The 115,343-nt window shown below is 63.5% G+C and carries 97 protein-coding genes, 1 pseudogene and 1 riboswitch (2 of these 99 running past the window's edge); of the genes and pseudogenes, 41 read left to right on the top strand and 57 right to left on the bottom strand.

The genetic code is table 11. The annotated features are described in order from the left end of the window. Window positions 1–929 carry the 3' portion of a cobaltochelatase CobT-related protein gene (locus DSC91_RS06440; protein ID WP_115777356.1) on the top strand. Its footprint begins 823 nt before the window's first position, so the window shows 929 of its 1,752 coding nt (coding positions 824–1,752); its start codon lies beyond the left edge, outside the window; its stop codon occupies window positions 927–929. Between the two features lie 69 nt (window positions 930–998). Here the strand turns inward: DSC91_RS06440 and DSC91_RS06435 are convergent, their stop codons facing one another. Then, a complete protein-coding gene (locus DSC91_RS06435) occupies window positions 999–1,832 on the bottom strand; it encodes a class II glutamine amidotransferase (RefSeq protein ID WP_115777355.1) in 834 nt (277 codons plus the stop codon). 85 nt (window positions 1,833–1,917) lie between these two features. Beyond that, a complete protein-coding gene (locus tag DSC91_RS06430; protein ID WP_115777354.1) occupies window positions 1,918–2,595 on the bottom strand; it encodes a MarC family protein in 678 nt (225 codons plus the stop codon). A 361-nt stretch (window positions 2,596–2,956) separates the two neighbouring features. On the opposite strand from DSC91_RS06430, the gene DSC91_RS06425 reads away from it, so the two are divergent. From DSC91_RS06425 to DSC91_RS06415, 3 genes are all read left to right on the top strand, one after another. Continuing rightward, the gene (locus DSC91_RS06425) at window positions 2,957–3,172 is read left to right on the top strand and encodes a DUF3311 domain-containing protein (protein ID WP_115777353.1); all 216 of its coding nucleotides are present in this window, start codon (window positions 2,957–2,959) and stop codon (window positions 3,170–3,172) included. Continuing rightward, on the top strand, window positions 3,169–4,641 hold the full coding sequence (locus tag DSC91_RS06420; RefSeq protein ID WP_115777352.1) for a sodium:solute symporter family protein: 1,473 nt from the start codon (window positions 3,169–3,171) through the stop codon (window positions 4,639–4,641). Before DSC91_RS06425 ends, DSC91_RS06420 begins: the two co-directional genes overlap by 4 nt. Window positions 4,642–4,873: 232 nt before the next feature. Then, on the top strand, window positions 4,874–5,521 hold the full coding sequence (locus DSC91_RS06415) for a glutathione S-transferase family protein (protein WP_115777351.1): 648 nt from the start codon (window positions 4,874–4,876) through the stop codon (window positions 5,519–5,521). 74 nt (window positions 5,522–5,595) lie between these two features. On the opposite strand, the gene DSC91_RS06410 is transcribed toward DSC91_RS06415, so the two are convergent. Beyond that, entirely contained in the window at window positions 5,596–6,435 is an 840-nt protein-coding gene (locus DSC91_RS06410) for a phytochelatin synthase family protein (RefSeq protein ID WP_115779722.1), read from the bottom strand. Window positions 6,436–6,627: 192 nt separating this feature from the next. On the opposite strand from DSC91_RS06410, the gene DSC91_RS06405 reads away from it, so the two are divergent. Genes DSC91_RS06405 through DSC91_RS06395 form a run of 3 tightly spaced genes read left to right on the top strand, consistent with a single transcriptional unit; the run spans window position 6,628 to window position 8,250 of the window. Continuing rightward, window positions 6,628–6,903 (top strand): metal/formaldehyde-sensitive transcriptional repressor, encoded by a 276-nt coding sequence (locus DSC91_RS06405; protein WP_115777350.1) that lies wholly within the window; start codon window positions 6,628–6,630, stop codon window positions 6,901–6,903. 13 nt (window positions 6,904–6,916) lie between these two features. Next, window positions 6,917–8,050 (top strand): CDF family Co(II)/Ni(II) efflux transporter DmeF, encoded by a 1,134-nt coding sequence (gene dmeF, locus DSC91_RS06400; protein WP_115777349.1) that lies wholly within the window; start codon window positions 6,917–6,919, stop codon window positions 8,048–8,050. Window positions 8,051–8,052: 2 nt separating this feature from the next. Beyond that, window positions 8,053–8,250, top strand: a complete 198-nt coding sequence (locus DSC91_RS06395; protein ID WP_167470492.1) for a DUF1289 domain-containing protein — start codon at window positions 8,053–8,055, stop codon at window positions 8,248–8,250. A gap of 81 nt (window positions 8,251–8,331) precedes the next feature. On the opposite strand, the gene DSC91_RS06390 is transcribed toward DSC91_RS06395, so the two are convergent. From DSC91_RS06390 to DSC91_RS06375, 4 genes are all read right to left on the bottom strand, one after another. Then, window positions 8,332–9,477 (bottom strand): GGDEF domain-containing protein, encoded by a 1,146-nt coding sequence (locus DSC91_RS06390; protein ID WP_115777347.1) that lies wholly within the window; start codon window positions 9,475–9,477, stop codon window positions 8,332–8,334. Further along, complete coding sequence (locus DSC91_RS06385; RefSeq protein WP_115777346.1) at window positions 9,437–10,393, bottom strand: hypothetical protein; 957 nt, start codon at window positions 10,391–10,393, stop codon at window positions 9,437–9,439. The genes DSC91_RS06390 and DSC91_RS06385 overlap by 41 nt, the downstream gene beginning before the upstream one ends. Before the next feature lie 429 nt (window positions 10,394–10,822). Further along, window positions 10,823–11,167, bottom strand: coding sequence for a cupredoxin domain-containing protein (locus DSC91_RS06380; protein ID WP_115777345.1), 345 nt, complete (start codon window positions 11,165–11,167; stop codon window positions 10,823–10,825). Between the two features lie 32 nt (window positions 11,168–11,199). Beyond that, window positions 11,200–12,153, bottom strand: coding sequence for a metallophosphoesterase family protein (locus DSC91_RS06375; RefSeq protein ID WP_115777344.1), 954 nt, complete (start codon window positions 12,151–12,153; stop codon window positions 11,200–11,202). A 233-nt stretch (window positions 12,154–12,386) separates the two neighbouring features. Between DSC91_RS06375 and DSC91_RS06370 the strand changes: the two genes are divergently transcribed. Together DSC91_RS06370 and DSC91_RS06365 are read left to right on the top strand one after the other, a co-directional pair. After that, a complete protein-coding gene (locus tag DSC91_RS06370; protein WP_115777343.1) occupies window positions 12,387–12,578 on the top strand; it encodes a hypothetical protein in 192 nt (63 codons plus the stop codon). A 172-nt stretch (window positions 12,579–12,750) separates the two neighbouring features. After that, window positions 12,751–13,485, top strand: coding sequence for a hypothetical protein (locus tag DSC91_RS06365; RefSeq protein WP_115777342.1), 735 nt, complete (start codon window positions 12,751–12,753; stop codon window positions 13,483–13,485). Window positions 13,486–13,685: 200 nt separating this feature from the next. Here DSC91_RS06365 and DSC91_RS06360 read toward each other — a convergent pair whose 3' ends face one another. After that, window positions 13,686–15,860 (bottom strand): M1 family metallopeptidase, encoded by a 2,175-nt coding sequence (locus tag DSC91_RS06360; protein WP_115777341.1) that lies wholly within the window; start codon window positions 15,858–15,860, stop codon window positions 13,686–13,688. A 679-nt stretch (window positions 15,861–16,539) separates the two neighbouring features. On the opposite strand from DSC91_RS06360, the gene DSC91_RS06355 reads away from it, so the two are divergent. Beyond that, window positions 16,540–17,445: a LysR family transcriptional regulator gene (locus DSC91_RS06355; protein WP_115777340.1), complete on the top strand. Its 906-nt coding sequence runs from the start codon at window positions 16,540–16,542 to the stop codon at window positions 17,443–17,445. A gap of 56 nt (window positions 17,446–17,501) precedes the next feature. Here the strand turns inward: DSC91_RS06355 and DSC91_RS06350 are convergent, their stop codons facing one another. Then, complete coding sequence (locus tag DSC91_RS06350) at window positions 17,502–18,125, bottom strand: HAD-IA family hydrolase (protein WP_115777339.1); 624 nt, start codon at window positions 18,123–18,125, stop codon at window positions 17,502–17,504. A gap of 273 nt (window positions 18,126–18,398) precedes the next feature. Here DSC91_RS06350 and DSC91_RS06345 point away from each other — a divergent pair, with 273 nt between their 5' ends. Beyond that, window positions 18,399–19,166, top strand: coding sequence for a YkgJ family cysteine cluster protein (locus tag DSC91_RS06345; RefSeq protein ID WP_115777338.1), 768 nt, complete (start codon window positions 18,399–18,401; stop codon window positions 19,164–19,166). A gap of 40 nt (window positions 19,167–19,206) precedes the next feature. Here DSC91_RS06345 and DSC91_RS06340 read toward each other — a convergent pair whose 3' ends face one another. The 3 genes from DSC91_RS06340 to DSC91_RS38490 form a co-directional block, all read right to left on the bottom strand. Beyond that, window positions 19,207–20,358 carry a branched-chain amino acid ABC transporter substrate-binding protein gene (locus tag DSC91_RS06340; RefSeq protein WP_115777337.1) on the bottom strand — a complete coding sequence of 384 codons (1,152 nt, stop codon included), beginning with the start codon at window positions 20,356–20,358 and terminating at the stop codon, window positions 19,207–19,209. A gap of 131 nt (window positions 20,359–20,489) precedes the next feature. Continuing rightward, window positions 20,490–21,719 (bottom strand): NAD(P)/FAD-dependent oxidoreductase, encoded by a 1,230-nt coding sequence (locus tag DSC91_RS06335; RefSeq protein WP_115777336.1) that lies wholly within the window; start codon window positions 21,717–21,719, stop codon window positions 20,490–20,492. Beyond that, entirely contained in the window at window positions 21,719–21,841 is a 123-nt protein-coding gene (locus tag DSC91_RS38490; protein ID WP_268238856.1) for a hypothetical protein, read from the bottom strand. The genes DSC91_RS06335 and DSC91_RS38490 overlap by 1 nt, the downstream gene beginning before the upstream one ends. A 305-nt stretch (window positions 21,842–22,146) precedes the next feature. Between DSC91_RS38490 and DSC91_RS06330 the strand changes: the two genes are divergently transcribed. Beyond that, on the top strand, window positions 22,147–23,550 hold the full coding sequence (locus DSC91_RS06330) for an aminotransferase-like domain-containing protein (RefSeq protein WP_115777335.1): 1,404 nt from the start codon (window positions 22,147–22,149) through the stop codon (window positions 23,548–23,550). A gap of 122 nt (window positions 23,551–23,672) precedes the next feature. Further along, the gene (locus DSC91_RS06325) at window positions 23,673–24,758 is read left to right on the top strand and encodes a TIGR03118 family protein (protein WP_115777334.1); all 1,086 of its coding nucleotides are present in this window, start codon (window positions 23,673–23,675) and stop codon (window positions 24,756–24,758) included. Between the two features lie 123 nt (window positions 24,759–24,881). On the opposite strand, the gene DSC91_RS06320 is transcribed toward DSC91_RS06325, so the two are convergent. The 4 genes from DSC91_RS06320 to DSC91_RS06300 form a co-directional block, all read right to left on the bottom strand. Next, window positions 24,882–25,856, bottom strand: coding sequence for a hypothetical protein (locus DSC91_RS06320; protein ID WP_115777333.1), 975 nt, complete (start codon window positions 25,854–25,856; stop codon window positions 24,882–24,884). A 253-nt stretch (window positions 25,857–26,109) separates the two neighbouring features. Beyond that, entirely contained in the window at window positions 26,110–27,474 is a 1,365-nt protein-coding gene (locus DSC91_RS06315; protein ID WP_115777332.1) for a sigma-54 dependent transcriptional regulator, read from the bottom strand. A 343-nt stretch (window positions 27,475–27,817) separates the two neighbouring features. Further along, window positions 27,818–28,972 (bottom strand): epoxide hydrolase family protein, encoded by a 1,155-nt coding sequence (locus DSC91_RS06310; RefSeq protein ID WP_115777331.1) that lies wholly within the window; start codon window positions 28,970–28,972, stop codon window positions 27,818–27,820. A 268-nt stretch (window positions 28,973–29,240) separates the two neighbouring features. Continuing rightward, window positions 29,241–30,386 carry a porin gene (locus DSC91_RS06300; RefSeq protein ID WP_115777329.1) on the bottom strand — a complete coding sequence of 382 codons (1,146 nt, stop codon included), beginning with the start codon at window positions 30,384–30,386 and terminating at the stop codon, window positions 29,241–29,243. 523 nt (window positions 30,387–30,909) lie between these two features. Between DSC91_RS06300 and surE the strand changes: the two genes are divergently transcribed. Then, on the top strand, window positions 30,910–31,689 hold the full coding sequence (gene surE / locus DSC91_RS06295) for a 5'/3'-nucleotidase SurE (RefSeq protein WP_115777328.1): 780 nt from the start codon (window positions 30,910–30,912) through the stop codon (window positions 31,687–31,689). Between the two features lie 18 nt (window positions 31,690–31,707). On the opposite strand, the gene DSC91_RS06290 is transcribed toward surE, so the two are convergent. Together DSC91_RS06290 and DSC91_RS06285 are read right to left on the bottom strand one after the other, a co-directional pair. Continuing rightward, the gene (locus DSC91_RS06290; protein WP_115777327.1) at window positions 31,708–32,673 is read right to left on the bottom strand and encodes a DUF4148 domain-containing protein; all 966 of its coding nucleotides are present in this window, start codon (window positions 32,671–32,673) and stop codon (window positions 31,708–31,710) included. A gap of 329 nt (window positions 32,674–33,002) precedes the next feature. Further along, window positions 33,003–33,902, bottom strand: coding sequence for a DMT family transporter (locus DSC91_RS06285; RefSeq protein ID WP_115777326.1), 900 nt, complete (start codon window positions 33,900–33,902; stop codon window positions 33,003–33,005). 293 nt (window positions 33,903–34,195) lie between these two features. Between DSC91_RS06285 and treA the strand changes: the two genes are divergently transcribed. Beyond that, a complete protein-coding gene (treA, locus tag DSC91_RS06280) occupies window positions 34,196–35,863 on the top strand; it encodes an alpha,alpha-trehalase TreA (protein WP_115777325.1) in 1,668 nt (555 codons plus the stop codon). 133 nt (window positions 35,864–35,996) lie between these two features. Here treA and DSC91_RS06275 read toward each other — a convergent pair whose 3' ends face one another. The 3 genes from DSC91_RS06275 to DSC91_RS06265 all read right to left on the bottom strand — a co-directional run bounded on the left by DSC91_RS06275 (window position 35,997) and on the right by DSC91_RS06265 (window position 37,961). After that, a complete protein-coding gene (locus DSC91_RS06275; RefSeq protein ID WP_115777324.1) occupies window positions 35,997–36,680 on the bottom strand; it encodes a type 1 glutamine amidotransferase domain-containing protein in 684 nt (227 codons plus the stop codon). A gap of 189 nt (window positions 36,681–36,869) precedes the next feature. Beyond that, complete coding sequence (locus tag DSC91_RS06270) at window positions 36,870–37,505, bottom strand: carbonic anhydrase (RefSeq protein WP_115777323.1); 636 nt, start codon at window positions 37,503–37,505, stop codon at window positions 36,870–36,872. A 195-nt stretch (window positions 37,506–37,700) separates the two neighbouring features. Continuing rightward, the gene (locus DSC91_RS06265) at window positions 37,701–37,961 is read right to left on the bottom strand and encodes a DUF1488 family protein (protein ID WP_115777322.1); all 261 of its coding nucleotides are present in this window, start codon (window positions 37,959–37,961) and stop codon (window positions 37,701–37,703) included. Window positions 37,962–38,199: 238 nt separating this feature from the next. On the opposite strand from DSC91_RS06265, the gene DSC91_RS06260 reads away from it, so the two are divergent. After that, a complete protein-coding gene (locus tag DSC91_RS06260; protein ID WP_115777321.1) occupies window positions 38,200–39,693 on the top strand; it encodes an MDR family MFS transporter in 1,494 nt (497 codons plus the stop codon). Between the two features lie 6 nt (window positions 39,694–39,699). On the opposite strand, the gene DSC91_RS06255 is transcribed toward DSC91_RS06260, so the two are convergent. Further along, window positions 39,700–40,821, bottom strand: coding sequence for an alpha/beta hydrolase family protein (locus tag DSC91_RS06255; RefSeq protein WP_115777320.1), 1,122 nt, complete (start codon window positions 40,819–40,821; stop codon window positions 39,700–39,702). A gap of 284 nt (window positions 40,822–41,105) precedes the next feature. Between DSC91_RS06255 and DSC91_RS06250 the strand changes: the two are divergent. After that, a pseudogene (locus DSC91_RS06250) lies at window positions 41,106–41,714 on the top strand (extracellular solute-binding protein); the annotation flags it as partial. A gap of 19 nt (window positions 41,715–41,733) precedes the next feature. Here DSC91_RS06250 and cobM read toward each other — a convergent pair. Genes cobM through cbiE form a run of 4 tightly spaced genes read right to left on the bottom strand, consistent with a single transcriptional unit; the run spans window position 41,734 to window position 45,641 of the window. Next, the gene (gene cobM / locus DSC91_RS06245; RefSeq protein ID WP_115777319.1) at window positions 41,734–42,462 is read right to left on the bottom strand and encodes a precorrin-4 C(11)-methyltransferase; all 729 of its coding nucleotides are present in this window, start codon (window positions 42,460–42,462) and stop codon (window positions 41,734–41,736) included. Window positions 42,463–42,493: 31 nt separating this feature from the next. Continuing rightward, entirely contained in the window at window positions 42,494–43,231 is a 738-nt protein-coding gene (locus DSC91_RS06240; protein ID WP_115777318.1) for a cobalt-precorrin-6A reductase, read from the bottom strand. After that, window positions 43,228–44,316: a cobalt-precorrin-5B (C(1))-methyltransferase gene (locus DSC91_RS06235; protein WP_115777317.1), complete on the bottom strand. Its 1,089-nt coding sequence runs from the start codon at window positions 44,314–44,316 to the stop codon at window positions 43,228–43,230. Before DSC91_RS06235 ends, DSC91_RS06240 begins: the two co-directional genes overlap by 4 nt. Then, on the bottom strand, window positions 44,316–45,641 hold the full coding sequence (gene cbiE / locus DSC91_RS06230; RefSeq protein ID WP_115779721.1) for a precorrin-6y C5,15-methyltransferase (decarboxylating) subunit CbiE: 1,326 nt from the start codon (window positions 45,639–45,641) through the stop codon (window positions 44,316–44,318). The genes DSC91_RS06235 and cbiE overlap by 1 nt, the downstream gene beginning before the upstream one ends. 84 nt (window positions 45,642–45,725) lie before the next feature. Then, window positions 45,726–45,904: riboswitch (cobalamin riboswitch) on the top strand. A gap of 83 nt (window positions 45,905–45,987) precedes the next feature. Here cbiE and cobG point away from each other — a divergent pair. Genes cobG through cobJ form a run of 4 tightly spaced genes read left to right on the top strand, consistent with a single transcriptional unit; the run spans window position 45,988 to window position 50,664 of the window. Continuing rightward, window positions 45,988–47,523, top strand: a complete 1,536-nt coding sequence (cobG, locus tag DSC91_RS06225; protein ID WP_279636308.1) for a precorrin-3B synthase — start codon at window positions 45,988–45,990, stop codon at window positions 47,521–47,523. Then, window positions 47,516–48,142, top strand: a complete 627-nt coding sequence (locus DSC91_RS06220; protein WP_115777315.1) for a precorrin-8X methylmutase — start codon at window positions 47,516–47,518, stop codon at window positions 48,140–48,142. Before cobG ends, DSC91_RS06220 begins: the two co-directional genes overlap by 8 nt. Next, window positions 48,143–48,874, top strand: coding sequence for a precorrin-2 C(20)-methyltransferase (locus DSC91_RS06215; RefSeq protein WP_115777314.1), 732 nt, complete (start codon window positions 48,143–48,145; stop codon window positions 48,872–48,874). It abuts the gene before it with no gap. Continuing rightward, a complete protein-coding gene (cobJ, locus tag DSC91_RS06210) occupies window positions 48,862–50,664 on the top strand; it encodes a precorrin-3B C(17)-methyltransferase (RefSeq protein WP_115777313.1) in 1,803 nt (600 codons plus the stop codon). Before DSC91_RS06215 ends, cobJ begins: the two co-directional genes overlap by 13 nt. Before the next feature lie 4 nt (window positions 50,665–50,668). On the opposite strand, the gene DSC91_RS06205 is transcribed toward cobJ, so the two are convergent. Continuing rightward, entirely contained in the window at window positions 50,669–53,293 is a 2,625-nt protein-coding gene (locus DSC91_RS06205; RefSeq protein WP_115777312.1) for an AAA family ATPase, read from the bottom strand. Then, window positions 53,290–54,432 carry a metallophosphoesterase family protein gene (locus DSC91_RS06200; RefSeq protein ID WP_115777311.1) on the bottom strand — a complete coding sequence of 381 codons (1,143 nt, stop codon included), beginning with the start codon at window positions 54,430–54,432 and terminating at the stop codon, window positions 53,290–53,292. The genes DSC91_RS06205 and DSC91_RS06200 overlap by 4 nt, the downstream gene beginning before the upstream one ends. Before the next feature lie 213 nt (window positions 54,433–54,645). On the opposite strand from DSC91_RS06200, the gene DSC91_RS06195 reads away from it, so the two are divergent. Beyond that, on the top strand, window positions 54,646–55,926 hold the full coding sequence (locus DSC91_RS06195) for a DUF445 domain-containing protein (protein WP_115777310.1): 1,281 nt from the start codon (window positions 54,646–54,648) through the stop codon (window positions 55,924–55,926). 144 nt (window positions 55,927–56,070) lie between these two features. Next, entirely contained in the window at window positions 56,071–58,023 is a 1,953-nt protein-coding gene (locus DSC91_RS06190; RefSeq protein ID WP_115777309.1) for an AI-2E family transporter, read from the top strand. Between the two features lie 195 nt (window positions 58,024–58,218). On the opposite strand, the gene DSC91_RS06185 is transcribed toward DSC91_RS06190, so the two are convergent. The 5 genes from DSC91_RS06185 to DSC91_RS06165 all read right to left on the bottom strand — a co-directional run bounded on the left by DSC91_RS06185 (window position 58,219) and on the right by DSC91_RS06165 (window position 68,177). Then, window positions 58,219–60,630, bottom strand: a complete 2,412-nt coding sequence (locus tag DSC91_RS06185) for a carbohydrate-binding family V/XII (RefSeq protein WP_115777308.1) — start codon at window positions 60,628–60,630, stop codon at window positions 58,219–58,221. Between the two features lie 217 nt (window positions 60,631–60,847). Then, a complete protein-coding gene (locus tag DSC91_RS06180) occupies window positions 60,848–62,320 on the bottom strand; it encodes an efflux transporter outer membrane subunit (protein ID WP_115777307.1) in 1,473 nt (490 codons plus the stop codon). A gap of 1 nt (window position 62,321) precedes the next feature. Next, window positions 62,322–65,552: an efflux RND transporter permease subunit gene (locus tag DSC91_RS06175; protein WP_115777306.1), complete on the bottom strand. Its 3,231-nt coding sequence runs from the start codon at window positions 65,550–65,552 to the stop codon at window positions 62,322–62,324. 19 nt (window positions 65,553–65,571) lie between these two features. Continuing rightward, the gene (locus DSC91_RS06170) at window positions 65,572–66,807 is read right to left on the bottom strand and encodes an efflux RND transporter periplasmic adaptor subunit (protein WP_167470491.1); all 1,236 of its coding nucleotides are present in this window, start codon (window positions 66,805–66,807) and stop codon (window positions 65,572–65,574) included. Between the two features lie 206 nt (window positions 66,808–67,013). After that, window positions 67,014–68,177 carry a porin gene (locus tag DSC91_RS06165; RefSeq protein WP_115779719.1) on the bottom strand — a complete coding sequence of 388 codons (1,164 nt, stop codon included), beginning with the start codon at window positions 68,175–68,177 and terminating at the stop codon, window positions 67,014–67,016. 486 nt (window positions 68,178–68,663) lie between these two features. Here DSC91_RS06165 and DSC91_RS06160 point away from each other — a divergent pair, with 486 nt between their 5' ends. From DSC91_RS06160 to DSC91_RS06150, 3 genes are all read left to right on the top strand, one after another. After that, complete coding sequence (locus tag DSC91_RS06160; RefSeq protein ID WP_308422825.1) at window positions 68,664–69,593, top strand: LysR family transcriptional regulator; 930 nt, start codon at window positions 68,664–68,666, stop codon at window positions 69,591–69,593. A 164-nt stretch (window positions 69,594–69,757) separates the two neighbouring features. Then, on the top strand, window positions 69,758–71,467 hold the full coding sequence (locus DSC91_RS06155) for an FAD-dependent oxidoreductase (protein WP_115777304.1): 1,710 nt from the start codon (window positions 69,758–69,760) through the stop codon (window positions 71,465–71,467). Window positions 71,468–71,486: 19 nt separating this feature from the next. Continuing rightward, window positions 71,487–71,678, top strand: a complete 192-nt coding sequence (locus DSC91_RS06150; protein ID WP_115777303.1) for a hypothetical protein — start codon at window positions 71,487–71,489, stop codon at window positions 71,676–71,678. Window positions 71,679–71,773: 95 nt separating this feature from the next. Here the strand turns inward: DSC91_RS06150 and DSC91_RS06145 are convergent, their stop codons facing one another. The 3 genes from DSC91_RS06145 to DSC91_RS06135 all read right to left on the bottom strand — a co-directional run bounded on the left by DSC91_RS06145 (window position 71,774) and on the right by DSC91_RS06135 (window position 74,897). After that, window positions 71,774–72,757 (bottom strand): 2-dehydropantoate 2-reductase, encoded by a 984-nt coding sequence (locus DSC91_RS06145; RefSeq protein ID WP_115777302.1) that lies wholly within the window; start codon window positions 72,755–72,757, stop codon window positions 71,774–71,776. 64 nt (window positions 72,758–72,821) lie between these two features. Further along, the gene (locus DSC91_RS06140) at window positions 72,822–73,613 is read right to left on the bottom strand and encodes a class II aldolase/adducin family protein (protein ID WP_115777301.1); all 792 of its coding nucleotides are present in this window, start codon (window positions 73,611–73,613) and stop codon (window positions 72,822–72,824) included. A gap of 84 nt (window positions 73,614–73,697) precedes the next feature. Then, window positions 73,698–74,897: an amino acid aminotransferase gene (locus DSC91_RS06135; protein ID WP_115777300.1), complete on the bottom strand. Its 1,200-nt coding sequence runs from the start codon at window positions 74,895–74,897 to the stop codon at window positions 73,698–73,700. Window positions 74,898–75,113: 216 nt separating this feature from the next. Between DSC91_RS06135 and DSC91_RS06130 the strand changes: the two genes are divergently transcribed. Then, window positions 75,114–76,055, top strand: a complete 942-nt coding sequence (locus DSC91_RS06130; RefSeq protein WP_115777299.1) for a LysR family transcriptional regulator — start codon at window positions 75,114–75,116, stop codon at window positions 76,053–76,055. A 183-nt stretch (window positions 76,056–76,238) separates the two neighbouring features. Here the strand turns inward: DSC91_RS06130 and DSC91_RS06125 are convergent, their stop codons facing one another. The 5 genes from DSC91_RS06125 to DSC91_RS06105 form a co-directional block, all read right to left on the bottom strand. Then, the gene (locus tag DSC91_RS06125; protein ID WP_115777298.1) at window positions 76,239–77,057 is read right to left on the bottom strand and encodes a helix-turn-helix transcriptional regulator; all 819 of its coding nucleotides are present in this window, start codon (window positions 77,055–77,057) and stop codon (window positions 76,239–76,241) included. A gap of 111 nt (window positions 77,058–77,168) precedes the next feature. Next, window positions 77,169–78,065: a MipA/OmpV family protein gene (locus tag DSC91_RS06120; protein WP_115777297.1), complete on the bottom strand. Its 897-nt coding sequence runs from the start codon at window positions 78,063–78,065 to the stop codon at window positions 77,169–77,171. Window positions 78,066–78,481: 416 nt separating this feature from the next. Further along, complete coding sequence (gene msrA, locus DSC91_RS06115; protein WP_115777296.1) at window positions 78,482–79,225, bottom strand: peptide-methionine (S)-S-oxide reductase MsrA; 744 nt, start codon at window positions 79,223–79,225, stop codon at window positions 78,482–78,484. Window positions 79,226–79,244: 19 nt separating this feature from the next. Then, window positions 79,245–79,757 (bottom strand): peptide-methionine (R)-S-oxide reductase MsrB, encoded by a 513-nt coding sequence (gene msrB, locus DSC91_RS06110; RefSeq protein ID WP_115777295.1) that lies wholly within the window; start codon window positions 79,755–79,757, stop codon window positions 79,245–79,247. A gap of 135 nt (window positions 79,758–79,892) precedes the next feature. Continuing rightward, the gene (locus tag DSC91_RS06105; RefSeq protein WP_175171840.1) at window positions 79,893–80,435 is read right to left on the bottom strand and encodes an Lrp/AsnC family transcriptional regulator; all 543 of its coding nucleotides are present in this window, start codon (window positions 80,433–80,435) and stop codon (window positions 79,893–79,895) included. Between the two features lie 161 nt (window positions 80,436–80,596). On the opposite strand from DSC91_RS06105, the gene DSC91_RS06100 reads away from it, so the two are divergent. Beyond that, window positions 80,597–81,613 carry a 1-aminocyclopropane-1-carboxylate deaminase gene (locus tag DSC91_RS06100; RefSeq protein ID WP_115777294.1) on the top strand — a complete coding sequence of 339 codons (1,017 nt, stop codon included), beginning with the start codon at window positions 80,597–80,599 and terminating at the stop codon, window positions 81,611–81,613. A 443-nt stretch (window positions 81,614–82,056) separates the two neighbouring features. Here DSC91_RS06100 and DSC91_RS06095 read toward each other — a convergent pair whose 3' ends face one another. Then, the gene (locus DSC91_RS06095) at window positions 82,057–82,938 is read right to left on the bottom strand and encodes a LysR family transcriptional regulator (protein WP_115779717.1); all 882 of its coding nucleotides are present in this window, start codon (window positions 82,936–82,938) and stop codon (window positions 82,057–82,059) included. Between the two features lie 136 nt (window positions 82,939–83,074). On the opposite strand from DSC91_RS06095, the gene DSC91_RS06090 reads away from it, so the two are divergent. Together DSC91_RS06090 and DSC91_RS06085 are read left to right on the top strand one after the other, a co-directional pair. Next, entirely contained in the window at window positions 83,075–83,800 is a 726-nt protein-coding gene (locus DSC91_RS06090) for a pirin family protein (RefSeq protein ID WP_115777293.1), read from the top strand. Window positions 83,801–83,895: 95 nt separating this feature from the next. Then, the gene (locus tag DSC91_RS06085) at window positions 83,896–84,309 is read left to right on the top strand and encodes a DoxX family protein (protein ID WP_115777292.1); all 414 of its coding nucleotides are present in this window, start codon (window positions 83,896–83,898) and stop codon (window positions 84,307–84,309) included. An 87-nt stretch (window positions 84,310–84,396) separates the two neighbouring features. Here DSC91_RS06085 and DSC91_RS06080 read toward each other — a convergent pair whose 3' ends face one another. From DSC91_RS06080 to prpR, 5 genes are all read right to left on the bottom strand, one after another. Beyond that, window positions 84,397–85,551 carry an alkane 1-monooxygenase gene (locus DSC91_RS06080; RefSeq protein WP_115777291.1) on the bottom strand — a complete coding sequence of 385 codons (1,155 nt, stop codon included), beginning with the start codon at window positions 85,549–85,551 and terminating at the stop codon, window positions 84,397–84,399. Window positions 85,552–85,878: 327 nt separating this feature from the next. Further along, window positions 85,879–86,151: a hypothetical protein gene (locus DSC91_RS06075; protein WP_115777290.1), complete on the bottom strand. Its 273-nt coding sequence runs from the start codon at window positions 86,149–86,151 to the stop codon at window positions 85,879–85,881. A 325-nt stretch (window positions 86,152–86,476) separates the two neighbouring features. Next, window positions 86,477–88,069 (bottom strand): alkyl hydroperoxide reductase subunit F, encoded by a 1,593-nt coding sequence (gene ahpF, locus DSC91_RS06070; RefSeq protein WP_115777289.1) that lies wholly within the window; start codon window positions 88,067–88,069, stop codon window positions 86,477–86,479. A gap of 151 nt (window positions 88,070–88,220) precedes the next feature. After that, on the bottom strand, window positions 88,221–88,784 hold the full coding sequence (gene ahpC, locus DSC91_RS06065; RefSeq protein ID WP_063499251.1) for an alkyl hydroperoxide reductase subunit C: 564 nt from the start codon (window positions 88,782–88,784) through the stop codon (window positions 88,221–88,223). Between the two features lie 148 nt (window positions 88,785–88,932). Then, a complete protein-coding gene (gene prpR / locus DSC91_RS06060) occupies window positions 88,933–90,954 on the bottom strand; it encodes a propionate catabolism operon regulatory protein PrpR (RefSeq protein WP_244218022.1) in 2,022 nt (673 codons plus the stop codon). A 157-nt stretch (window positions 90,955–91,111) separates the two neighbouring features. Here prpR and DSC91_RS06055 point away from each other — a divergent pair, with 157 nt between their 5' ends. From DSC91_RS06055 to DSC91_RS06045, 3 genes are all read left to right on the top strand, one after another. After that, window positions 91,112–91,993, top strand: a complete 882-nt coding sequence (locus DSC91_RS06055; RefSeq protein ID WP_115777288.1) for an isocitrate lyase/PEP mutase family protein — start codon at window positions 91,112–91,114, stop codon at window positions 91,991–91,993. A gap of 386 nt (window positions 91,994–92,379) precedes the next feature. Further along, on the top strand, window positions 92,380–93,816 hold the full coding sequence (locus tag DSC91_RS06050) for an MFS transporter (protein WP_115779715.1): 1,437 nt from the start codon (window positions 92,380–92,382) through the stop codon (window positions 93,814–93,816). A 109-nt stretch (window positions 93,817–93,925) separates the two neighbouring features. Next, on the top strand, window positions 93,926–94,360 hold the full coding sequence (locus DSC91_RS06045; protein ID WP_115777287.1) for a GNAT family N-acetyltransferase: 435 nt from the start codon (window positions 93,926–93,928) through the stop codon (window positions 94,358–94,360). 244 nt (window positions 94,361–94,604) lie between these two features. Here DSC91_RS06045 and DSC91_RS06040 read toward each other — a convergent pair whose 3' ends face one another. Together DSC91_RS06040 and DSC91_RS06035 are read right to left on the bottom strand one after the other, a co-directional pair. Next, on the bottom strand, window positions 94,605–95,486 hold the full coding sequence (locus tag DSC91_RS06040; RefSeq protein ID WP_115777286.1) for a 2OG-Fe(II) oxygenase: 882 nt from the start codon (window positions 95,484–95,486) through the stop codon (window positions 94,605–94,607). A gap of 96 nt (window positions 95,487–95,582) precedes the next feature. After that, window positions 95,583–96,062, bottom strand: coding sequence for a nuclear transport factor 2 family protein (locus DSC91_RS06035; protein ID WP_115777285.1), 480 nt, complete (start codon window positions 96,060–96,062; stop codon window positions 95,583–95,585). A 399-nt stretch (window positions 96,063–96,461) separates the two neighbouring features. Here DSC91_RS06035 and DSC91_RS38175 point away from each other — a divergent pair, with 399 nt between their 5' ends. Both DSC91_RS38175 and DSC91_RS06025 read left to right on the top strand, forming a co-directional pair. Then, window positions 96,462–97,112, top strand: coding sequence for a hypothetical protein (locus DSC91_RS38175; RefSeq protein ID WP_229758227.1), 651 nt, complete (start codon window positions 96,462–96,464; stop codon window positions 97,110–97,112). A 140-nt stretch (window positions 97,113–97,252) separates the two neighbouring features. Continuing rightward, entirely contained in the window at window positions 97,253–98,605 is a 1,353-nt protein-coding gene (locus tag DSC91_RS06025; RefSeq protein WP_115777284.1) for a DUF2325 domain-containing protein, read from the top strand. A 15-nt stretch (window positions 98,606–98,620) separates the two neighbouring features. Here DSC91_RS06025 and DSC91_RS06020 read toward each other — a convergent pair whose 3' ends face one another. The 3 genes from DSC91_RS06020 to DSC91_RS06010 form a co-directional block, all read right to left on the bottom strand. Then, on the bottom strand, window positions 98,621–98,944 hold the full coding sequence (locus tag DSC91_RS06020; RefSeq protein ID WP_115777283.1) for a winged helix-turn-helix domain-containing protein: 324 nt from the start codon (window positions 98,942–98,944) through the stop codon (window positions 98,621–98,623). A gap of 127 nt (window positions 98,945–99,071) precedes the next feature. Next, on the bottom strand, window positions 99,072–99,656 hold the full coding sequence (locus DSC91_RS06015) for a nitrogen fixation protein NifQ (protein WP_115779714.1): 585 nt from the start codon (window positions 99,654–99,656) through the stop codon (window positions 99,072–99,074). A 111-nt stretch (window positions 99,657–99,767) separates the two neighbouring features. Beyond that, window positions 99,768–100,256, bottom strand: coding sequence for a molybdopterin-dependent oxidoreductase (locus tag DSC91_RS06010; protein ID WP_115777282.1), 489 nt, complete (start codon window positions 100,254–100,256; stop codon window positions 99,768–99,770). A 376-nt stretch (window positions 100,257–100,632) separates the two neighbouring features. Between DSC91_RS06010 and DSC91_RS06000 the strand changes: the two genes are divergently transcribed. Both DSC91_RS06000 and DSC91_RS05995 read left to right on the top strand, forming a co-directional pair. Continuing rightward, window positions 100,633–101,508 (top strand): extracellular solute-binding protein, encoded by an 876-nt coding sequence (locus DSC91_RS06000; protein WP_115777280.1) that lies wholly within the window; start codon window positions 100,633–100,635, stop codon window positions 101,506–101,508. A 28-nt stretch (window positions 101,509–101,536) separates the two neighbouring features. Next, on the top strand, window positions 101,537–103,459 hold the full coding sequence (locus tag DSC91_RS05995; protein ID WP_115779713.1) for an ABC transporter ATP-binding protein/permease: 1,923 nt from the start codon (window positions 101,537–101,539) through the stop codon (window positions 103,457–103,459). Here DSC91_RS05995 and DSC91_RS05990 read toward each other — a convergent pair. From DSC91_RS05990 to DSC91_RS05980, 3 genes are all read right to left on the bottom strand, one after another. Continuing rightward, entirely contained in the window at window positions 103,456–104,898 is a 1,443-nt protein-coding gene (locus DSC91_RS05990) for a nicotinate phosphoribosyltransferase (RefSeq protein ID WP_115777279.1), read from the bottom strand. The two genes, DSC91_RS05995 and DSC91_RS05990, sit on opposite strands and share 4 nt — an antisense overlap. Before the next feature lie 35 nt (window positions 104,899–104,933). Further along, window positions 104,934–105,560 (bottom strand): methyltransferase family protein, encoded by a 627-nt coding sequence (locus DSC91_RS05985; RefSeq protein ID WP_162831413.1) that lies wholly within the window; start codon window positions 105,558–105,560, stop codon window positions 104,934–104,936. A 300-nt stretch (window positions 105,561–105,860) separates the two neighbouring features. Next, the gene (locus DSC91_RS05980) at window positions 105,861–106,136 is read right to left on the bottom strand and encodes a hypothetical protein (RefSeq protein ID WP_115777277.1); all 276 of its coding nucleotides are present in this window, start codon (window positions 106,134–106,136) and stop codon (window positions 105,861–105,863) included. Between the two features lie 1,234 nt (window positions 106,137–107,370). On the opposite strand from DSC91_RS05980, the gene DSC91_RS05975 reads away from it, so the two are divergent. From DSC91_RS05975 to DSC91_RS05960, 4 genes are all read left to right on the top strand, one after another. Next, on the top strand, window positions 107,371–108,825 hold the full coding sequence (locus DSC91_RS05975) for a sigma-54-dependent transcriptional regulator (RefSeq protein WP_115777276.1): 1,455 nt from the start codon (window positions 107,371–107,373) through the stop codon (window positions 108,823–108,825). 308 nt (window positions 108,826–109,133) lie between these two features. Then, window positions 109,134–110,807 carry an MFS transporter gene (locus DSC91_RS05970; RefSeq protein WP_115779712.1) on the top strand — a complete coding sequence of 558 codons (1,674 nt, stop codon included), beginning with the start codon at window positions 109,134–109,136 and terminating at the stop codon, window positions 110,805–110,807. A 188-nt stretch (window positions 110,808–110,995) separates the two neighbouring features. Then, window positions 110,996–111,346, top strand: coding sequence for an NIPSNAP family protein (locus DSC91_RS05965; RefSeq protein ID WP_115777275.1), 351 nt, complete (start codon window positions 110,996–110,998; stop codon window positions 111,344–111,346). Between the two features lie 402 nt (window positions 111,347–111,748). After that, on the top strand, window positions 111,749–114,478 hold the full coding sequence (locus DSC91_RS05960) for a mechanosensitive ion channel family protein (RefSeq protein WP_115777274.1): 2,730 nt from the start codon (window positions 111,749–111,751) through the stop codon (window positions 114,476–114,478). Window positions 114,479–114,503: 25 nt separating this feature from the next. On the opposite strand, the gene DSC91_RS05955 is transcribed toward DSC91_RS05960, so the two are convergent. Further along, entirely contained in the window at window positions 114,504–114,992 is a 489-nt protein-coding gene (locus DSC91_RS05955) for an SRPBCC family protein (RefSeq protein ID WP_115777273.1), read from the bottom strand. A 73-nt stretch (window positions 114,993–115,065) separates the two neighbouring features. Further along, window positions 115,066–115,343 carry the 3' end of an ATP-dependent DNA helicase gene (locus tag DSC91_RS05950; RefSeq protein ID WP_115777272.1) on the bottom strand. It continues 1,999 nt past the right edge of the window, so the window shows 278 of its 2,277 coding nt (coding positions 2,000–2,277); its start codon lies off the right edge, out of view — the gene reads right to left on this strand; it ends in the stop codon at window positions 115,066–115,068.

The raw sequence follows: 115,343 nt of genomic DNA, 5'->3' as shown, positions 1-115,343 counted from the left end.
CACGTTCCGAAGGCGACGCCGGCGCGGCGGCAAGCGTCGCTCGCACGCGGCTCTCGATTCCGCTCGCCACCGAGTTCGACGAGATCGCCGACCTCACCGGTCAAGGCGACAGCGCGACATGGCGCGAGCTTCGCGCGCAGGCGCGGGCGGACACGGCGCCGCTCAAGGAGAAACTCGAGCGTGCGCTAAGCGCCGACGAACGCACCCGTTGGCGCCGCGAACAGGAACGCGGCGAGATCGACCGCACCGCGCTGGCCAAACTGGCGACCTCGCCCGGTTATCGCACGCCGTTTCGCACGCAGCGGGCGGCCAAAGGACGCGACGTCGCCGTGACCTTGCTGATCGATCGCAGCGGCTCGATGGCCGGGCGCAAGATCGAGCTCGCGCGCCTGTGCGCGACCGCGCTGTGCGATGCGCTGACGCAACTGTCGTTCGACTGCGAAGTGCTCGGCTATTGCTCGCTCGAGTCCGCGCCGATGAAGCAACTGTACGAACGGCAACGGGCGGCCGGCGCGGATCTGCAGCGCTACAACCGCTTTGTGGAACGGCTCGATCTGAAGGTCTACAAACGCTTTGGCGCGATCGATCTGAACGGGATCGCCGCGATCGATTGCGGCCACGAGAATCCGGACGGCGAGGCGCTCGCCTGGGCCGCGACGCGGCTCGCGGATCATCGAGCCGAGCGGCGTATTCTGATCGTGTTCTCCGACGGCTATCCGTCGACCGGCGACGGCGACCCGCAGGTCTTGCGCCACGATCTGCGCGAACGCGTGGCGGCGATCCAGAAGCGCGGCATCGAACTGCTGGGGATCGGCGTGCTGACCGATGCGGTCGAGGACTTCTATCCGCACAACGTGGTGGTGAGCCGGCTTGCCGAGTTGCCGTCGACGGTGTTCTCGGTCTTGAGTGCGATGTTGCTGACGCGCTGACGCATCGGCCCGCATCGACCCGCATCGACCCGCATCGCCCCACATCCAACGGACTCTTCGACGGCGCGCCTACGCCAGTTGCGGCTTGAACGGATACTGCTCGATTTCCCCGCCCCGTGCGATCACCGCCGTGCTCTCCGGAATCTCCTCCCACCAGCCAGGCAAATCCGAGAGCGGCTCCGACAACACCAGAAAGGCGTCTTCACCCGCCGTCGCGATGCGCGGGTCGTCCGGATACAGATCGTGCAGATGCCGGAACGAAGTGCTGTGGAAGAGCGAGCGCGACTGCCCTTCGCTCGAATAGCGAACCGCGACGATCTGCTCGCCGTCGGTGGCGCATATGGTCATGTTCAACGGTTCATCGACGCCGTGTTTGCGCCCGATGTCTTCGACGAAACCCACCATCCGTTCGAGCGCGGTCACCGGCGCGAGTTCGAGACCGAAGGTCAGCGCGAGAAAAAACAGCACCTCGGAATCCGTCGAGCCTTCGACCGACGGAAACAATCCTGGATCGATCGCCAGCATCAGATCGCGGCGTACCAGCGGAAAGTTGCGCACGAGTCCGTTATGCATGAAGAGCCATCGGCCGTAACGGAACGGATGACAGTTGGTTTCCTGCGACGGCGTGCCGGTGGCCGCACGTATGTGCGCGACGAACAGCGGCGCGCGGATCGCCCGCGCGGCCTCGCGCAGATTGCGATCGCTCCATGCGGGCTGGATGCAGCGGTAGCGAAACGGGATGTCGGTCGGATGACCGTACCAGCCGATGCCGAAGCCGTCGCCGTTCGTGGTGGTCTGGCCGAGCCGCGAATGCAGGCTCTGGTCGATCAGGGAGTGTTTGGCGTTGAACAGCACCGTTTCGAGTTGAAGCGCGTTACCGGTATAAGCGAGCCAGCGGCACATGAGTTCCCCTCCTGTTGCAACGACATGCGACGAGATGTCTGACGAACCTCGCGCAGCCTCGAGCAGGCTCGCGCGCCGCCGATCGCTATTTGACCACGGGTTGCATCTGCGCGATCGGTATCAGGAACTCCGAGAAACCGGTCAGGATAATCTGCACGCCGATGCACAGCAGCAGAAACGACGAGACGCGCATCGCGACCTTGGTGCCGTCCACGCCGAGATACTTGGCAAAAACCACCGCCCGGCTGTAGATCAGATACACGGTGGCCGCCACCAGCAGCGTGATCACCACCGACGCGATGCTAGACAGCACGAACGCCGAGAGCTTATGCGTGCGGTTCGCGGTCAGCGCGATCGCGGTGGCGATCGAGCCCGGCCCGGTGGTGAGTGGAATGGTGAGCGGGAAGAACGCCTTCGACGTGGCGTTGTCCGCATCCACGCGCTTGACCGACGGCTGCTCGGCCGGTTGCGTGTCCGGCGCGTTGAGCATCTGCCAGCCGCCGACCGCGACCGCGAGGCCTCCGCCAATGCGCAATGCCTCCATGGAGATGCCGAAGAAATGGAGAATCGGGGTGCCGACGAAGAAGGCGACAAGCAATACGCACATGACGTTGAAGGCGATCTTCTTGGCGAGCGCCGTGCGGTCTTCCGTGGTGAGCGATGCGGTCCGGTCGAGAAAGACGAACGCCATGCCGATTGGGTTGATGATGCTGATCAAACCCGTAAAGCCAAAGAGGATGTCCGAGATCAGACTGTCGACCATATGCGATCCGTTTCGTGCAGCGGCTCGGGCGGCCTGACTGATTGACTGACTGCCCACAAGAGCGCCACGCCAGGTTGAAGTGCCGGACGCCTTCGGGCTGTCCAGATCGATGCTCGCGTTGCGTGGGTCAGATGATATCGCGGCGCGGCACGCAAATTGGTAAAAAAGGGGGGCGATGCAAGCGGCGCGCGGCGCTGCACCGCAGCAGACGAACGCCGAAAGATGCGCGCACAACTTTCGGAAAGCCTACACTTTTTTGACTGACTTTACGCAACCGAAGCATCAGGCATACAGTCCCCAGCGAAGCCGCACTTTCAACGAGATCAACGAGACGTACTTACCGGTTCGAGGAGTTGCCCCCATGTTGCTTCGTGTACTCGCCGCACTGCCGTTCGTCGGCATTCTGCTCGGCGTCCCGTTTGTGAATTACGTCGAGCCGCTGGTGCTCGGCATACCGTTCGTGCTGGCCTGGATCGTCATGTGGGTCGTGCTGAGTTCGATCATCATGGCGATCATCTACCGCCTGGACCCGAGCAACCGTCAGCTCGCCGTGGAAGGCGAAGAGGTCCGATCATGAGCGCACTCGTCATCATTGCGGCCATTACGCTGTTTGCGCTGTACCTGGGCATGCGCGCGCGGCGCGGCCACGACATGAGTCTGGAACAGTGGACCGTGGGCGGACGCAGTTTCGGCACCGCGTTCGTGTTCCTGCTGATGGCGGGCGAAATCTACACCACCTTCACCTTCCTCGGCGGTAGCGGCTTTGCCTACGGCAAGGGCGCACCGGTCTACTACATTCTTGCCTACGGCACGCTGGCGTACATCCTCTCGTACTGGATGCTGCCGCCCATCTGGCGTTACGCGAAAAATCACCATCTCGTCTCGCAGCCGCACTTTTTCACGCGCAAGTACGACAGCCCGGCGCTCGGCACGCTCGTCGCGCTGGTCGGCGTGGCCGCGCTGATTCCGTACCTCGTGCTGCAACTCAAGGGCCTCGGCATCATCGTGGCGACGGCCTCGTATGGCGCGATTTCGTCGACAGCCGCCATCTGGATCGGCGCCGCGGTGGTGACGTCTTACGTGACCGTCTCCGGCGTGCGCGGCTCCGCGTGGAATTCGGTGGTGAAGGATCTGCTGATTCTGGCGATCGTGCTGTTCCTCGGCATCTATTTACCGTTGCACTACTACGGCGGCCTCGGCGAGATGTTCCACGCCATCGACGCCGCGCGCCCGGGCTTCCTGACCTTCCCGGCCAAGGGTTCGAGCGTCACCTGGTTCCAGTCGACCGTGCTCCTGACCGCGCTGGGCTTCTTCATGTGGCCGCACACGTTCGGTTCGATTTTCACGGCGAAGGACGAGCGTATTTTCCGGCGCAACGCGATGGTGCTGCCGCTGTACCAGTTGATTCTGCTGTTCGTGTTCTTCGTGGGCTTTGCGGCGACGCTGAAGGTGCCGGGCCTGAAGGGCGGCGACATCGACCTGTCGCTGTTCCGCCTGTCGCTGCAGACCTTCGACCCATGGTTCGTCGGCGTGATCGGCGCAGCCGGGATTCTGACGGCGCTGGTGCCGGGCTCGATGATCCTGACGTCGGCGTCCACGCTGCTCGCCAACGACGTGTATCGCGGCATGATAAGCCGCAAGGCGTCGGACGCGACGGTGGCGAAGCTCGCGCGCTTTCTGGTGCCGCTGGTGGCGCTGGTGGCAGTGGGCTTTACGCTGCATGGCGGCGAAACGATCGTGGCGTTGCTGCTGATGGGTTACAGCTTCGTGACCCAGCTGTTTCCGGCGGTGATCTGCAGTTTGCTGCCGCACAACCGCGCGACCAAGTACGGCGCGTTTTGCGGGATTCTCGCGGGCGTTGCGGTGGTGACCCTAACGACCACCCTGCATCTGACTGTTGCACAATTGATGCCGTTTTTGCCCGACGCGCTGAAGGACGTCAATATCGGCTTCCTGGCGCTGGCCGTGAACGTGATTGTCTTTGCCGTGGTGAGCGCGGTGACGCAGCCGCGGCCGGTCGAGCAGACTCACGCGCCGGTGCATTGAGGTTTTCTTCGTAGCGTCCTGTCTAGCGGTTGAAGGGGCTGGTCGCCTGAAGCGCCAGCCCCTTTTTCACGTCTCCCGCAGCGTTCGACGTCAGACAGAATGGGGCACACGTCATGCCATTTTCGTGAGTCTATCGAGTGGGAGGCCTTCGCGAATCAGGCTAGACTACGCCCGACTTGAAGTCGATCGAATCGAATGACCGAATAACCGGACGAGTATGCGGAGCGAACGAATGGACTATCTTCTTTACTACTCGCCGGGCGCTGCAAGCATGGCCGTTCACTGGATGTTGATAGAAATGAACATCCCGTTCGACGTCCACCTTGTCGACATCGACGCCGGCAATCAGCGAAACCCTGAATATCTTCGGTTGAATCCTTCGGGCCGCGTTCCCACATTGGTAGTCGACGGGGCGCCACGCCACGAGTCCGCCGCGCTGCTGATGCTGCTGGCCGAGCGGCATCCTGAAGCCGCCCTCGCACCGGCGCCAGGCTCCGTCGATCGTGCGGCGTGGCTGGAGTTGATGATCTATCTGGCCAACACGCTGTTGCCCGCCATGCGCGACTGGTTCTATGCGGGCGTCGACGGCGATCCTGCCGGTGCCGAAGCGGTCCAGGCGCTTGCGCGGCGGCGCATCGAAGAAGCCTGTAACCGGCTCGACGCCGATCTCGCCGACGGACGTGACTATCTGATCGGCGGCACGCTCAGCACCGCCGATTTCCTCGCGATCGTGCTGATGCGCTGGACACGGCATATGCCGCAACCCGCACTCGGCTGGCCGCATCTTGCGCGCTATATCCGTGGACTGCGCGCCCTGCCCTCGTTCATCGAATTGAATACACGAGAGGGACTCACCGAATGGCGCAACCAGGACGATTGATGCGCGCGCAACCCATTCGCGGCTGGCTCCGGTCGGCTTGACCGGAAGGCCGTGCAGATCAAGTTGCCAGTTCGTTAATTCGCACGCGTGCCGACGATCACGATGCCGCGTGAAAGTCCGCTCACGTTGTCGACCGCTTGCGCCCCCGCGTACAGTTGAGCGACCGGCACCCAGACAGCCGGATATTTGTAGCGCGCCACATCGAGAAGCAGCGCGCTGTCGCTTGCGGCGTCGTAGGCGGCAAGCGGCGACCAGTGCCCGCCGCCTGCTTCGCCAATCTCCACCCGCCTGAAGTTCAACAGCGCAAAGCGGTCGCTGTGGCCCGTCGTGTTCCGGATCAGATCGCGAAACTGATCGAGCGTCAGATCGCCGGCATGGAATTTCCTCACCTCGACAGGAAATGCGCTTAGGGCCGTGCCGAGCTGGTCGAGCGTCATGCCCTCCTTCGACACTTGCGCGGCATTCGCCACCTGCGGATCGATGCCGCGAAAAAAATCCTCTTGCGAGAAAAATGGGAAATCCGGGTACTGCGTCGACGCCGGACGGCGAATACCCAATGCATTGAGCGCCATCACCGAGGTCGCGACCGAACAGTAGGCTTCGTTGCGCTGCGTTTCGAAATACTGCGAAAGCGGCCAGTACGACTGGTTACGGGTGGCGGCCATCAAACGCTTCTGACCTGCCGGCTGCGTCAGCGCAACGAGGTTCGGCGGAACGGGCAACGGCCCGTCGGCTGCGCGCGACGCACCCGGTGCGGGGGCTTGATGCGTATCTTGATGTGAAGCTTGATCCGTGGCCCGATTGGCAGCCGGTGGAAGCGGCACGCAGGCCGCCAGTGTTGCCGCCAGCACCACAACGATCCACTCAGGCCTGCCTACGCGCTCGACGGCGCGCATCAATGAATATCTGGACATCGACTCTTCCGCTTCAGATGAATTCGGAACCGCTTTGGCCGTGCCGATGCATGTCATCCCACATCGGCAAGCTCCGGTTTTTTAACACGAAACCGATGAGCGCGTGAATGTGCGGCCAGACGGCGGGCGAACTGAACCGCTGTCCGTCCGATCTGATAATATATACCCCCCTAGGGTATTTAGAGTGCATTCATGGGCCACACGATCCGGGAAAAACAGAAGCTGCTTAACCGCGTTCGCCGCATCAAGGGGCAAATCGAGGCCATCGAACGCGCACTCGAAGACGAGCGCGGCTGCGCCGACGTCCTTCAGCAGATCACCAGCTGCCGTGGCGCGATGAACGGCCTGCTGGCGGTCGTGCTCGAGGACCACATCCGAAATCACCTGGTGGATGCGCATACCGACGAGGCCCCTGTCGGCAGCGCCACTGAACAGCTCATCGAAGTCGTTCATAGTTATTTCAAGTAGACCGGAGCAGGACATGAGTGACTTCAGAAACGCCGCCTTCGGCGCGGGACACGATCACATTTTTCTGGGCGCCGCCCATGAAAAAAACGAACGCAGAACATGGGCGGTGATCGCCTTATGCGCCGCGATGATGGTTGCCGAAATCGTCGGCGGCAGCCTGTTCGGCTCGCTGGCGCTCGTCGCCGACGGTCTGCACATGTCGACGCACGCAGGAGCGATGCTGATCGCGGCGCTCGCTTATACGTACGCGCGCAGGCATGCGAGCGACTCGCGCTTCGTATTCGGCACCGGCAAGCTAGGCGACCTCGCGGGCTTCACGAGCGCCATTGCGCTGGCTATGATTGCGCTGCTGATCGGCTACGAAGCGGTGGCGCGCTTTCTCTCGCCCGTGCCGATTCATTTCGGTGAAGCGATTCCGATTGCCGTGGTGGGACTGCTGGTGAATCTGGCCAGCGTGTGGCTGCTGCGCGGCGATCACCATGGGCATGGACACAGTCATGGGCATGGGCATGGGCATGGGCATGGGCACCACGGTCATGAGCATGACGAACACGTTCACGGACGCGAAGGTCATGGTCACGGGGAACACGATCACGGACATGAAGCTCATGCTCACGGGGATCACGATCACGCAGAAGGTCATGCTCACCACGCTCACGACAATCACGACAATCACGCTCACGCCGCCCACCTCGACGCCGAAAGCGCGGCCCAGCGGGATCACAACATCCGCTCGGCCTACATTCACGTGATCGCGGATGCCGCGGTGTCGGTGCTGGCCATCATCGGCCTCGTTCTGGCGCGTGAATTCGGCTGGCTCTGGATGGACCCGCTCGCCGGCATCATCGGCGCGCTGGTGATTGCAAACTGGTCATACGGGCTGATCCGCGACACCGGTGCAATCCTGCTCGATATCAACCCCGACCAGCGTATGACGGAGAACGTGCGTCACGCTATCGAGGACAACGGCGACAAGGTGCTCGACTTGCACGTCTGGCGCGTGGGGCCCGGTCATATGAGTGCGGTAATATCCGTCGCCACCCAGGAAACGCGGCATGACTCGCGTTTCTATCACGCCTTGCTGAAACGCTTTAACGGACTGTCGCACGTCACCGTCGAAGTCAACCCAACGGAACTGACCGCCTGAAGATGGCCATTCAATCACCCTGCATCGACATCTGCAAGATCGACGGCAAAACGGGCTTCTGCATCGGATGCCTGCGCACCCGCGACGAGATTCGCGAATGGAAAAACATGACTGACCACCGGCGCCATCAGGTCATCAACGACGCGTCGCGCCGCAAGGCGAAGGTGAAGCCGGAGACACAGCAAACGCAGGAGACGTAACAGACGCAGCAAACGCAGCAAACGCAGTAGACGCAGCAGACGCAGCAGACGCAGCAGACGCAGGCATCGTAAAGGCGCGAGTCAGCGCGCCTGATCGGCGAACGCGTAACTATTCTTCCCGTTGCGCTTGACCCGGTACATCGCCTCGTCGGCCGCGGCTACGAGGCGTTGGTAATCGTCGACGGAATCCGGAAAACTGGCGATGCCGATGCTGGCGCGAACCCGCCCGACCCCCATCTCCTTGTCCGTTTGAACCACGCAGGCGATGAGCCGCCGGGCGATTTCGCCGAGTTCCGCGTTGGTCGAAAATTCGCGGACCAGAACGGCGAATTCGTCGCCGCCAATCCGGGCGACGACATCGACTTTACGCACCGACTCACGAAAGCGTTTCGACACCGCGATCAGAAATTCATCGCCGACGCGGTGCCCGAGCGAGTCATTGACCTGCTTGAATCCATCCAGATCGACATACAGCACGGCAATTTTGCACGGCACCGTGAGCGCGGGCGGTTTCGTCGCCGCCTCTTCCAGCGAGGCAAACAGCTTGCGCCGGTTCGGCAAGCCGGTCATCGCGTCGTGCAGCGCCGCCCATTCGAATTCGTGCGACTGCCCCGCCAGCAGGCGATTCCGTTTGGCATACATGCCGAGAGCGGTGATCAGCATGCAGAACAGCAACGCCGCCGCCGCGATCAGCGTGTGCGCGACATGGGCGATCCGCACACGCACGTCGGCGCTGTCGGCGTCGCGCTGCGCTCGCCACCAGGCCGACACGGCACTGAGGGCCGCATCCGTGTCGCGCAGATCGGCGTCGGGCGCGAGCAAGAATGCCGGCACGCGGGGCGCAGCCGACGGACTCGCATTCACCAGCGCCGCGAGCGACGTGAGGCGACGGGCGAGTTCGGTGCGCGCGTGCCGATACCCGGCAGTTTTGTTTTCCGTGGCGTCGGGCAGTTGCTGCCAGACGCCGACCAGACTCCGGGCGCTTTCCGCTCGTTCGACCGCTTCGAGAACGAGCCCTGCGTATTCCTGCTTCAGTTGGTCGGAAAAGATCGTCCGGACTTGCAGGGCCAGATACAGAAGGCCGATCAGCAGACAGCCCAGCGCGGCGGCGGCAATCACAGCCGGACCCGGTCCGAGGCGGATCGCGAGGGCGCGGCCGCGAGCGGCGCGCCGGGTATGCGCCCGCTCAGGGATGGGAATAGACGTCTTGCTGGCTTCCGGTGCCATGCTGACGGTAACTCACGCGACGAAAGAACGAACTCATCCGGGCAAACAGACTGCCCTTGTGCCGGGCATTGGCGTTCGAAGCAGCTCGACGATCCTGCTGCGCGAGACGCGCATCTCTGCCGGGCCGGCCGGACGCCAACTGCTGCGGAGCAGGATTGGCCGGGGGCGCCGCGCCTTGAACGGCAGGCGCGGAAGACGCAGCCACGGCCGGTGTTGCATCGGCCACGCTGGTTTGACGAACCGTGGACGCCGGGAGTCGCGTGACCGGGCCGGACCAGGAGGCCAGTTTTCCGCCTTCTTCTCCGTCTGATTCGGCCGCTGCTATCTGCGCCGGTGCTGTTGCCGGTGCAACTGCTGGTCCTGGTGCAGCCGCTGTTGCCGGAGGAGTAGGTGCCATCGACGGTGCAATTGCTGGCACCGGTGCAGCTGCCGTTGCCGGAGTATGTGCTGTTGCCGGTGCAACTGCCGGCGCCGGCGTAGCCACCGGCGCCGGAATACCCGCCGTCACCTGCGTGCCCGTTGCCGCCGATTCAACTGCGGGTGCTTGCATGCCGCTCGCTTTCCCCTCCGCCGTCGCCGTCGCCGTCGCCGATCGCGTCGCTGGCGCGAAAGCTGACGGCCGTGGCGGCGCAATCGAATTCGCCGACGTCGGACCTGCAGCCGCTGACGCAGCCGTGCCGAGCGCCTGCCGCGCGCGCGCCATCGCGTCGGCATACGCTTGCTGATCGTGGTTGAACCAGACGCCGTACGCGACCGTACCCACCACGCCGAAAGCCAGCGCGCTTGCCGTGGCGACGCACAGTGCGAGACGCCCGAATCGCGCGGGCGGTGTCGCAGACGACGGCTCTGCGCCGGCGTCGAAGCCAGTATTCGGGTTCCCTTCGGCAGATTTTGAAAAGTCGGTATCGTTGAGCATCGCAATACTCTCCGGAATCCCTACGCGTTCGACGCGTAAGCAGACTTTGTTCATACGGTTCGGCGGGGTCGCTCGGGCGACGTTGAAAGAATTGATCCCGCTCGCCGGGTAGCGGCAATACGGCAATGCTGCGCTTTAAACGCGCGCTTTGCGAGTCCGCTTTGCATCAATGAGACAGGTAAAGGATTCAACGCCGCGCGTATCTGCGCGCTGTGCGGCGAGCGCTTGCGCACCGGTTCCACGCCGGGGTTGGAGACGGTGACGGGAGCACGTACCGCATGCCCTCCATCACGCAATAAACACGCCAATGCGGAACGTGCCGATCGGCGGCCGCCGCTTGAAACGCGGCGCATGCCTGATGGGGCGCATGGCGCCCCACCGCCGATCCGGCACCTATTGCACCTATTGCACCTATTGCACCTATTGCACCTATTGCACCGTGATCGTTTCTTTCATGTTGGGATGGATGCCGCAAAACACCTTGTACACGCCTGGCTTGTCGAACTTGAACTGGAACGTGTCGTTCTGATCGAGCGCGGCGGAGCGGAACATGCCCGCATCGTTGACGACCGTATGCGGCTCGCCGTCGAGATTTTTCCACGTCACCGTCGAGCCGGCTTTGACCGTCATCGCCATCGGCGAGAACATGAAGTTCTTGATCACCACGGCGTTGGGCGTCTGCGCTCGTGCAACGGAAAGTCCGGCCGACGCCGCGATGAGCGCCGCCCCCCCGAGCAGCGCAAAAAACGCGCGGCAAATAGTATTGTTTTGCATAACTGATCTCCAGCGAAAGAAAAAACCTGAATTCAAACGAGCGTCGTATCGGATAGCGTCGCCTTGAGCGGATGATGCGCGATCTTGATGCTGGTCACCCCGAGCATCTTCGGGAGCTGATCGCTCGCTACCGTGAGCGGCCCAGGGCCGGGACCATTGCCGGCAGTCGGTTGCGGATACGCTGTCGAGCGGGCGGTATGGAAAGTGATATTGCCTTCGACCTTCGACACGATCTGATGAATATGGCCGTTCAGCACGGTCACCGAACCGAAGCGCTTCAGATAGCTCATGGCCTGGCCGGCATCGCCCGTCCCCCATCCCCAGGGTTCGTAGATCGTCCACATGGGCATGTGCGCGAAGACGACGATCGGCGTGCTGGACGAACGGCCCTTCAGGTCGCTTTCGAGCCAGGCGAGCTGGTCGTCGCCCAGCCCTCCCAATCCATTCGGCTTGAAATGCATCACGTTGACGAGTGCGACGAAGTGCACGCCGTTGTGGTCGAAGCTGTAATAGCCTTTATTGTCCGAAGCCTTGCCGAAGCGGCTGAAGTATTCGGTTCCGGGGCCGTCCGTCACGTCGTGCTCGCCGGGCACGGTGTGCAGCTCCGTGATATTCAGACCGGACATCAACTGCGCCGCGAGATCGAACTCCGCCGGCTTGGAAAGATGCGTGATGTCGCCCGTATGGATGGTCAGCGCGGGCTTGACCGGCATGGCGTTGACGTAGTCGATTGTTTGTTTGAGCGTGCCGGCGACGTCCGGATTGGCTTCTTTATTGAAGCCGATATGTGAATCGCTGATCTGCAGGAAAAGCGGTATGCCCCCGGACGCCGAAGCTGATTTCTCGTCGGCCGCGAGGGCCAGCTCCACCGGCGTTAGAATGCCGCCGGCGAGAACGAACACCGTGCCTACGCCGCCGTATGCGAGACACTTCAGCGCGCCGCGGCGTGACGGGTTAAATGCAGGATCGGAATGATGTGACGACATGTTGACCTCACGATAAGGATTCGCAGGCAAACCGCGGGATCATCCGGCGGGCCTCACGACTCGGTTCATCAGGAAGACTGCGGTGCCGGCGGTTTTATTCCCGGAAAGAAAAAATTGGCGCCGGCAGCCGAATCCGGCTGTCCAGGCTTGCATCGCCGGCGCCGGAACCCATGGGAATAGCCGGGCCGCGGCGGCGGTCATGCAGGTGAGAGAACCTGAAAGGAGTAGCCAACATGGACATCATCGACATGGCCCGTGCCTCGGGCATGGCGGTCATCCTCGACGGCAGGATTGGCCGCGAGGAATACCAGAGCGTGTGCGGCTCGCTATCCGCATTGCAGCGATTTGCCGAAGCGGTGCGCCAGGGCGCCGTGCAACAGAGCGGACATCGGAAACGCACCGCCACGCCCATTCGCAGAGCGTGAGGCGCGTCAAAGGCGTCGGGCGCGTCAGGCACGTCAGGCACGTCAGGCACGTCAGGCACGTCAGGCGCCTGGGAGGGCCGGCGCGGCCGCAGGTTCGACGCGGTTCGACTGCGGTCTCCCGTGCCGCTTTCCGGAGCCTACAATTTGAAAGGAGAATGATGTGCGACCGGAAATGCTGCCCGTTCTGCGCCGCTTGCAACTCGGCTCGGGCGTCGTGCTGCTGATTTATCTATTTTTGCACCTGGTCAACCACGCGCTCGGAATCTGGTCGCTCGATCTTGCCGGGCGCGGACTCACGCTCGCCCTGTGGATCTGGCATAGCGCCCCCGGCACGATTCTGCTGTACGGCGCAGCCCTGCTCCATTTCGCGCTGGCTGTGCGCACGATTTATGGGCGTCGCCACTGGGTGCTTCCGCCCGCCGAATGGATCCGGCTGTGGGCAGGACTCAGCCTGCCCCTGCTGCTCATCCGGCATGCCGTGGCGACGCGCCTCGCGACATCGCTGTATGGCTTCGAGCCGAACTACGAGCGAATCGTGATATCGCTGATCACGAGCGGCACGCAGGGTCTGCAGCTTGCGCTGCTCGCGCCGGGCTGGATCCATGGCTGCCTCGGCGTGTGGTTCCGCTTGCGCCACTATCCGGCGATGCAACGCGCAAGACCCGCCCTGCTGGCCTTCCTCGTGGGTTTGCCCATGCTGTCCGCCGTGGGCTTTCTGCGGATGAAGCAGGCTGTCGTGGCAATGCATGCCGTCCTCCCGGCGCCCGATTCGAAACTGCTGACGCATCAACTCACGCTCGAAACGTGGCGTCACAGTCTCGTCACGCTTTATCTTGCGGTGGTCGTTAGCGCGCTTTTCGCGGGTCTGTTGCGCAACTGGCTGGAGCGCCGACCGAGTTCGGCATGAGCGGCACAGGCGCGCTCGATCGCTTGCCTGCATGGATGCATATGTCAAAGCTTGATTGAAGACGCCGCGTTTGCGCGATGCAACCGACGTGCCGTGGCCCGCATCGCATGAGGATGCGGGCCACGGACTCGCCCGTTACGGCGGCTCGATACGGCTCGAGGCCGTTTGTCCGGCTTACCGGCTTACCGGGCTTACCGGGTCTATTGCGCTTGCAGCGCTTGCGGCTTCAGCTTGAACTTGCCTTGATACCGGATCGTCGGACGCAGCGACTGGGTCGTCGGCGCGGTCATCAGCAACTGACGCGCGAGCGGTGCAGCCGCCGGGTTAAGCGAACCGATGCTGGTGGCCCGCGACGGGTCCGCCAAACCGTTCTTCACCAGCAGCCTGGCCTCGAGTTGCAGACTGGTCAGCAACACCGGATCCTTCAGCGCGTTACCCTGCGCCAGCAACTGACTCCATGCATTGTTGCTGTAATTCGTCACGTAGTAGTCGAGGCCGCTCGGACCCGCGAGCACGGCCGAACAGCCGTTCAGACGCACCTGCATTTGCGTGTCCTTCATTGCAATCGTCTTGCGCGAGGTCAGTCCGTCACCGTAGGCGAGCGTCAGCGGAATGGCCCATTGCGTGCCGGGATACAGGTTCTGGTTCGGGAATGGCGACTGCTTCAGCGTGACCACGGTCTGATTGGTCGTCAGATCGCACTGGGTGTCGAGCGAAAGCAAAGGCACGCCGGTCTGCCGCACGAAACTGTCGCCGATCGCGACCATCGGCTCGCCGCTGGCCTTCGCCAGTTCGTCCCACAAACGTTTCGGCGTGCCGTTGCCGAGCGCGTAGTCGGCCAGATACGACTGCAACCCCTTGCGCAACACGTCTTCGCCGAGATAGTTCTCCAGCATCTTCAGCACATGGCCGCCCTTGTCGTACGTAAAGGCGCTGGCGCTCAGCACGAAGTCGTTCGAAGCCCAGCCGTTGAAGTTCGGTTGCACGGGGAACGAGGTGGATTTCAGATCGGCGTTGATGACCGCGTACTTGTTCTTTACCTGGTCGACCCAGCTGAAGCGGTCCGGGAAGAAACGCACCTTGGTCTTGTTCTCGAAGAACGTCGCGAACGACTCGTTCAGCCACACGTCGTCCCACCAGTCGAGCGTGACCAGATCGCCGAACCACTGATGCGCGGCCTCATGCGTCAAGACCGTCACGCCATAGTCGGACATGGCGGTGCCCGGCGCCGGCAGAATGTCGTCGGCGAATTCGAGAATCGCGCCCCAGTTCTCCATCCCGCCGAAGTTCAGGTCTTTCTGCTCCTTGAACGCGTCGTTGGCGGCGATCGTGTCGAACTTGGTGAGCGGCAGCGGAATGCCGGTGTAGCGGTAGTAGTAATCGAGCGCCTGCTTGGTCTGCTGCATCGCCGGTTTCGCCCAGTCACGCATGCCGGGCGGCGTGAAGATTCGCAGATGCAGGCCCTTACGGTCGGGCAGCGGACTCGAGAAGTCGTCTTCGAGAATGTCGAACTGGCCACCGCCGAAGAAGAGCAGATACGAAGGCATCGGCGGCGTCTTTTCGAACGACACCAGCTTGTAGCCGCTATCCACATTCACGGCCGGTTTTTCCGCCGCGTTCGAGACCACGTTCCAGTTTTGCGGGACCTCCGCGCTCACCTCATAGGTAGGCCTGAAGGCCGGCTCGTCCCAACCGGGGAACCATTGACGCGCCAGGTTCGACTCGCCTTGCGTGAGAATCGCGCCGCTCGTCGTGCCGTCGGTCGACTTCAGGTCGACGCGGAACACGCCCTCCGCCGCGGAGCAACCCGGATAGGGATCGTTGCCGCAACTGCCGCCAGTCTTCGCGACCGGATCGTCATAGGTCTTGAAGTTGATGATGCCGCTCCACTCCATGTGCAGCGAGTAGTTGCCGGCGGCGATCTGCCCGCTCACTGGGCGAAGCTGGTAGAAATCGCCGTCGTCTTGCGGCGTGGCGATCAGCGGGATGTTGCCGGGCTGCAGCGTGATCGTGCCGTTCGTGAACTTGATGCGGTGCCCGGCAATCGTGATCGCGTTGACAGCCTTCAGCACCTTGATCTGGACGTCCGCGCGACCGTCGAATGAAGAAAGCGCCGGATTCGGCCGGAACCACAGCTTGTAGTTGATCGGCGTGACCGTGTCTGGCAATTCGACCGGCGGCACGCTCTTGTTGATCGATGCATCCGCAACGATCGGCGCAGTGGGCGGGGCGAGCGGCACATCGGACGCGGCCGTGGGCGCCTGGGCGGACTTGCTCGAGAGCGCCGGCGAGCTGTCCGAACCGCCGCAACCCGCCAGAACCATTATTCCGGCTAACGCCAGACATTGTATCTGCAATCGGAAATTTATACGCATTGTTAATCCTCGACTGACAAAATCGGCATAAAGAAAGTGCGATGTGTGCTTAAGCTGTGTTTCTCTGTTTTTTCAGCAAAAAAGGTCTCCCGCACCAGCACCGGATTGCTAGCGAGAATATAAAGACGTGTTACTGCCTCAGCGCTTGTGGCTGATTTTAGAATTGCTTCGCTTATTCATTACAACGCTTTCAGAAAGACGACGTGAGCCGTTTTCCTGCTGCTTGATCCAATCGCCTGACTGACGGGCAAAGCAGCGGCTGACCTGCATTTGCCTATATCTGCAAGCAGGTGGACAGGAACCGGGTCAGTTTTTAGCGACAGTGCGTAGCCTAGATTGGCAAACGTTCTTGTGTCAACTTCCTTTCACAATCTTTCTTTCACTGTCGTGTTGCGTATGCAAATCGAATGGATGAAGTAATCGGCAGAGTTAATACTCTAAAAACCGAATATGCATACATTTCTACGAGAAACTTTGTTTTATTGCAGTGCGGAGTGTGTTATTAGACGCAGCGGCACCTAATGCCTTTTAAAATTAACTAGCTGTTGAGTTCACAAAAGAAAATAAACCGTTAGCGGATGAAATCCCCGCCAATCGGCATCGCGCGGACGCCTGTTTGCTTCCCAGCGCCACTCCGTTCTAGACTGCGGATCGGCCACTTTCGAAAGCGCAACCCGGTATGGACATTCTTCAAGGGATGGCGGTATTCAAGCGTGTCGTCGATGCGTCGAGCTTCTCGAAGGCGGCTGATTCGCTGGAGATGCCGCGCGCCTCGGTGTCGACGCTCGTGCAGAACCTGGAGAGTCATCTAGGGGTACGCCTGCTGAATCGCACCACCCGCAGCGTGCAGGTTACCGACGACGGCGCGCTCTACTACGAGTACTGCTCGCGCATTCTGGCCGAGGTCTCCGACGCCGAATCCGCGCTATCGAACAAGCGGCTCAACCCACGCGGCACGATTCGCGTCGACACGTCCGCCACGTTCGCGGCCAACGTGCTGCTGCCCGTCATGCGCGATTTCAATGCGCGCTACCCCGATATCACCGTCAAGCTGGGACTGGCCGACCGCAACGTCGATCTCGTGCAGGAAGGCGTCGATTGCGTGATACGGATCGGTGTTCTCGACGACTCGAACCTCGTCGCGCGACCGATCGGCGGCGTCCGCACGACGATCTGCGCGGCGCCGGCGTATCTCGAGCAAATGGGCGAACCCGTCACGCCCGACGACCTCGACCGCCATCGCGCCGTCAATTACTTTTCCGCGCGCACCGGACGCATCTATCCGTTCGAGTTTCAAGTGGACGGAACGTGGATCAGAAAGCCCGTCAACGGCATACTCGCGGTCAACGAAGGTCTCGTGTATGTCACCTCGGCGATCGAAGGATTGGGGATCATTCAGATTCCCCGCTTCATGGTCGCGAAAGCGATCGAGGCCGGCGCGTTGCGTGAACTCTTCGGCGCCTACCCTTGTCCGTCCTTGCCGCTTTCCCTGCTGTATCCACACCGTCGGCTGAGCATGTGCGTACGGGTATTCAGCGAGTGGGTTCACGAACTCGCGCAGAACAATCCGGACCTCAACGGCTAGCTGCACGCGCAACCGCGCTTCGCAACCGCACTAAGCACCCGCGCTTCGCACCCGCGCTACGTCCGCTCGATCAGCCCGCAACGCTCCAGTTCCGCAGACAACGCTTGCGCGCTGACGAATTGATATCCCCGCAGACCGGCGTCGAGCGCGCCCGTCACATTGGCCTCCGTATCGTCGACGAAGAGCGTTTCGGCCGCGGGAACCCCGAACTGCTCCACACAGCGAAGATAGGTCTGAGCGGCCGGTTTCGCCGCGCCGAACGCGGCGGACGCATAGACGTGAGGACCGAACAGTTGCGCGACGGGTGGATTCAGAAAACCGATGTTGTCCGTGAGCAGACGGCAGTTGTTGGTGAGTACCGCAATTCGACGATGTTCGGCGACGCGTTCGGCGAGCGCGAGCACGTCGTTGTTCGGTGTGATCGATGCGTGGCGTGCGCTCAGCCAGTCGTCCCGGCTGACGGGATAGTTCAGCAGTTCGCCGAGCATGGCCAGATAGTCGCTGTCGCTGATTTGCCCCGCGTCGGCACGCGCTTCGAGACCTGATCCCCAGATCGCGTGACGCACGGCCTCGGGCGTATTTCCGGAAATCGCCGCCAGACGATCGACCCGCGCCGACCGATCGTAGTGGGACAGAACGCCCTCCATGTCGAACAGGACCAGCGTGATGGGTGCAGTCATGCTGTCGGCCTCGCTTCGAAAGCTTCTAGAAATAAACATGCCATCCGACTGTATGCCATCGGACGACTATGTTTTCTATTGTGCCTCCGTTGGCCGGCGACGCCATGCGTGCCATGAGCGAAAAACGCTTGAGCGTGCAAACGCAAATCGCCGCGGGGCGGACACCTCGAACAATGAGGTGTGCCCACAGAAAATATTTATCGGATTCGCCGTCAGAATTTGCCCGCAGCCTCGACTAAGTCACGCCTAGACTTTTGCGGTGAGGAACCCAGCGTGAATGACATCGATTTCGAATGCACTACGTGCGGCAAATGCTGCCACGATTTGCGCCTCGCGTTGACGATTGCCGAGGCTATCGTGTGGCTGGAGCGCGGCGGCCACATGGAACTCATCTGCGAGGCCATACCGTGGCCCGTCGAGCCCGAGCCGGGCAATGCGCAAGCTGCGTACAAACGGGCGCGCTCTTCACCGGCAATGAGCGGAAGCCTGCCGGTCCGTATCTCGATCGTTCTCGCCGCGGCCTTCGATGGCGCCTGCCCCAATCTGCGTGCCGACATGCGCTGCGGCATCTATGAGGAACGACCGCTGGTGTGCCGGATCTATCCCGCCGAAATCAATCCTTTCGTCGATCTGGCGCCGGAAAATAAGGCGTGCCCTTCGGATGCGTGGCGGAACAAGCCGTTGCAACGGCAGGGAATCCTTGTCGATGCGGCGATCGTCGAACAGGTCGCGCAGTCGCGTCGCGCGAATCAGCTCGAAGCGCCGCTGCGCATGCAGGCATGCCTCGAGCTGGGACTGAACCATGCGGCGCTCGCGAACGAAGGCTTTGTCATGGTTTCGCCGGATAGCGAAGCGCTCCTGACCGTCTTGCGCAAGATTCACGCTACCGCGGAATCGCAGGACGCAGCCGCACAGTGGACCTTTGTGTCGAATCGGGCGGGAACCCTGGAAACGCTTCTGTCGGTGGGCGCCACCGGTCGTCTCGCAGAGCCCACCCCTGCCGGCAATTCCCGATATCACGGTTTTTTCCCGCCCTCATAAACGCAGAACCACCGGCGGCTTCTCCCGAAGCGTTACACGCTTAGACGCCGCTGCCACCCACCGTCTTGACGCTCTTCCATTGTCCTTGCTGAACCTGGAACAGCGTGTACGGCGGCTTGATCAGATCGCCGTACGGGTCAAAGGTGATATTGCCGGTCACGCCGGTCACCTTCACTTTCGACAGGCTGTCGACGATCTTTGCGCGATCGAGCGAGTCGGCCCCGTGAATCGCGTTGATCATCGCAAGTGCGGCGTCGTATGCAAACGGCGCGTACAGTTCGACATCCTGATTGAAGCGCGCCTTGTAGCGCTTGCCGAACTCCTGCGCGGCAGGCAGCTTGTCGAGCGCCGGACCGGGCTCGAGATCCTGCGTACCGTCACCCGCCGTGCCGGCGATCTGCAGGAAAGCATTGCTCTTCAGCGCACCCGCGCCGAACAGTTGCGCCTGCATGCCCAGCGAGCGCATCTGTTTGACCAGCATCGCACCCTGTTCATCCAGACCGCCGAAGAAAATCAGATCGACGTTCTTGCTCTTGAGCGTTGTCAGGACGGCGCGAAAATCCACTGCCTTGTCGTTCGTAAACTCGCGGTCGACGATATTGCCGTTCGCTTCCTTTGCGCCTTTTTCAAAGGCGTCCGCGAGCCCTTGCCCGAATGCCGTACGGTCGTCGATGATGCCGATGCGCTTCGCCTTCATCTGCTCGACCACGAAATGTCCCGCCACGACACCGCCGATGCCGTCGTGCCCCATGGTGCGGAACACGTTCTTGTAGCCTTGCTTGGTGAGTTGCGGATTGGTCGAGCCGGGCGTAATCATCGCGACGTTCGCCTGGTGATAGACCGTCGACGCCGGAATGCTGCACCCCGAGTTGTAGTGGCCGATCACGCCGACTACGCCGTCGTCGACCAGTTTCTGCGCGACCTGAATCGCCACGCGCGGGTCTGCCTGATCGTCCTGCACGTCGAGCACGAATTTGACCGGCTTTCCGCCAATAACCGGATGTTTCGCGTTCTCCTCATCGAGCGCGAGTTGCGCACCGTACTGCAGATCTTTGCCGACTCGCGCGACCGGACCGGTCAACGGCCCGACGAAACCGATCTTGACGACTTCAGGATCGGCCGCCCACGACGACGGGATATACGTGACGAGTGCACAAACGGTGGCACTCAACAGCCAATAGCGGCGATTCATGATGCGCTCCTTGCGTGATTTAACGTCGCGCGATGTGTAGGTTGGCCGATCCGATGCGCGACGCCTCGAAACCGTCCTGCGATGCCTGTTGTAAAGCGAAAAAGTCCGTGCGCCAAGCACCTCGAAGAAAATCAGAAACGCGTGGCCGAGTAAGGCGCGAGGTCGAGCGGCGGCGCACGCTGCGCGATCAGATCGGCGACGATGCCCCCGCTCACCCCGGCAAGCGTCAGCCCAAGATGCTGGTGGCCGAATGCGTAGATCACCCGCTCGCTAGCGCGCGAGCGACCGAGCACCGGCACGCCGTCCGGCAACGTCGGACGAAACCCGAGCCAGCTGCTATCCGGCGTATCGAGCGCGGGTAGGGCGCGCTTCGAAGAAAATGTCAGCAGGTCGATCAGCGAACGGTTACGCGTCTCGCCGAAGCCGGCCAGTTCGACCGTGCCCGCCACGCGCAGGCCGTCGCTCATCGGCGTCATGTAAAAGCCGCGCTCGGCCCAGCCGACCGGTCGCGAAACCAGTTGCTGCGCGCCCGGAAAGCGGACGTGATAGCCCCGCTCGGTATCGAGTGGAACCGGGTCGCCGCATTGTCTGGCGAACTGGGCGGAGCGCGCGCCCGTGGCGATCACCACGTGGCTGAAGCGGCGCGCGGTACCTTCAATCGTCACACTCGCGCCGTCGGCCGCGGGGTGCACCGCGTCGACGCTCGAGCGCTGCAGTGTCAACCCCCGGTCGGCAAGCTGCAGATAAAGCGTCTGCAGAAAGCCTTGTGGATCGGAGAAATGCCAACTGTTGCTGAACAATACGCCGCGCTCGAATATCGGCGCCAGCGCCGGTTCAAGCGCACGGATAGCGCCACCGTCAAGCACATCGAAGGCGACGCCCAGTTTTTGACGCAGATCGAGTGTGGGACGCGCGGCGTCGAACGAAGCAGCATTCGAATAAAGATAGAGACATTCGCGCGACCGGACGAACCGCGCCAGTTCCGCGTCTGCAAGCAGCGGCGCATAACCGTCATGCGCGCAATCGAGCAGCGCGGCGAGTGCGCCGGCGCTCGCTTCGTAGCGCCGCGGCAGCGAGCTCACCATGAACCGCGCGAGCCACGGCGCGAGGTGCGGCAGGTAGCCCCAACGCAATCTGAACGGGCTGTCGCTGGATAGCAGAAAGCGTGGCAGATCGCGGAACACGGACGGGTTGTTGACCGGAATGCACGCATAGTGCGCGAAGGTCCCCGCGTTGCCGAACGACGCGCCCTGCCCCACGCCGGCCGGATCGAACAGCGTGATTCGATGGCCGTCGCGCATCAGCGCCGCAGCGCTCGCGAGGCCGATGAATCCCGCACCGATGATGGCAATCTCCGACATCACTTGCGCCCTTCCATTTCGCCGCCGTCGCCGGAGCGCGCGGTCGTCGCGACATGCCGCTCACTTGCCGGCGCGCCGGGCTTCGGCGCGGACGGGGCTCGAGAAGACTGCGGGAAACGCATCGTCAAACTCCTGCTGACAGAATCTGGACACTGCCCGGCGGCACTTCGGCACGCACGCCACCAGACAAACTCTGGCAATCAGAATCACACAATATTTTTTTGTGTGCAATTAAAACTCGCATTGTGTGGCCCTGGCATTTTCCCTGGATGGTCCATGGCGCGTTGCTTGCAAACACGGACCGGCCACAGCCCGGCCCCCTGGACACCCGCGTTTAAGCGTTGCGGCGGCGCTTGTCTGGTATAGAATCGGCAAAATTCCGCACAATCGCGGACAAAGTCGATTTTGTATGGAGACATCAGTTCTTATGGCTTCTGACAAAGACACAGCGCCTCGCGCCAACGGGGCGCCGGCGCAGACGAAGCGTTCCACCTACGTCGAGGTGTCCAGCTCGATTGAGAACGAGATCCGCAGCGGCGTCTATCCGCCCGGCAGCCGCCTGCCGCCCCAGCGGCAACTGGCCACCGAACTGGGCATCAACGTGTCGACGGTGTCCCGCGCGTACAAGGAATTGCAATTGCGCGGGCTGGTGATCGGCAGCAAGCGGCGCGGGTCGCTCGTGACCGGCGGCGCCATGCCGAGCGTCGAACCCGCGCAGCCGGCCAGCAACGCCGCGATCGACCTGACCGTCAACCGGCCGGCCACCGGCGAATTTCTGAACTGCCTCGCGCGCACGCTGGCGGAATTGCCGCGCGATCCGCGCTACCCGCAATTGCAGGAGTACCAGCCGCCGCAAGGCCCCGCCTGGGCGCGCGCTGCCGGTGCCCGCTGGATGGCCGCGCCGGGCTTCACGCCGGCGCCCGATCACGTGGTGGTCACGAGCGGTGCGCAGCACGGCTTGTATGCGGTGCTGAACAGCCTGATCGGCACCGACGGCGTGATCCTCGCCGATCAACTCACCTATTACGGGTTGAAAGCACTGGCGCCGGTATTCCAGTTCGAGATCGTCGGCATTCCGAGCGACCGCGACGGCCTGCTGACCGACGAGGTGGAGCGCGCTTGCCGCCGCATGCCGGTGAAGGCGATTTTCACGGTACCGAATCTGCAGAACCCGACCGTGACGACCATGAGTCTCGAGCGCCGCATGGCGCTCGTCGACATTGCCCGCCGGCACGGTGTCGCGATCATCGAAGACGACGTCTATGGTCCGCTGGTGTCGCAGCGGTTGCCGACGATTGCAAGCCTGTGTCCGGAACTGACGTTCCACCTTGGGGCAACCTCGAAGATTCTCGCGCCAGGCCTGCGGCTCGGCTATCTGCTGAGCCCGCCGGACAGTTCCGCGCTGTGCGCGGAGGCGGTGCGCACCACCGCATGGATGCCTGCGCCGATGTCGATGCTGATCGCGTCGATCTGGATCGAGGACGGCACCGCACGCCACATCATGGACGCGCAGCTTGCCGAAATTCGCGCACGACAGGACCTGGCGCGCGAGTTGTTGCCACAGGAACTGCTGCAGACCGACCCGGCATGCATGTTCGTGTGGCTCAAGCTGCCGCCCCCGTGGCGCGCCGACGACTTTGCGGCGAATGCGAAGGCGCGCGGCGTGGTGGTGATGCCGTCGTCCGCGTTTGCCGTGGACCGCTCGGAGATCGAGCACGGCGTACGGATCAACCTCGCCTGCGCGACGAGCCGCGACCAACTCGTGAGTGCATTGCGACTGTTGACCGGCACGCTGAAGGATCGCCCTCGGGCACTGTTCGGCACGATCTGAACCAAGGACAGCTCGACCGCTGCCTCATGCCAAATCAAATTGTTCAACCGCCAAAGGAATAATCCCGCCACTCAGCACGTTCAATAACCGCAACGGCCGTCGGTCGTGAGAGAGGTGCGGTCATGAAGTCTGTGCTTAAGGTGTTGAGCGCCGCGGCGGGCGGCGTGGCGTTGATCGGGCTCGTCGCGTGCGGAGGCGGTTCGGGGTCGATCAACACTCAGTCGTATACTTCCAGCACGCTGGTCTCCGACGGCGCCGTCACTGCGCCGCACACCGACCCCAATCTGAAAAACGGATGGGGCATCGCCTTCAATCCAAAGGGCTTCGTCTGGGTTGCCGATAACGGGACCTCCGTCGCGACACTCTATGACGGCAACGGCGTGCCGCAATCCCTTGTCGTCAGTATTCCGAATGGAACCAGCGGCCCGGCGAATCCGACTGGCATCGTATTCAACGGCACAACGGATTTCGTGGTCGCGCAGAGCGGCAAGAGCGGCGTGGGCGCCTTTATCTTTGCCGGCGAAGGCGGCACGATCACCGCGTGGGCACCGGCGGTCGCACCCACCGCTGCGATCGTCGTGTTCGACGGCGGCACTGGTGGTTCGGTCTACAAGGGACTCGCACTCGCCAGCAATGGCGGAGCGAATTTTCTCTATGCCACCGACTTCCACAACAACAGGATCGACGTGTTCGACAGGAACTTCGCCAAAGTCGCGATGCCCGGCAAGTTTCAGGACGCAACGCTACCGGCCGGCTTTGCGCCGTTCGGCATTCAGGCGATCGGCGCCAGACTCTTTGTGACCTATGCCAAGCAGGACGCCGTCGCGCATGACAATGTCGCCGGCGCGGGACTCGGTTTCGTCGACGTCTTCGATACGGCCGGCAATCTGCAGCAGCGCTTCGCGTCGGCCGGCCCGCTGAATGCGCCGTGGGGCATCGCTCAGGCGCCCGGAAACTTTGGCAGATTCAGCGGTGACGTACTGATCGGCAATTTCGGCGACGGCGCCATCAACGCCTTCGATCCTTCAAGCGGACTTTCTCTTGGCGCCGTCAACCTGCCGAGTGGAAGCGCGTTCGTGCAACCGGGGCTCTGGGGTATTGCGTTCGGCAACGGACTCGATAACCAGCCGACCAACACGCTGTTCTTTGCCGCGGGGCCCAACGACGAAGCCGACGGCGTTTACGGGCGCATCGACGTGAAGATGTGAACGAAGCCGCATGCGTCGGCGATGCAACGGCGTAGTAGCGTAGCGGCGCATATGCGGTCGCGTGGAGCCGCCGCGCCGCGTCGCACGGCTTCGCTTGCCATAGGCTGCGGCATGACCCGCCGGCTAGTTCCTTACGCTGCGCAAGGCGTAAGCAGACAACGTCGCGAGGCGCTCGACACTGCGCAAGCCGGCGATCCGCTTCAACGCATGGCGCACGCGACCACGCAGATGCGCCATGCGCATGCGGCGCCAGAAACGCTCCGGCGCAAATTCGGCAAAACGCGCCTCCCTTTCCAGCAATGCCTTGCCACCGGGCAAATGAACGAACGAACAGCCGCGAAACCAGCGTACGTCGCGATAATTATTGCCGGGCCAATGGCGGCCGACTGCCTGATAGGCGCCGACCTCGACCAGGCCTTGCCCTTCGTCGACCAGCAGATTGAGTGCCGCGGAAATGAACGCTTCGTCGCCATGATGCTTCAGGCGCCCGATTTCCCTGATATAGCGCGCGTAACTGGCGCGCGCACGGGGCACCAGCCGGCGCAATGCGGCCGGCCTCGCCAGAAGAAACTCGCCGCCGTACCAGCGTGGATTTCTGAGCCGTCTGTCCGCCACGATCTCGAGATCCGCGACAACGCGTTCGCTGCCGTATGGCGGGAATACCTGATCCGAAATATCGAATGCGCCGAGTCCGGCTTCAGCACAGCGCTCGATCAGATTGCGCGCGAGCGGGCGCAGCGCGACCATGTCGGCGTCGAGCAGCAACAGCATTGCATCGGCGGGCAGCGAACCCGCCATCTGGTCCATCAGATCGAGCTTGAAATGCGCCGCATAGAACGGCGTATTCTTCGGCAGCTCGATTGTCGCCTTCAACGTCATCAACGCGGGCCGGTGCGCCTTTGCCATGCTATCGAGCCGTTGCGCGACCACCGCCGGCGCATTGGTCATGATGGTCAGCGCCGGCATGCCAACCTGCCGCAAGCTGTTGTTCAGGCAGATCGCCTGATTCACATACGACAGCGGGTCGCGATTCGTGGAATTGGGACCGGGGCTCGCATCGACATCCACATAAACCAGCGTGCAAGGAAAAAATTTCACGTTGCTCCTCACCAGGCATGAGAGGCGGGTGAGCTGATCTGCGGCGATGGACTCGGATGAACCGGGGCGCAGCTATCAGGTATGCGCTATCGTTTCACGTCCCCGCGTTGCCTTTCCGCCAAAAGTCAGCAAGACACAACGCGGGTGCCGTCAATCGGCTGTTGGCCGGTCGAAAGTACACGGCGCCATTCGGCGCATTGACATTCGAGTGAACAAGTTACCTTGCTGTCGCGCACGACCTTCGCCTGAGACATCACATTTCAGCGGCGCTGTCTTCGCTGTATCGCATGCCGTGCGAGCCAAGCAGACGGTACAGCGTCGCGCGTGAAATGTTGAGCTCTCGCGCGGCGTCGCCAGGCCGCCCGCGATGGCGCAGGAGCGCGAGTTCGATGGCCTGCCGCTCCGCTGTCTCGCGCGCCTGGGCAAGCGTCAATGGAGCGGTCGCAACGTAGCCCGACAGTTCGAGATCGTCCGCGGTGATCGTGCGGCCCTCCGACATCACAATGGCGCGGCGAACCCGGTTGATCAGTTCCCGCACGTTGCCGGGCCAGTCGTATTGATGCATCGCTGCGATCGCGTCAGGCGAAAAACCGCATAAACGGCGGCTCGCGTCCTTCCTGTAGCGATCCAGCGTGTATAGCGCGAGCAGTTCGATGTCCTTGCCGCGCACGCGCAGCGGCGGCTCGTCGACTCTCAGGACGCACAAGCGGTGGTACAGATCCGCGCGAAAACGCCCGTCTTCGATCGCGGCCTCCATGTCGACGTGGGTGGCGGAAATGATGCGCACGTCGACATCGATCGAGCCGTTGCCGCCCAGGCGGTCGATGGTGCTTTCCTGCAGGAAACGCAGCAGGCTCGCCTGACTCTCGAACGGCAGATCGCCGATTTCGTCGAGAAACACCGTGCCGCCGTGAGCGGCTTCGACGCGCCCTATTCTGCGTTGATTCGCGCCCGTGAACGCGCCGCGCTCGTAGCCGAACAACTCGGACTGCAACAGGTGCGGCGGAATCGCACCGCAATTGATGGCGACGAACGGCGCGTTCCGACGCGGCGAGTGCGCGTGAATCGCCGCCGCCGTCAACTCCTTACCCGTACCGGATTCACCGCTGACAAAGACGGGCGCGTCGCTTGCCGCCACTTTGCGGATCGAGCGGAACAACGCAAGCATGGCCTCGCAGGTGCCGATCATCTCGTCTTTCGCCGTCGAGGTATCGACGAGCGCCGGCTCGCCGAGCGAGATCATGCCGCAGGCATGTCCCACCGTATCGATCACCCTGGCGTTCGTGGCAGGCAGCGTCACGTAGTCGAAGCAGTAGTCGCGCACCAGCCTGCGTATGACTGTGTCATCCAGTTCGGGCGCCGCGGTCATCGCCACCCAGCCGATGTTCGGCATTGCCAGGCAGGCTTCCAGCGCGGCAATCTCACGCGGGTCGAACACGCTCGACAGGTCGGCCAGGCCGGCCGCCAGCGAGCCGTCATCCACGGCTTGCCGCACGTCGCGAACCGAGCCGACGACTTCAACCGCCCAATCGCGCTCTTCGAAGCTCGCCAATAGCGGCGGCGAAGGATCGCGCGTGAAGTAGATGACACGCCGCGTAATGGCCTTCTTTTTCTGCATTGTTCTTCGTTTTCCCGCTGAGCCTGCGCTGAAACCGATGGTGGTCAGCCTCCTCGTCGCGGCATCGTTCCTGTTGCCTCGCGGATGCCTGTCCTCGCGAATCAGGCGCGTACCGGGAGCTGCCGTTTTTGTCGTGCATGGGGTTGGCGCGAGTCGGCGGCGCTGCGGACGCCGGCTGGCGAAAAACCGGATGCGATCGTGTCCGCCGATCATACGCGGCTACAAGGTCGTCGAGACAGGTCCTGACCTTATTTGATGATTGAAGCCGCAAACGCGCCAACGGGCGCATCGGCGCCGCTATCGAGCCGGCGTTTCGCGCGCCGGCACTATCGCGACCACGCGCCTAGCGTCTCAACTTTCTGAAGAACTTGCGGATCTCGGCAGCGAGCAAATCGGGCTTTTCCATTGCGGCGAAATGGCCACCGGCCGGCATGTCGGTCCATTGGACGACGTTGAAGGTTCGCTCGAGCCACGTGCGCGGCGGGTGATTGATCTCCTTTGGAAAACGGGCGAAGCCCACCGGCGGCACGACGCGTTGCCCCTCGGCGAAGCGTATCGGCTGCAGCCGGTTTTCCCAATACATCTGTATTGCCGTGCCGATGCTCTGCGTGTACCAGTAGAGTGAAATGTTGGTGAGCAACTCGTCTTTCGAAAACACCCGCTCGATGTCGCCGTCGCAATCGCTCCACGCGCGAAACTTCTCGCCGATCCACGCAGCGAGTCCCACGGGCGAGTCGTTCAGCGACGCCGCCAGGGTCTGCGGCTTCGTGGCGTGCATATGGGCGTAGCCCCCCTCCTGCGCGACCCACTCGGCCTTTTCCTGAAGATAGGCTTCTTCTTGCGGCGTGAGCGGCGTCTGTGCGGCGCCGCTTGCCGGCTCGTACGAGCTCGGCAAGAAGTTGAGATGAATGCCGTCGACAGCTTCGTGATGCCGCGCCGCGAGCGCGATCGAGACGCCGGCGCCGAGATCGCCGCCCTGGGCGCCAAAGCGTTCATAACCGAGGCCGCGCATCAGCGAAGCCCACAGATCCGCCACCTCAAACGAGGAAGTGCCGGGCTCCACCGGCGCCTGCGAGAATGCGAAACCGGGCAGCGATGGAACGACGACATCGAATGCGTCGGCCGGGTCGCAACCGAATGCGGCGGGGTCGCATAGCCGGTCGAGTAGCGCGTGGAACTCGAAAAACGAGCCCGGCCAGCCATGCGTGACCACAAGCGGGTAAGACGCCGGGCCAACGCCGCGCCGATGCACGAAGTGCACGCGCTGACCGTCGACTTCGGCAAGAAATTGCGGTTGAAGATTCAGCTTGCGCTCGGCCTCGCGCCAATCGAAACGCTCGGCCCAATACTGCGCGAGTTCGTGCAGCCAGGTTGGTTCGGCGCCTTGCTGCCAGGCTGGCGACGGCGTCGCCGGTGCCCACCGTGTCGCCCGAATGCGCAGGCGAAGGTCGTCGATGTCAGCGTCGGGCACGGCAATCTGAAACGGCTCTATCTGCATGTCAGTTCATCCGGCACAGGGTGTGGGGATAACAGGCGCTTCGGCTTCGATGGTGCCGTTCGCGGCGATGCGCCGGGGGCCAAGGCGCGAAGCGGGCATGAAGTGCATGAAGCGCACGAAGCAATCTGCATGGTACACAAAGAACGCGATGCTCGTTTTGCGCGCCGGAGACCACCCTTTCTGCAGCACGTGCTGTTCGACCGCAAACAGAAAAGCCCGCAAAATGCGGGCTTCCTTACAGCCTACTGCCTACACCAGCACCAGCCGCTTAGAAGCGGTGACGAATACCCACCGTGCCGACCACCTGCGAGTCGGTCGACGAACGGCTCACGCCGACGATATCCGCCGTGATGCCCGAGTCGCCCACGCTGCCCACGTGCTGGTATGCCGCTTCAACGTAGACGTCGGTGCGCTTGGACAAGGCGTAGTCACTCTGCAACGTGATCTGCTGGTACTTCGGGCTCGCGCCGTTCAGACTTGCGTCGGTGTACGTGTACGCGCCCGACACGGTCCATGCCGGCGTGAATGCGTAACGTGCGTTCAGTTCATAGTTCGTGAAGCGCGCGCTGCCGCCGGTCAGCGCGAAGCCGCTCGTCGTGCCCGACGCCGACGAACTGATCGCGGTCGCGTTGTTCAGTTGCGTCTGCGTGAACACGAGACCGACGTTGGCCGCGCCGAACGCATAGTTCACACCTGCGCCATAAGTGCGCTGACGGCTCGCGTTGAACGTGGAGTCGCCGCTTGCCACGGCGCCGCTCGTGTTGGTCGTCGAACCGCCGCCGTTCAGTTGCAGGTAGCCCGCAGCGAACTTCAGGCCGCCGAATGCGTACGATGCGCCGACGCTATAGGCGCGGCTGTCCGCGAAGCTGCCCGCCGCATTCGAGAAGCCGTACAGCGCGCCGAACTTGAAGCCGCCGTAGTTGACGCTCTGAAACTTGACCGAGTTGTTGATACGCACCGAGTTGTTGAGGTTGTCGTTGTCGTACGGGTGCGCTGCGAGCGTGCCGCCGTATTGCGTGCCGTTCAGCGCGAGCGGGGCGAGATAGTCGACCACGCTGTCGTACTGGCGACCCAGCGTGACCGAGCCGAACTGGTCGCTCGACAGGCCGACGAAGGCCTGACGCCCGAACTCACGGCCGTTCTGCCCCAGCTTGCCGTTCGACAGATTGAAGCCGTTTTCCAGCACGAAAATCGCCTTCAAGCCATTGCCCAGGTCCTCCGACCCGCGCAGACCCCAACGGTTGCCGTTCAGCATGCCGCTGGCTTGCTGAAAGTTGCTGCTGCCGCCCGAATTGCTGGTGTAGGTCAGGCCCGTATCGATCAGACCGTACAGCGTGACCGAGCTTTGTGCATGGGCGGCACCCGCGGCGCCGACGAGTGCGAGCGAGAGGCCCGACAATACGAATTTATTCATTGATTTCTCTCCTGATTCGGATAGCGGATGCTATCGAGCGGCCGAGAATATCTCACTAATCGAATGACTGTTTTTCAGTTAATTACAGCGTTGCCTTTATACGACGCCACTGGTTTTTAAGATTGCCGATTATTTCACCGTAACGGCCGCTCTGCCGCCGCAAATGAAATGGGGCGTACTCCTCTCGCGAGCACGCCCCAAGTGCCTGATTTAATGCTTCTCTCGGAGAATCAAGCCGTCGCAGAATAGCATGGGGGATCCACACTAACAACCCGTATCAGGTGATTTATTATTCCAATTAATTCCAATGGAAACCAATTGGAATATCTTGCCAGATAAACGAATCCATTCGCCCAATTATTGCGGAAAACGAAAATAGTCATTGTTAATTTTAAAAACCATTGAAAACGTGCAATTGCTCGATGAAAGCGGGTGGGCGGTGTGCGTCGCCCGCTTCGCACCACGCCCTTCTCAATAGCCGGATAATGAGGCTTCTTTTACCGATCGAAAGGAGCTGGCCGCGATGTCCGCCTATGAATCCAAAGTGCCGCGAGTACTGTTGACGAACGACGACGGAATCGACGCGCCCGGCCTCGCCGTGCTCGAAGCGGTTGCCGCCGAGCTCGCACACGAAGTCTGGGTAGTCGCGCCTGAGCACGATCAGAGCGGCACATCGCATTCGATCAGTCTGCATTCGCCGCTGCGTGTCAGCCGCCAGGGAGAGCGGCGGTTCGGCGTAGTGGGCACGCCCGGCGACTGCGTCGTGATGGGCGTGCGGCATCTGATGCGCGACGCGCCGCCCACGCTGATTCTTTCCGGCGTCAATCGCGGCGGTAATCTCGGTGTCGAGACGATGTTCTCTGGCACGGTCGGCGCCGCGATGACGGGCCTGTTGCTTGGGCTTCCATCGTTCGCGTTGAGCCAGACTTTCAGCGACCGCGAGAAAGTGCGCTGGGACACCGCGCGTACGCTGGCTCCCGGCGTGATTCGCCAGTTGCTCGCGATCGAGCACGCTGCGCCCACCTGCCTGAACATCAATTTCCCCGACGTCGACGCGGCGTCTGCGGGTCCGCTCACGCCGAGCAAGCAAGGTGTCGGACTCGTCGAAGATATCGAGGTGCTGCCGCAAGTCGATCCGCGCGGCATCGCCTATCACTGGTTGCGGTTCCAACGCGGCACGCGTGCGAACGACCCCGATAGCGAAACAGCCGTGGTGGCGTCGGGACGCGTGTCGGTTACGCCGCTTGCGTTCGATCGCACGGACGACACCACTTTTGCCCGGCTCGCTGCATCGCTGCGCTAACCGGTGGCCGGCGCAGCCTCACGGACGCAGCGCGCCCGTCATGCTCGGCGCGCCGCCCGGTCCGGCCGGGTCCGGATTGCCGAACACCGGGAGGCTGCCGTCGGCGCGGGCGCGGGCGATTTCCGCGCGTACCTGTGCACGTGTTTTCGGCCCGCCCTCGGATTTCAACAGCGTGCTGGCAGCGGGCGCGAGTTGAGATGCCGGTGACGTCGGTATGACTTGTGGGGTTGGCGGTGCCGACGTCGGCTGTGCCTGCTGTGTTGGTTGTATCAGTTGTATCGGCTGTATCGGCTGTGATGCGGCAGGCGCGCTGACTACGTTGGAGAACCCCTTCACCTCAGCCGGAACAGAGGATGACGAACCCGCAACAGCAGGTGCGCCAACGTCACTCGCTCGTCCGCTCGACAGGCTACCCACGGCAACAGCGGTTACGGCGGTTTCGGGAGCATGCCGGGTCTTCGCGTAACTGGAAGACGCACGGTTCGAGTGTTCGCGCGTCGCTACGTAGCTTTCGTGCAGGCGGCCGGTCTTCCCCGAAGACCGCGAAGAAGGCCGCACCGATTTCGCCTCTTTCTGCATCGGCTTCTCTGCATGCGCAGCGGCCGGCGCGTGCCGCGCCTGCCCCGCACGCGCCTCGACTTCTCTTTGCAGCGCAAGAACCTGATCGTCGTTCCGGTGTGCCGACCGTAGCGCGTCCAGTTGCGCTTGCGCGGCGACCAGATCGTTGCGCTGCAGACTCCTGCGCGCCGCCTGGAGGTTCGTGGCAATGGCCTCGGCTGAATCGCCGCGCGCAACGACCGGTGCGGAAGTTACCGAACCCGTCACGATATCGCCACGCGTGTAATGAGCCGACGCATCGTCGCGCTCCAGGCCGAGTTCATCCGTCGACAGCCAGCCTTTGCCCGATTGCGAAACATACGCCGCGATCGCAACCGCACCGACAAAAAGGCTCGTGAGAACGATCTTCCTGGATTCGCTAAACATGACGTCTCCCTCTCAAACCCGTGGACATGTCTGTTTGCGGTGTCGCAAACGCGCCCGAATTCATCAGAGGGTCCGCAGGGAATCGATCGATGCCGCCGCAACGACGGCGAGTTCGGGCCGATACAGTCACGTACGAATAAGAGTGCAAGCTGGATGCGTGCTATCTGTTATTTATAGTCGCCAAACGCCGGTTCGTCCGCGTGCGCAGGGTGTGTTGTCCGAAAAAGCCAGCTTACTGACCATGCTTTCCTAGGACGATTGTTTGAACTGCGAAGCAATGAAAAGCCGGTTTGAATTCCGCGTTTCAATCCGGCGAATGCAGCGCACGCCTACACAAGCGGCCCTTCAGTCTGTTTGCCGCGCACAGCAACCGCAATCGAGCTTCCGACAATCAACGCAATCCCAAACAACGACATGCTGCCGATCGTCTCGCCCCACGCGACATAGCCGAATAACGCAGCCCACACGATGCTGGTGTAGTTATACGGCGCGAGCGCGCCGGCATCGGCCTGGCGAAATGCCATCGTCATCAGCAACTGCCCTGCCGTGGCGAATCCGCCGAGCAAGGCCATCACCGCGAGGGCCTGGATCGAAGGCGCGCGCCATGCGAAGAATAGCGATGCGCCCGTGACGATCGTACCGATCACCGTGAAGTACAGCACCATGGTGCCCGAATCGTCGGTGTGGCGAATCCGCTTGATCTGAATGATCGATAGTGCGCCGAAAAATGCGCTCGACATCAGCAGGACCGGACCGAGCCAGCTCGAATGCGAGCCGTCCGGGCGCACCACGAAAAGCACGCCGACAAAACCGACCGCGGCGGCAAGCGCATCGCGCGGCTTGAGCGTTTCCTTCAGCAGCAACGGCGCAAGCACGATGACCAGCAAGGTCTCCGAGTAAACGATCGCCACCGCTTCGCTGAGCGGCACATAGGGCAGCCCTGCGAAAAACAGTCCCGAGGCGCCGAGCAACGTCAGCGCGCGCAACGTCTGCCCACGCACATCCATCTGCCTGAAACGCTCGATGAGCGGCTTGCCGCGCAGGCAAACCGCTACCGCCGGCAGCAAGCCGAACAGCATCCGGAAGAACGTCACTTCATTGGCCGGATAGGCGAGCGCCACGGATTTCGCCAGGGCATCGACGAGAGCGAAGCAGAACATCGAAACGAGAATCAGCGCGACGCTGCGCAGCGGCACGGCTGCATTCCGGACGGCGGTGATGGGCGGCATGAATTTTCCTGAGAGCGCGAAGCAGCGCGTCGCTTAGGTCTCGCCTTCAATGAAAGAGAGGCGTAATCGGAAAAGGCATTATGCCTGCTGCGCCTTGCACGATCGACTCAACAATCTGCGTTCACCCATTCCGCATTCGCGCGGTCGGCGAGAATCGGTGCGCCTCCGCGCATTCCCCGCGCATAGTTTGAACCGCCCTCTGTTTTATGCGATGCTACCTGCGCCCCAGCATTCAAGAAAAGCAACAGGGCGTGAGGCAGACCAATCCTGTTATCCGTTCAAGAGGAGGAGACATGATTGTGTCATCGCAATTGCGCAGCATCGGCCTCGCCGGTCGCATGACATTTCCCCCATCGGTCGGCGCTTCGAGTTTAAGGAAAGCAACTGCCGTTTCCAGCTTCGTTTTCCTCACCAGTCTCATCGGAGTGTGTCATGCCGACACCCAGGTCGGCGGCACGCTTCCTCCCGCTCCCGACAAGCTATACGGCGATCTTTTCGTGGCCGTGCAAACCGCACAGATCTATCCCGATCAGAAGACCTTCGTCGACGCAACGCCGAACGCCGATCCTGCCGCGATCGTGCAACTGTACGAACAGCAGAAGAACAATCCCGGTTTTTCGCTGGCGAACTTCGTCAACCAGTACTTCACTGCGCCGAGCGAACCGGTCATCACGCCGCCCGCGAATCAGACGCTGCGCGAGCACATCAACTGGCTCTGGCCTGCCCTCACCCGCACCACGACAAGCGCGCCGGCCAACAGCTCGCTGATTCCGTTACCGAAACCGTATGTGGTGCCGGGAGGCCGCTTCCGCGAGGGTTACTACTGGGACACGTACTTCACGATGCTGGGGCTGCAGGAATCGGGCCACGAGGATCTCGTCGACAACATGCTCGACAACTTCGCGTATGAGATCGATACGTTCGGCCACATTCCAAACGGTAACCGCACCTACTATCTCGACCGTTCACAGCCGCCGTTCTTTTCGTACATGGTGGCGCTGGCGGCGAAGGTGGAAGGCCGCGGCGTCTATCAGAAGTACTTGCCGGCCTTGCGCAAGGAGTATGCGTACTGGATGCAGGGAGAGACCTCGACGCAGCCGGGCCAGGCGACGCGCAACGTCGTCGTGATGCCGGACCGTACGGTGCTCAACCGCTACTGGGACGAACTCGACACACCGCGTGACGAGTCGTATCTGGAGGACATTCAGACGGCGCAGCAGGCCACCGGCCGCAACCCGAACGACGTCTACCGCGAATTGCGGGCGACCGCCGAGAGCGGCTGGGATTTCAGCTCCCGCTGGTTCGGCGACAACATGACACTCGCAACCGTGCGCACCACGTCGATCATTCCGGTCGATCTGAACAGCCTCATGTTCCACCTTGAAATCACCATCGCGAAAGGTTGTGGCGAGACACGCGATTTCCATTGTGTCGGCGAGTTCGCCGAGCGCGCCGCAAAACGGGCGCTCGGTATCAACCGGTACTTGTGGAATGCCAACGGCTATTACGGCGACTACGACTGGACGCTCGCGAAACCGCGCGACAACAAGACCGCGGCGATGGTGTTTCCGTTGTGGGTCGGTGCGGCGTGGCCGGATCGCGCGCGAAAGACGGCTCAGCAGGTGCAGTCCGTCCTGCTGCAACCGGGCGGCCTGGCGACGACCACCTACAACACCACGCAGCAATGGGATGCGCCGAACGGCTGGGCGCCGCTGCACTGGGTCGCGATCGAAGGCCTGAAGCGCTATGGCCAGGATGCACTGGCGCAGCAGATCGGCACGCGCTTTCTGGCCGACGTGAAAGGTGTTTATGCGTCGGAGAAGAAGCTGGTTGAAAAATACGTGGTGGAAGGCACGGGCACCGGTGGTGGAGGCGGTGGCGAGTATCCGCTGCAGGACGGCTTTGGATGGACCAACGGCGTGACGCTCAAGCTACTCGATCTGTATAGCCCGGGCGAGTAAGCATGCCGTGAAGCGAATCCGGCTGAAATCTGGCTGAAGCGAGGCGCGCGCGCCAGCATCACATGACGTGCACGCCTCGCTTCAGCGCGCGCCTCGATACATCAGGCCATATCCTGCGTATTGAGGCGCCCCTTCAGGTCACGCCGAGTTTCGCGAGCAGCGCTTTGGCCGCGGCTTCCGACGACGCGGGATTCTGCCCCGTAATCAGATTGCCCGCGACCACCACATGCGACTGCCAATCCGGCCCTTTCGAATACCTGGCGCCGCTCTTCTTCAACATGTCTTCGACGAGGAATGGCACGACGTCCGTGAGACCGACCGCCGCTTCTTCGGAATTGGCAAAGCCGGTCACGGGTTTATCGCGCACGAGTGGCGTCTCGTCCGGCCCCTTTGCATGGCGTAGCACACCGGGTGCATGGCAAACCGCACTGACCGGTTTCCCGGCGGCATGGAGCGCTTCGATCAGGGCGATGGAATGCTTGTCCTCGGCGAGATCCCATAGCGGACCATGGCCACCCGGATAGAACACCGCGTCATAGTCCGCAGCCGACACAGTCGAAAGCTGCGCGGTATTCGCCAACACGGCTTGCGCGTCCGCATCCTTTCTGAATCGCCGGGTGGCGTCGGTCTGCGCGTCGGGGTCGTCGCTCTTCGGGTCGAGCGGCGGCTGGCCGCCTTTGGGCGAAGCGAGCGTCATTGCGACGCCGGCATCCTTGAACACGTAATACGGTGCGGCAAATTCTTCGAGCCAGAAGCCGGTTTTCCGGCCCGTATTGCCGAGCTGGTCATGTGAAGTCAGTACCACCAGAATCTTCATGGCAACCTCGCGAGCGGATTCAATGCGCGTTGCACCAGGCGATCGAGCGGTGTCGTCGGCGCGTGTTGCGACATGCCACGGAGCGGCGTTGGCGGCTCCTGGCGCTCTGGCAGTATAGGCGGCTATCCGGAACGCCGAAGCGATTTTCCGGCTTTACCGCGCGCGCTTTTCGCAGGCCGGCCGTGCGCGCTAGACAACATAAATGTCGGGGTTGTCCACCAAGGGCAAAAACTGCCCTGTGCGCCCATCGAGCGCGAGCATCGCGCCGCTTTCGATTTCGAAAATCCAGCCGTGCAGCCGCAGCGTCTTGTTCACGAGACCCAGGGCCACCGACGGATGCGTGCGAATGTTCGCGAGTTGAGCCATCACGTTGTCTTTGACCAGCGCGTCGAGACGCTCGGCATCGGACGCATAGGTTCGCGACGCGTTGATCGCTTTCGCCGCGTCGGCGTGGCGGAGCCAGCCCGCCACGGCCGGCAGATGGTCTAGGTTCTTGCACGTGCAGATCGCCGTCATCGCGCCGCAATTGGAGTGGCCGCAAATCACGATATCGCGCACGCCGAGCACCGCCACCGCGTATTCGACGGTGGCCGACACGCCGCCCGGCTCGGGACCGTAAGACGGCACGATGTTGCCCGCGTTGCGGATCACGAACAGCGCGCCGGGCTCCACCTGCGTCAACAGTTCGGGAACGACACGGCTGTCCGAGCAGGTCACGAACAGCGTGCGCGGATTTTGCGCAATCGACAAACGTTTGAACAATGCGCTCTGTTGCGGGAAGACTTCGCGTTGAAAGCGGACGAATCCTTCTATGATTTCCTGCACGACATTCTCCGGATAGTCAAAGCCTCATCCTGCCGCGTTTGCGGCAACGGTCCAAGGCGTGTCAGCGATCGGTTGGCGCGACTATACCGCAGCGCGAACAGGGCGCCCGCAAACCCTTGCGCCGCATGGGGGAGCAGGCCCGGCGCACCGGTGCCGGACCGCCCTCCGCAAGTCAGGAGTTGGGCCACGCGGGCCTCAGTTGAAATCCCCGGTTTCGAGCTCCACGGATCGTCCCCCGTTTTTCTCGAGGACCCGCCGCGCAGCATTTTCAATCCGCGTGCGATTGGCCTCGAAGGTCCCGACCAGATTGTGGGCCGACGGCCCCTCGTTGCCGAAATGGTCGTTCAACGCGTCCAGCGACACGCTGCACCAGACGTCGGCTCCATCGACATTGGCTTCGAAGGCGACGCGCGCCGCTGCCACCACTTCACGGCGTCCGGTGAATTCGATCCTCATAATGACCCTCCATTTGGCGAAAGTAGCGCTGAACGCGCAAAGGCTGTGCCAAGCTGCGGCTTCCAAGCCGTATAAGCGAATTGTCAGCCTCGCCATCGCTGCCCGCCCTCAGCGCACATTCTCCGCAAGGTGCATACTCGACATCGGCCGCTTTCGTGCGGCCGCGCTTTTGCGCCGCGGCATGCCTGCCACCTGTCACGCCGTCGGACGCTTCCAACATCCTAATACTACCCGCCCCATGTCCCGCAGCCCGCAATCGTCGCGTCCTTTAGTCATTGCCGCCGTGATGGCCTCCATGGCGATGGTCGCCATCGAAGCCACCATCGTTTCCACCGCCATGCCGCAGATCGTCGCGCAGCTCGGCGACCTGCATCTGTATAGCTGGGTCTTTTCGTCGTTCCTGCTCACGCAAACGGCGATGACCGTGGTGTTCGGCAAGCTCGCCGATCTGTATGGGCGCAAGCCGATCGTGCTCGCGGGCATCGCGATCTTTCTGCTCGGCTCGGTGCTGGCCGGCTTCGCCTGGTCGATGCCGGCCATGATCGTGTTCCGCCTGATTCAGGGCGTGGGCGCGGGCGCGATCCAGCCGGTCACGCTGACCATCGTCGCCGACCTCTATCCGGCGCGCGAGCGCGGCAAGGTGCAAGGCTATCTCGCCAGCGTGTGGGCCATCTCGGCGGTGGTCGGGCCGATGGTGGGCGGCTTCATCATCCACAACCTGTCGTGGGCGTGGATCTTCTGGATGAACGTGCCGATCGGCCTTGCGTCGGCCGCCGGCTTCATCGCGTTCCTGCGCGAATCGGAGCGGCACGCGCGTCCGTCGATCGATTTCGCGGGCGCGGCGCTTTTCATGGCGGCGATCGCGGCGCTGATGATGGCGCTGACCTACGCCGGCGACGACGAGATCGCCAGGGCCACGCTCGCGGGCGGCGCGTTCCTGCTGTGCCTGCTGGTGTTCGTGTTCCAGGAGCGCCGCGCGGCCGAGCCGATGATCTCGTTCGCGCTCTGGAGCCGCCGGCCGATTGCCGCGTGCAACGCCGCGACCCTGCTGTCCGGCATGATCCTGATGGGCTCGACGACCTTCCTGCCGATGTACGTCCAGGGCGTGTTGCACGGCTCGCCGGTGGTCGCCGGCCTTGCGCTCACGATGATGATGGTGGGCTGGCCGGTGGGCGCGACGCTCGCGGCGAAATCATTTCACCGCATCGGCCTGCGGCGCATTCTGGTCGGCGGCAGCGCGTTCATACCGATTGGCGCAGTGCTGCTGCTGTTCCTGCAGCCTGGCGGCTCGCCGCTCATCGCGGCGTTCGGTTCGCTCATCATGGGCTTCGGCATGGGCACCTCGAGCGTCAGTTCGCTGGTGCTGATCCAGGAGATCGTCAAGATGGACGAGCGCGGCAGCGCCACCGCGTCGAACCTCTTTTCGCGCAATCTCGGCAGCACGCTGGGCGCGACACTGTTCGGCGCGGTGCTCAACTTCGGGCTGAGTCACTCGAAGGACGTCGCCGTGGTCACGTCCGATCAGCTGAAGGCCCTGTTGCAGAATCAGGTGGCGAGTCTCGCCGACAGCGACATGATCCGCATGGTGTTGCATCACTCGCTGCACCTCACCTTCGTCTCGATCTTCGCGATTGCGATTTTTGTGGTCGTGCTGCTGGGCTTCGTGCCGGCGATCAACATCGGGCCGGCGAAGCAGGTGCCGCTTGAAGCGTTATCGCCGCTCGAGGACTGATCGTCGTCAGGAACCACCCGCTGGCAACGTGGCGGCGAAAAAATCGATTGCCCGTTGGGCCGTCTGCGCATGGACGGCGTCGCGATCGACGCCCGGATTGTCCTTGCAAAGGGTCGCAAGACGTTCGACTCCCGCAGGCAGACAGGTGTCGAGAAAGGTGTAGTGCGCCGCACCCGGCACCATCGTGACCCTGGCCTTCGGCATAAAGCCCGCGATGCGGTGAATGTTGGTGTCCACCGGCGCGGTCACGTCGGCCTCGCCCGCGAGCAGCGACACGGGAATGGCGACGTCGGCGAACGAGGTGTTGTCGAAGGCCTCGCCCAGCGCCGGCGCGATCGCAAAGACCGCCTTGACGCGCGGGTCGCGGTACGAGTCGCCGGCGTGCGCGCGTGACGCCTTCGCCTCCGGTGACGGCGTGGCGAGCGCCAGGGCAAGCGCTTGCGGGTCCTCGTGAAGTCTGGCGGCTTCCGGCGGATGACAGATGGCATCGGCCTGCGGCGACGCGCAGAAGCGCTCGAATGCCGGCAAATTGGTGCGCGCGCCCGCCAGTTCAAGAACCGTATACCCACCGAGCGAGAAGCCCACGGCGCCGATCCGGTCGCGGTCGACGTGCGGACCCAGCATCGGGTCGGCGAGCACGCCGTCGAGCACTTCGCTGGCGTCCGTGGCGCGCTCCCACCAGAGCAGGAAGCCGTCGCGGGTTAGCGGCTCAAGCGCGTTGTTACCCGGATGATTGGCGCCGGCAACAATGTAGCCTTCAGCGGCCAGCGCCGATGCCAGCCAGTCGAGACTGTCCGCGCTGCCGCCGGTACCGTGTGACAGGACAAGCAGCGGATATTGGGCGCGCGCGCCGGACAGCGGCGCACTCACGACGGCCGGATGCCCGTGGAAAAGCGGATGAGCGGGCACGCCAATCTCGTGCGCGACCTCCGGAAGTGCCGGATCGGCCGGATACCAGATGTTCGTCACGAGGGCCTGCGTCCGCGCCCCGCGCCAATGACGAGCCACAGCGGGATGAAAGACGCGCGTCGCTTCGCCCACATGCCAGGCGGCCTGATCTGCCGGCGCGGCCGCCACCGGCCACAACGCAGCCGCGCATAGGAAGGCGGCACAGTAACGACGAAACATGTTCGATCCTTGCGAATGGGGATCGCCTCGATTGCGCTGGCAATCCGTGGACGGTAGTCACGCTCGGTGCCGGGCTTCAGCATGGCGCCAGGGTTGCGGCCTCATTGCCGGAAGGCGGCGCAGAGCGTGCGAGATTTGCAGGGACGCCGGGCGAAATGGCCGCGCGCCGCTGTGCAGATAAGCACGAGGACCCGCTGCGCGTCAATGGCCGTCCCGGCAGAGCCTCACCATCCAGTCATAAACCGCATCCACTGCCGCGGAACGTGCCGGCTGCGCGGAGCGCATCAAAAAGCTGCGGCGTGTCCGTGCTCGATGCGCCGACCGACGTGTTCGCGGTGACGCTGCACTATCCCGGTCGCGATCCGAACAGCGTGAATCCGGCCGACTACCAGGCCGACTACCAGGCCGCCTACGGCGCACTGAAGAAAATCCGCCCGTACATCACGCAGTTCAACGCGACGAGTTACATCAACGATCTCGCGGGCGACGACATTTGCTTCGCGCTGAGCTGGTCGGGTGACGTCCCGATGGCGAGCCATCGCGCGCGCGAAGCCAACAAGCGTTACGAGGTCAAATACTTCATTCCTCAAGGCGGTGCGCCGGTCTGGTTCGACATGATGGCGATCCCGAAAGACGCGCCGCATCCGCAGGCGGCGCTCGACTGGATCAACTACATCGAGCGCCCCGAGGTTCATGCGGGGATCACCGATGCGGTGTTCTATCCGAACGCGGACGCCGCCGCGCGCAAATTCGTGCGGCCGGAAATTCTCAACGATCCGACCGTGTATCCGCCGGAGTCCGTGCTGAAGACGCTGTTTCTGCTCAAGCCCTTGCCCACCGAGATCAAACGCCTGGAAGGCAGGCTGTGGGCGCAGCTGAAGACAGGAGGATAAGGAAGCGACGGTGTGCGGATCAGCCGCCTTTCGCGTACAACGTCGACTCCGCGAATCCTTCGGCGGCCAACACCTGTCCCACCAGGATCAGCGCAGTCCGCTCGATGTTGGTGGACTGCACTTTGCCGACGATATCGTCGAGCGTGCCGGTGATCTTTTCTTCATCCGGCCAGCTCGCGCGATAGATCACCGCGATCGGGCACTCACCGCCGTAATGCGGCCGCAATTCGTCGACGATGCGCGCGAGATGGCGCACGCCGAGGTGGATCGCCATCGTCGCGCGATGCCTTGCGAGGTCGGCGAGTCGTTCGCCCTCCGGCATCGTCGTTTTGCTCGCGAAGCGCGTGAGAATCAGCGTCTGCGAAATATTGGGCAACGTGAGTTCGCAGCCGAGCGTCGCCGCGCATGCCGCGGTGGCCGTCACGCCGGGCACGATCTCGTAGGGAATACCGAGTTCGCGAAGTCTGCGGATCTGCTCGCCGATCGCCCCGTACAACGACGGGTCGCCGGAATGCACGCGGGCCACGTGCTGGCCTTTGTCGTGTGCCGCCTTGAGCAACGCGACGATCTGATCGAGGTCGAGTTCGGCGGTATTCACGACCTGTTCAGCGCGATGCCCCTCCAACACAGCGGCCGGCACCAGCGAGCCGGCGTACAGGATCACCGGGCAATCGCGCACGAGGCGCTGCCCCTTCACCGTGATCAGTTCCGGGTCGCCGGGACCCGCGCCGATAAAAAACACCGTCATTCAATACTCCATGATTCGTTTGGCCGGCATGTCATGCACGCGCCACTTGAGGCAGGACTCGCAATGCTTCCAGCAAGCCGGCCACGTCTGCAAACTCGCGATCCACCGTGGGTAGCTCAGGACGCCTCAGCATGACGACCGGCAAGCCGCGCTCGCGTGCGACCTCGAGTTTCGCCTCGGTGGCGCTGCCGCCGCTGTTCTTGCTGACGACGACATCGAATGCTTCCGCGTCGAACAGCGCTCGCTCGCCTTCGAGCGTAAACGGGCCGCGCGCCGCCAGAATCCGCGCGCGTGGATTGGCTTCATGCGCGTCGAGACAGCGCACCGTCCAGAACTGCTGCGGTGGGATTTCGTCGAGATGCGCGAGCGGTTCGCGGCCGAGCGTGAACAGTGGCCGCCTGAACGCGGCGAGCGCGGCCGAGAGTTCGGCCCAATCGCCGACCATGCGCCAGTCGTCGCCGGCCTGCGGCTGCCAGCCCGCGCGACGCAATGCCCAGCACGGCACACGCAGCGCGCCACTCGCTTTCGCGGCATTGGCGCTGATCCGCGCGGCATACGGATGCGTCGCATCGATGACGAGGCCAATGCGTTCGCTCTCGATATAGCGCGTCATGCCTTCGCTGCCACCGAAGCCGCCCACGCGCACCTCGCACGACAAATCCTCCGGCACCTTGCCGAGGCCCGCGAGGCTGTACACGTGCCCGGAGCCGAGTTGTCTCGCGATCCGCAAGGCGTCGCCGGTGCCGCCGAGCAGCAGGATCCGCGTCATCGCGCGACTCCGATCAGATTGCCCTGGCGGTCGATCGCGAACATTTCGACGGCGACCTGCGGCGGCACGATCGCGCGCGCGACAGCGAGCGCATGCCGGCAGACGATGTCGCCGAGCGGCACCTGCTGCGCGTGCGCCAACGCGACGGCCTGCTGACTCGTATTGGCGGCGAGAATCGCCGCCTGCAACGTGTCGTCAGCGCCATTCTCGGCAGCCCACGTTGCCAGCCGTTCCAGATCGATGCTCGAATTCCGGCTATGCAGATCGAGATGCCCGGCTGCCAGCTTGCTGAGTTTGCCGAAGCCGCCGCACACGCTCAGGCGCTCGACCGGCGCGCGCTTCATATGCTTGAGCACCGCGCCGACAAAGTCGCCCATTTCGATCAGCGCGATATCCGGCAGACCGTAGTGCGCGCGCATCGCGTCTTCGCTTGCGTTGCCGGTGCAGGCGGCGAGATGCAGGTAACCGTTGGCACGCGCGACGTCGATGCCCTGATGAATCGACGCGATATAGGCCGAGCACGAGAACGGCCGCACGATGCCGGTAGTGCCGAGAATCGACAGGCCGCCGAGAATGCCCAGGCGCGGGTTCATCGTTTTCAGTGCGAGCGCTTCGCCGCCTTCGACGCCGATCGTCACTTCGAAGCCGCCGCTGTATCCATGCTCCGCCGCCAGCTCGGTCAGATGCTCGGTCATCATCTTGCGCGGCACCGGATTGATGGCCGGTTCGCCGACCGGCAGCGTGAGGCCGGCGCGCGTCACCGTGCCGACGCCCGGCCCCGCGCGGAATATCACCCCCGGTTCCGCACACAGGCGCACGCGGGCGAATACGATTGCGCCGTGCGTCACGTCGGGGTCGTCGCCGGCGTCCTTTACCGTGCCCGCTTCCGCGCCGTCGGCGGTCAGCCGGCAGAACACCAGGGGCATCGGCACATGCTGGCCCTTCGGCAACACGATCTCCGCGACCTCGCTGACGATACCCGCGAGCAACAGGCGCGCGGCCGCGAGCGACGTCGCGGTGGCGCAACTGCCGGTCGTGTAGCCGCTGCGCAGCGGCGCGGGCTGTTCGGGGGTTTCTTCGCGCATTACGGGTGGGGTGGGGAGTCGGCTGAACTGGTGGACGTGGATGTGGCGTTATTGCATGAGGTGCCGCTTGTGCCGCTTGTGCCGCTTGTGTCATTCGTACCGTACGTGCCGCTCGTGCTGCTGGCCAGCTTCGTGACTTCCAGCAGCGTGATCGGCAACGCCTGCCGCCACGTATCGAAGCCGCCAAGCGGTTGCGCGTCGGCCAGCGCGATGCGCGTCAACGTGCCGCCGTGCTGCTCACGCCACGCGGCCAGCGCGGCTTCGCCTTGCAAGGTCACGGCGTTGGCGACCAGACGTCCGCCGTCGCGCAAACGCGCCCAGCAGGCGTCGAGCACGCCCGGCACCGTCACCCCGCCGCCGATGAACACGGCGTCCGGCACAGCCAATCCCTCCAGCGCATCGGGCGCGCGCCCGGCCACCAGTTGCAAACCCGGCACACCCAACGCATCGCGATTGTGCTCGATGAACCGCTGCCGCTCCGCGTGCCCTTCGATCGCAATCGCGCGGCATGTCGGGTGCGCGCGCATCCATTCGATGCCGATCGAGCCACTGCCCGCACCCACATCCCATAGCAATTCGCCGGGCGTCGGCGCGAGGCGCGCCAGCGTGATCGCGCGGACGTCGCGTTTGGTCAGCTGACCGTCGTGGCGAAAGGCGTCGTCGGGCAAGCCGGCGGTCAACGGCAAACGCGGGGCGCCTTCCGTTGCACGGCATTCAAGCGCGATCAGATTCAGCGCGGCCACTTCGCCCGCGGGCCACTGGTCCGCACGGCCATCGATGTGCCGCTCGAGATTTCCGCCCAAATGTTCCAGCACGGTCATCCGCGTCGCGCCGAAACCGCGCGCGTTCAGCAGTTCGGCCAGCGCAGCGGGCGTGCGCCCGTCCGCGCTCAGCACGAAGACGCGCGCGCCGTCGTGCAAATAGGCATTCAGTGTCGGTAACGGCCGCCCGACCAGCGACACCGTGGCGACGTCCTGCAACGGCCAGCCAAGCCGCGCGGCCGCCAGCGACAACGACGACGGCGCGGGCAGCACCCGCAATTCGCCGGCCGGCAAGTGCCGCGCCAAGGTCGCGCCGACGCCGAACAGCATCGGGTCCCCACTCGCCAGCACGCACACGGACCCCGTACGCTCCGCCAGCAAAGGCGCGAGATCGAACGGCTTCGGCCATGCCGCACGGCGCGCGGCGAGACGCGTGGGCAGCATCGCCAGATGCCGTTCGCCGCCGTAGACCACCGACGCCTCCAGCAAAGCACGCCGCGCGGGCCTCCCCAAACCGGCGAAGCCGTCATCGCCCATGCCCACCACGGTCAGCCACGCCGGCATGCATCCATCCTCATTCTGTATCTTCAAATAATGCGCTGTGCCACGCCGATCAAAGCGTCCAGCCTCGTTGTGCTGTTCGAAAAAAGGCATAATACAGCCGCCGGTGCCCTTCGGGGCCGAAGAGGGAACACAGTGTCACTGTGGCTGCCCCCGCAACTGTATGCAGCGAGTCCGCCTGCGCTCCGCGCCACTGGTTCGACCGGGAAGGCCGCGGTGGACCATGACCTGCCAGCCAGGAGACCTGCCGGCCAGACTGTTCGTGCCAGCCTACATCGGGCGGGGTGTACCGATGCCGCAGCAATGCCCGCCAGGGCGGCGCTCGGGCCGTCGCGCGACGCTAAACCCGGTGTCCGTCTTGAATCAAGCTTCGCCCTCCACTGCTTTGCCCGACGCGGCCCTGGCGCTGCGGCCCTCGGCGTGTCCGGGGCTGCTGCGCATTGTCGCCGCACGCGACGGCGGGCTTTGCCGGATCAGGTTGCCCGGCGGCGAGCTGAGCGCGGCGCAAGCCGCGGTAGTCGCCGACGTGAGCGAGGAGCATGCGGCCGGTGTGATCGAGTTGACCAATCGCGCGAATTTGCAGGTGCGGGGCGTGCGAAGCGGGCATGAAGCGGCGTTGATCGCCGCGTTGGTCGATGCGGGGCTCGGGCCGATTGGGACGATCAGGGCGACCGGTGCAGCAGATGCTGAGAGCTTGCTGCTCGCGATCTCGACGGATACTTCTGACACGCCCCGGATCGTCGCAGCGAACGCTTCAAATACGCGATCGGCAACCGCACAACACGCTGCCGGCTCGATTTCAGCATCCGCTGCGGACGATGTGCGCAATGTGATGGTGAGCCCGACTGCCGGACGCGACCCATTTGCACTGTTCGACACGAGGCCCCTTTGCGTCGAACTGCTCGCCTTGCTGCAATCCGATGCTCGTTTCGTGGCGCTATCGCCCAAATTCGCGCTTTTGCTCGATGGTGGCGAGCGTCTTGCCAGACTGGATCATCCGCACGATGTCTGGCTGGCGGCAACACAAGCTGAAGACGGCGTGCGATTTGTGTTTGGATTGGCGGGTTGCCCACCTGTGGTGGGCGACGCGAACACAGGCGCCCTCGCCGCCGTGCTCCCCGTGCAAGTCGCGGGTCTGGTCCGTGCGCTGCTACACACGTTCCTCGACCTGGCCGCACCGGATGCCACACGCATGCGCCACCTGCTTGCCCAGCAGTCCGTCGACGCGCTGTTACAGCACGCTCAAACGTATGTCGATTTCCCGCTGTCACGCGACACGTCGCTCGCGCACTGGCAACGCAGCACGCCTGCCGATGCCGCGCTCAGACTCGGCGCGCACGCACAGCGAGTCGCTGGCATGCGGCACGTAGGCGGCCAACCGCCGCTCGGACGCCTCGACGCCGACACCTTGCGCGGCCTCGCCGCGCTCTCGCAACAGCAAGGCAACGGCACGTTGCGCATGACGCCCTGGCAAAGCGTGCTACTGCCCGATATCGCGGCCCATGCCGCGCCCGCCGTGCTCGCTGAAATGAACGCGCTAGGTCTTGCCTGCGATCCGTCACAACGCGTTACGCACCTGATCGCCTGCACCGGTTCCACAGGCTGCGCCAAAAGCCTCGCCGACACCAAAGCGGACGCGCTGCTGCTGGCGAATCGCTTACCCGAGGGCGTCGATGTCCATCTGAGCGGCTGTCCGCGCTCGTGCGCCGCCGCCCATTGCGCGCCGTACACGCTGCTGGCCGCGGCGCCCGGCATCTACGACCTTTTTCGCCGCGATGGCGCGCCGGGTTTCGGCTCGTGCATCGCGCACCAACTCACGATCGAACAGGCCGCCGACATGCTCGACCCATTGGCACATCCGGCCCGGAGCCCCTCAGATGCTTGATTACATTCGCGACGGTCAGGAGATCTATCGCCAATCCTTCGCGACGATACGTGCGGAGGCCGATCTCGCGCGCATCCCCGCCGACCTCGAGAAACTCGCGGTGCGCGTGATTCACGCCTGCGGCATGGTCGACGTCGTCGACGATCTTCAGTTTTCCGAAGGCGCCGGGGTTGCGGGCCGCGCTGCGCTTGCTCAGGGCGCGCCGATTCTGTGCGACGCCGGCATGGTGGCGCAAGGCATCACGCGCGCACGGCTGCCCGCGAACAACGACGTGATCTGCACGCTCACGCATCAGGACGTTCCCGCGCTCGCGCGTGAATTCGGCAATACGCGCTCGGCCGCCGCGCTCGAATTGTGGCGGCCGCATCTGGCCGGCAGCGTCGTCGTGATCGGCAACGCGCCGACCGCCCTCTTTCATCTGCTCGACATGCTCGATGCCGGCGCGCCGAAGCCCGCGTTGATCCTCGGTTTTCCGGTCGGCTTCGTCGGCGCGGCCGAATCGAAGGCGCTGCTTGCCGAAGACAGCCGCGGCGTGCCCTACGTCGTGGTTCACGGCCGGCGCGGCGGCAGCGCGATGGCCGCCGCCGCCGTGAATGCGCTGGCGACGGAGGTCGAGTAAATGAGCGCGCAAGGACGGTTATTCGGACTGGGCGTCGGCCCCGGCGACCCGGAACTCATCACGCTGAAAGCGCTGCGTTTGCTGAAAGCGGCACCCGTAGTCGCGTATTTCGTCGCAAAGGGCAAGAAGGGCAACGCGTTCAGCATCATCGAGGCGCATCTGCACGATGCTCAGCAGCATCTGCCGCTCGTTTATCCCGTGACCACCGAAGCGCTCGAGCCGCCGCTTTCGTATGAAGCGATCATCGCCGACTTCTATGACACCGCCGCGCAGATCGTCGCCGGCCATCTCGATGCGGGCCGCGATGTTGCGGTGATTTGCGAAGGCGATCCGTTTTTCTATGGCTCGTACATGTATTTGCACGACCGCCTCGCAGCGCGTTTCGAGGCCGAAGTCGTACCCGGCGTCTGCTCGATGCTCGGCGGTGCGGCGGTACTCGGCTCGCCGCTGGTGTATCGCAATCAGAGTTTGTCGGTGCTCTCAGGCGTATTGCCTGAAGACGAACTGCGCCGGCGTCTCGCAGACGCGGACGCGGCGGTCATCATGAAACTCGGCCGCAATTTCGACAAGGTGCGGCGCGTGCTCGGCGAACTGGGGCTCGCGCATCGTGCGCTTTACGTCGAACGCGCGACGATGGGCAATCAGCGCATCGTGCCGCTCGATGAAGTCGATCCAATGGCATCGCCGTATTTTTCATTGCTCGTCGTGCCGGGGGAAAAATGGCAAGGTTGACGCCACCCGCCATTGTGATTCTCGGCGCGGGTGCGCTGGAGACCGCGCGGCGTATTCAGACGCTGTATGCGGGTTGCGAGGTGCACGCCTTGCAGGCACGTGTCGAGGCTGACGCGTCGTACACGGACCTCGGCGCGCATCTGCGTGAGCTGTATGCGCGCGGCACGCCGATCATCGCGTTGTGCGCGACCGGGATCGTGATTCGCTGCCTCGCGCCGTTGTTGTCGAACAAGGGCGTCGAGCCGCCGGTGCTGGCCGTCGCGGAAGACGGCAGTGCGGTCGTGCCGTTGCTCGGCGGTCTTGCAGGCGTCAACGTGATGGCTCGCGAGATGGCGGCTGCGTTGGCCGTGTCGCCCGCGATCACGACAAGTGGCGAACTGCGCTTCGGCACGTGCGTGCTCAATCCGCCTGACGGCTATGCACTCGCGGATTTGGCACAAGGCAAGCGCTTTGTTTCGGATCTGCTGGCGGGTGAGAGCACGCGCATCGAGGGTGAAGCACCGTGGCTCGACGATGCGCAATTGCCTCGCTCGGATTCGGCACGTCTCGCGATTCGCGTGACGCCGCGTGCGTGGGATGGGCGCGATGACGAACTGGTCATTCATCCACGAAGTGTGGTGGCGGCAGTGACAGTTGCGGGTGCGGGTGCGGGTGCGGGTGCGCATTCCGAGATGGATCCGGCCTTCGGTGCACATTCCGGTGCAGAGGCGCCGCCGGATTCCGGCGCGCGAATCGCCGCCCTGGTGCGCGACGCGTTGGACGCGCAGGGTCTTGCGACGCTTTCACTCGCGGCATTGCTGGCTTCAGCCGAACACATGGCGAACGCGGCGCTCGCCGACGCGGCGGCGAGCCTGAACGTACCGCTGCGGTTTGCAAAGGCGCGTCCGGAGGACGGCGAGCCGCCGAGCAATCTGCTGCATGCCGCGCTGCGCGTCCCCTATCAAACGTTGCATGACGACGCGAACGCCGGGGTTGCACTCGCGTTGGCCGCGCTGGCAATCGACCCGAACACGATTGGCCGTCCGCGCGGCCGCTTGACTGTGATCGGTCTCGGCCCCGGCCGCGCGGACCTGATGGTGCCCGCCGCGCGAACCGCGCTGAACGAAGCCACCGATATTCTCGGCTACGAAACCTACGTGAAAATGGCCGGCCCATTGCGCGCCGATCAGCGCGTCCACGGCACGGACAATCGCGAGGAAATGCAGCGGGCTCGTCATGCGTTCGAACTTGCGAGCACGGGACGCTCGGTGGTGATGGTGTCGTCGGGCGATCCCGGCGTGTTTGCGATGGCAGCCGCAGTGCTCGAAGCGCTCGAAGAAGGCGGTTCGACGAACGCCGACTGGCGCGCGGTCCAACTCGCCATCGTACCGGGGGTGTCCGCTGCCATGGCGACTGCCGCGCAAGCCGGTGCGCCGTTAGGCCATGACTTCTGCATGCTGTCGTTATCCGACAATCTGAAACCCTGGACCATCATCGAAAAGCGCCTTCGGCATGCGGCCGAAGCGGACCTGGTGATGGCCTTCTATAACCCGATTTCTCGCGCACGGCCCTGGCAACTGGATAAAGCGCTGGACATCGTGCGCGAATATCGCGGTGCGACGACGAAAGTCGTGCTCGGCCGCGACATCGGCAGGCCAGGCGGCACATTGCGCACGGTCACGCTAGGTGAGCTGCGCTCGTCCGATGTCGATATGCGCACGATGGTGATCGTCGGCTCGTCGACGACGCGAGGGTTTGCCAATGGAATCGAGGGTGGCGAGTGGGTGTATACGCCGCGGTGGTACGAGTAAGCCCCTAAGCCGCCACCGTCAGATCCTCGATTGCCCGCTGCCTGACACCCAGGTCGTCCCAGAGCTCGGGATGGCACGTGAACACCAGAATCTGATGCCGCGTGGCCGCATCGATCAGCGCCCGCTTGATCGCATCGCGCCGCGTCGCATCGGTATGCACGGCGGCATCGTCGAACATCAGCAAGGTCGGACGGCCCGACGCCTTGAGAAGGTCCGCATACGCCAGCCGCGTCAGGATGCCGAGTTGCTCGCGCGTGCCGAAGCTCAACGCATCGAGCGTATCCGCCCGCCCATAGCGGTCTAGTGTCGCGGGACTCAGATCGTCGCCGAGCGCGATCGTCGACTGCGGGAAGATCCGCTTCAGGTAGTGTCCAAGCCGCTCGGTCAGCGGCGCACGCAACTGCGCCACCGCCGCATCGCGTTCGTCGACGAGCACCTCGTCGAGCAGACTCAACGCGCCCGCCCGCAGGCTCAGTTCGTCCTTGCGGCGCGTGGCCTGTTCGACGGAAGCGTTCACTGTCGCGAGACGTTCCCCGAGACCCGATGCGCCAACCGTCTCCAGCTGACTGCGCAGTTGAGCAATCCGAACCTGCCGGTCATGCTGCTCGTTGCGCGCCAATTCCGCCGACGCGCGATAGCGCTTCGCCTCCGCCGCCGGATCGTCGAGGCGGGCCGCTTCCAGCTCGCGCTCGCGTGCTTCGCGTTGCGCTTTCAGCGCCTCGACCTGCACGCGCTGCTCGACAATCTTCGTCTGCCATTGTGCGCGGTTGCGGCAGAACGCTTCGTCGCCCAGTTGCGCTTCCCTGCGCTGCAGCTGCGCCGCGAGCGATTCCGTTGTCGCCGTAGCGCTCGAGCGCTTTTCCGCGGCCTGCTCCAACACTTTTCGGGCGGCGTCCAGCGCATCGCGCGCGATCTCGGCGTTGCGACGCGCCTCGTCGAGCGGCGCTGCGGCGGAGACATCGGGCAAGGCCGCAAGCCGTCCGTTTGCCGATTGCAATCGTGCATCCGCCGAAGCCATCGCCGCCCGCAGCGCGTCGATACCCTGCGGCGCATGCACCTCGAGAATCTTCGCCTGGCTTTTCTGCTGCGCGACCAGCGTCTTCCACTGCTCGTGCCGCGCCTCGGCCTCGCCGAGCGACGCCACGCCCAGCGCCTGCAATAGCTGCGCATGCCGGGCTTCGAGCGACGCCAACTCGGACAAGCGCGCCGGCAGATCGGAAACGCCCGGAATCACCCGCAATTCGCCGAGTTCACCAAGACCGATCCGCTTCTGCTCGTCGAGTCGCAGCACGCCCTCGCCGCTGACCTCCGCGTCGCCGACGGTGATCACGCCGTTCAGCCGGTATTCGATACGCGTCATCGCCGCTTCGGTCCGCGCGCGCAGCACGGTCAATTCCGCATCGAGCGATTGCAGCCGTTTCAATTGCGTCCCGTCGATCTCGAGCGCGGCTGCCGCGCGCGTCGCCTCCAGCACGGCCTCGTTCGCCTTGCCGGCGGCCTCGATCGACGCTGCCAGCCGCTCGCTCTCGGTGCGATGCAGAGCAATCTGACTGCGCAAATCGCCAGCGGTCACCGCGGCGTTCGCCAATTCGAACGCGCGGCCGGCATCGGCGTGCACCTGTTCGAATTGCGCGACGCTCCCCTGCGCCTGCACATGTTCGTTCTGAACCGTCGATGCATTGGCTCGCGCGGCGTCGAGTTGCAGCCGCTCGCGTGCAACCGCTGCTTCGAGTTCGGTCGCCGCCTGTTCCTGCTGCAACGAAAGCGCCAACTCGGCGTCCTTCAATTGCAGCGACTGGGACAGCCCCTGAAGGCCGCGTTCGAGTTCCGCCGCGGCATCGGCGCGCTGTTGCGCCTCGACAGCCTTCTGCTCAAGAAGCACCCAGGGCCGCTTGCGTTGCGCGTCGTCGAACGCTTCCTGCTGCGCGGCAAGCCGCACGATGTTTTCGTCGAACTGCTGACGCTGCTGCTCCAGATCGTCACGCTCTTCGATCAGGTCCGCCAACGCCTGTTCCGCCTCGGCCAACGGACCGGTGGACTTCTGCGTACGCGCCGTAAGCAGTTGCCGAAGCGCCCGCTGCACCGTAGCGATGAGCGCATCCTCACCCGCCGATTCATTGCCGCCCGACAGTTGCGACAACGCATCGCGCAGATACTGCGCCGCATGCCCCGTGGAATCGCGCACCTCCTGCGTGCCGCCTTGCTGCACCCACAACAACCCGGGGACGCCGGCATTTTCCGCCTTCAGCGGCCCACGCGCGGCGCGCGAAAAACCGAGTAGCGCGGCGAGCTTGTCTTCCGCTTCGTCCTCGCCGAACACCGCCTGACCGATCTTCAATTCGCAGCGCTGCCGCGTGACGAACTGCTTCGACAACCGGCATGCCGTGCCGTCCATGTCGAACGTCACTTCAACCGATGGCTGCCCGCTCGCCTTGCCCCACGGCAGCAGGTCTTTCAGATGCGAAGCCTTGTAGCGTTCAAGGAACACCGCGCGCACGGCCTCGGCGATCGTGCTCTTGCCGGCCTCGTTCGGACCAGTAAACAGATTGAGTCCGGGCTGCAGATCGTCGATGACAAGCCTGCCGGCGAACTGCTTGAACTCCTGAATCGCGATGCTTTCCAGCTTCATGCGGACCTCGCTTCGCGCGGCAGTTCACGTTGAAAACGCGCCAGAAGCAACAACGCCTCCGCCGCGCGCTTGACCTGTTGCGGGTCGGACTGCGGGTCCTCCTGCAAGCCTCGCAGACGCGCCACCACCTTTGCCAGGTAGCCGCTTTGCGCGCCAAGCTCGGCCAGATCGTCGGCGGTGGGCAGCACCTGCAGACCCGTCAGATCGACGCGCAGCGCACGCACCCGCGCACGGGCTTCTTCCACCGCGACGTGAATCGCTTCGGCCCCGGCGAGGGCGGTCGAGCCGCTCACCGTCACCCGCAGCACGTCGTGACTGCCTAGCGCGCCAAGGCGCATCCTGAGCGAATCCACGTCGGTCGGCACCGAGATCGTCTCTTCCCAGCGATGCCATTGATACTTGCCGACCCGCACCGCGTCCACGGCCGGCACGGCGCCTGGCTCGGTCAGCGTGACGTCGAGCACGAAGCCCGGCTCGTTGGCGCGGAAACGGTCCTGTTCGTGCGTGCCGGCATACCAGGTGCGTTCGTCGACACGCAGATGGCCGTGCCAGTCGCCGAGCGCGAGATAGTCCAGACGCGCGCTCGCGGCGCGCGCCGGGTCGATCGGGTTCGACGAGTCGATGCCCTCCTGCAGGATCCCGCTCACGCTGCCATGCGCGAGGCCGATGCGGTGATAGCCCGGAGGCGTCTCCGTGGTGTCGAAGAAGCCCGTCGTGTCGTCGTAGGTGATACGTTGCGTGAGCGGCGCGCAAAGCAGCGCGCACCGGCAGGCGTCGAGCGTCACCACGCCGGGCTCGAGCACCAGCCGCACATTCGGCGCAACGCAGTTCAGGCGCTGCGCACGGGTCCATACACTCTCGACCAGGGCGGCATCGTGATTGCCCGGTAGCATGATCCACGGCCCCGAAAACGCTTGCAGCGCGCCGAACAAACGGCGGATCACCGTGTCCGATACGGTCTGCAGGTCGAACACGTCGCCGGCGACCAGCACGGCGTCGACCTTGCGCGCCGCCGCTTCCCCGGCGATCCGGCGCACGGTTTCGAAGCGCGCTTCCGCGAGGTGCGCGGCCTCGTCCGGCTCGAACTGGCCGAATTGCGTGCCTATCTGCCAATCCGCGGTGTGCAGAAACCTGATCACTGTGCCTCCATTCCATTCAATTGCATCGACATTCACTGTTGCTGGCAGCGCCTCGCAGTCTAACCGCAGATGTTACCGCGCCGGCGCGGCAAAGATTGTCCAGAGGCCGATAGCACACGGCCGCAACAGCGGCGCTACACTCGCGTTTTCGGGCGAGCACCCCAATCGCACCACAACGATCCAATCGATTTGAACCCCGCTGCCCTGCTGCCGATGAACAAGGAAACCGAACTCAAGAAGGCCAAGCGCACCCCGTTGCTGCTGCTGGCGGCGGCCGCCTGCGTTTTCGTCGTGACCGCTTTCATGCCGCGCGGCATCTGGGTGGACGGCATCAAGGCCGTGGCCGAAGCCGCCATGGTCGGCGCGCTGGCCGACTGGTTCGCCGTGGCCGCGCTGTTTCGCCGCGTGCCGATCCCGATCGTCTCGGCGCATACGGCGATCATTCCGAAGAACAAGTACAAGATCGCCGACAACCTCGCGGTGTTCGTGCAGGACAAGTTTCTCGACGTGCCCTCGCTGGTCGGGCTGATCCAGAAACACGACCCGGCGCGGAGCGTCACCGGCTGGCTGACAACGCCGGCCAATACCGCGCGTCTGGGCGACTACGTGGTCAAGCTGACGAGCGGCATTCTCGAACTGACCGACGACGTGCGCATCCAGGTCTTCATCAAGGACGCGCTGCGCGACGTGCTGGCCAAAGTCGATCTATCGCAGTCCATCGGCGCGATTCTCGACACGCTCACCAGGGACGGCCGGCATCAGGAACTGCTCGACGCCGGCATCGAACAGGTTGTGGCGCTGTTGCGCGAACCGCAGGCGCGCGAGTTTATCGCCGAGCGCATCGTCGAGTGGGTGAAAGGCGAATATCCAAAGATGGAGATGATCCTGCCGTCGGCATGGCTCGGCGAAAAAGGCGCCGAAGCGATCGCCAATGCGGTGAACCGGATGCTCGAGCAGATCAGCGAGAACCCCGCTCATCAGTTGCGCCGTAAATTCGACGACGCGGCGCAGAAGCTGATCGCCAAACTCAAGAGCGATCCGGCGTTCCTGCAGAAAGGCGAGGAACTGAAGCGCTATCTGGTGGAAGGCGACGCCCTCAGCACGTATGTGAAGGACATGTGGGGCGAATTGCGCGCATGGCTCAAACGCGATCTGCACAGCAGCGACTCGGCCCTGCACGCCAGAGTGATGGCGATGGGTCAATGGGTCGGCCGCGAACTCGCGCATGACCCCGCGCTGCGTCAGTCGCTGAACGACCACCTGGAAGAAGCGGCGCGCGCCATGGCGCCGGATTTCGCCCAGTTCCTCACGCGCCACATCAGCGATACAGTGAAGAACTGGGACGCGCGCGAGATGTCGCGGCAGATCGAACTGAACATCGGCAAGGATTTGCAGTACATCCGCATCAACGGAACGATTGTGGGCGGTTTTATCGGCTTGCTGCTGTACGCGAGTTCGCAGCTGTTCGAGCTGTTGCGTTTGCACATGGGCTAAGGGATACGGTTGCCGCGCGTCAAAGCGCCTACAATCCGGGCATATGAATTGCTCAAGCCCGTTGCGTTTTACCTGAGCGCCGCCGCTCCATCCGCGCGAATCCTCAGTCAAGGCGACAGCACCACAACATCGAGAAGTACGTTCATGAAAATATCGTTACCGCCGCCTGGGCGGCCGAACCGCGTATACCCACCCGGCACGCCCAGTCTGCATGGATTGGCCTCGGTCATCACCGGCGTCGTGGTGGTGTGCGCACTGTACTTCGGCCGCGAGGTGCTGATCCCGATCACGCTTTCCGTGCTGCTCAGCTTTCTGCTCGCGCCGCTGGTCCAGGCGTTGCGGCGTTTTCACATGGGTCAGTTGCCGTCGATCTTTATCGCGGTGCTGTTTGCCCTCGCCACCTTGCTGGCCGTCGGCGGCCTGATCGGCGCCCAGCTGGTGCAACTGGCGGGCGATCTGCCGCAGTATCAGGTGGCGATCGAGCAAAAGATCGAGACCGTGCAGGAGAAAACCGTCGGCCGGGCCGATTCGCTGATGAGCCGCGCCGCCGCCACGCTGCAGCGCGTCGCGCCGAGCAAGCCGAGCCCGCCGCGCCTCACCGGGCGCGCGGCGCGCAATGCGCCCCCTGTGCCGACGCCCGTCGAAGTGCACGAGCCCTCGCCCACGCCGATGCAACTCGCTCAACGGGCGCTGTCGCCGGCAATCGCGCCGATCGAGACGACCTTTATCGTGCTGGTCGTGACGATCTTCATCCTGCTGCAACGTGAAGACCTGCGCGACCGTTTGATCAGTCTGTTCGGTTCCCGCGATCTGCACCGCACCACGACCGCGATCAACGACGCCGCCGGGCGGCTGAGCCGCTATTTCGTGGCGCAGCTGGGTGTGAACCTCAGCGCGGGCGGGATCATCGCCATTGGCCTCGCGATCATCGGCGTGCCGGGGGCGTTGCTGTTCGGCGTGATCGCCGCCTTGCTGCGCTTCGTGCCGTACATCGGCATCTGGATCGCCGCGATTCTTGCCGTGTTTCTCGCCGCCGCCATCCAGCCTCAATGGACCATGGCGGTCTATACGCTGATCCTGTTCATCGTCGTCGACGTGGTGGCCGGGCAGATCGCCGAGCCGCTGCTGTACGGCCATCGCTCGGGCCTGTCGCCGCTGGCGGTGGTCGTGGCGGCGATTTTCTGGAGCTGGCTGTGGGGGCCGATCGGCCTCGTGCTGTCCACGCCGCTCACGCTGTGTGTCGTGACGCTGGGCCGTTACGCCGACCGTCTGAATTTCCTCACGGTGCTGCTGGGCGACCAGCCTGCGCTCACGCCCGCGCAGAACTTCTACCAGCGGCTTCTGGCGGACGATCCGCACGAAGCCATCGTGCAGGCCGAGCGCCTGCTGCGCGAGATGTCGCTGATCGATTACTACGACAACGTCGCGCTCGAAGGCCTCAAGCTCGCGCGCAACGACGCGATGCGCGGCGTGTTGATGCCCGAGCAGTTGGCGCGGATCAATGACGCGCTGGTCGATATCGTCGAAAACCTGGAAATTGTCGAGGGGCTTCCAGACCGGCTGTCGGGCACGGAATCGGCCGACACCGCCGAGGCGTTGGTGGCTTCGGCTTCAGCCGATCTTTCGGAGCGCCACGACGGCCACCTTTCGGCACACCCGGCACCGCGCCCTGAAACCGGCAAGGCGTCCGTGCTGTGCGTGCCCGGACGCGGCGCATTCGACGAGGTCACAGTCGCAATCGCCGTGCAATTGCTCGGGCGCCAGGGACTCGCGCCCTTGATGGCCACGCATTCCGGCTATCGCAGCGCGCATGCCGGCGAAGCGAGCTTCAAGGACGCGCCGATCATCTGCATCGTCTCGCTCGACGCGCCGGAGTCGCCGCCCTATCTGCGCAACATGCTGCGGCGCACGCGCGAATGGCGGCCGAGGGCCACGCTGGTGGTCGGCGTGGGCGGCGCACCGGAAGGCGGGCCGGAGATGGGGGCGACCGGCGCGTCGCACGCGGCGCCGACGTTCCGCGCGATGATCGAGGAATGTCTGGTGGCAACGAGCGTGCCGCATGTGCGCCAGGCTTCGCACGCGGCTGGAGCGGACTAGGCGCGCCGTGCGGCGGATGCGGGCGGATGCGCTGCATGGCGCCATAACCACACGCCAAGGGCCGCAGGGCATGTCGATGCCCGACGGCCTTGCCGATGCTCCGGTTCGACGCCCGGCATGGACCTCGGCAACTTGCGGCCTCAGGGTTGGACAAGCAAGTCGGGCACGCTGCCGGAGAGCCCGCCGCTCATGGCCTCAGCGGCGAAAACCTCCGCCATGGAAGCCACCGCCGCCACCGCCCCCGAAACCACCACCGCCTCCAACACGTCCGGCTCCCTGCGTGCCTCGCGCGTCGCCCCACTGACTCGACGTGTGATCGAAGCGTTGCTCGCTGACGTCGCGCGCCCCACGCTGCTGCTCCAGATCGCCTCCGACGTCCGCTTTGGGCTGGACCGATTGCCAGCCGCCGGCGGTGTGCTGCTGCCACCCGCCGCCCGCCGTGTGTTGATAGACGTTGCCGTCGTGACCGGCGTACACGTCGCCGTTGTTCCAGGCGACGGCGTTGCCCCTCGACCGATTGGTCACGAAACCCTTGCTGCCCGCGGCGTACTGCCCAGTGTGCGTATTGCCCGCAACGCCGAACTCGGCAGCACCGGCTCGTCCCGTCTGTGCGTTGTATCCCGCTGTCTGGCGGCCGCCCGCGAAATTTCCGTTGTACTGATTACCGGCGATGCCGCCACGCGCCGCGCCCGCGCGCCCGGTCGATGCATTCGCAAACGAACCCTGGCGGCCCGCTGCGTAGTTTCCTGAGTAAGGATTGAATGCGGCGCCAGCGCCGCCCTGAAAGTGCGCGCCGGTTGCAGGGTTGTAGCCCGCCCCCGCGGCGCCGCGCCATTGGGTGCCCGTCCACGCGTTCCAACCCGACGCGTGCGTGACCGTGCCCTGCCCCCAGCGCCCATAGAAGTTCGCCTGATTGACGTTCACGTTGCCCCAGCCCCCGCCTCCCCAGTACGGTCCCCAGTAAGGGGCGGCGGCACCCCAGATTGCGCCGGCCGCGAAGCCGAACGCGAACCCCTCGGCGGCGCTCAGTGCGAAGCCCGCACCATAGCCGTAAGTAGCCGGATAGCCGTAGTAATCGGCGCCGACATAGGGGGAGTAAGCATAGCCCGTACCGTAGACGACCGTGCCGTCCGCATTGACCACGACGCCCATATAACCCGGCGTATAACCCACGACGACGGTATCGGCCGTGACGGAATAGATCCGCACGTAGACCACATAGTGCAAAGGCGAGCTGGCCGGGATCGCGTAAATGGTGCTGGGGACCTCGGTCGCCACTTGCCATGCGCCAGCCGGCGTGGGCGCCTGGAACCAGACACCGTTCGTCACCGCATAGTAATGACCGGGATCCACCTCGATCACCGGTGTAGCGGTATTGATCGCATAACTCAACGCGGTGCCGGCGATCGGTGCGAAATGCGGCGCACCGTCATACTTGACGCTCAGCGTAGCCGTCGCGCGCGAGACAGAAGCCGTCTGCGCGATGGTCGCCGCGATCGCGGCCTCCCTGGCTTGCGGCGTGCCGGGCACGGAGACCAGCACGTTGGCCTTCGGATCGTGCGGCGATATCTTCGCGAAATCGGCAGGCAGTGTGCTGCCGGCGACGTATTGCCACGGTCCGCCCGCCGACGCCGCGCGAAACCATCGGCCGGAAATCAGCACATAGTATTGATTCGTCGCGGGGTCCACGAACACGGCGTGGTCGGTATTGGAGACCGACAACAGGCTCACGCCCGCGATCGGCGTGAGTTTCTCCGGGCCATCCGTAACGATCAGCTCGGTCGGCTCCGTGGCGATCAGCACGACGGGCGCATGGGGCGCGCGCTTGCCGCTCGCGGGCAGCAGCGGATCGGCCTTCGCGCTCGCCTCAGCCTGCCGCGCGGCGGCGAGCACGGACTGCGGCGGCGCCGTTTGCACGACCCAGCCCGCATCCGGAGACTCGGCGACATACCAGTAACCCGCGGCATTCAGATACCTGACACCCTTCTCGTCCCGCAGCAGCAGCGCACGGCTGTTCAATACGCGCTCATAGTGCGTGCCACCGACCGGCCGCCACACCGGCGCGCCGTCCACCATGACGAGCACGGTCGGCGTGGTGGAAAAGACGATTCGCGGGGCATCGTTCTTCACGGCGACTGCATGTGTGGCAGCGTGTTGCGCCGATACGGCATAACTGGTTTGCAGTTCGTCGAGCGAGGCAGTCAACCCCGCTGCGGGCAAGCGGGCCAGCAAGGCTGTTCTTATCGTGCCGGCGAGGTCCGGGTTGGTGGGAACTTCCACGCTCGCAATCTCGATGTGAGTCAGTTGCACGAGACCCGAGCGCTTGTCGATATCGGCCGTTGCCGAGAAATGCGCTACGCCATAGGTTGGCGCGCCATCGGTGGGGCCGACGGCAACCGCGGCCCGTCCCGCAATCCGGTTGCCGTCCCATTGTTCGATTTGCGGCTGATACATTTCAATTTGCTGCTTGCCGGCATCGAAATTGCGCGGCCAGATCAGCGACGCAGCGGGTGTAGCGGCATTCGCCGCAGACACGTCATGCGACACGCTCCAGGCGAGGCAGGTGGTGGTGAGCAGTACGGTCAGACTTCGCGTTAATTTGAACATCTTGCAACTCCTTGATTGGCAACCCCGCCCGACGCGCCGTCTATGTGCATCGCGATGAAATGCCGGTCTTCCTTCTCTATCCCTCAGGCTCAACCCACTGCAACCGATCAGCCCACTAGAGCACTATCGATCAGAACAATGAACTACATTTACTTAGCATGACGAATATTCATATATGAATTTCATTCCTACTCTTGAATGCAATGGACTTGTCATCTCATTGAGACGCTGCGCCCTCAAACGCTTGAGCGACATCTCCGCCCGGACGCGATCCAGCCGGCGTGTCGACGCCCCATCCGCCGCCCATCGCCTTATAAAGCGTCACGAGCGATATGTATTCGTTACTGCGGGTTTGCGTATAGCCCAGTTGCGCGTTGAAAAGGCTGCGCTCGGCGTCGAGCACTTCCATATAGCTGGTATAACCGCCTTCGTAGCGCGCCCGGGCGAGCTTCGAGTACGCGATCAACGCATCCACCTGGCGCTGCTGTGCGGCTAATCGTTCGCGCGACTTCTGCACGCCGATCAGTGCGTCGCTCACCTCCTGGAACGCGGACTGGATCGTCTTCTGGTAAGAAAACAGCGCTTCCTGTTGTTGCGCCTGCGCCTGATTGACCTGACCGGCAATATTGCCGGCGGTAAAGATCGGCGCCGTGAGCGCACCGGCGAACGACCACGTATTCGCCGGTCCGCTGAAAAGTTTGGCTAGCTGGGTGCTCGTCGAGCCAAACAGCCCCGTCAACGAAATCTGGGGAAAATATAGCGCGCGCGCCGCGCCGATCAGCGCGTTGGCGGCAATCAGATTCTGTTCCGCCTGCAGCACGTCGGGGCGGCGCTCAAGCAATTCCGAAGGCAACGCCGCCGGCACGTTCGGAGCCTGAAGCGTTTCGAGCGTACGGCCACGAAGAACGGGGCCCGGATTGCGGCCGAGCAGCACGGAGAGCGCATCTTCCTGTTGCCCGATCTGCGCCTCAATGGCTGGCACTTCGGCGAGCGAGGCCTCGTATTCCGACTGACTCTGCGCCAGCTCGACCTGCGAGATTTCCCCGGCCCTGAAACGCAGCTCGAATACTTTGACCGACCCGGCGCGGCTCGCCACGGTGGCATTCGCGATCTCCAGTTGCTGATCGAGATTTCGCAGATTGATATACGAGGTCGCCACGGACGACACGAGCGTGAGAATGGTCGCGCGCCGGCCTTCTTCACTGGCGAACAGACTAGCGCGCGCCGCCTCGGTCTGCCGCCGCACTCGGCCGAACACGTCGAGTTCCCACGAGATGGGCAAGGTGGCATTGAATGAGTCGTAGGCCGTGCCGACACCCGGCGGCAGCGACGCCTGTGCGAGTGGCGAGACACGCTGGCGCCCGGCATTGAAGCCCGCGCTCACCTGCGGAAACAGCTGCGAACGCGTACTGACGAATTGGCCGCGGAATTCATCGACCCGGGCGGCCGCGATTTGCAAGTCCTTGTTCTGCGCGAGCGCCGTTGAAATCAGTTCGTTAAGCACAGGATCACCGAACTGCTCCCACCACGCCGTATCGGCGATCTGCGACTGAGCACCCTCCGAAAACCGGAACGTGGCCGACGTTTCGATTGACGGCCGCACGTAGTCGGGGCCGAGCATGCACCCACTCAGACACAGAGAGAGTCCGAGTGCCGACACGCGGATGAGACTGGAGACGACTGGACGCATGTCAATTATCCCGCTTCGTGATCGGCGCCAAACCGGCCGAACCATGATCCACCGGCGACGGACCCGGCAATGTTGTTTCACCTCGCTGCGCCGGCGTTGCCGCGGATGAGTGTTTGGCCGCGCGCCGCGCGCTGATCGATTCGAGCATGAAGAAGAACACCGGAATAAAGAACACGGCGATGCCCGTCGCGCCCACCATGCCACCGATCACGCCGGTGCCGATGGAATGCCGGCTGTTCTGCGACGCGCCCGTCGCGATCGCGAGCGGGACGCAGCCGAGAATGAAGGCGAACGATGTCATCACGATCGGACGCAGCCGGTCCCGCGCGGCGGTCACCGCGGCATCGAATACCGACGCGCCGTTCTGGCGATTGAGCACGGCGAACTCGAAAATCAGGATCGCATTCTTCGCGGCGAGCGCGACCAGCATGGTGAGACCGATCTGGAAATAGACATCGTTGTTCAGGCCTCGCAACAGGATCGCCAGCAACGCGCCGAACAGCGCGAACGGCACGGCCATGAGCACACCGACCGGAAGATTCCAGCGCTCGTACTGCGCGGCGAGAATCAGGAACACCATGACGAGACCGAAGGCGAAGACCAGCACCGACGTGTTGCCCGATTGACGCGCTTCGTATGCTTCACCGCTCCAGCCGACGCCGAAACCGGCCGGCATCGATTGCGCGAGTTCCTGCAAGGTGGCGATCACCTGCCCCGAGCTGTAGCCCGGCGCGGCGTTGGCCGTAATCAGAACGGCAGGAAAATTATTGAAGCGCGTCATCAGCGACGGGCCGGTGACGTACCGGTACGTCACCACGGATTTGAGCGGCACCATGGCGCCAGTGGCGCTGCGCACGAACACCTGATCGAGATCCGAAGGCTTCAACCGGTACGACGGCTCGGCCTGCAGGATCACTTGCCAGAGACGGCTCGCCTGATTGAACTGCGAGACATACAGCGAACCGAACATGGTCTGCATCGTGCTGTAGACCTCGTCGATCGGCACGCCGAGCGTCGCGGCCCTGTCGCGATCCACGTCGACGCGCAACTGCTGTGAAGCCGCATTGAAGGTCGAGGTGACGCCGGCCAGTTCCGGCCGCGCCTTCGCCCTGGCAACGAAGTCGCGCACCACTTGAGCAAGTTGTTCAGTGGTCGCGTCGCCCTTGCTCTGAATCCACATCTCGGTGCCGCCGGTCGTACCGAGCCCCGGAATGGACGGTGGGTTCACAGGCACGACAAACCCTTCTTTCACGCTCGACAACGCGCGATAAGCGCCCAGCAGCAGCGTGTGAGCATTCTGCGCGCGTATGTTGGCCCATGAATAGCGTTCGTCGAATCCCTTCAATCCGATGAAAAACGACGAAGCGTTGTTCATGGTCTGGTTGTCGAGCAGACTGTAGCCGTCCACCACCGTCACGCTATCCACCCCGCCTTGCTTCGAAAAGTAGTCCGTCACTTTGGCCGACACCTTTCCCGTGCGGTCGAGACTGGCCGCATCGGGCATGAGGATCGCGCCGAGCAGGTAGCCCTGATCTTCGGGCGGCAGGAACGCGCCTGGGATCGAACGCATCATCGTGATCGCCAGCACGACCATGCCGGCGAACAGCAACAGCGCCACACCGAACCGTTTGATCGCCAGCGTCACGGCGCGACCGTAAGCCGCCGTGACGCTGGCGAAGGCGGCGTCGAACCATTTGAAGAAGCCGTGCTTTGCCTTCGTCTGCGGCTTGAGCAACAGCGCGGCCAGCGCCGGCGACAACGTCAGGGCCACGATGCCGGAGAGCACCACCGAAATGGCAATCGTGATGGCGAACTGCTTGTACAACTGCCCCGTAATGCCGCCCAGAAACGCCACGGGGACGAACACCGCACACATCACGAGGACGATCGTGACCACCGGCCCCGACACTTCGTCCATTGCCTTTTTGGCGGCGGCCTTCGGATCGAGTTTGTACGCGCTCATATTGCGTTCCACGTTCTCGATCACCACGATCGCGTCGTCCACGACAATGCCGATTGCCAGCACCATGCCGAACATGGTCAGCATGTTGATCGAGAAACCTAGCGCGGCCATGCCCATGAACGTGCCGAGAATCGAAACGGGGACGGCCAGCACCGGAATCAACGTCGCGCGGAAGCTCTGCAGGAACACGAACACGACGATCACCACCAGCACTACGGCTTCGAAGAAGGTCTTCACCACGTCCGCAATGGAGGCGCGCGTGAAATTGGTGGTGTCCATGGCGATGCTGTAGTCGATTCCCTCAGGAAACGATCGCTTCATTTCCGCCAGCGTGGCGCGCACCTTGTTCGACACGTCCAGCGCGTTGGCGCCCGGCTGCTGGTAAATGGCGATGACGGTGGCCGGCTTGCCCTGGAATCTGCTGCGTATCGAATAATCTTTCTGGCCGAGTTCGGCGCGCCCTACGTCTTTCAGACGCACGATCGCGGCACCGTTGCTCGATGCGCGAATGATGATGTTCTCGAATTCGGCGGGATCGGAGAGACGCCCGCTCGTCGTCACGGCGAACGACTGTTCAACCGGCGCACCGGTCGGCGACTGGCCGAGACGGCCCACCGCGAACTGCTGATTCTGGTTGGCGACCGCGGTCTGAACGTCGCTCGCCGTGATGCCGAGTTGCGCCATGCGGTCTGGACGCAGCCAGATGCGCATGGCGTAGTCCGGCGTGCCGAAGATGCTGGCCTGATTCGCACCCGGAATGCGCTTGAGTGCATCGAGCACATAGACATTCGCGTAGTTCGCGACATAGCTGGAGCTGTAGCGGTTATCGGGCGAATAGATCGCCACCACCATCATGAAGGCCGACGACTTCTTTTGCACCTGCACGCCTTGCGACTGCACCGACTGCGGCAGTTGCGGCAGCGCGAGGTTGACGCGGTTCTGCACGTCCACCTGAGCCAGATCCGGGTTGGTGCCAATGCCAAAGTACGCGTTGATCGTCAAGCTGCCCGTGGACGAACTCGACGAACTCATATAGATCATGTTGTCCGCGCCATTGACCTGCTGCTCGATGGGCGCGGCAACGTTGTTCGCCACCACGTCGGCGCTGGCGCCTGGGTAGCTGGCGGAAATCGTGATCTGCGGCGGCGTGATATCGGGGTACTGCGCGATCGGCAAGGCAAACATGGCCAGCATGCCGCCCAACGCAATGATGATGGAGATGACCGACGCGAAGATCGGCCTGTCGATACAGAAATGGGAAATTTTCATCCGGCTTACCGCCTGGTGCTTAGTCTGGGTGCTTCGCGTTTGCTTCCGGCTGCGATGCCGTAGCGAGCGGCGCGGTGGGGGCGGCATGCCCGGCGGAAGTGCGATTGCCCGCGATCCTGAGCGTCGAAGCGGGCGACACACGGATGGCGCCGTCCACCACGACTATTTCGCCTGGACGCAATCCGTCGCTGATAAAACAGTCGTCACCCTGCCATTCGCCTACCTCGACGACGCGTTGATGGGGCTTGTTATCCTTGTCCACGGTCCACACGAAATGGCTTTTCGCGCCCTGTTGCAACGCGCGCTGGGGAATCACAACGGCGTTCGGACGCACCGCGCCGGCCACTCTCGCCCGCACGAACTGCCCTGGCCGCAAGGTGCCTTTTTCATTGGCGAAAACCGCGCGTACGAGAAATGTGCCGGTTTCCGTGCTGAAGACGGGATTGGCGAAGTCGATGCGGCCATGCACGGGGAACGTCGAGCCGTCCGCGAGCTCAAGCGTGACGTCGAACTGGTTGTTCGGCGGAAAGCGTAGCTGGCCTTTAGAAATCTGCTCGCGATAGCGCAGCATCTCGTTTTCCGAGATACTGAAGTCGACCCACATCGGGTCCATCTGATACACATACGTCAACAGGCCCGACTGGGCCGGCGTGACATAGCTGCCCTCCTGCTGTCTCGCATAGCTCGACAAGCCGGTCAGCGGCGATTTGATCGTCGTATAGCTGAGGTTCAGTTGCGCCGCCTGCACCTGGCCTCTCGCGGCGATGACGGCGGCCTGCGCCTCGCGTTCCTTGCCGGTCGCGTCGTCGAGATCCTTCTTGCTCAACGCGTTCTGCGCCGCCAGCGGAATGACGCGGGCGAGGTTGGCCTTGGCCACTTCGAGCCGCGCCTGCTGCTGGGACAGTTCGCCCTGCGCAGTTTGCAACGCGGCCTGGAATGGTTTGGGGTCCATCAGAAAGAGCGTCTGCCCCTGACGCACGATCTGGCCTTCCGTGTACATCCGCTTGTCCAGAAAGCCGTCCACCCGCGCGCGAATCTCCACGGCGCGCGAACTCTGCGTCTGGGCGGTAAAAGCAAATTCGGTGGGCGTGTCATGCTGCGCGACAGTCATGACGGTAACCTCGACAGGCTGGGCAATTTCCGGCGCGCCTGATTTGCCGCAGGCGGCAAGCAGGGCACACGCACTCAATGTCGACGCGAGCGTGCCTTGCACGCCTCGACACCAGCGCCTGGGCGCGTTCGGGGAGCGCGTCATGCCTCCCAACAACGAAACTGACATGGATGTCCCACGAATGATTGGTCGATAGCCGGGCAGCGCATCAACGCAACGGCTCGCGGCCGATCGCACAGGAAACGCGATCGGCGCGAAGCCGTAAACCATTGCACCGGAGGTAGACCGTCCACACCGAAAAACGGAGGTCCGGTTTCCCCGGCCCGGCAAAACTCGGGAAGGAAGCGGAATCAGAACCGGTGGCGGATGCCGCTCGTCACGAGAAACTGCGTGCGGGACGTCGACTGCATGGACACGCCATTGATTCGCGCGGCGTTCAGGCCACGACCGTTGTTGGCGCCGAGCTGCGTGACAGCCTCGGAGTAAAGATCGGTGCGCTTCGACAGTGAGTAATCAGCTTGCACTCCAAGCTGATTCCAGTGCGCCGCACCCGTATCCGAATCAGTGGTGCCCGGCGCAGCGCGCAGTGCCTGCGTATACGTGTAGGCGACGCCCAGGCCCAACGCAGGCGTCACGTTGTAGCGCGCGTTGATTTCGTAGTTGTTGTAGCGAGCCGAGATGTCCGAGACGCGATCCTGGAAGCGGCTTTGCGTGAAGATCGCGCCGATGACGGCCGGACCAAACGTATAGCTTCCGCCGAAACCCCATGTACGCTGATTCTGCACGCCGCTAATCGAGGAAGCAGCGAACGTACCGCCCTGGATGGCGCCGGTGGCCTGGTTCTGGTCCAGACCCTGATACTGGGAATAAGCGGTGCCGAACTGCAATCCGCCGTTTTTGTATCCCGCGCCCACACTGTAAGCCCGATTGCTGGCGAAGCTCGAGTCATTCGAGAAGCCATACAGGCCGCTGAACGAAAAACCGCTATAGTTGGCGCTCTGGAACTTGACCGAGTTGCTGACGCTGATCGAAGCGTTGGTGTTGTCGTTGTCGCCCAGATGCCCGAAATACGTGCCGCCCCAGCTGCCGGCTGCCGTGAGCGGCGAGAGATAGTCGACCACCGAGTCGTACTGGCGGCCCAGCGAAACCGTGCCGAAATCGCCGGACACGCCCACATACGCCTGACGGTTGAACAGGGTATTCGACTTCGACAGGCTGCCGTTCGCGATATTGAAACCGCTTTCGAGTCTGAAGACCGCCTTCAATCCGCCGCCCAGGTCCTCGACGCCGCTCAAGCCCCAACGGCTGTTCTGCAGATTGCCGCCCGTCATGCCGATCATTGCCTTGCCGCCCGTGAGGCGTCCGTCGGGCGTAACGTCGGAGTTGTCGCTGATTTCATTGCTCACATAGGTAAGCCCCGCATCGATAATGCCGTAAAGCGTGACGCTGCTCTGCGCGTGCGCCGCACCGGCGAAAGTGGCGGATACGGCAGTAGCAATAATGATTTTTTTCATGTAAATACCTTGGCGTTGAATCGTAAAAACCGGTTGACGGCATGGCTCGACCATTTGCCGAAACCACCCTGCACCCGGTTCCAATTCCGTTTAATCGGTATGGAACGCGGACCCTGTGTGCTGACCGAATTCTAGTCATCCGACGCCATGACAAATCGGATGAAATAGTGCAAAACTATTTTTGATTATTAGCAAGATGAGGGGCCAACAGGGCCCAAACCCCACGCAGCCACATATCCGACAACGCCTTCACCCTTCTTGACACATCCGCCCCATAGCCAATTGTTGCTTACACCCAACAGCGGCAATCGACGCCTATTTTTGATACGGATTTGCCGATACTTTCGATGAAATTAATAATTTACACAGACACCCCAAAAATACACGAATTAATAACACTTTCGACCATTTAACTGTCACCCGCCGGATTTTCAGCCACGCAACATCCGTTATAGCTTTGGTAAACTTATGAATCAGCTTCAGGCAATGCGAGTATTTATAAATGTCGCCGAAACCATGTCGTTTGGACATGCCGCCGCCAATCTCGGCATTTCGAATGCAATGGCAACACGTTATCTTGAGCAGCTTGAGGCCCATCTCAATACGAGACTTGTCAATCGCAATACGCGCAGCCTCTCCTTGACCGAGGAGGGCGCGATGTACGCCAAATGCTGTCGCACCATACTCGACGATATCGAGGAAATGGAATCGATCGCAATCCGCGGTTCGATCGAGCCGTCCGGTACCCTGCGGGTCGCGGCCGGTGCGTCGTTTTCACTGTCCAGCCTGACACCGTTGCTGCAGCAATATCTTTTGAAGTACCCCAAAGTGAAACTCTCGCTCACGCTGCTGCATCAGCACGTCGACTTTGTGCGGGAAGGTTTTGATGTCGGCATCGTCATGCCCAATCAGATCAGCGGCACGACGCTGATCAAACGCCCTTTGCTCAGCGTGCGCCCCATTACCGTAGCTTCGCCCGGCTATCTGGACACGAATGGAACGCCGTCGACACCGTCGGACTTGACCGCACACACTTTTCTCACGCTCTCGTCCGCCGCGCTTGACGGCGACTGGGTCTTTGTCGCGCCGGATCAGCAGGAAACACGGGTTGCGCTCGACGTCGCGCTGGCGGTCAACAACGCGCTGATGCTCAGACATGCCGCGCTGGCGGGCATGGGAATCGCGGTGCTGCCCGAACATCACGTACTGGACGATCTGCGCAGCGGAACCCTCAAGCCGTTGTTGACGAATTACCGCATCACGAATGCCGACAAGGAATTGGCGCTGGTGTATGCGGACCGGCGTCACATTTCGGCAAAAACGCGCTCATTCGTGGATTTCTCAGTCGACTGGTTTCGCATCAATGCGGACCGTTTGACCAGCGCCAGGTCGCGAGGCAAACACGCCACGCGGTGACGCCCCAACGGCGGAGAACGCGACGCCCGTGCGCCGGCGCCCTGTACCCAAAATGAGGACAGGGCCGCGCCAGGTTTCCCCCATACTTCCCTGTCGATTCGCACCGCCTTTGCAGAGCGACCACGCCTGGCGGACGTTCGACACTGAAGATCCAGGAGACAGGCATGAACCTCAGCTTCAAACCCTATCCATTCACGCCGCGTCACTATGCGGGGGTGGTGCCGCCGCTGGTCGACGGACGCGACCCTGTGCGGCACGCCGTAGCGATCGTCGGCGGCGGTCCGGTCGGCATGACGCTGGCGCTCGCGTTGGCTCGCCAGGGCGTCCGCTCGGTGCTGATCGAAGCCGATGACGGCGTGTGCACCGGTAGCCGCGCCATCTGCATTTCGCGGCGCAGCCTCGAAATATTCAAACACCTCGGCGTGGTGGACGGCTTCCTGCAAAAAGGCTTGCCGTGGACAGGCGGCCGCAGCTTCTACCGCGACGCCGAAGTGTTCCGCTTCGCCATGCATCAGGACGACGAGCAATCGCTGCCGCCGATGATCAACATCGCGCAATACCAGATCGAACAGTTACTGCTCGACGAAGTGGAGCAGCACGCCGATCTGATCGACATCCGCTGGCAAACCCGTGTGAGCGGCATCGAACAACAACCCGGCAACGGCGCAACGCTTGACCTGAGCACCGGCGACACCGCTTGGACAATGCGCGCGGATTGGGTCGTTGCGTGCGACGGCGGCCGCAGCACGATCCGCGAGGCACTCGGCCTCAAGCTCACCGGCACCACGTACGAGGGCCGCTACGTGATCGTCGATATCGAACTGAAAAGCGAGCGCGCCACGGAACGCCTCGCCTATTTCGATCCGCCCTCCAATCCAGGCTCGACCGTGCTGGTGCACAAGCAACCCGACAACGTCTGGCGCATCGACTACCAGCTTCGCGACGATGAGGACCCGGAGAGCGCGGTCAAGCCTGACAACGTGATGCCACGTGTACAGAGCGTGCTCGACTCAATGGGCGAAACAGGCGAGTGGTCGCCGATCTGGATCACCGTCTACAAGGCCAACGCGTTGACGCTCGAACGCTACCGCCACGGCCGAGTGCTGTTCGCAGGCGATGCCGCGCATCTCGTGCCTATCTTCGGCGTGCGCGGCGCGAATTCCGGCATCGACGACGCCGACAATCTCGGTTGGAAACTTGCTTACGTGGTGAACGGCATTGCGTCGGACCGTCTGCTCGACAGCTACAGCGACGAGCGCGTATTTGCGGCGCGTGAAAACCTGAGCTACGGGATGAAGAGCACGGAATTCATGGCCCCGCCCTCCTTCGCATTCGACCTGATGCGCAAGGCAGTGCTGGGACTTGCCGAGCGTCATGCCGCCGTGCGGCCGTTGATCAATCCACGGCAGACGCATGCGATTGCATATGCGCAGTCGCCGCTCAATCGGGTCGCCGCCGCTGCGTCGGACGCGTTCGCCAAAGGTCCGGCGCCGGGGACGGTGCTGCCGGAGTGCCGCCTGCAACGCATGGGCGAAGGCGTCGCCGTCGATATCCATCTCACCGATCTGCTTGGCCCTTGCTTCACCGCACTTCGCTTCGGCGCGGACATGACGCAAGACGAAGCATGGCGGCAATTGCATCACGCGCTCGGCGAACACGGCATTCCGTTCAAGGCGATCACGCTGCTCTCCGGCAACGCGCCGTGCTCCACCGGCTCGCATGGTGTCGATCCGGAGGGGCGCCTGCACGAGATGCTCGACGCCACGCCGGGCACCGTCTATCTGGTCAGGCCGGACGGCCACGTGCTCGCCCGCTGGCGCAACGGCAGTGCGGCGAAGGTGCAAAGCGCCGTGACGGCCAGCCTGACGAACTGATGCAAGAGGAACCCACGCCATGACCGATAGTGAACTCGACCTCGTCTACACGACGCTCTGCAAGACACTGACCGCCGAAGGCGAAGCGCAAGCGACCTTGTATCTGGCCCGCCTTGCACTGCTGTGCATGACGGAACTCGACGATACGCAGCGAGCCTTGTCGTTGATCGACGCGGCGAAGCTGCCGGCCTCCGCCGCTGTGACCGCGTAAAGCGGAACGCCCGGCACATCGGACGCAAAACATAAGACGAAAAAAAGCCCCGCTGATCACGCGGGGCGGCTTCTTTTCGAAAGTCGGCACAACCTTCACTGCCGCGGATACAACCCCAACGTACTCGCATGCAGGCGCGCGAGCCCGAGCAACGCGTCCGTGTAAGGCGTCGGCACGCCGGTAAGCTGCCCCAGTTCACGCACCGCGGCCACCAGCGCGTCGAGTTCGACGGCCTTGCCCGCTTGCACATCCTGCAGCATCGAGGTTTTCATCGCGCCGAGTTTGAGCGTGACCTCGTGACGATCCGCCGGCGCCTGCTCGATCGGGATACCGAAGCGCGCACCGATCTCCTTCGCTTCCAGCATGATGGTCGTGACGAAGTTGCGCACCAGTTCGTCGCTGAGAATCCGGTCGGTGGTTGTGCCGGTGATGGCGCTGATCGGATTCATCGTCATGTTGCCCCACAGCTTGTACCAGACATCGCGCTGGATCTGCTCCGACATCGACGCGTTGAAACCGGCGGCGGCCAGTGTGGCGGTCAGCGCCTTGACGCGCTCGCTCGGTTGCCCCGACGCCTCGCCGACGATCAGCCCATTGCCCTGATGATGCCGGATCACGCCAGGCGATTCGATCAGACAGCTGGCATGCACCACGCAGCCCACCGTCTGCGCGGTCGGAATCGCGGCGGAGATCGCGCCGTCGGGATCGATCGACTTCAGCCGCTTGCCGGCGAAATCGCGGCCGAGGCCGTCGCAGAACCACCATGGCACGCCGTTCATCGCTGTCAGCACGATCGTCTGCGAGCCCAGCAGCGGCGCGATATGCGCGGCCACCGAGGCCATTGCCGGGCCCTTGACCGCCACCACGACGAGGTCTTGCGCGCCAAGATCCGCCGGCTGTTCGCTCGCATTCACCTCGGCGGTGTGCGTCACGCCGCCTTCGATCAGACGCAAGCCGTGCTGCTGCAACGCGCTGAGCGTTGCGCCACGCGCCACCACGCTCACGTCGTGGCCGGCCTGCGCGAGCTTCACCCCCATCCAGCCGCCGATTGCGCCTGCACCGTAGATACCTACTTTCATTGCTTCAATCCTTGCGTTAATCCTTGCGGTAATCTTTGCTTCGCTGTTCGCCTCGAACCTTGCCTCAATCCTTGTAGCTCGCATCGATGCGGTCCACGCGCCGCACCAGTGCGTCGAACACGTCCTGTCCCGCACCGTGACGCGGATCGAACTGCAACGAGTCGCGCGAGCAGCGGATCGCCACCTCTTCCGGCACCGGCCTTGCGCGGCCCATCGAGAACGTGGCCATCTGGATTTCGCACGCACGGTTGAGCGTCCACAGAATGGCAAAGGTCTGCGGCAACGTATGGCCCCATGCGAGCAGGCCATGGTTGCGCAAAATCACGGCCTGTCTGTTGCCGATATGCTGGATCAGACGCGGCCCTTCGTCCGCATGCACCGTAATGCCTTCGAAGTCGTGATACGCAATGCGGTCGTGCAGCTGCGCGCTATAGAAGTTGGTTTGCTCCAGGCCGTTTTCGAGGCAGGCCACGGCGACGCCGGCCGTGGTGTGCGTGTGCATCACGCAGTGCGCATCGGGCAGGCCTTCGTGAATCGCCGCATGCACGACGAAGCCCGCGGGATTCACCGGATACGGCGAATTATCGAGCACGCGCCCCTGCGCGTCGATCTTCACGAGATTGCTCGCCGTCACTTCGCTGTAGTGCAGGCCGAACGGATTGATCAGGAAGTGCCGCTCGCCGCCGCTCACGCTTGCCGGCACACGCAATGTGATGTGGTTATAGATCATCTCGGTCCAGCCGAGCATATCGAAGATGCGATAGCACGCGGCCAGTTGCACGCGCGCCTGCCATTCGTCGGGATGCATCGCGGCGAGCTTCGCCGGACTGGCCGGCGGCATTTCAAGAGTCGTCATCAGGGTCTCCGTTGTTATCGTTCGCGGTCGTTCTCGGTTATTCGCTGGGGTGTCGTCAGGTTCGGCCGTTGCGAGTAACAACCGTTATGCGCCCGCCACCACCGCTGCGATCGACGACGCTACATAGCCCGCGTTGCGCTCGTTCAATCCAGCGACGCACATGCGTCCCGAACGCAGCACATACACGGCGTATTCGTTGCGCAAACGCTCGACCTGCGCTTCGCTCAAGCCTGTGTACGTGAACATGCCGCGTTGCGCGACGTAACGCGCGCGCATCACTTCATCGACACGGCCTGCGAGGCCTTGATGAATCGTGCCGCGCATCGCGAGAATCCGTTCGCGCATGGTGGCGAGTTCCGCTTCCCACGACGCACGCAAGGCAGCATCGGACAGCACATTGGCAACGAGGCGCGCGCCGTGCGTCGGCGGATTGCTGTAGTTGGCGCGCACCGTCGACATCAATTGACCCAGCACGCGCGCCGCCTCTTCCTTGCTCTTGCACACCACGCTCAAGGCGCCGCAACGCTCGCCGTACAGCGAGAAGTTCTTCGAAAACGAATTGGCGGCGATCAACGGCACGCCCGCATCGGCGAGCAGACGCACGCAGGCGGCGTCCTCCTCGAGGCCTGCCCCGAAACCCTGGTACGCCATGTCGACAAACGCAATCAGTTTGCGGCGCTGCAATACCGGCACCAGCTCCGCCCATTGCGCCGGGCTCAGATCGACGCCGGTCGGGTTGTGGCAGCACGCATGCAGCAACACGATGCTCTGCTCAGGCAAGCGGTCGATCGTGCCGAGCATGTCGGCGAAACGCAGGCCGCCGGTGTGCTCGTCGTAGTACGGATACGTGTTGACCGTGAGGCCCGCGCCTTCGAACACCACGCGATGGTTTTCCCAGCTCGGATCGCTGATCCAGATCTGCGAGGCCGGGAAATAGCGCTTCAGAAAATCCGCGCCGACTTTCAGCGCACCCGAGCCGCCGATGGTCTGCAAGGTCGCGATGCGGCCCGCTGCGCGCGCTTCGCTGTCCGCGCCGAACACCAGCGCCTGTGCTGCGTCGCGGTAGAGCGGCAGGCCTGCCATCGGCAGGTAGGAGCGCGGGCCGATCGCACCGAGCAGCGCGGTTTCGGCGCGCCGCACGGCGTCCATCACCGGCAGCTTGCCGGCGTCGTCGAAATAGATGCCGATGCTCAGGTTGACCTTGTTGGGGCGCGGATCGAGTTGAAAATCCTCGTTCAGGCTCAGGATCGGGTCACCAGGATAGGCGGGAATGTGGTCGAACATGGCAATTCCTTGAGTGGCGCTCTGCATGTGGCTTGATGGCGGCCTGCGTATACCCTGGATGTGGGCTGGTGCAACCGGGTCGCAGCCGCGTGGGTGAGTCGAAAGTCTAAGCGGGTTTCCAGCTCCGCGTCGACCAGGACGAGTGTCAGTCAATGGCCCGCTGCCCACAATCAATCGATTTTTCACGATTAGTAAGTTTTTCTTTAGAATCGCCTGATGCCACTCACACGCGTCACCATCCGTCAGTTCGAAGCGTTTCTCGCCATCGTCGATTTGCACAGCATCGGCGCGGCGGCGGAACGGCTCGGGCTGACTTCGTCGGCGGTCAGCCAGCTGCTGGCCGAACTGGAAACCGAACTGGGATTTCGCCTCTTCGACCGTACGACGCGGCGCGTCAATCTGTCGAGCGCGGGGCAGGATTTTCTGTCGTCGGCCGAATCGGTGTTGCGCTATGTGCGCGCCGCTGCCCAGTCCGCCGACGACATTCGCAATCGCGCGGCCGGCATCGTGCGAGTCGGCGCGCCGCTGGTACTCGCGGCGACCGCGCTGCCGGCGGCCATCGCCGAATATGCGCGCGACAAGCCGAAGGTCGTCGTGCGCATTTGCGACACCGTGGTCGAACAGTTGGTTGAGCGCGTGGAAAGCGGCGACGTGGATCTCGCGATCGGACCGGACCTTCAGAGCGGCACGCGAGTGCGTTGCGATCCGGCCTTCGCGAGCCCGTGGGTGATGTGGTGCGCGCCGACGCATCCGCTGAACGCACGGCGCCGGGTGCAGTGGCAGCATTTGCGCGGCGTGCCGATCGTTGCCACCGGCCGCGATCACGAGCGTGCAGTCGAACAGATGCTGGCGAATCTGCCGGTGGAGGCGCGCATTATCCCCGTCGACGTGGTGGACAACGTCACGACAGCGTTCGGCCTGGCATCACAAGGGCTTGCCGTGACACTCGCGCCCGCCTATGTCGCGCCGCTCGCGCGAACCTTCGGGCTGGTGATGAAGCGGATCGTCGATCCCGAAACGATTCGTGCAGTATGCGTGTATCGTTCGACCGGACGTGCGCTGTCGCCGCCCGCGGATGGATTCGCGGAATTCATCATGCCGTGGTTGAAGCGCTGGGATCGTGAGACGCAGGCCGATGCGCGGGCGAAGCGCGGATGATTTTTTGATGCGAGCGCCATGATGCCTAGGCGGTCGTTCTTCGGCCGCCTTGCGGTTGATCTACGGCTGCAACTCCGGCGCTGCGGCTCAGCCTACGGCCGCGAGGTGGGTGCGCCGGCTCAGTCCACGGCTGCAACGTCGGCGCGCCGGCTCAGTCCACAGCTGCAACATCGGCGCGCCGGCTCAGGACCGCTCAGGCAGCAGACACAACGCGAACAACTGGCGCTGGCTCGAGATGCCCAGCCGCGCGTAAGCGCGCTTCTGATAGGTAATCACGCTGGTGGCCCTGACGCCCATCTGCTCCGCGATCTCGCTGGCGCTTGCGCCTTCGAGCGTGCCGCGCAGCACGTCGATCTCGCGCGGCGTCAATGACGGGCACGCGCGCCTGACGCGTGCCAGCATCGCGGCTGCCGTTCCTTGCTGATGCTGCCCATTGAGCGCGTAGTGGCTTTTTGCCGCGTGGGCGAACAGATGCGCCACGCTTTCCACGTGCTGCAGTTCGCCCGGCTGAAACGTGCCGTACGCGCTGTCACGATACAGATTGATCGACAGCCAGACGCTTTCCATGGGTTGCAGGAGCAACGAAAGCCGGTCGGACACGTTGGGCTGCGCGTAGCAGGCGGCGCGATAGGCTTCGTTTTCGATTTCTTCACTGTGCTGCTGATGCAGCACCAACGCTTCGCGCGCCTGCGTTGCCGGCGGGCGGCCGATGATGGCTCGATTGCCGTCGAGGGCATGGAAGTGCGCGGCGTAGCGGTTGGCGACATCGCGGAGGAAGCGGCCGCCGCGATGGTCGGCGGCGGAGACGGTGCGCGGCCTCGCGTCGAATTCGTACGCGAAAATCGTGCACTGCGACACGGGCAGCGTGTCGCCAACGGTTCTCAGAATGCTTGCCGCAAGCGCATCCGGGTTGTCATGCGAGATCGACATGACAAGATCGGTAACACGCGACGTGTCGATGTGCCCGCTGCGGGCCGGAGTGGATACGCGCCAGGAACGCATGATGATGGCGAATCGCGCTACATGAGGTTGGGTCCGGCAAGCGTAGCACAAGGGAGCATTGCGCCGGAATCGCGCGCCGGCGTCCATGCGGTCGATCAGCGAACCGCTGCATCAGAAGCGATAGTTGATGGAGATATCGGCCACGCCGGTGGCCCTGCTATGCGTAATCGGACTATTGCCCGCACTGCCGACCAGCTCTTCAAATGCGCCGTCGGCAGTGGCGAACCAGTGCTTGTCGAACAGCCACACGGCGCTAATGCCGAAGCCCACCGACTTGAAACCCGCACTCGCGTGATACTGCGAGTATTGCGAGTGCGCCGCCTGGTTCTGATTCACGCCGTACCAGGCGTTCATGTAGTTGGAGTCCGCAAGCGTCACGTTCGGTCCGGCGAACCAGAAGAATTTCTGGGTGCTGCCCGGCATCGGCAGATAGGCGCCGAGATCGCCGATCCAACCGTTCGAACCGCCGAAATAGCGGCGGACGTCGGCGCGCAACACGAGCGGGAAATCCTTCGACACGACATACTCGCCGGAGAGCTTGAGGCCAGGCGCCTGATTGATGTTGCCGAGGCCGTTCAACTCCTCCGGATCGTCATGGCCGCGACGCCCGAGATCGTAGACGGCCCCGAGACTCGCGCGCCAGTTCTGCCCCTGCGCGAAGTTGAACCCAAGGCCCTCGCCGCTCGAAAAGTAGAACAGGTCCTTGTAGCGCACGTCGATGCTTGGACCGGCCATCACGTGATACCGGTCGGAGCCCTCGTAGCGCGGCTGGAACGACGCCGCCGCGCCAACGCGCACCTGCCATTCCGGAATATCCGGCTGCCACATCTTCTGCAGCGGAATGCCCACGGAGTACTGCCATTCGCCCAATGGCGAAGGCGTCTGGGCCAAGGCCGAACCCGGCAGAATACCGATGCCGCCGAGGGTCACGGCGACCAGAGATGTTGCCGCGATGCCTGTTTGTTTTTTGCGAATCCTGCCGATCCGCTTTCTACGGCTGATCAACACCAGAAGCCTCCGTTCTCGCGTATCGCGAAGAGGTTTATGTTCGCGCCCGAGGTCCGCAATGGATTGCACACCATCCGGGCAACCGCCGCCTTGCTACGCACGGCATGTAAATTTTTCAGCAGACGACACGCATTGCCCGGAAAAAATGCACCCTTTGTTCCTGATGCCGCCCCGTCAATTGGGCAATTGTACGAAGAGATGCGCGTGAACGCTTCGCCGACGCACGGAGCTGCGCAAAATGCGGGCCTGGTCGCTGGGGAATCGACTCTGATCGGAACAACGGGAGGACAGACCGACGGACACCGACAAGCGTGCCGTGGCGATGATGACAGGCAGAATACAACCACAAAAAAAACCGGCGCCGCCCGATGCGGCACCGGCCAGGGAAGGCAGCCTACTGTACGGCACTTGCCGCCTTACTGCGCCGCTTCGACCAGCACAGGCTTGTCGCGATAGAGATTCGGAAACAGACGCTTCAGGTTGGCGACCTTCGGCATGTCGTTGATGGCGATATAGGCGGAGTTCGGATGCAACGTCAGGTAGTTCTGATGGTAGGACTCAGCCGGATAGAAGCCCTTGAACGGTTCCGTCTTCGTGACGATCGGCGCCGGAAAGGCGTGCGCCTTGTCGAGTTGCGCGATGTAGCTTTGCGCGACGTGCCGCTGCGCGTCATTCAGCGGAAACACCGCCGAGCGGTATTGCGTGCCGCTGTCCGGCCCCTGGCGGTTCAACTCGGTCGGGTCCTGAATCACCGAAAAGTAGACCTGCAACAACTGCCCATAGGTGACCTTGGTGGGATCGAACGTGACCTGCACGGATTCCGCATGGCCGGTCTCGCCGCCACTGACGGTCTCGTACTGCGCCGTGTCGCGCTGGCCGCCCGAATAACCCGATACCGCCTTTGTGACGCCCCGCACGTGCTGGAACACGCCCTGCACGCCCCAGAAGCAACCACCCGCGAACACGGCGGTTTCTTCGTGCGATGTCGTGGCGGAGACCGGTTCGTCGACGGCGGGCGGCGCAATCACCACCCCGGCTTCCGACGAAAATGCCATGCGCTGCGCCAGCAGCAGCGCCAGCGCGCCGAGCCCGACCGAAAGCGCGATGGCTGACCCGCGCGAGCGGGCCGGTTTGCCGATGATGCGTTTCTCGATGTTCATGATGTCTGTCCTGATTCGATCAACTCGTGCCGCGCGCGGCGGGCGTGAAAGTCAACGCGAGACCGTTCATGCAATAGCGCAGGCCGGTCGGTTTGGGGCCGTCGTCGAAAACGTGCCCCAGATGGCTGCCGCAGCGCCGGCACAACACTTCGTCGCGCGTCATGCCGAACGACTTGTCGGTATGCGTGATGACCGCATGATCCAGCGGCTGCCAGAAACTCGGCCAGCCGGTGCCGCTATCGAATTTCGTCTTCGACGAAAACAGCGGCAGCGCGCAACCGGCGCACGCGAACGTGCCGACGCGGTGCTCGTCGTTCAACGGGCTGCTGAATGGGCGCTCCGTGCCCGCTTCGCGCAGCACGCGGTACTGCGCCTCGGTTAGCAGCTTGTGCCATTCGGCGTCGCTGTGCATGACCTCGTAGGCCGCCGCTGCGCCCGACTCCGCCGCCCCTGCCGTGCGCCATGCCGCCGTACCGCCGGCGAGCGATGCCGCGCCGATTAACCTGAAGAATGTTCGTCTGCTGCAAGTCATGATGATCGTCCCGGAGAGTCCGTACCGTTCACCCGTTCGGGCGTTGAACGCGCCGCCCTCGAGTGGTCCCGACACTTAGTCGTCCAGCAAGGGGATTTATGACAGCATGCGCGTCTTTTTGCGTGACGGCAGCGGCTACAGCGGAAATTTCGTGGTCGACAGGATTTCCTTGAGCACCATAAACGAGCGGATTTGCCGGACGCCCGGCAAATAGAGCAACTGTTCCGCGTGCAGACGATTGAAGCTGTCGCTATCGCGGGTGCGGATCGTCATGAAATAGTCGAACTCGCCTGTCACGACGTGGCACTCCATGCACCCCGCCACCTTCTGCGCCGCCTTCTCGAACTCGGCAAACGACTCCGGCGTGGACCGGTCCAGCACGACGCCGATGATCACCAGCATGCCCGCGCCGGCCGCCTTCGGGTCGATCAACGCGACGACGCCGCGGATCAGTCCCGATTCCTTCAGCCGCTCGACGCGCCGCAGACACGCCGGCGCACTCAGTTTGACTTTGGCCGCGAGCGCGACGTTCGAGATCGACGCGTCGGTTTGTAGTTGGCGCAGGATCGCCCGGTCGATGCGATCGAGCGCGTGAAGAGGATCGGCTTGCGCGGATTCAGATGTGGCGCTGGCTGTGGCCGGCGCGATCGATGCACCACGAACTTTTCTTGTGCTCATATATTCAGATTAAGATTTTTATTAGGTCATTCTCTTTTTTTCAGTTACAAAAGTATGCCGGGAAGAATTTATTTGCAAGCTCATTTCCAGCACTTTTCCCTACCATTTGTTCTAGCGCGACGACTTGCTGCTCGCGTCGAACCTACAATTTCGGAGCTGCCATGAACCTGCAACGATTCCCTCGCTACCCGCTGACTTTCGGGCCCACGCCGATTCAACCGCTGAAGCGTTTGAGCGACCACCTGGGCGGCAAAGTGCATCTGTACGCCAAGCGCGAGGACTGCAACAGCGGCTTTGCCTTCGGCGGCAACAAGACGCGCAAGCTTGAGTATCTGATTCCCGAGGCGTTGGCGCAGGGTTGCGACACGCTGGTGTCGATTGGCGGGATCCAGTCGAACCAGACCCGCCAGGTGGCGGCGGTCGCTGCGCATCTGGGAATGAAGTGCGTGCTGGTGCAGGAGAACTGGGTCAACTATTCGGACGCCGTCTACGACCGCGTCGGCAACATCCAGATGTCGCGCATTCTGGGCGCTGACGTCCGGCTGGTTGCCGACGGCTTCGACATCGGCTTTCGCAAGAGTTGGGAGGATGCGCTGGAGAGCGTGCGCGCCGCGGGCGGCAAGCCGTACGCGATCCCGGCCGGCTGCTCCGACCATCCGCTGGGCGGTCTCGGTTTCGTCGGCTTTGCCGAAGAGGTGCGCCAGCAGGAAGCCGAACTGGGTTTCAAGTTCGACTACATCGTGGTGTGTTCCGTGACGGGCAGCACCCAGGCCGGCATGGTCGTGGGTTTCGCCGCCGACGGCCGCGCCGAGCGCGTCATTGGCATCGATGCATCCGCGAAACCGGCGCAGACTCGTGAGCAGATCATACGAATCGCGAAGCAGACTGCGGAACAAGTCGACCTTGGACGCGACATCACCAGCAAGGACGTCGTACTGGACGAACGCTACGCCGGCCCCGAATACGGCTTGCCGAACGAAGGCACATTGGAAGCGATCCGCCTATGCGCGCGACTCGAGGGCGTGCTGACCGACCCGGTATACGTGGGCAAATCGATGCACGGCATGATCGACATGGTAAGAAACGGCGAATTCCCGGAAGGCTCACGCGTGCTGTACGCCCACTTGGGCGGCGTCCCGGCACTGAACGGCTACAGCTTCATTTTCCGCAACGGCTAAGCGAGCGCAGGCCCGCGAACGACGGGCAGCGGGCAGCGGGCAGCGGGCAGCGGAGAATAGTGTGCCGCGACGAAGTCCGCCGCTGCTCGACGAAATAGCGTTGAACTGAACTGACGGAGCTACGGATTGAACCGTAGCGGGTGTTTTTTGAAGCGCTCTTCGGCGCGCGGAGCGCCGCCGGAAGTATGACACCCTTGTCACAAGCGTATGCAGGTGCAGGAACACAGATTCCAGATGCACCACTACCCGTTGCACGCTACGGGACCCGCTTAGCATTAGCGGTTTGAGCCGCTTTCTCTTGCCTACTTCTCTTTGCGGCGGCAAAGAGAAGTAGGTGCCCGCCCCGCACAGGGGCGACGCTAATAGACCACTAACGAATCAAGGAAAGGCACCAAACCCAGAAACCCGAACAACAAGCCCCGCCGAAGGCAAAAAAAAAACCATCACCCCTCCCCCAACCTCCCCTTCAAAAACTCAACAAAAACCCGAATAGTGACAGAACTCTGCCGATGCTGCGGATACACCGCATAAACCGTAGCCGCCGTAGGCAAAAACTCATCCAGCACAGTCACAAGCAACCCTCGCCCAACCGCATCGGCAACAATAAAATCAGGAAGCCGAACAATCCCCAACCCGGCCACCGCCGCATCGCGAATCAGCTCCCCATTATTGGCCCGCAGCGGCCCATGCACTTCAAACCCCTTCGAAACCCCATCAACAACGAACTCCCAACTCACCGCCCCGCCATGTCCATACAGCAGGCATGAATGCCGCGCCAGATCTGCAGGATGACGAGGCGCTCCACGCCGCCGCGCATACCCCGGACTGCAACACACCACCATCCTGACATCGACGAGCTTCTGCGCGATCAACGTGGAATCCTGCAACGTGCCGATCCGGATCGCCATATCGAAGCCCTCACCGACCACATCGACGGTGCGATCGCTCAACTCCATATCGAAGCGCACATCGCCATGCTCGCGCAGAAAGCTCGCCACCAACGGCGATAAATGCATCATCCCGAACGACATCGGCGCGCTGACCCGCAACAGACCACGCGGCCCGGCGCGGCGCAGCGACATCGCCTGCTCGGCGTCCTCCACCTCGCCGAGAATGCGCCGCGCACGCTCGTAAAACTCCTGACCGAGTTCGGTCACGGCCAGCTTGCGCGTATTGCGGATCAGCAGTTGCACGCCAAGCACCTCTTCCAGCGCCATGACGCGCCGGCTGACGAACTGCTTCGACAGCGCAAGCCGCTTTGCCGCGGCGGTGAAGTTATGGGCGTCGACCGTGGCGACGAAAATCCGCATATCCTCGAGTTGCATCGTATTGTCCACCCCACGGAGACAGTGTTTCACTTTTTCACTCAATTATAGCCACTCTGATTGACCTACACTGTCGTTCATGGATCGCGGCCAAACATCTGGCCGGATCGCACAACCGGAAACAAGGAGAAATACGATGCTCGATATCAGACACGCCAATCAACGCGGCCGCGCGGAGCACGGCTGGCTTAGCTCGCGTCATACGTTTTCCTTCGCGAACTATCACGACCCGAAGCAGAACGGCTTTTCCGACCTGCTCGTGATCAACGACGACCGTGTCGCACCGGCGCAAGGTTTCGGCAAGCACCCGCACCGCGACATGGAGATCTTTTCGTACGTGCTGGAAGGCGCGCTGGAGCATAAGGACACGATGGGCACCGGGTCGGTGATCGTGCCTGGCGACATCCAGTTGATGAGCGCGGGAACCGGCGTCGCGCATAGCGAATACAACCATTCGAAGAGCGAGCCCGTGCACTTCATGCAGATCTGGATTGCACCGGCGCAGAAAGGCACCGCGCCGCGCTATCAGCAGCGCCACTTTGGCGTGGATCAGAAGCGCGGCGTGCTGCGCCTCGTGATCTCACCGGACGGTGCAGACGGTTCGCTGGTGGTGCAACAGGATGCGCGGGTCTATGCCGGCCTCTTCGACGGTGATGAAACCGCGCGCCTCGAACTGGCCAGCAATCGCTATGCTTATATTCACGTGGCGCGCGGCAGCGTCAAGGTGAACGGCGTCGAACTTGGCGAAGGCGACGGCGCGCGAGTCCGCGGCGAAGAAGCCTTGACCTTCACGCAAGGTCACGACGCGGAAGTGTTGGTGTTCGATCTGCGTAACATCGAAGTGTCGGAGTTGTGGGCTTAAGCGGCTCATCCTGCCGATAGACCTGGCCGGCTTGAGCGCGGCTCGCAGCGGACTTTGCGGCGAGCCGCACCCTTCCTTACCTAAAGAGAAAAATCATGCGCTATACGCTATTTGAAAACCAGAAAGACACGGTCATTCTCGTCGCCCGCGTCCTGCTGATGGTGCTGTTCGTGATGTTCGGCTGGTTGAAGCTGACGGGCTTTTCCGGCACCGTCGCTTACATGACGTCGACCGGCGCGCCGGCGCCTGAGTTGTCGGCGATCATCGCCGTAGTGATGGAGCTGGTAGTGGGCATTGCGCTGCTGGTGGGCTTCTATACGCGGCCGCTTGCACTGCTGCTCGCGATCTATACGCTGGGCACGGCATTCATCGGCCATCACTACTGGAACATGACGGGTGCGATGCAGTACGACAACATGATCCACTTCTACAAGAACATCAGCATCATGGGCGCGTTGTTGCTGTTGTGCGTGACCGGTGCCGGCAAGTATTCAATCGACCGGCGTTGAGCTTGCGCCGCCGGTGTTCGACAAGCCCGATAAAAAAGCCGCCCGGCATTGTCCGGGCGGCTTTTTCTTTCCATGAAGCCGTCCACGTTAGCCGGCAAACTGCGCCAGCACGCGCTCACGAATTGCCGGCCGGATATTGGACTGCGCCATATTGCCTTGATAATGCGCGACCACGCGCGGGTTCATGACGCGAAACCACAGCGGCGGCACGTACGCGAGCATGATCATCGTCGCGTAACCCGAGGGCAACTGCGGCGCGCCGTCGAAATGACGCAACGCCTGGTAAGAGCGTGTCGGATTCGCATGATGATCGGCGTGACGCTGCAACTGATACAGAAACAGATTCGTCACGATACGATTGCTGTTCCATGAGTGCTGCGGCTGGCAGCGCTCGTAACGGCCGCTCGCGAGCTGCTTGCGGCCGAGCCCGTAGTGCTCCAGATAGTTCACCACTTCGAGCAGCGAGGCCCCATACGCCGCCTGAATCAGCAGAAACGGAATCACCGTTTTGCCGAACAGCGCGATCGCCGCGCCCCACAGCACGGCGGTCATCGCCCACGAGTGCAGGACCTCATTGCGCCATGTCCAGGGCGATTTGCCGAGGCGTTCGAGCCGATGCTTCTCGAGGCGCCACGCCGATGCGATGCTGCCGAAAACCGTACGCGGCAGAAACCGCCAGAACGATTCACCGTAGCGCGCGCTTGCGGGATCGGGCGGCGTAGCGACGCGCACGTGGTGTCCACGATTGTGTTCGACGAAGAAATGGCCATAGGCGACCGGCGCCAGTGTGATCTTGGCGAGCCATCGTTCGAAGCCATCCGTCTTGTGGCCGAGCTCGTGCGCGGTATTGATCGATACGCCCGTCGCCGCGCCCAGCGAGAGCGCAAAACCAAGATAGTCGTACCACGTCAGGGCGTGCGTGCCGACGATCCACAGCGCGCCGAGGAACGACACGTATTCGATGAAGGTGGCCAGATAGACCACACGGCGGTAATAGCGCTCCCGCTCGAGCGTGGGAACGACCTCCTCGGGTGGATTGCTCGGATCGTCACCGATCAGATAGTCGAGCACCGGGATAATGCCAAACACGAAAATCGGCCCGAACCACCAGAAAATAGGCCAGCCGGTCTGCAACGCCAGATTCGCGGCGTGCAACGGCAAGGTGATGGTGAGTGCGCCCAGCAGCCACAGATAGCGCTTGCCGTCGACCCATCGGGCGGGGGCCGCTTGCGATGTTGCCATTGTCTCCCTCCTTGTTTTATGTCGTCCGGTATCGGCAAGCTTTGCGCTTGCGAGCCGGTACGCAGGTCGGCTGGACCGAGCCCGACTCTCAATTTATACGGCCTGACGGGCGGGATCGCCAAGGAATCGACCTAGATGGGAGGCTCCAAACGAAGGGGCCGAGGGTGCGGCATTCAGGGTGGGCGTCGAGCGGGTGTAAAAAACGTAGCGCCGCCCGGGTCACCGGGTTCCACCTGGAGTGGAAATTTCGCCGCAAGGTGAATAGAGAATCCCGCATGCGACGGCTGCCGAAAGGCAGCCGTTGGTTTTTGTGGCTCGTCATCGCGGCTAGGGACGAATCTTGCGCCCCTCATAAGTTGCCCGCAGCAGAGTTTTGAACGCAACCTTTTTCGCTTGCCGCTGACGCTTCGTCAGTTCTTTCTCGAGAAGATAGGCAGACTGAACTCGCAGAATCAGACGCTGCTTTCTTGCCCTATCCTTCTCCACTTCAAAGAACACGGCGTATAACGACGAGGTGCCATCGGCATTCGTTTTTTGCAGCGTCATGAAGTTCGGCTGCTTTTCGTCGGCAACGACAATCGGGCGCTCACCAATCGTCATAGCCAAATCCCGCAGCAAGTGCTTCGACAACTCATACCGGACTGGGTCGAGAACTCGTTGCTCACGACCGTCGTCGTAAATCTCGTCGCTCGGAATTTCAGCGCGCGCTCGTCCGAAATGGCATAGGAATGTGAGCTTTTTCTCAAAACACACTCAAGACCCCTGAGAAAAGCAATTCCTCCCCAAGGCGGCGGTCAGATTATCCTGACAGACCGCCGTCCGGCCTTCGCTTAGCCAAAACAAAGCCCGCTCAAAAGCGGTTTTAGTCTCACTACAAACAAAAACGGCGGCCCGCAGGCCGCCGTCCACCACTCACGCTACGCGATCAAACTGTCGCTTCGGTTTCAGCTTCGCTCACCACTTCATCCGCGTCGCTGCTGCGGATCAGGTGATCGAACGCGGAGAGCGATGCCTTCGCGCCCTCGCCCACCGCAATCACGATCTGCTTGAACGGGACGGTGGTCACGTCGCCGGCGGCAAACACGCCCGGCACCGACGTTGCGCCGCGGGCATCGACGACGATCTCGCCGTGCTTCGACAATTCGACCGTGCCCTTCAGCCATTCGGTATTCGGCACGAGACCGATCTGTACGAAGACGCCTTCGAGTTCGATGCTTTTCGTTTCACCCGAACGCAGGTCCTTGTAGACCAGACCGTTGACCTTCTTGCCGTCGCCGGTGATTTCCGTGGTCTGAGCCTGCGTGACGATCGTCACGTTGGCGAGGCTGCGCAGCTTGCGTTGCAGCACTTCGTCAGCACGCAATTGCGCGCCGAATTCGAACAGCGTCACTTCGCGCACGATGCCCGCGAGGTCGATCGCCGCCTCGACGCCCGAGTTGCCGCCGCCGATCACCGCCACACGCTTGCCCTTGAACAGCGGACCATCGCAGTGCGGGCAGTACGCCACGCCGTGGTTACGGTACTCGCGCTCGCCCGGCACGTTGATCTCGCGCCAGCGGGCGCCCGTGGCCAGAATGATCGTCTTCGCCTTCAGCACCGCGCCGTTCGCGAGACGCACTTCGTTGATGCGGCCGGGGATCAGCGCCTCGGCGCGCTGCACGTCCATGATGTCGACTTCGTAGCTCTTCACGTGCTGTTCGAGCGCCGTGGCGAACTTCGGTCCTTCGGTTTCCGTCACGGAAACGAAGTTCTCGATCGCGAGCGTATCGAGCACCTGACCGCCGAAGCGTTCCGCCACGACACCGGTCGCAATACCCTTGCGTGCCGAGTAAATCGCCGCAGCCGCGCCCGCAGGCCCACCGCCGACGATCAGCGTATCGAACACCGGCTTCTTTTCCAGTTCCTTGGCAGCGCGCGCACCGGCGTTGGTGTCGAGCTTGGCGAGGATTTCCTTCACGCCGCTGCGGCCCTGGCCGAACACTTCGCCGTTCATGAACATGGTCGGTACCGCCATGATCTGGCGTGCTTCGACTTCGTTCTGGAACAGCGCGCCGTCGATTGCCACGTGGCGGATGCGCGGGTTGATCAGCGCCATCACGTTCAGTGCCTGGACGACTTCCGGGCAGTTCTGGCATGACAGCGAAAAATACGTTTCGAACTGATAGTCGCCGTCGAGGCTGCGGATCTGTTCGATCACCGCATCGTCGAGTTTGACCGGATGGCCGCCGACCTGCAAAAGCGCAAGCACGAGCGACGTGAATTCATGCCCCATCGGAATGCCGGCGAAACGAATGCCCGTTTCCTTGCCGGGCTCGCCGATCGAAAACGACGGCTTGCGCTCGCTGTCGCCACGACGTTCGATCACGCTGACGCGTTCCGACAACGTCGCGATATCGCTCAGCAATGCCAGCAGCTCTTGCGATTTCGCGCTGTCGTCGAGCGACGCGACGATCTCGATAGGCCTGCTAACCTTTTCGAGGTAGGATTTCAACTGAGTCTTGAGATTGGCGTCCAGCATGGCTATTCGATTCCGTGACGAGGGGTGTTGGGTCCCGGGCGCCGCGCGCATCCGGATGGGAGGCGCGCAGCCCGGGCACGCGCGAACCGCCGTATCAAGCGGTCCGCACGGCGATGCGCCGTGAGGCGCGTACTGCGTGAGGCTTTAGACCTTAGATCTTGCCGATCAGGTCGAGCGACGGGGTCAGCGTTTCAGCGCCCGGCGTCCACTTGGCGGGGCACACTTCACCCGGGTGAGCCGCGATGTATTGCGCAGCTTGAACCTTGCGCAGCAGCTCGCCGGCGTCACGGCCAATGCCGTTGTCGTGAATTTCGGCCAGCTTGATCTCGCCTTCCGGGTTGATCACGAACGTGCCGCGCAGTGCCAGGCCTTCTTCTTCGATCAGCACGTCGAAGTTGCGCGAAATTGCCAGCGTCGGGTCAGCGAGCATCGGGTACTTGATCTTCTGGATCGTGTCCGACGTGTCGTGCCATGCCTTGTGCGTGAAGTGCGTATCGGTCGACACGCTGTAGATTTCGACGCCGAGCTTCTTGAATTCGGCGTAACGATCGGCCAGGTCACCCAGTTCGGTCGGGCAAACAAACGTGAAGTCAGCCGGATAGAAAACGAAAACCGACCACTTGCCCTTCAGGCTTTCTTCAGTGACGGTCTGGAAATCGCCATTGTGATAGGCCTGTGCCTTGAACGGTTTGACTTGACTGTTGATGATCGGCATTTGCTGAGTCCTCTTTCGGAGTGGTTGGAAAGTGGAGTCAGTATGTCAGACCGCGCTTAATAGGTAAAGTAGTGCACATAAAATATTTCAATAGTTTATTACTATTTGACTGACTGCCGACGACTATTGCGTCGCACCAATCCTCGGGTCAGTCTCTCATCAGCCGCCAGAGGGTCGTGCGGCCGATTCCCAACGCCCGGCTTGCTGCAGCGCGATTGCCGCCAGCCTGTTCGAGCGCGCGTACGACATCCTCGCGGGTGGGCGAGCGGCGGCCTGAGGCATCGACGGGGGTGTGGGCGGGGGTGTGGGCGTGACCCAGGGCGCCATCCACGTGCGCGGCCACCTGCCGCATCCGGCCGAATTCCGGAAACACCGTCTGCAGGTCCTGCCAGTCCTCGCCGGCCGAATCGCTCTGATAAATCGCCGCGCGCGCCAGCAGATTTTCCAGTTCCCGCACATTGCCGGGCCACGCATAGTGCTCGAACAGAGGCGTAAGGAACGCCAGCACCCGCTCGAGCGCGGCGTCCGACAGACCATACTGGCGCGCATTGCGGTTCAACACATGCCGCGCCAGTTGCGCGACGTCGCCGCGCCTTTCGCGCAGCGGCGGCAGTCCTATCTGGAGCAGATTCAGCCGGAAATACAAATCCGCGCGAAACACGCCCTGCTCGACCAGCGCGTGCAGATCGCGATGGGTGGCGGCAATCACCCGCACGTCGACGGGAGTCGCGCGCCCGGAGCCGAGCTTCATGACTTCGCGCTCCTGCAACACGCGCAGCAACCGGCTCTGCAGCGCCGCCGGCATCTCGCCGATTTCGTCGAGAAAGATCGTCCCGGTGTGGGCGATTTCGAAGAGGCCCGGCTTGCCGCCCCGGCGCGCGCCGGTGAACGCGCCTTCCTCGTGACCGAACAGCTCGCTTTCGATCAGCCCTTCAGGGAGCGCCGCGCAGTTGAAGGCGACAAACGGATTGCCGCGCCGCCGGCTGGCATTGTGGATGCCCTGCGCGACCAGTTCCTTGCCGGTGCCGCTTTCCCCGCTCAACAGCACGGTCGCGTCGTGAGCCGCGCCTGCGCGTGCGAGCCGCCGCACCCGCTCGAGCGCCGCCGAACTGCCGACCAGATCGTCCAGATGATGCCGCGCGACCAGATGCTTCGGCCGCTGGCTGGTGCGCAACGAGCGGTCGATCCGCTGCGCGACCAGCGCATCCTGCACCGTCAGCACGGAGCCCGAACGCACGCCCTGCTCGAGGATCGGCACACAGTTGACGATTAGCGCGCGGCCGCCGATCTGCTCGATACGTTCCTCGACCGGCATGTCATGCTCAAGCGCCTCACGCAGCAATGGGCCGACGGCGCGCGTCAATTGCGCCGGGACGTCCTGTTTTCGATCGAGTCCGAGCAGATCGAGCATCGCCGGATTGACGGCTTCGAGCTGACCGGCATCGTCGAACGCGGCCACGCCGTCGCGCAGATGGGCGACGATCGTGTTCAGGCGGACCCGCTTCGATTCCTTCTGACGGCTCACGCGCGCCAGTTCGACCGAGCGCTCGAACGCTTCTTCGACCGCGCCCAGCGAGTACAGGAAGACGCTCGCAAGTCCTGCTTGCTGGGCAAAATCGCAGGCCATGCCGGGGCCGATGATGACGCTGCAGTCCTCCGCCGCGAGGCCCGCGACCGCGAGACGCACTTCATCGATCGAACGGTAGGCGCGCTGTTTCAGGCCGACATTCAGCCACGCGCTCAGGTCCGCGAGTTCGTGCGAGATGGTTTCGTGCAGGACGAGGCCGATCTTCGCGCCGGGCCAGCCCGTCGTGGCGCGGGTTATCGCGCTCAGCACGTCGAAACCGTTCACCTTGACCATCACGACCGGCACGCTCAGGTTGTCGCGCAGGTAGGCGCCGTTCGATCCGGCCGCCAGCACGACGTCGACTGCGCCCGCGTCCACATAGGCCTGCAAAGCCGTGACGGCGGCGCCGTAGCCTTCCCGGACCGAAAAGAACCGGGCCCGCCCGGCGTAACGCGGCGCGACCGACTCGCAAAGCGATTGCAAGCGGCTGATACTGACCAGGGCGACGCCAGGGCGGCTGGAATTGGAATGGGCCAGGGACGACGTGAAAGTGGACACTGCGACGCTCCGCTCGTAGCTGAAACGTTCCATGAAACGTTTCATGGAACATGCCAGCCATTCTGCCATGAACTACGGTGCCGCCCCTTTCCGCCTAAGCTTTTGATTGTCCGGAACAAATCGTGAAAGACGGCAAATGGCATGCTTCCTGCACATTGGCTCGTCGTTCTATCACTCACCTCCCATCTGGAGACACACCGTCATGAGCATTTCCGCCAGCCGCCGCGCCGCGTTCCGCGCCAAAGTCAACCAACGCCAGGGCCTGCTCGTGCCGGGGGCCTTCAACGCGATGAGCGCGCGCGTGATCGAGGACGCGGGTTTCGAGGCGATCTACATCACGGGCGCGGGCGTGACGAATATGTCGCTCGGGCTGCCCGATCTGGGCTTCATCGGTCTCGCCGAAGTCGCCGAACATTGCGCGCGGATCCGCGATGCGGTCGCGCTGCCGCTGATCGTCGACGCCGACACCGGCTTCGGCAACGCGCTGAACGTGCGCCAGACCGTGCGCGTGCTCGAGCGCAGCGGCGCCGACGTGATCCAGTTCGAAGACCAGATCATGCCGAAGAAATGCGGCCACTTCTCCGGGAAGGAAGTCGTCGGCACGAGCGAGATGGTCGGCAAGATCCGAGCGGCCGTCGACGCCCGTGAGGACGGCAATCTGCAGATCATGGCGCGCACCGATTCGGCGGCGGTCCACGGCATCGAAGACGCGATCGAGCGCGGCCATCGCTTCATCGAGGCCGGCGCCGACATTCTGTTTATCGAAGCGACCGAATCGCTCGCCGACATCGAACGTTTGCCGTCGCTGTTCGACAAGCCGCAACTGATCAACATCGTGATCGGCGGCAAGACGCCGGTGCAATCGCGCGAAGCGCTCGCCAGGCTCGGCTACGGCATCGTCCTGTACGCGAACGCGGCGCTGCAAGGTGCGGTGCTCGGCATGCAGCGCGCGCTCGGCACGTTGCGGAGCAATGGGCGCCTCGATGAAGACGCGTCCCTCGTTGCGCCGTTCAGCGAACGCCAGCGCCTCGTGAACAAGCCGCTGTACGACAAGCTCGACCGTGAATATGCGGCGAAGGACTAAGCGGTAGGGAAAGCTGTGTTTGCGGCGCGGTTTTGCCGGGCGGGTGTCGTGTGTTGTTGTCGGTCGCCGTGCGGCGTTGTTTGCCGCCGTGCGCCGCTGCAGGTCGCGGTTGCCGGTTGCCGGTTGCCGGTTGCCGTTGCTGGTCGCCGTGCCGCCGCGTCGCCACCTGCCACTGTGTCCCGCGAATTGTTGCGTTACGATGCAGGGTTGGCGGCGCAAGGCCGCGACCTCGTTGCCCGTCCATCGAGGAACGCCGGAAACACGTTTTCGAAAGGTTGTCGCAAGAACATGAAGTCAACATCATCGCGCGGGACATGCCGGCACGCTCAAGGCGCGAAAGGCGTCATCGAATCCACACGCAACGGCAAGGTGTCGAGGACGGCGCAATGACGGCCGGCGCACGCCATTCCCATGTCGGCTGGCTGCCGTACATCGTCGCGGCCACCTTCTTCATGGAGTATCTCGACACCACGGTGATCGCCACTGCCTTGCCGCAGATGGCGCACTCGTTCGGCGTCGGGCCAAACAGCCTGAGCCTCGGCATGACGGCCTACATGCTGGCGCTGGCGATTTTCATCCCGGTGAGCGGCTGGGTCGCCGACCGCTGCGGCTCGCGCACCGTGTTCTTCAGCGCGATCGGCGTGTTCACGGTGGCTTCGGTGTTGTGCGGCTTGTCGCAGAACGTGGCCGAATTTACCGCCGCGCGGCTGCTGCAAGGCATGGGCGGCGCGATGATGGTGCCGGTGGGCCGCTTGATCGTGGTCCGCAGCACGGAAAAGAGCCGGATGATGCAGGCGATCTCGACCATCACCTGGCCGGCCATTGCCGCGCCGGTGGTTGGACCGCCGGTCGGCGGCTTCATCACCACCTATGCGTCGTGGCGCTGGATCTTCTTGCTGAACGTGCCGTTCGGTCTGGCAGCGATGGCCGTTGCGCTCGCGCTGGTGCCGAACCTGCGTGGCACTGAACGCAAGCCGCTCGACGTCGTCGGCCTCCTGTTGAGCGCCACCACGCTCACGGCGATTCTGTATGGTGCCGAACTAGCGAGCCAACCTGGCGAAAATCCCTGGGTGGCGGGCGCGTTCATCGTCGGCGGATTGCTGATGGGCGTGGTGGCGTTCCAGCATGCGAAGCGTCACCCGCATCCGCTGATCGACGTCTCCACGCTGAAGATCCCGACTTTTTCCGTGACGGTGGTAACCGGGTCGTTCACCCGCATCGGCATCGGCGCGGTGCCGTATCTGATGCCACTGCTGTTCCAGGTCGGTTTCGGCTTGTCGGCGTTCAAGTCTGGCCTGTTGCTGCTCGCGAGCGCGCTCGGCAATCTCGGCATGAAGGCGCTGACCACGCGCATCCTGCAGCGCTACGGTTTCCGGATGGTGTCGATTGTCGATGTGATGGTGGCCGGTATTTTCATCGTCGCGTGCGGCCTGTTGACGCCGAACGTGCCGCTCGCGCTGGTGCTGTTCGTCGTGTTCATCTACGGCGTGGCGCGCTCGATGCAATTCTCGACGCTGGCCACGCTGGCCTACGCCGACGTCGCACAGCCGCAGATGAGCGCGGCAAGCACGCTATGGAGCGCCGCCGCCCAGATGACGATCGGTTTGGGCATTGCCTTCGGCGCCGTCTCGCTGCGTGCGGCGGCGTTCTTCAACGGCGAAACGACTGGCCGCGTCTTCACCCTGGACGATTTCCGTCTGGCGTTTCTGTTTGCCGGCGTGCTGACACTGGTGTCCGTGACCGGCTACCTGGGTCTCGCGCGCAACGCCGGACAGAGCATCGGCGGCGGTTCGCGCGGCACGGAAGATCCGGCGAAGGGCTGACCTCGCAACGGAATGGATGAACGGCACGGTTTGAAGCGAAGTTACAGCAGCGGTGCCCAACCGGCGCCGCATCCTTTGATTACCTGATCAGAACAAGCGGAGACGCGCGGTGCAAGCAAACGACCTGACGATTTCGAACAACAAGGCCGATCTCGACATAGAGATGATCTACGCGTTCCTGTCTCAGGAAACGGCATGGGCGAAGGGCATGCCACGCGAGACGTTCGATCGGGCGATAGCAGGGTCGCTATGTTTCGGCGCGTATATCGAAGGCAAGCAGATCGCGTTTGCACGCCTGATAACGGACCAGGCGACATTCGCCTACCTGTGCGATGTATTCGTGCTGCCGGCGTACCGCGGCAAGGGCTACGCGTCGGCCTTGATGAAGCACATATTCGGCAGCCCGTCGCTGACCGGTTTGCGCAGAATCGTGCTGGTGACGACAGACGCTCACCACGTCTACGAACCGCACGGCTTCAAGGGACTGACAACGCCCGAACGTTATATGGAAGTGCACAACCCGGACGTTTACAAAACCGCTTGAGGGAAGCGCTAAAAAACCTGAGAGAAGCTTGAGCAAATCGCGAGCGGCCGATGACCGGGCCGTCCGCCAGAGAAAGTTGGGACGCGGGCCAATGAATGACCGCCGGCTGACGAGGAGGTCGCCGATCGCCGGCAACCGTGGCGGCACTGTCATCGGCGCTCTGCTGATTGTCACAGCAGCCGAAATGCTCTGGCACAGCATCGGGCAAAACCGCCGCGCCACACGCGGCCGACTAGCTCGCGCCTCAACCGTAGGCGCGCTCGCGCATCCACTTCGTCATGATCCATTTGTCGCCGCCGAGCACCGGCGCGCCGCCGTGCAAGGTCAGCGGATCGAGTTGACGCCGGCTGTTCATATAGCGGAAATACACCGCGCCACCCTGCCTCGCCGCGACCGACATGCCCGCTTCCGGGAAAATCGTCTCGCCGCCGTCCGGCACGTCGTTCAGATAGATCACCAGGGTCGCCACCCGCTGGCCGCCCTGGGCGGTATGCACCGCGCTGCCAGGCTGATCGGGCGGGAAATAGTCGAAGTGTGGACGATATTCACCGCTCGTGCCGTAATGCAGAATCTGCAGCCCCTCACCGTTTTCAACCGGCCAGTTCATCAGGCTCGAAATGCGGCGGTCCATCTTTTCAATGAACGCGTCTTCCCCGCGCTGGTACCAGATGCCTTCGCTGGTGCGGTTGCGGATCACGTCTTCCTTGCCGGTGGCGGGATTGACCGTGGTCGAGCGCTTCAGCCGATGACGCGAGCGTTCGATCATCTCGTTGCATTCGTCTGGCGACAGCACATCCGCGAACACGATCACTTGGGGCCGCTCGCAGCGCATCAGCACGCGGACGTCGCGATCGTGCGCACGGATCACATTGCCACGCGCAACGGGCGTCTCGTCGTATTGGTAGGTCTGTGACGCGGTTTTCACCAGCGCCGCCTCGGTGGCTACAGCTGCCGGGCCGGCAGCGGCGTCCGCCGGGTTCATGCCGAATGCTCTGTGCACTTCCGCGCGCGCGGCCTCCGTGGCGAAACCGGCTTGCACCATCGCGTCGATCATCGAGTCGATGCTGCAGCCGCGCGCTACGTTGCTGCTCAGCCACGCTTCCCATGACGCATCCACTACCGGCATAGAACTCCCCGCTCGTCGCTATCACGAAATACTGCATCAACTGACCGGTTCATAGCAAGACTGGGGGAATGCGCCGGGCTGACCCGTTATGCGCCGTTATGCGCCGCGCTGCCGGCGTCGAAAGAGGTCGAGGCCTTTTCTCGCCTGTGCCCTGATCGCGCCCTGCACGAAAGGGGTCCAGCCCAGCAGCACGCCCTTGATGCCCAAGGCCTGCCGCGTCCAGCGCCAAAGGTCGAACGTATCGCGATGTTCGACGATGCGGCCCTCGCGAAACACAAAGCGGGCATCGATGCGGTTGACCACCGTGCGGCCCGTTTGACCGAATGTGTAACGGGCCACCCAGTGGGCGCTACCGTCGTGGTCGTTTGCTTCGACGCCGTCGAATGTCAGCGAAAAGTCCTGCGCGCGCGACACCAGCATACGCCACATGTCGCGGGCCTCTTCGCCGCGCAGCTCGCCAAAGGCCGGATCGCCGAAGACTACATCGTCGGCATAGCAGGCAGCCATCGTTTCGGCGTCGCGCTGCTGGAACGCGGTGTAAAAACGCTCGATCAGGTCAGTGTTGGGATGGCTCATTTTCTTGTGCTTATACGTTACCCGGTCAGCCGGTCGTGGAAACGGCCCGGAAAGGAGCGCGCGCCGAGGTTCGAGCACGCACGAGCAGCACGATATCGGAAAAACGGGGCGGCCGGGAGCCGTGAGGCCGTTGCGAACGGCAAAGCGGCGGTCGCACAGGCGTGCTTCGACAGCAAACCCACCGCCTCGGAAGTTGCCATTGCCTATCGAAAGTTCGAACAGGCGCCGGCCGTGCGGGCATTTCCCGAGTTCCCGCCAGGCGGGTAAAGCCGCCCGCGCTACCCTCACGTCGCCTTTCGTTATATCCTGTCGAATATCACGGTATGCTTTGTGCAGCGCAGCGGCTCGCCCGCTATTCACGCGCAAAGAAGCGAAACAAGCCAGCAGGAGCCAGCGGCAGTGCGTAGTCGACCCACATTGCGATCCACCTCGCCCGAGCCGGCGGGACGCCGCCCGAAAGGGCTTCCGTCGACCATCGTCGCGGTGAAATCGGCCTCCGAACGTGGCCGCGCCGAACTGATTCGCGACGTCGTCGATGCTTACCGGCGCCTTTACGGCAGCGTGCAACGCTTCGTGCTGATGCTGACGGACGACCGGTTGAACTTCGCGTCGGTAGGCACGTCGGGTTCGCACTCGTTGAACCAGCTACTGTCGATCCTCGCTGAACAGGCCAAGGCGGCGGCTTTCGTCCGGCTGCGCGATCTGAAAGCTTCGATCGAAGAAGCCCGCTCGGCCGAGCAACTTCGCGACGCGATTTTCTCGGATGCGTTCAGCAACGATCTCGCCGCGTTGCGCAAGGTGGTGGCGGAACTCGAGCGGCTCGATACGGCGTTTATCGGCCTGTGCGTTGGGCATGTTCTGGATCAGCATGCACGGGCAGCCGGCGGCGCAGGACCGGCCGACATCCGTCGCGCCGCCGACCGCACGACCGCGACAACGCCCGCCAGGACTACTGCTAAGGCTTCTGCCAAGGCTACTGCCGCCGCTTCTGTCACGCTCACTCGGCGCAAATCACGCGCTGAGCCCACGCTCGTCCACCCGAACGACTAATTCGCCATTGCCGCATATGGACGGTTTCTTTTACCGATCGTTATATCTTTTGGAATATATCGCGAGCAGCGCCTGCATGGCGCGGATGTCCAGCACGCACGTTCAGTCAGCCTGACGCCAGAACCGGATTCGAGGTCCTCATGCACACGCCCCCGTTTCGTCTCGCCCAGCCTTCGCGCCTCAAACTGTCCGGCGACGAGCTTGCCGGCACCGGCTTGCGAGCGGCCGATCCGTGCTGCACGCCCGCCAAGGTGTCGCTGCCCAATGCCAAACGGCGTGCGCGCCTCGCCGAACTCGACGGTCAATTGCATTGTTCGATCATCGGCACCTGTCTCGGCACGCACGAACTGCGCAAGCTGGTGCCGAAGTTCACCGGCCTGGATCGCCGGGACGCGAGCGATCTGGAGATTCATCACTCGGCCGTCGAACTCGCGATCGATGGCGGCGCCGGCGCCAAAGCCCTGCACAAGTTGCTCGACGAGCACTATGCGGCGGCGATCCGCCGCTTCGACAAGGCCGCCGACGACGTCGAGCTGCTGAAGCTCTGGGACGACGCGCTGAAAAGCGGCGAGATCCCACCTGCTTACTGGGCGTTGATGACACATCCGTGCGCGACCTTGTACGTCCGCCAGAAAGCGTTTGGCGAATTGCACATGCTGTCGCATCTGGTCGGCGCGGCGAATCGCGCGGATATCCGCAGGCTGGTGGCGCTCGAAGCGGAAAACGCCGAGTTGAAAGAGAAGGTCGAGCGGCAGCAAAGCCGCCTGCAGGAGATCAGCATGCAGCGCGACGCAGCGATCGCGGCGCTCAACGAACAGATCGCGCAACTCACGGCCTTGGCCACGCGCCGGACGCCGACGGATTCCACCGATCTCGAAGCCGAGATATCAAGGCTGCAGGACAAGCTCGCCGACAGCGACCAGCGTGTGGCGCTGCATACGAGCCGCCGCGAGGCCGCTGAACAGCGCGTGCTGCAGGAACAGGACGCGGCGCTCGCATTGCGCAGGAGCCGCGATCAGGCGTTGGCACAACTCCAACTGGTGCAAAGCGAATGCGATGCGCTTGAACGCGCGACAGTGGATGCCGCGGACGGCAGCCGGGGTGCGCAGGCGCGGCAAGCCAGCCTCGACGGCGTACGCGGCAAACGGATTGTGTATGTGGGCGGCCGCCCGGGCTCGAATGCCGCGCTCAAGCGGTTGGTCGAGGCCGCCGGTGGCGATTTCGTCGTGCACGACGGCGGCGTGGAAGATCGCAAAGGTCTGCTTGCCGCCGCGCTGCCGGGGGCGGACATCGTCGTGTTTCCAGTCGACTGCGTCGATCACGATTCGATGAATACCCTCAAACGGGTGTGCGAGCGCCATCGGATCGACTATCACCCGTTGCGCACGGCTAGCGTGGCGAGCTTTGTCGAATTGGTGGACCGTCTGCGTCCCGAGCATCTTGCCCGGTTGGGCAATCCACCGAGCCCGGCGTTTTGCCTGCGCCACGGCTGAGCGGTTCTCCCGTACTCAGGAGCGAATCATCCTCGTCAGCTCGGCAATCTGTTTCGCGCAGCTTCGTTGCGCCTCGACCTCGACATCGCGGTACAGATGGATGATGCGTTCGCCGACCGGCGTCAGCGTGCAGCCGCCGCCGCTTTGACCGCCCTGTTCCGAGTGCGTGGCGGGCGTTTTGAGCGAGCGGTTCAGTTCGTCGATCAGCAGCCATGCGCGCCGGTACGACATGCCGAGACTGCGCGCCGCAGCCGAGATCGAGCCGAATTCGCGCACGGCCTCGAGCAGTTCGACTTTGCCCGGTCCGAGCGCGACAGCGTCGCCGCTGCGGATGCGCATTCTGAAGCGCACTTCAGGGCGCGGCTTCGCGGGTTGTGGCGCGGGTCTTGGTTTGGTCTTCGCGGTATCAGCCATGCGCGAAAGCATACACGAACCGCCAGGCGCTGCCATCCTGGCTGAATGGCCTTCAGCGATGACTGGGAAAGCAATGTCCGTAGTCTTCGCAGCCTGGACAACCGGGCGCCGGGCCAGGCTGAAGCCCCAACGAAAGCGCGCGTTGCCGGGCGAGGAATTTCTTCCAGCGCAGATTATCGACATTCAGCACCACGAGCGTGGGGAAATAACGCGTCAGCATCCATGTGACTTCTTCACGACCCGCAAGGCCGAGGTCGCGCCACAGGTGATCCGGCCGCAAGCACGCGTGAGCAATGATCGATGCAAGGCAGTGAGCGTCGTTCGCGTCGACGGTGGTGGCGGCATACGTGAACAGCAACGCGTGCAGCGTTTCGACGAATGCCGCGTGTTCGCTGGTGTCGATGGACGGCAACGCAGACAGGGACGCAAACGCGGACGCTGGTGCGTGCGCAAAGTGCCGCTCCAGTAGCCCGCGCCACGCCGGCAGCGGCACGCCAAGCAGGCCGAGTTCGTGCCGGACGTCGCGCGCCGCAATCAGCTTCGCGAACAATTGGGTATCGGGCGACGCGGCGTCCGTGGCCGCGGCCAGCCACTTCGCCGTGCACTCGGCACCCCGCGCATCGAGCGACGCAAGCATTGATTCAGGACTGAGCGCGGCCGTATCGGCAACAGGCGAAGGTGGTTCGTCGGACATGTCGGCGGTGCGATGAAGAACACCGAACCCTACTACGGCCGTCATTTGAATCACCTATGCCAAAGGCTTCAGGACTTGCGCCTCGATCCGCGCGAGGCGTTTGACGTGGCGTGGCGCGGGCAGCATGTCCGAACCGGAAAACAGAATCGGCGCGCCGTCTTCGGCATCGAGCGCGCGCCCGCCGCATTCGTACGCAACCAGCACGTTGTCGCCGACCGGCGTGTTGAACAGTTCATGCCACGAGAATGTCACGACGTAGCCGTCGTGCCCCACCGCCACGAACACAGTCCGCTTGAACTCGCCCGGTACCGCGTTCGGCAGGCCCGCTTCCGAGATCAAGGTCGTCAACCGCACGCCGCGGTAAGGTTCGACGCTCCGGATGAAGCGGTTCGTCGTATAGCAGCGCAGATCGAATGGCCGGGCTAGCACGCTCTCGTAACCCTTGAGCCGCTCGAGGTCGAAAGACAGCGTCCGCTGGAATCGTCCGCTCAGGACGAGCGCGCTTTCGACGGCAGGCGCGGCAATCACATTCACACTATCCATACGCGGTTATCTCCAGCATCGAAGCCTGAGCGGCTTGTTCACTCGTTATTTCCGTGTGTATATTACGCTGCGATGGCCACCCCGGTGCGAGACCGCATCGATACGCAATATATCGCCCGGCATATCGGCCACTCCCTCGGATCGCGCCGGACGGCGCCATCCGCGTCCTTGCAAACGACTTTCAGGACGCCCGCGGCGTGGCCATGAACGCCCCCCGCCACCTGCCGTACGCCATCGACCGCGCCCCCAGCAAGGGCGGCACCCGCTACGTGCGGATTTTCCCGCTCAATTGACCACACGGAGCGCGCAGCGACCCACAACGCCATGCGATGGCATCGTAATATAGCGCTCTTAATAACGTATCGGGGTTAATCGCATGATTCGCAAGCTGCTCGCCTCTTTCGTGGTTGTCACCGGCGTAGTGACGGCCGCGCCCGCTTTCGCGCAGGACGACACGGTCAACGTGCTTTATGCGGGTTCGCTCGTCAATCTGATGGAGCGCAGCGTGGGCCCGGCCTTCGAAAAGGCCACCGGCCAGCACTTCCGCGGCTATGCGGCGGGCTCGAACAAGATCGCCAACGAGATCAAGGGCAAGCTGCGCCGCGGCGACGTGTTCATCAGCGCGAGTCCGAAAGTGAACACCAGCCTGATGGGGCAGGCGAACGGCGAGCACGTCGCGTGGTACGTGAACTTCGCCGAATCGCCGTTGATGATCGGCTACAACCCGCAAAGCAAATTCGCGGCGGATTTCAAGAACAAGCGCTGGGATCAGGTGTTGCAGGAGCCGGGCATCCGTATCGGCCGTACCGATCCGAAGCTCGATCCGAAGGGCGCATTCACCGTCGAGATGATGACGAAGGCCGCGGAGCTCTATCATCAGCCGGATCTCGTCGAGAAGACGCTGGGCGACGCGGAAAATCCCGCGCAGGTTTTGCCTGAAGAAACGCTGGTGGGCCGCCTGCAATCCGGCCAGCTCGATGCCGGCTTCTTCTACTCGACCGAGACGTCCGACCTGAAAATTCCGGCGCTCCGCCCGGCGCCCGAATTGCAGGCCAAAGCCAGTTACACGCTAACGATTCTCAGCGATGCACCGAACCGTGCGGGCGCAAGCAGCTTCGTCGACTTCCTGCTGAGCGCGCAAGGCCGCGCGTTGCTCAAGCAACACGGCGTGGACGTCGTCAAACCCACCGTGACCGGCAACGTGCAAGCCATGCCGCCCTCGGTGCAAGCCGTGATCGACGCCGCGCAATAAGACGGTGGAACAGGCGGCAAAAGAAGCGGTGAACCGATCCGCCGCGCGTCCGCTGCTGTGGCTGGCCGCGCTGCTCGCCATCTATTTGTGCGCGCCGTTTGTCGCGAGCGTGCCGCAGCTCGGCGCGGCCGATTGGCCGAACGTCGACTGGCGCGCGGTGTGGTCGGCGCTCGGCATATCGGCGGCGAGCGCGAGCGTGGCCTCGTTAGCGATTCTGCTCGGCGGCGTGCCGCTCGGCTATTTTCTGGCGCGCTCGAACTCGCGCAAGATGGCGCTGCTCGGCTTCGTCGTGCAGTTGCCGCTCGCCTTGCCGCCGCTTACGAGCGGCGTGCTGCTGCTGTTTCTGCTCGGTCCGTATAGCTGGGTCGGCCGCTTCACCAGCGGAGCGCTGACGGATTCGTTTGCCGGCATCGTGCTCGCGGAAATCTTCGTGGCCGCGCCCTTCCTGATCATCGCGGCGAAATCGGCGTTTGCCGCCGTTGACCCCGTGCTCGACGACGTGGCCGCAACGCTTGGCCACCATGCGGGCAGCCGCTTCTTCCGCGTGATGTTGCCGGTTGCATGGCCGGCGATTCGCGCGGGACTCGCGCTTGCGTGGTTGCGCGCATTCGGCGAATTCGGCGCGACGGTCATGGTGGCCTATCACCCGTATTCGCTGCCGGTGTACACGTACGTCGTATTCGGCGGCCAGGGCCTGCCTGCGATGATGCCCCTGCTGCTGCCGACGCTCGCGATTGCGATCGTCTGCGCCGCGTTGTCGATCTATAGTCTTCGGCAGAAAGCCTCGCTCGAGCAAACCGAAAACGGCGACGAGGCGCTCGAACCCGGCACGGATCTGTCGGCAAGCCGCGGCGAGACTTCCGATCTGCGCCTCGCCTTTCATCTGCAGCGGCGCCTTGGCGCGTTCGAGCTCGACATCGCATGGGCGCCCGCCACGCGGCGGCTTGCGATTATCGGCCCGTCCGGCTCCGGCAAATCCCTCGCATTGCGTCTGATTGCAGGGCTCGAATCCAACGCTTCCTGTTCCGTCCGGCTCGGCACAACCGACCTCGGCACACTGCCGCCCGAGCGCCGCCAGATCGGCTACATGCCGCAAGACTATGGCCTGTTTCCGCACATGACGGTCGCGCAGCAACTCGCGTTTCCCGTCGACGCCGACGCAGCCAGCGCACGCTACTGGCTCGATCATCTCGGCCTGGCACAACTGGTTGCGCGCTTGCCGCATCAACTGTCGTTCGGCCAGAAACAACGCGTGGCGCTGGCGCGAGCGCTCACGCGTCATAGCGAATTGCTGCTGTTCGACGAGCCGTTCGCGGCGCTCGATACGCCGCGGCGGCGTCGTTTGCAACAGTCGCTGCGCGCCTTGCAGCGCGAGATTGCGGCGGTCACGATCATCGTCACGCACGATCCCGACGAAGCGGCACTGCTCGCCGACGAAGTCCTGGTTGTCGAACAGGGCCGGCTGCTGCAGGCGGGTGCCATCGACGAGGTATTCGAACGGCCGGCCTCGATGCGGGTTGCCGGGTTACTCGGCTTGCACAACGTCGGCGAAGGTGTGATGACTGCGCCTGGGCGCGTCGCGATTGGCGAAGGGATAACGATCGCGACCGGCGATAGCGGTTTTGCCATGCCTGCCGGACAACGGGTCATGTGGCGCATCTCGTCCCACGCCGTGGTCATTTCACCCGATGGCCCCTATGCCGGCGTGGTCGACTCGGTCGAGTTAAGGCGCGGCGAGCGATATGTCCGCCTGAATATCGCGGAGGTGCGCTTCGATATCGCGAACGAGGATGCGCGGCTGCGGGAAGGAAGCCCTTGCCGGATTGACGTCGATGCCCGGGGCGTGTCAGTCTGGAATCTCAGCCGACACGGCGATTTCGACTCGGGCTGCGGCATGGCGATCTGGCCGCCCCGCGGCGATAGCCAAACACCCGGCCAGACAAGCGCCTAACCCTCACCCGCGTGAGCCCTCTTCCGGATTTCAGAAAACGCCATATCGACGAGCAGTTTTCCCGAATCGAAAACCGTGACGAGCGCTTCGTCCCACTCACCTTCAACGGTACGGTCATCCCACACCACCGGCAGCGTCACCGTTCGATACTCGCCCGTGTGACGATTCACCAGCAACGTAAGCCGCCCTTTCATCGACCGCTTGCCGGCATCCGTGACCGGGTCTTTGTGTACGTCGTGCCATTCGTGCCCAAGCCGGATGGCCGAACACTTCATCGCGAAGCGCTGCGTATCGCGATTGATCTGCTGCAGCAACGCACCGCCCATGCCGAACACGATGTTGTCCGTGGCAAAGCCGGCTTGATCCATGGCCGCAAGAATGGCCTCGATCGAATCCGGATTCACACCGTCGCCCTGAATCACGCGCACGTTGTTGAGCACGCGCCGCCCCTTGCCGTTCACCGTCGATCCGAACGACGTCTCGAGCGCCCGCATGGTCTGCAGGACAATCGTCTGCGGATCGCCGGAATCAGGGCGGATCACCAGCGTGCCGCCGGAATCGAGCACCGCCTGCTTCAACGTCGTGCCCCATGCATCGAGCGCGGCAAACAGATCGTAGGAGTCGGACACCACCGAAACGATCGCCCCCGGCTTGCCGAATCTCGCGATCATATTGCGGAATGCATCGGTTTCACGCTCGCGCCCCCACGACGTGATCGTGCTGTGCTCCGCGGCCGGCACGGAAAACGCCGCCATCGGTTCGTTGTAGTAGTGGTTCGCCGCAACCACGCCGAGCACCGTATCCGAGCCCATGAAACTGACAAGATGCGCCGAGCCGCCAATCGCCGCCGACTCCGCACTCGACACGCCACGCGCACCGAAATCGTGCAGCTTGAACGGCAGTTGCGTCAGGTCGTCGCTACTCTTTTCCAGATAGCCGCGGATCGTTTTGCGCAGATGCCAGCTTTGCGTCGCGACCGTGATCGGATACCACACGCGCATCAGCATCGTTTCCAGATACGAGGCCAGCCAGAACACCTGAGGATCGTCGCATTCGACCGTGACCAGCACGTTGTGCGTGGGCACGACCGAACCTTCCGGCACCGCGCGAATCCGCACCGGCAAATAGCCGTCATGCTGCTCGACGATGTGGCGCCAGCCCGCTTCGTTGAACGGCTCGCCATGCACGGTGAAAAAGGCCTTCGCCTGCTCGATCATCGCCGGTGTGATGGGCCGGCACAGATATGCCTTGATCAGCATCTGCAGGCCGAAAAACAGCGTGCGGTCGTAGCGTCCCCCGCGCGACTCGATGTATGAAAACATCGCCGACGCTTCCGGCGGATATTGCAGATAGTGCGACGCCTTGTACGAATCCGTGTTGAGGATCGGATTGGACAGAATCGACGCCATGTCGTTGAACGGGTTGATATCGTTTTGCATGGACGGGGCCGCGCTTAAAACTACACGATACACCGTCAAAACACGCCTGGAATCACCCGGGAGCGCACCTTACCCCGGTACGCCCGATACTGCTCATCATCGGACAGAAGCCGCTCTTCCCGCACAATGCGTCCGACCTGCAGCGCAAACTGGCATCCGTAGACAATCACGTTCTGAATCCCGAAGTTCGCCAGCAGGAAACCGATGTCGGTCACGAAATACCCCAGGTACATGGGATGACGCACGAACCGGTAAGCCCCGCGGGAAACGACCCCGCGATTGGCCGGCAAAATGCCGAACGACCTGCGCAGCGACACCTTCGCGAACAGTTGCCAGACAATCCCCAGTAGTTGCAACGACGCGCCGGCCGCCTCCGGAATCAGTTGGACGCCGGGCGAAAGCCGCACGGCAAGAAAATAGAACGTCCCGCCCACCGAGCAGATGAAGGCGAAAGGCGTCCAGTCACGGTGGATGGGCACGCGTGCAAACAGCGACAACCCCAAGGTCATGAAAGCGCTCACCACGAGCAGCAGCAACGTGACGCGGGTGGGCGCCGCGAGCCATTGCTTGACCGCAGCGTAAGTAAAGAGGCTCAACATGAGCGCCGCGGCGACACGTGCGAGGACTTCGATCAACGCCTCGCGCATGCCGCCGGCCGGCATCGCGCTGCCTTCAACGTCGGCGCGCAGCACTGCGCCCGACGGGTCCACGATCGTGGCATCGTGGAGACGGCCCTCACCATCGAACTCCCGCGAAGGTGTGGTCTTTGTCATGGCACGCTCGTTTCGATATGCGAATTATTTTTCAAGCCCACTTCATCAAGGCTGCCTGTCTGTCAGTGTCGCAGCGTAGCAGTCCCACCGGGCAAATGTCCATATCATGCCACGCGCGCCGGGATTCGATTCCGGCGCGCGGGTTTCGGTGACCGGATGGCGCAAGGCCACGCCGACAGCAGTCGACGCTCAGACGTAGTCGTCCGGATCGGATGGGCCGATGTTCGCATTGCGCTCGTAGCCTCGTTCAGGCGACACCGGGATTTCATAGAGCGTGTCGCGCAGCACTTCGCGCTGAATCTCGGCCTGAGCCTTGCGTTTCTGCGCCTCGGCGATCACCAGCGTGAGCAGATCGACCGGAGGCGTGGCGAACAACGTGCGCGGCCCCGCGACAAGACGTTGATAAGAGAGAACCGTGGTGCGGCGGTCCAGCCGCAATGCGGCCGGCTTGCTGATCGTGTTCATGACAACCCCCGAATGGTGAGCCATTTCAAGGCCGCATCCAGGTGAGCCGTGCCCGCGCAAGTGCGCCGGCACGGCGCCTGGTCTACCTCGTCATGCGGGCCTCTCTATGGAGACTTAGGCCATCCCTCCCCGCTTCGTCGCGCCGGCTGGTCCCGACCGTGCGCTGTCCCTTCCCTGTTCTGTGCTGTGCGTCGCGTGCCCGCAATCTGCGCAAGCACGGTACCTGTCGTTATAGCAATCGATTTCGGCCATCAACGCCGAGTCCGTCCAGCTTGACGGAAAAAATGGCGAGGTCAGCGCTTCACGTCGTCCGGTGATGAAAGGCCGAAACTTCGCATCGACCATTCAACCCGTTTTTTTGACGTCCGTTTTTTCAGTGGCCCCGCCGCCCGCTCGTAAGACACATTGGCTTCCCCGGCCGTGCTTACGAAGACGATGTTTACCGCCGGGTTCCGGCTGCTTTCCCCGTGCTACCGGAGCGGGCGGCAATGTATCTACTTGTGACTCTCCTGTTGCAATGGCTATGCCATGCCCTCTCAAGCCCTTGATGCACGGTCGGTTTCACTGCCGCGCACCGCGCCGGACCCCGTCCCATGGCACGCGTTGATTCGGATTTGAGACGTGACGGGCTCATCCTTCAACCCGCTGCAGCGAGGCCTCCCTACCCCCGGGATTGGACACGCGCTTCACGGGCCCCTGCCCGGTCACGCTTTGCCGCGCGGCCCGGTCAAATGTGCCGACGCCTCGGGCCTCGAAACGGCCCTGGCAGCCGTCGCCGGGAATGTCGCAAGCTTGAGACGTGGTGATTGGGCGGCACGGTATCGGTTACGCGATTACCGCCATCCGACTTGCAACACTGTGCGATACACCACGCATAGACTGGATTGACCGGCTATTTTTGAAGGGCAAGGAGGCACGTCGCAGCGGGAAAAACGTTTCTGAATCCAGATTTGTTTGTATAGCGCTCGAAAGCACTTTCGCTTATCGTTAGCTATGCGCCACATAGAGCGCCTATGCCAGACTACCGGGGTAGACAACGGCTTTTGTGATTCGGGGATGAAATAGCGAGGCGGTTTCAGCGTTGGAAACTGTCCGGCTATCTGTTCGACGCGTAGCACCTCGCGGTTCATGCCGCTCTACGCCCCCACCATTGCCGCTACCGTGAATTTGCCATTGCCGGTCTGTCCAGTTCATCGAAGAGCAGTTCTGAGAGCAGCAACGAGCCGGGGGTCACATGAATACGACTTGCACGCCTGTCGACGCTGAACGCACCGTTCTGTACGTGTCGAACTCGCCCGATCAGGATCTCGCCCGCTTCCTGGCCGCATCCGGCTGGCAAGCGGTGCACGCCAAAAGCACGGCGATCGCCGAACGCATGATCGAACGCGACAATATCAAGGTCGGCCTTGTCGAATTGCCCGGTGACTGCACGTCCCAACATCTGTCCGCGCTGGCCTCCTGCATGCGGCGCGTCGAGACCAACTGGGTCGCGCAAATCGCGCCGGGCCAGGCGGAAAACGACCTGGTCAGCCGCTTCATCCTCGATTATTGCTTCGATTTCGTGACCCGGCCGTGGCTGAACGAACGGCTCGTGTTCGCGCTCGGCCATGCGCACGGACTCTCGAGCCTGCGGCACGGCCCGGTCGCGCCGGAACCCTCGCTGGGCCGGCACGGCATGGTTGGGCAATGCGAGGCGATGCAGCAGTTGTACCGCCGCATCGACAAGTGCGGCGTGACTGAGGCGCCTGTGTTCGTCGCCGGCGAATCGGGCACCGGCAAGGAACTGACCGCCCGTGCGATTCACGAGCGTTCGCCGCGCGCCGGCCGGGCGTTCGTCGCGATCAATTGCGCGGCCATTCCGCCGAGCCTGCTGCAGGCCGAATTGTTCGGCCACGAGCGCGGCGCCTTTACCGGCGCGCTGCAGCGCAAGATCGGCCGGATCGAAAGCGCCAACGAAGGCACCCTGTTTCTGGACGAAATCGGCGACATGCCGCACGAGTGCCAGGCGGTGCTGCTGCGCTTCCTGCAGGAAGGCACCATCGAACGGCTGGGTGGCAACGGGCCCATCACGGTCGACGTACGGGTGATTTCGGCGACCCACGTCGATCTGGACAAAGCCGTCGAAGACGGCCGCTTCCGCTCCGACCTGTATCACCGCCTGTGCGTGCTGCGGCTCGTCGAGCCGCCATTGCGCGAGCGCGGCGGCGACATCAAGCTGCTCGCCAACTATGCGCTCAGCATGTACCGGCAGGATGGCGCGCGTAAATTGCGCGGGCTGTCGAGCGACGCGATCGTCGCCATGTCGAACTATCCGTGGCCAGGCAATGTGCGCGAGCTGATCAACTGCGTGCGCCGGGCCGTGGTGATGAGCGAGGGCCGCTTTATCACGGCAAGCGACCTCGGCCTGCCGGAAACCGACAACGGCCCGGCCGTGACGCTGGCGGAAATCCGCAGCAAGGCCGAAAAGGACGCCATCGAGCACGCGCTGCAGCGGCATGGCTACAAATTGTCCGAGGCCGCAGCCGAGCTGGGCATTTCGCGCGCCACGCTGTATCGCCTGATGCATGCGAGCCGGCTGCATCAGGAGCCGGCGGCCGGACGCGCGTCGAACGCCGACGGCGGCGCGGATGCCGACGACGAGGCGGAGCGGGCAGGCACATTCGCTGGTTTGACCTCCCAGACTGCCTGAGCGGGCCTCCGCGCAAATATTGCCGCGCCGGCGCCCAGCCGCTTGCCGCGGCCCGGACGGTGCTCCGGGCGGCTTGCCGTCGTCACCCGTCGTAGCCGCCCAGGCGGGCAGACGCCGTTGCTCGTCGCCCGCCGTGGCCGCCGTGGCCGCTGTAGCCGCTGTAGCCGCTGTAGCCGCTGTAGCCGCTGTAGCCGCTGTAGCCGCCGTGGCCGCTGTAGCCGCCGTGGCCGCTGTAGCCGCCACAACCGCCTATCGGTTCTCCCTAGGCGTTGCTATGCTGAAAGCCGTTCATCCAGACGGGAGTGGACTTGGCCGATCAGCCCGCCCCGGCGCAGGTGCGCCGCCCTTCCCCCGCTCTGCCCGCCCAGGCGAGCCCGTGCGACGCGCTGGCGATCCGTGCCCAGCCCCTCAGCTTCGCTCACCCGTGCCGGCGCAAAAAGCTCGCCCTCGCCGCGACGATCCTCGGCTCGAGCATGGCGTTCATCGACGGCTCCGTGGTCAACGTCGCGCTGCCGTCGATCCAGACCGAACTGGGCGCGAGCGTCGCCGCGATCCAGTGGGTGGTCAACGCCTATCTGCTGTTTCTCGGCGCGCTGGTGCTGGTGGGCGGCTCGCTAGGCGACAAGATCGGCCGGCGCAGGGTGTTCATCGCGGGAATCGGCTTGTTTACGCTGGCCTCGATCGGCTGCGGCCTCGCACCGGGCGTCGGCGCCCTGATCGCGGCGCGCGCCCTGCAAGGCATCGGCGCGGCGCTGCTGGTGCCGAGCAGTCTCGCGATCATCGGCGCGGTGTTCGACGACAAGGAGCGAGGCAAAGCGATCGGCACCTGGGCCGGCGTCGGCGCGATCACGTCGGCGCTCGGGCCGGTGGCGGGCGGCTGGCTCGTCGATGCGTTCTCGTGGCGGGCGATTTTCTTCCTGAACGTACCGATTGCGTGCGCAACCATCGCACTGGCGGTCGTCGCCGTGCCGGACAGCCGGCAGGAAGACGATTCGTCGGAGCCGAACCCTGCGCTCAACGAGCATGCGCCGCCGAGGCTCGACTGGCCGGGCGCCGTGACGGCGGCCGCCGGACTCGCCGCGTTGACCTACGGCCTGACCATCGCCTCGGCGCGCGGCTTCGGCGACCGCTGGGTGCTGGCATCGATCCTCGGCGGCCTCTTCGTGCTGACCGGCTTCGTCATGCTCGAAGCAAGGACCCGCAATCCGATGATGCCGCTCGACGTGTTCCGTTCTCGTGACTTCGTCGGCGCGAACCTCGTCACGCTGCTGCTCTACTTCGGGCTGGGCGGCGCGCTGTTCTTCCTCCCGTTCACGCTGATTCGCGCGTACGGCTACAGCGCGACCGAGGCGGGCGCCGCTCTGCTGCCGGTGCCCGTCACGATCGGCCTATTGTCGCGTTTCACCGGCGGCCTGACGAGCCGTTACGGCGCACGGGCCTTGCTGGGCATCGGCCCGGTGATCGCGGCGGCCGGCTTTGCGATGCTCGCGCTGCCCTGGGTCCGTGGCGAGTACTGGCGCGGCTTCCTGCCGGCGCTGGTCGTGCTCGGGCTCGGCATGACGATTACCGTCGCGCCATTGACGACGACGGTGATGACCTCTGTATCCGCCGCCCGCACGGGTGTCGCCTCGGGCATCAATAACGCCATCGCCAGGGTGGCGAGCCTGCTGGCGATCGCGGTGCTCGGGATCGTGTTCGTGTGGTCGCACGACGCGGCGCTCGATGCGCGGCTCGCGGCGTCGCACGTGCCGCAAGCCGCGCGTGAGACGGCACGCTTGACGCACGACACGATGAACGCGAGTTCGGCAGCGCCAGGCGCAACGGACGCCACGACCCGAGCGGAAGTGGCGCGCGCGCAAGCCGAGGCGCTCGGCGCGGCCTTGCGGGCGGTGGCACTGGTCTCGGCGATGTGCGCATTGGCCGGCGCGGCGCTCGCCACGTTGACGATCCACGAGACTAGCGGAAAAACGGGTGCATCTTAAGGAATGAGCCGCGAGGCGCGGCGCCGCTTTCCCCATGCGCGGCTTTCGTAACGCCATTGACTGCCTCCATTCAATGCCGCCCGCGCCGCTCAACGACAGTTCGGAAAGCAGTGAAACGTCGCGATCAGACGAACTTCATACTGATACTCACCCGCTTCAAACACCCCTACCCGACCGGGAGCCTGCACATGACGATTACCTGCTTCATCCGCTATCAGATCGACCCATTCCAACGCGATGCCTTCAACGACTACGCTCGCAACTGGGGCCGCATTATTCCGCGCTGCGGCGGTCATCTGATCGGCTACTTTCTGCCCCACGAAGGGACCAATGACATCGCCTGGGGATTGATCGCTTTCGACAGCCTCGCCGCCTATGAAACCTATCGGGCGAGGCTGCGAGCCGACGCCGAAGCGCGGGAAAATTTCCAGTTCGCGCAGACGAAGCGCTTCATTCTGCGCGAGGAGCGCACCTTTACCGAGGTGGTCGAAGGCACGCTCGGGGTGGCGGCGACGGATTCGGTGGAAGCCACGGAATAGGTATCTCCGGGCAGCAGCGCTCCCCGTGGCGCAGTGCCCGTGCGGTTTCGCGCCAGCGCTTTTGACGACGCAGCCCCCGGTGGCTGCGTCCGCGCATGGCCGCCTGTCACACGGCGCCAGCAGCCTCGAGTCGCGCGATCTTGCGCGCCGCGCCGTCGACGGCGCCCTCTTCCAGGCAAGCTTTCTGCTGCCTGACGTTACAATTCGCAGCAACAGGCCGCACCCTCGCGTGAACGCTGGAAGCCGCCGCGGATGGAACTTGTACGACCAGACCCGTGTCGGTCCAAGGTCACGCCGCCGAATCGACCCAATCGACCCAATCGACCCAATCGACCCAATCGACCCATGCGTCCCATGCGTCCCGGCACCGCCGTCCGCTCCTGGTAGCCTGCCTTACACCCTATGCGCAAACAACTTCACGCCCGGATTGTCATTTTTCTCCTCCTGAGCGCCTCGCCGGTCTTTGCCGCCGTGGCGCAACCCGCCGCCGCCTCCGCGGCATCGGGCGCGGCGCTGACCCTGACGCCCGAACAGGCCCGCCAGGCCCTCAGCGTCCTCAACGACCCGACACGCCGCGCGCAAGTCAGCGATACGCTGGCGGCGATCGCCGCAGCGGGCGCGCTCAGCGCTCCGCCTGCCTCGGCGGCCGCGGCCGCGTCGGCACCCGCCGCGGCCAGCAACACCGCCGCGCTCGTCCCTGCCGCCTTCCAGTCCAATGGCCTCGCCTCGCAACTGGCGCGCCAGGGCGCGCATTGGGCCGTGCATCTCGGCAAGTCATTGCGCGGTTCGGCCGCCGCGCTGCTCGACGTCGCTTCGGTGCGTGCCTGGTGGCACTGGCAGTCGACCAATCCGCAAGCGCGCAGCGTGCTCGGCCAGGTCGCCTGGTCGCTGCTGGCGGCACTGCTGCCCGCGCTCGCGCTCGAATGGCTCGCGCGCCGCCTGTTGCGTCGCGCGTATACGGCCCTCGCCGCGCGCCGCGGACGTGGCGACGACGACGCTGCGCCGCCCGCCGACCTGCCCGTCGACGTCCGTCCGCAAGCGGCCGACGCACCGAATGCCGCGCTGAATGCCGCGCTGAATGCCGAGCCGCCGTTGCCCCCGCTGCCGGCTTCTCCCGCGTCTCCCGATGCAACGGCACAGGCGGCAAAGCCCAGCGCGACCGCAACAGCGCCCACGCCCTCCGCCGGTACCACCACCGGCACAGCCACCAGCACCGCCACCGAGCCCAAAGGCCAGCAGAAGGCCGTGCATCACTTGACGCTGCTGCAGCGCCTGCCGCGCGCGCTCCTGACGATGCTGCTCCGCCTGGTGCCGCTCGCGGTGTTCATCGGCGCGGCGAGCGCGCTGATGTCGATCTTCACCGAAGACGGCACGCCACAAGACCGCGCGCTCGATTCGCTGATCGACATCTACGTGCTGTGCCGCCTGATTGTGATAGTCAGCGGGTTCTTCCTGCAGCCCACCGCGCCCCGCCTGCGTCTGTTGCGCATGAGCGATGCGTGGGCCGGTTTCGTGCAGCGCTGGATGGTGCGGATCGTCGCCGTGGTCGGCGCCGGTTCGGCGCTCGCGGAGATCGCGCAGTCGCTCGGCCTGAACGACGCGGCGCATCTCGCGCTGATGAAAGTGGTCGCGCTCGCCGGCCACATCATGACCTCGATTCTGATCCTGAAATGCAGGCAGCCGGTCGGCGAATTGATCCGCAAACGCTTCGCAGCGAGCGAATCGCTGGAAATGTTCGGCAACGCGCTCGCCGATGCGTGGGCCTGGTTCGCGGCGTTCGTGGTGATGGCGCTGTGGTTCATCTGGGCGCTCGACGTGCAGAACGGCTATCGGACCCTGCTGCATCTCGGCGGCGTGACGCTGGCGATCCTGGTGGGCGCGCGGGTCGTCGCGATCGTGATTTTCGGCGCCATGGCGCGGCTATTCAATGTGCAGGGCGACGCGGAGAAGTCGCTCGTGCAAGAGCACGCCTACCGCTATTACCCGCTGTTGCGGCGGGTCGTCGCGTGGATCATCGGCATTGTCACTACGCTCGCGCTGCTGCAGGTATGGGGCGTCGACATGGGCGAACTGTTCCGGGCCGGGTCGATCGGCCATCGGCTGGCTTCGGCGCTGGTGACGATCGGTGTCGCCGCGGCGATCGCACTGGTGGTGTGGGAAAGCGCCAACGTGGCGATCGAGCGGCGGCTGAACCGCTGGACCACCAGCGGCGACCTCGTGCGTGCCGCCCGTCTGCGCACCCTGCTGCCGATGCTGCGCAGCGCGCTCTTTTGCGTGATCGCGCTGGTGGTCGTGCTCACCGGCCTGAGCGAACTCGGCGTGAACATCGGGCCGCTGCTGGCGGGCGCGAGTATTTTCGGCGTGGCGCTCGGTTTCGGCTCGCAAAAACTGGTGCAGGATTTCATCACCGGCATGTTCCTGTTGATGGAAAACGCCATGCAGGTCGGCGACTGGGTCACGCTCGCGGGCGTATCCGGCACGGTTGAATATCTGTCGATCCGCACCGTCCGCCTGCGCGGCAGCGACGGCTCGCTGTACACCGTGCCGTTCAGTTCGGTCACGACCGTGAACAACACCAATCGCGGACTCGGCAATGCGGCGGTGAAGGTCAATATCGTGTTCGGCGAGGACGTCGATCTGGCGATCGACACGCTCAAGGAAATCGGCGCCGCGCTGCGCGAGGACGAGAAGTTCAAGGACGGCATCCTGTCCGACTTCAGCTTCTGGGGCGTGGATGGGGTGGATGGCTCGGCGGTGACCCTGGCCGGCCAGATTCAATGCCGCGACACCGCGCGCTGGGGGGTGCAGCGCGAATTCAACCGGCGCATTCTCGACCAGTTCAGCGCGCGCGGCATCGAAATCGCGAACCCGCAGCGGCATTTGCTGACGTGGGACCCGGAGAGCGCGTTACCGTCCGGCACGCCGTCGGCGGGCAACGCGGGCAATGACGCGGCGCCGTCCGCCGATGACAGGCGCGGAAACGCGGCACGCAACGACGCCGAGTCCGCCGACACCACAGCCGAGGCTGCGGCGCCGGACGCGCCGCCGAAAGGCCAGCCGCCTGTCGAGCCCAAGCCTGAAGCGCCCGCAGGAACACCCGCCAATCCCGGTTCTGCTTCTCCGCATGCGTGAAGTGCGGCACCGGCTAACGGCAGCGTTAGCCGCGATCGATTTCGATCAGCCGCGCGTCGAGCCGCCGCGCCAGCGCAAGGCCTCCCTCGCGCATCACCACGTCGTGGTTCCACTGGAAAAATGGCCGCAGGACGGGCGCCAGCGCATTCATCCACGCGCGGTTCGTCCGCACGCGCCAGTCGTAGCGGACCACGGTGTGAGCGGCCTCATCGGTGGAAAAGCGCCAGTGCCCGCTGCCTTCGAGATCGCCGCTCGCGTCGCCGTCCAGCGCGACAAGCGGCTCGATGCGCGTGATCCGCATGTCGAACACCAGCCGGTACGGCAGCAGTCCCTTCCATGTATAACGCTGCACGGCGCCTACGCCGTCGGCGTCGCCCGCTTCGAGTTGCGCAACCCGTTCGACGTTCTTCCACCATTCGGGCCAGCGCGCCGAATCGTGGATGACCGTCCAGACGGCCTGCAACGGCGCATCGAGGCGCCACACGGTCGAGAACTGGTAGTCGATGCGCTGCACGGCTGCTCCCGTCGTTCTTGTTGTCAACGCTATTGTCGCTGCAGTCGTCACCCGTGCGAAGCAAAGCCGCCGCTCACTGCACCTGCCACCAGCGCGGCAACAGACGTCGCACTTCGGGCCGCCGGTAGCGGTCGTCGATCAGATGCACCACGCCCTGATCCTGCTCCGTGCGAATCACACGGCCTGCGGCCTGCACGACCTTCTGCAATCCCGGATACAGATACATGTAGTCGTAGCCGTTGCCGAACTTCGCGTCCATCGTGCGGCGCATCTGCTCGTTGACGTCGTTCATCTGCGGCAGGCCGAGCGTGGCGATGAAGGCGCCGATCAGTTGCTGACCGACCAGATCGA

The sequence above is a fragment of the Paraburkholderia caffeinilytica genome, from assembly GCF_003368325.1.
In the GTDB taxonomy this organism is placed as follows: Bacteria; Pseudomonadota; Gammaproteobacteria; order Burkholderiales; family Burkholderiaceae; genus Paraburkholderia; species Paraburkholderia caffeinilytica.
Note: the sequence above shows the minus strand (reverse complement) of the source record. Positions and strands in the feature narration are given on the sequence as shown.

Bases quoted from the DNA above. Each gene is read 5' to 3' on its own strand.
- DSC91_RS06435 (WP_115777355.1), bottom strand. From the start codon at position 1,832: ATGTGCCGCTGGCTCGCTTATACCGGTAACGCGCTTCAACTCGAAACG.
- DSC91_RS06430 (WP_115777354.1), bottom strand. From the start codon at position 2,595: ATGGTCGACAGTCTGATCTCGGACATCCTCTTTGGCTTTACGGGTTTG.
- DSC91_RS06425 (WP_115777353.1), top strand. From the start codon at position 2,957: ATGTTGCTTCGTGTACTCGCCGCACTGCCGTTCGTCGGCATTCTGCTC.
- DSC91_RS06420 (WP_115777352.1), top strand. From the start codon at position 3,169: ATGAGCGCACTCGTCATCATTGCGGCCATTACGCTGTTTGCGCTGTAC.
- DSC91_RS06415 (WP_115777351.1), top strand. From the start codon at position 4,874: ATGGACTATCTTCTTTACTACTCGCCGGGCGCTGCAAGCATGGCCGTT.
- DSC91_RS06410 (WP_115779722.1), bottom strand. From the start codon at position 6,435: ATGTCCAGATATTCATTGATGCGCGCCGTCGAGCGCGTAGGCAGGCCT.
- DSC91_RS06405 (WP_115777350.1), top strand. From the start codon at position 6,628: ATGGGCCACACGATCCGGGAAAAACAGAAGCTGCTTAACCGCGTTCGC.
- dmeF (WP_115777349.1), top strand. From the start codon at position 6,917: ATGAGTGACTTCAGAAACGCCGCCTTCGGCGCGGGACACGATCACATT.
- DSC91_RS06395 (WP_167470492.1), top strand. From the start codon at position 8,053: ATGGCCATTCAATCACCCTGCATCGACATCTGCAAGATCGACGGCAAA.
- DSC91_RS06390 (WP_115777347.1), bottom strand. From the start codon at position 9,477: ATGGCACCGGAAGCCAGCAAGACGTCTATTCCCATCCCTGAGCGGGCG.
- DSC91_RS06385 (WP_115777346.1), bottom strand. From the start codon at position 10,393: ATGCTCAACGATACCGACTTTTCAAAATCTGCCGAAGGGAACCCGAAT.
- DSC91_RS06380 (WP_115777345.1), bottom strand. From the start codon at position 11,167: ATGCAAAACAATACTATTTGCCGCGCGTTTTTTGCGCTGCTCGGGGGG.
- DSC91_RS06375 (WP_115777344.1), bottom strand. From the start codon at position 12,153: ATGTCGTCACATCATTCCGATCCTGCATTTAACCCGTCACGCCGCGGC.
- DSC91_RS06370 (WP_115777343.1), top strand. From the start codon at position 12,387: ATGGACATCATCGACATGGCCCGTGCCTCGGGCATGGCGGTCATCCTC.
- DSC91_RS06365 (WP_115777342.1), top strand. From the start codon at position 12,751: ATGCTGCCCGTTCTGCGCCGCTTGCAACTCGGCTCGGGCGTCGTGCTG.
- DSC91_RS06360 (WP_115777341.1), bottom strand. From the start codon at position 15,860: ATGCGTATAAATTTCCGATTGCAGATACAATGTCTGGCGTTAGCCGGA.
- DSC91_RS06355 (WP_115777340.1), top strand. From the start codon at position 16,540: ATGGACATTCTTCAAGGGATGGCGGTATTCAAGCGTGTCGTCGATGCG.
- DSC91_RS06350 (WP_115777339.1), bottom strand. From the start codon at position 18,125: ATGACTGCACCCATCACGCTGGTCCTGTTCGACATGGAGGGCGTTCTG.
- DSC91_RS06340 (WP_115777337.1), bottom strand. From the start codon at position 20,358: ATGAATCGCCGCTATTGGCTGTTGAGTGCCACCGTTTGTGCACTCGTC.
- DSC91_RS06335 (WP_115777336.1), bottom strand. From the start codon at position 21,719: ATGTCGGAGATTGCCATCATCGGTGCGGGATTCATCGGCCTCGCGAGC.
- DSC91_RS38490 (WP_268238856.1), bottom strand. From the start codon at position 21,841: ATGCGTTTCCCGCAGTCTTCTCGAGCCCCGTCCGCGCCGAAGCCCGGC.
- DSC91_RS06330 (WP_115777335.1), top strand. From the start codon at position 22,147: ATGGCTTCTGACAAAGACACAGCGCCTCGCGCCAACGGGGCGCCGGCG.
- DSC91_RS06325 (WP_115777334.1), top strand. From the start codon at position 23,673: ATGAAGTCTGTGCTTAAGGTGTTGAGCGCCGCGGCGGGCGGCGTGGCG.
- DSC91_RS06315 (WP_115777332.1), bottom strand. From the start codon at position 27,474: ATGCAGAAAAAGAAGGCCATTACGCGGCGTGTCATCTACTTCACGCGC.
- DSC91_RS06310 (WP_115777331.1), bottom strand. From the start codon at position 28,972: ATGCAGATAGAGCCGTTTCAGATTGCCGTGCCCGACGCTGACATCGAC.
- DSC91_RS06300 (WP_115777329.1), bottom strand. From the start codon at position 30,386: ATGAATAAATTCGTATTGTCGGGCCTCTCGCTCGCACTCGTCGGCGCC.
- surE (WP_115777328.1), top strand. From the start codon at position 30,910: ATGTCCGCCTATGAATCCAAAGTGCCGCGAGTACTGTTGACGAACGAC.
- DSC91_RS06290 (WP_115777327.1), bottom strand. From the start codon at position 32,673: ATGTTTAGCGAATCCAGGAAGATCGTTCTCACGAGCCTTTTTGTCGGT.
- DSC91_RS06285 (WP_115777326.1), bottom strand. From the start codon at position 33,902: ATGCCGCCCATCACCGCCGTCCGGAATGCAGCCGTGCCGCTGCGCAGC.
- treA (WP_115777325.1), top strand. From the start codon at position 34,196: ATGATTGTGTCATCGCAATTGCGCAGCATCGGCCTCGCCGGTCGCATG.
- DSC91_RS06275 (WP_115777324.1), bottom strand. From the start codon at position 36,680: ATGAAGATTCTGGTGGTACTGACTTCACATGACCAGCTCGGCAATACG.
- DSC91_RS06265 (WP_115777322.1), bottom strand. From the start codon at position 37,961: ATGAGGATCGAATTCACCGGACGCCGTGAAGTGGTGGCAGCGGCGCGC.
- DSC91_RS06260 (WP_115777321.1), top strand. From the start codon at position 38,200: ATGTCCCGCAGCCCGCAATCGTCGCGTCCTTTAGTCATTGCCGCCGTG.
- DSC91_RS06255 (WP_115777320.1), bottom strand. From the start codon at position 40,821: ATGTTTCGTCGTTACTGTGCCGCCTTCCTATGCGCGGCTGCGTTGTGG.
- cobM (WP_115777319.1), bottom strand. From the start codon at position 42,462: ATGACGGTGTTTTTTATCGGCGCGGGTCCCGGCGACCCGGAACTGATC.
- DSC91_RS06240 (WP_115777318.1), bottom strand. From the start codon at position 43,231: ATGACGCGGATCCTGCTGCTCGGCGGCACCGGCGACGCCTTGCGGATC.
- DSC91_RS06235 (WP_115777317.1), bottom strand. From the start codon at position 44,316: ATGCGCGAAGAAACCCCCGAACAGCCCGCGCCGCTGCGCAGCGGCTAC.
- cbiE (WP_115779721.1), bottom strand. From the start codon at position 45,641: ATGCCGGCGTGGCTGACCGTGGTGGGCATGGGCGATGACGGCTTCGCC.
- DSC91_RS06220 (WP_115777315.1), top strand. From the start codon at position 47,516: ATGCTTGATTACATTCGCGACGGTCAGGAGATCTATCGCCAATCCTTC.
- DSC91_RS06215 (WP_115777314.1), top strand. From the start codon at position 48,143: ATGAGCGCGCAAGGACGGTTATTCGGACTGGGCGTCGGCCCCGGCGAC.
- cobJ (WP_115777313.1), top strand. From the start codon at position 48,862: ATGGCAAGGTTGACGCCACCCGCCATTGTGATTCTCGGCGCGGGTGCG.
- DSC91_RS06205 (WP_115777312.1), bottom strand. From the start codon at position 53,293: ATGAAGCTGGAAAGCATCGCGATTCAGGAGTTCAAGCAGTTCGCCGGC.
- DSC91_RS06195 (WP_115777310.1), top strand. From the start codon at position 54,646: ATGAACAAGGAAACCGAACTCAAGAAGGCCAAGCGCACCCCGTTGCTG.
- DSC91_RS06190 (WP_115777309.1), top strand. From the start codon at position 56,071: ATGAAAATATCGTTACCGCCGCCTGGGCGGCCGAACCGCGTATACCCA.
- DSC91_RS06185 (WP_115777308.1), bottom strand. From the start codon at position 60,630: ATGTTCAAATTAACGCGAAGTCTGACCGTACTGCTCACCACCACCTGC.
- DSC91_RS06180 (WP_115777307.1), bottom strand. From the start codon at position 62,320: ATGCGTCCAGTCGTCTCCAGTCTCATCCGCGTGTCGGCACTCGGACTC.
- DSC91_RS06175 (WP_115777306.1), bottom strand. From the start codon at position 65,552: ATGAAAATTTCCCATTTCTGTATCGACAGGCCGATCTTCGCGTCGGTC.
- DSC91_RS06170 (WP_167470491.1), bottom strand. From the start codon at position 66,807: ATGACGCGCTCCCCGAACGCGCCCAGGCGCTGGTGTCGAGGCGTGCAA.
- DSC91_RS06165 (WP_115779719.1), bottom strand. From the start codon at position 68,177: ATGAAAAAAATCATTATTGCTACTGCCGTATCCGCCACTTTCGCCGGT.
- DSC91_RS06160 (WP_308422825.1), top strand. From the start codon at position 68,664: ATGCGAGTATTTATAAATGTCGCCGAAACCATGTCGTTTGGACATGCC.
- DSC91_RS06155 (WP_115777304.1), top strand. From the start codon at position 69,758: ATGAACCTCAGCTTCAAACCCTATCCATTCACGCCGCGTCACTATGCG.
- DSC91_RS06150 (WP_115777303.1), top strand. From the start codon at position 71,487: ATGACCGATAGTGAACTCGACCTCGTCTACACGACGCTCTGCAAGACA.
- DSC91_RS06145 (WP_115777302.1), bottom strand. From the start codon at position 72,757: ATGAAAGTAGGTATCTACGGTGCAGGCGCAATCGGCGGCTGGATGGGG.
- DSC91_RS06140 (WP_115777301.1), bottom strand. From the start codon at position 73,613: ATGACGACTCTTGAAATGCCGCCGGCCAGTCCGGCGAAGCTCGCCGCG.
- DSC91_RS06135 (WP_115777300.1), bottom strand. From the start codon at position 74,897: ATGTTCGACCACATTCCCGCCTATCCTGGTGACCCGATCCTGAGCCTG.
- DSC91_RS06130 (WP_115777299.1), top strand. From the start codon at position 75,114: ATGCCACTCACACGCGTCACCATCCGTCAGTTCGAAGCGTTTCTCGCC.
- DSC91_RS06125 (WP_115777298.1), bottom strand. From the start codon at position 77,057: ATGCGTTCCTGGCGCGTATCCACTCCGGCCCGCAGCGGGCACATCGAC.
- msrA (WP_115777296.1), bottom strand. From the start codon at position 79,225: ATGAACATCGAGAAACGCATCATCGGCAAACCGGCCCGCTCGCGCGGG.
- msrB (WP_115777295.1), bottom strand. From the start codon at position 79,757: ATGACTTGCAGCAGACGAACATTCTTCAGGTTAATCGGCGCGGCATCG.
- DSC91_RS06105 (WP_175171840.1), bottom strand. From the start codon at position 80,435: ATGAGCACAAGAAAAGTTCGTGGTGCATCGATCGCGCCGGCCACAGCC.
- DSC91_RS06100 (WP_115777294.1), top strand. From the start codon at position 80,597: ATGAACCTGCAACGATTCCCTCGCTACCCGCTGACTTTCGGGCCCACG.
- DSC91_RS06095 (WP_115779717.1), bottom strand. From the start codon at position 82,938: ATGCAACTCGAGGATATGCGGATTTTCGTCGCCACGGTCGACGCCCAT.
- DSC91_RS06090 (WP_115777293.1), top strand. From the start codon at position 83,075: ATGCTCGATATCAGACACGCCAATCAACGCGGCCGCGCGGAGCACGGC.
- DSC91_RS06085 (WP_115777292.1), top strand. From the start codon at position 83,896: ATGCGCTATACGCTATTTGAAAACCAGAAAGACACGGTCATTCTCGTC.
- DSC91_RS06080 (WP_115777291.1), bottom strand. From the start codon at position 85,551: ATGGCAACATCGCAAGCGGCCCCCGCCCGATGGGTCGACGGCAAGCGC.
- DSC91_RS06075 (WP_115777290.1), bottom strand. From the start codon at position 86,151: ATGACGATTGGTGAGCGCCCGATTGTCGTTGCCGACGAAAAGCAGCCG.
- ahpF (WP_115777289.1), bottom strand. From the start codon at position 88,069: ATGCTGGACGCCAATCTCAAGACTCAGTTGAAATCCTACCTCGAAAAG.
- ahpC (WP_063499251.1), bottom strand. From the start codon at position 88,784: ATGCCGATCATCAACAGTCAAGTCAAACCGTTCAAGGCACAGGCCTAT.
- prpR (WP_244218022.1), bottom strand. From the start codon at position 90,954: ATGAAACGTTTCATGGAACGTTTCAGCTACGAGCGGAGCGTCGCAGTG.
- DSC91_RS06055 (WP_115777288.1), top strand. From the start codon at position 91,112: ATGAGCATTTCCGCCAGCCGCCGCGCCGCGTTCCGCGCCAAAGTCAAC.
- DSC91_RS06050 (WP_115779715.1), top strand. From the start codon at position 92,380: ATGACGGCCGGCGCACGCCATTCCCATGTCGGCTGGCTGCCGTACATC.
- DSC91_RS06040 (WP_115777286.1), bottom strand. From the start codon at position 95,486: ATGCCGGTAGTGGATGCGTCATGGGAAGCGTGGCTGAGCAGCAACGTA.
- DSC91_RS06035 (WP_115777285.1), bottom strand. From the start codon at position 96,062: ATGAGCCATCCCAACACTGACCTGATCGAGCGTTTTTACACCGCGTTC.
- DSC91_RS06025 (WP_115777284.1), top strand. From the start codon at position 97,253: ATGCACACGCCCCCGTTTCGTCTCGCCCAGCCTTCGCGCCTCAAACTG.
- DSC91_RS06020 (WP_115777283.1), bottom strand. From the start codon at position 98,944: ATGCGCATCCGCAGCGGCGACGCTGTCGCGCTCGGACCGGGCAAAGTC.
- DSC91_RS06015 (WP_115779714.1), bottom strand. From the start codon at position 99,656: ATGCTTGCGTCGCTCGATGCGCGGGGTGCCGAGTGCACGGCGAAGTGG.
- DSC91_RS06010 (WP_115777282.1), bottom strand. From the start codon at position 100,256: ATGGATAGTGTGAATGTGATTGCCGCGCCTGCCGTCGAAAGCGCGCTC.
- DSC91_RS06000 (WP_115777280.1), top strand. From the start codon at position 100,633: ATGATTCGCAAGCTGCTCGCCTCTTTCGTGGTTGTCACCGGCGTAGTG.
- DSC91_RS05990 (WP_115777279.1), bottom strand. From the start codon at position 104,898: ATGCAAAACGATATCAACCCGTTCAACGACATGGCGTCGATTCTGTCC.
- DSC91_RS05985 (WP_162831413.1), bottom strand. From the start codon at position 105,560: ATGCCGGCCGGCGGCATGCGCGAGGCGTTGATCGAAGTCCTCGCACGT.
- DSC91_RS05980 (WP_115777277.1), bottom strand. From the start codon at position 106,136: ATGAACACGATCAGCAAGCCGGCCGCATTGCGGCTGGACCGCCGCACC.
- DSC91_RS05975 (WP_115777276.1), top strand. From the start codon at position 107,371: ATGAATACGACTTGCACGCCTGTCGACGCTGAACGCACCGTTCTGTAC.
- DSC91_RS05965 (WP_115777275.1), top strand. From the start codon at position 110,996: ATGACGATTACCTGCTTCATCCGCTATCAGATCGACCCATTCCAACGC.
- DSC91_RS05960 (WP_115777274.1), top strand. From the start codon at position 111,749: ATGCGCAAACAACTTCACGCCCGGATTGTCATTTTTCTCCTCCTGAGC.